The organism is Burkholderia sp. Bp9031, from assembly GCF_003857965.1.
Taxonomy (GTDB): Bacteria; Pseudomonadota; Gammaproteobacteria; order Burkholderiales; family Burkholderiaceae; genus Burkholderia; species Burkholderia ambifaria_A.
Window position 1 is genome coordinate 1 of record NZ_QTPW01000014.1, and the last position, 112,090, is coordinate 112,090.

The window sequence follows — 112,090 nt, forward strand, 5'->3', positions numbered from 1 at the left end:
ACCAGCACGTGGATGTCACCGCCAATCTTCGCCGCCGCTGCCACCGTGTTCAGCGTCGCGGCCTTGATCGACGCGTTATCGTGTTCTGCAATCACCAGAATCGTCATTTCTCTGCGCTCCCTCTTACAGCACCTTGGCTTCGGTCTTCAGCTTCTCGACCAGCGTCTTCACGTCCGGCACCTTCACGCCGGCTGCGCGCTTCGGCGGCTCGACCACCTTCAGCGTCTTCAGACGCGGCGCGACGTCCACGCCCAGGTCTTCCGGCTTCACCGTTTCCAGCGGCTTCTTCTTCGCCTTCATGATGTTCGGCAGCGTCACGTAGCGCGGCTCGTTCAGGCGCAGGTCGGTCGTGACCACCGCCGGCAGCGTCAGCGACAGCGTTTCCGCGCCGCCGTCGACTTCACGCGCGACCGTGGCCTTGCCATCCGCAATCGTCACCTTCGATGCGAACGTCGCTTGCGGCAGGCCCGCCAGCGCAGCCAGCATCTGGCCCGTCTGGTTCGAATCGTCGTCGATTGCCTGCTTGCCGAGGATCACCAGTTGCGGCTGTTCCTTGTCGACCAGCGCCTTCAGGATCTTCGCGACAGCCAGCGGCTCGACGCTGTCGTTCGACTCGACGAGGATCGCGCGATCCGCGCCGATCGCCAGCGCCGTGCGCAGCGTTTCCTGCGCTTGCGCGACACCGACCGACACCGCGATCACTTCGGTCGCCACGCCCGCTTCCTTCAGGCGCACGGCTTCTTCCACCGCAATTTCGTCGAACGGGTTCATCGACATCTTCACGTTCGCGATGTCGACACCCGTGTTGTCCGACTTTACGCGGACCTTCACGTTGTAATCGACCACTCTTTTCACTGGCACCAGGATTTTCATGCACACGCTCCAAAGTTACGAATACGACCAGAGGCCATTCTATAGCGAGGCCTCATGACTGCGCGGCCAAGCGGACCCATCCATCGCGGCTATCGAGGATAGCGCTCCTCTTCGGCACGCCGGCAATAGCGAACGATCGTTCTATTTTAAAAGAGAAAAAACCCGGACGCAAAGCCCGGGTTTTCGATCATCGACTCTAATCGTCGCCGGGCGCGCCCTGTACATCGTGTTACCAGGCGGCAATGACCGCGCCGCCGAACTTCTGTTCGATGAACTGCTTCACTTCCGCGGAATGGTAGGCCGCGACCAGCTTCGCGACCCACGGCTTGTTCCTGTCAGCCTCGCGAATCGCGAGAATGTTCGCGTACGGGCCATTCGGGCCCTCGATCGCGATCGCGTCCTGCTTCGGTTTCAACCCCGCTTCCATCGCATAGTTGGTATTGATCGCCGCCGCGTCGACGTCGCCGAGCGAGCGCGGAATCTGCGCCGCATCGAGCTCGACGATCTTCAGCTTGCGCGGATTGTCGACGATGTCGAGCGGCGTCGCCTTCAGCCCCGCATCCGCGCGCAGCTTCAGAAGCCCCTGCTTTTGCAACAACAGCAGCGCGCGGCCGCCGTTGGTCGGATCGTTCGGCACCGCGATGTGCGCGCCGGGCTTGAGTTCGGCCAGCGACTTCACCCGCTTCGAATAGATGCCCATCGGAAACGTGACGGTATCGGCGACCTTGACCAGCTTGTAGCCGCGATCCTTCACCTGCGCCTGCAGATACGGCGCGTGCTGGTAGCTGTTCGCGTCGAGATCGCCCGACGCGAGCGCCGCGTTCGGCTGCACGTAATCGGAGAATTCGACGACGCGGATGTCGAGGCCGCTCTTGGCCGCAACCTTCTTCACCACGTCCATGATCTGCGCGTGCGGGCCGCCCGTCACGCCCACCTTGATGGTTTCAGCCTGCGCATGCGCGCTCGCGAACAGCGCGGCCGCGCCGAGTGCGGCCGCGAACTTCAGCATGAAGCGTCGTTGCATCGTCTCCCCAAACGGTTGGATGTCGTTTTTACTTGTGGCTCAGCCGGCGCACGAGCCAGTCGCCGAACGATTGCACGATCTGCACGAACACGATCAGGATCGCGACGACCGTCCACATCACTTCCGGCAGATAGCGCTGGTAGCCGTAGCGGATCCCCAGATCGCCGAGTCCGCCGCCGCCGATCGCGCCGGCCATCGCCGAATAGCCGACGAGCGACACGAACGTGATCGTCAGGCCCGCGACGATGCCTGGCAGCGATTCGGGCAGCAGCACCTTGAACACGATCTGCGACGTCGTTGCGCCCATCGACTGCGCGGCCTCGATCAGCCCGCGGTCGACTTCGCGCAGCGCGGTCTCGACCAGCCGCGCGATGAACGGCGCGGCCGCGAGCGTCAACGGCACGACCGCCGCGGCCGTGCCGATCGACGACCCCGTGACGAGTCGCGTTAGCGGAATGACCGCGACCAGCAGGATGATGAACGGCGTCGAGCGCACCGCGTTCACGATGCCGCCTAGCACGCGATTCACGCCGAGGTTCTGGAGCACGCCTTGGCGGTCGGTCAGATAGAGCAGCACGCCGAGCGGCAGCCCGACGAGCGCGCCAACCGCCCCCGAGATGCCGACCATGATCAGCGTCTCCCAGAACGACTGCACGAACATATCGAACATCTCACTCAACATGCGAAAGCTCCTCTACCACCACACCTTGCTCGCGCAGGAACGCGAGCGCCTGCCCGACCTTGCCCGGTTCGCCGCCCGCGAGCACCGCGAGCGATCCGAACGCCTGCCCCTGGATCTCGTCGATCTGGCCGTGCAGGATGTTGAAATCGAGTTCGTACCGGCGGATCGTCTCCGACAGGATCGGCTGGTCGACACCCGAGCCGGTGAACGCAAGCCGCAGCAAGTGCCTGCTGCCCGTCTTGAGCCGCTCGGCGACACGTGCCTTCAGCGCCGGTGGCAGCTCCTGCGCGATCACGTCGCCGATCAGCGCGCGCGTCACTTCGTGATGCGGCTGCAGGAACACGTCGATCACGCGGCCTTCTTCAACCACGCGGCCCGCATCGAGCACCGCGACGCGATCGCACACCTGCTTGATCACTTCCATCTGGTGGGTAATCAGCACGATCGTCAGGCCGAGCTCGCGATTGATGCGCTTGAGCAGATCGAGGATCGAGCGCGTGGTTTCGGGGTCGAGCGCCGACGTCGCCTCGTCCGACAGCAGCACCTTCGGCTTGCTCGCGAGCGCGCGGGCGATGCCGACGCGCTGCTTCTGGCCGCCGCTGATCTGCGCCGGATAGCGATCCTTCTGCGCGGACAGCCCGACGAGGTCGAGCAGCGGCAGCACGGCCGCCTCGATATCGGTGCGGCTCGCGCCTGCCAGTTCGAGCGGCAGCGCGACATTGTCGAACACCGTGCGCGACGACAACAGGTTGAAGTGCTGGAAGATCATGCCGATTTCGCGGCGGGCTTCGCGCAGCGCGCCGGCCGGCAGCACCGTGAGGTCGCGTCCGCCGACGACGACGTTGCCTTCGGTCGGCCGCGTGAGCAGGTTGATGGTGCGCACGAGCGTGCTCTTGCCGGCGCCGCTTCGGCCGATGATGCCGAACACCTCGCCCTGCGGGATCGTCAGATTGACGTTGTGCAACGCGTCGACCCAGCCGGTCGGCCCAGGGAAACGCTGCGACAGATTGCGTAATTCGATCATGTAAACAAAACGGCGGCCGGCTGGCGAGGCCCGCCAGTCGGCCGCCGATGCATCTGGAATAGCCGGCGATTTTACCGCAAACGCCTCATTCCACTTAATAATCGATTTCGATCTTTTCATAACCAGACGAAATTAGAGGAGCGTTGCTGGCCCGCCGTGGGAGTGCCGCGACTATGATCCGGAACACCAATGCCAACGAACAGGGGACCCGCCAGATGACCGCCACGACTACGCCGGCCGCCGCAACCGCCACCGCAGCACCGGGGCCGGCGTCGCCGCCCGCCCCACGGATGGGCCGGCTGCGTACCGCGGACGGTCTCGAGCTGGCGTCGTACCGCTGGCCGGCCGGCGACGGCACGGTACCGCCGCGCGCAACGATTGCGCTCGTCCATGGCCTCGCCGAGCATGCGGGCCGCTACGCGGCACTTGCGGCCCGACTGAACGCGGCCGGCATCGACGTGCTGGCGATCGATCTGCGCGGCCACGGCCAGTCGCCCGGCAAACGCACGTGGGTCGAGCGTTTCGACGGTTACCTGAACGATGCGGACGCGCTGGTTGCCGAAGCCGCCCGCGGCGATACGCCGCTCTTCCTGATGGGTCACAGCATGGGCGGCGCCGTCGCGGCGCTGTATGCGATCGAACGCGTGCCGGCTCGCGGCCATGCGCTGGCTGGCCTCGTGCTGTCGAGTCCGGCGCTCGCGCCGGGGCGCGACGTGCCGCGCTGGATGCTCGCGATGAGCCGCTTCATCAGTCGCGTGTGGCCGACCTTCCCTGCAATCAGGATCGACGCCGCGCTGTTGTCGCGCGATCCGGCCGTCGTCGCGGCGAATCGTGCCGATCCACTCGTGCACCACGGCGCGGTGCCGGCGCGCACGGGTGCCGAAATTCTCGACGCGATGGCGCGCATTGAGCACGGTCGCGGCGCGCTGCGCGTGCCGGTGCTGGTCTATCACGGCACCAAAGACAAGCTGACCGAGCCCGACGGAAGCCGCGTATTCGGCGTCCGCGTCGGCTCGCCCGATCGCACGCTGACGCTATACGAAGGGGGGTTCCACGAAACGATGAACGATCTCGAGCGCGACCGCGTGATCGATGCGCTGATCGTGTGGATTCACGCGCGCGTGCCGGCGCGCTGAGCTCGCGCCACCCCGCTGCCGGTCAGATGCCGGCCAGCACGCGCAAGTGCGCGACGACGCTGCGGCCGAGCGCGGACAGGTTGTAGCCACCCTCGAGACAGCTCACGATGCGGCCCTGCGCATGCCGGCGCGCGACGTCGACGATCTGCGCGGTCAGCCATTCGAAATCGGCCTCGACGAGACCGAGATTACCGATGTCGTCCTCGCGATGCGCGTCGAAACCTGCCGACACGAACAGCATTTGCGGCTTGAACGCGTCGAGACGCGGCAGCCAGAACATGTCGACCGCTTCACGGATCGCCATCCCGTTGCTACGCGCAGGCATCGGCAGGTTGACCATGTTCGGCGCCTGGTGATCGACGCCCGAGAACGGGTACAGCGGATGCTGGAAGAAGCTGCACATCAGCACCCGCTCGTCATTCGCGAATGCGGCTTCGGTGCCGTTGCCGTGGTGCACGTCGAAATCGATGATCGCGACGCGCTCGATACCGTGGACGTCGAGCGCATGTCGCGCGGCGATCGCGACGTTGTTGAAGAAGCAGAAGCCCATCGCACGCGCGGGTTCCGCGTGATGGCCGGGCGGCCGAACGCTGCAAAACGCATTCGCGTAGCGGCCTTCGATCACTGCGTCGGTCGCCGCGATCGCGGCGCCGGCCGCACGCAGCGCGGCGCGCCACGTGTCGCGGTTCATCAGCGTGTCCGGATCGATCTCGACGTAGCCGTCGACGGGCGTCATGCTGCGGATGTAGTCGATATGGGCTTGCGTATGCACGCGGCCCAGCGCCACCTCGCTCGCGAACGGTGCGGTTTCATGCACGATCAGGTCGTCGATGCGGCTCGCGATCAGTTGATCCTGGATCGCCGACAGTCGGGCCGGGCATTCGGGATGCCATTCCCCCATCTCGTGCAGCATGCAATCGGGGTGCGTATAGAAGGCGGTTGCCATAAGCTGTCATCCGCGACGCAAGGTGCGCCGCAGGTCTCCATCAATGATGTCCATCGTCTGCCGCCAATTCGCCGCTAACTTACCACAACGGTACGCTGCTTCGCCCCGGCACGCAGGATGCGTCGGGTATACTGCGCCGAACCCCATCGCCCTGTCCGCCCGCTTCGACATGAATTCCAGCAAGCCTGCCGCCCTTCTCTCCACGCTGTTCCGCGTTCGCGTTCCGCTCGTTGCCGCTGCCGTCGCCGCTACGCTGACCGCCGCGCCCGCCGTCGCGCAGACGCAGCCTGCGAAGTCCTCCGGCACGCTCGTCGCGCAGGCGCAACAGCCGGCGCAGCAAGGCCAGACCTTCGAAGAGGAAATCGTTCCGCAGCGTTACGCGAACAACGCGAAGGTCGATGCGTTTATCGACGAGATGGTGAGCCGCAACGGCTTCGATTCCGCGAGCCTGCATGCGCTGTTCTCGCGCATCAGCTACTCGGCCACCGCCGTCAAGCTCGTGAAGCCGGCGCCGACGCCTTCGGTAAAGAACTGGCGCGTCTATCGTTCGAGGTTCATCGAACCGATCCGCATCAACGCGGGCGTGAAATTCTGGAAGGCGAACCAGGCGACGCTGCAGCGCGCATCCGAGGAATTCGGCGTGCCACCCGAGGTGATCGTCGGCATCATCGGCGTCGAAACGATCTATGGCCGCTACATGGGCAACTTCCGCGTGCTCGATGCACTGACGACGCTCACGTTCGACTATCCGGACACGCCGAATCGCGACAGCCGCCAGGCAACGTTCCGCAAGAACCTCGAGGACTTCCTGGTCTGGACCCGCGACAACCAGCTCGACCCGACCACCGTGCTTGGCTCGTATACGGGTGCGATCGGCATCCCGCAGTTCCTGCCGAGCAGCATTCGCGAGTATGCGGTCGACTACGACGGCGGCAGCCACGTCGATCTGCGCAGCAGTCCTGCCGATGCGATCGGCAGCGTCGCGAACTACCTGAAGCAGCACGGCTGGGAAACCGATCGCCCGGTGGTCTGGCGCATCACGCCCGACACGGGCAGCCTCGGCATCGCACAGGCCGCCGCGGACGGCCAGCCCGAGCCGCACTGGGCGCTGTCGCAACTGCTGCGCGCCGGCATGACGCTCAACGAGCCGATGGTCAACATCACCACCGAAGCCGGCACGCCGGTCACCGTGGTCGACCTGCCGTCGCCGGGACTTGCGACCGAATACATGCTTGGCCTGAAGAATTTCTACGTGCTGACGCGCTACAACCGCAGCTTCTTCTATGCGCTCGCCGTGTACCAGCTCGGCGAAGCCGTGAAGGCGCAGATGGAAGCGAGTGGCGCGCTGCCGCTGCCTGCAGCGGATACGGAAGCGCCAGTGCAGTAAGCACGGCCCGCGCAAACAAAAAGCGCCGCGTATGCGGCGCATTTTTATCGGGTGATTCTACGGATGCCGATCGGGCTCAGGCAGGAAACACGCCGGTCGACAGGTAGCGGTCGCCGCGGTCGCAGACGATGAACACGATCGTCGCATTCTCGACCTGGCGTGCGATGCGCATCGCGACTTCGCATGCGCCGCCCGACGAAATGCCTGCAAAGATGCCCTCGACGGCCGCGAGCCGGCGCGCCATCGTTTCCGCCGCGGCCTGGCTCACGTTCTCGACGCGATCGACGCGGCTGCGATCGAAGATCGTCGGCATGTAGGCTTCCGGCCACTTGCGAATGCCCGGAATGCGCGACCCGTCTTCCGGCTGCGCGCCGACGATCTCGATCGCCGAATTCTGTTCCTTCAGATAGCGCGACGTGCCCATGATCGTGCCCGTCGTGCCCATCGCAGACACGAAGTGCGTGATGCGACCTTCGGTGTCGCGCCAGATCTCCGGGCCCGTTCCTTCGTAGTGCGCGACGGGATTGTCGGGGTTCCCGAACTGATCGAGGATCACGCCCTTGCCTTCACGCTGCATCTGCTCCGCGAGGTCGCGCGCCAGTTCCATCCCGCCCTTTACCGGCGTCAGGATGATTTCGGCGCCGTAAGCGGCCATGCTCTGGCGACGCTCGACCGACAGGTCCTCCGGCATGATCAGCACCATCTTGTAACCACGGATCGCCGCGGCCATCGCGAGCGCGATGCCCGTGTTGCCGCTCGTCGCCTCGATCAGCGTATCGCCCGGCTTGATGCGACCGCGCGCCTCGGCCTTGCTGATCATCGACAGCGCCGGGCGATCCTTTACGGAACCGGCCGGATTGTTGCCTTCCAGCTTCGCGAGCACCACGTTGTTGCGTGCGCGAATCTCGTCGTCCGGCAGGCGGACCAGTTGCACGAGCGGCGTATTGCCGATCGTGTCTTCGATAGTTTTGTAAGCCATGGAGATACCGTGAGTGCGAGGCCGATCAATCGATTGATTGTAAACCAGCGCAGGGGCTCGCGCCGGCAACCCCATTGCGACGATGGAATAGGCCTTCCGCCTGTCTCATTGATTGTGCGCGCGCAGCATGACGCAAAAAACCCGCGGCATGCCGCGGGAAGCCGTCGTAACGACGGCGACTGAAGGAGCCTTTCGTCTCGTGTGCGTTACTTCTGCGCAGTACGGGCTGGCGCCGCAGCAGGTTTTGCCGCGGCGGGCTTGCCGGCGGCCGAGGCCGTCGCAACCGAACCGGCCGCGCCGATCGTCAACCCCTCCTGCTGGAGGCGCTCGACCGTATGGCCGCCCATGCCTTTCACGCGAGACGCGAGATCTTCTGCATTCCTGAACGGCCCGCGTGCGCCGCGCTCGTCGAGAATCGCCTTTGCCCGCGCGGGACCGATGCCCTTGATGCCGACGAGTGCATCTTCGTTCGCGGTGTTGACGTCGACGGCCGCCCAGGCCGACGCAATCGCGCCGAACATCACGGCTGCGGCAAACCATTTCCTGATCATGTGCTGGATCTCCGATGAAAGCGGTCGGCGGCTGCCGACCGTGAGACCCAGTCTAGCGATGCAAAGCGCGCGTTTAAACCTGGCCGGACAGCCAACGCACGTAGCGGTCGACACCTTCCTGCACCGTCAGGAACGGCGCCTCGTAGCCGGCAGCGCGCAGTTTCGTCTGGTCTGCCTGCGTGAAGCACTGGTACTTGCCGCGCAGCGCGTCGGGGAACGGCACGTATTCGATCAGCCCTTGTTCGACTTGCTGCGCGAGCGTCAGCGGCGGCAGGCTGTCGAGCGCGCGCAGCGTGTTCACGACCGTCGATGCAATGTCGTTGAACGGTTGTGCACGGCCCGTGCCGAGGTTGAAGATGCCCGACTTCTCCGGATGATCGAAGAAGAACAGGTTCACCTTCGCGACATCCTCGACCGAAACGAAGTCGCGCGTCTGCTCGCCCGGCGCGTAACCGTTGTACTCGCCGAACAACTTGACCTTGCCTTCCGCGCGAAACTGGTTGAAGTTGTGGAACGCGACCGATGCCATGCGGCCCTTATGCGTCTCGCGCGGGCCGTACACGTTGAAGTAGCGGAATCCGGCGATCTGGCTCTTCGCGCTCGGCAGCACGCGGCGGATCACCTGGTCGAACAGGAACTTCGAATAGCCATAGACGTTCAGCGGTGCCTCGACCTCGCGCTCCTCGACGAAACGCGTCGAGCCGCCGTAGATCGCGGCCGACGACGCGTACAGGAACTGCGCGCCCTGCGCGAGGCACGCATCGAGCACCGCGCGGCTGTAGCGGAAGTTGTTGTCCATCATGTAGCGGCCGTCGGTTTCCATCGTGTCCGAACAGGCGCCTTCGTGGAACACCGCGCGTACCTTGCCGAAATCGCCGCGCGTGAAGCGCTCGACGAATTCCGTCTTGTCGAGATAGTCGTCGATCTCGCAATCGATGAGGTTGCGGAATTTGTCCGCGCGCGTCAGATTGTCGACTGCGATGATGCGCGACTCGCCGCGCTCGTTAAGCGCCTTGACGATGTTCGCGCCGATAAAACCGGCTGCGCCGGTGACGATGATGGTCATGGTCGTTCTACCTGAAAAATTACAAGACATCCGTGCTGCGCGCTCGGCGCGCCGCCGAGTGCGCTCAGTGAAACAGTTCGTCGTAGTCTACCGTGGCCGTACCGAGCTTGCCGACCACGATGCCTGCTGCACGGTTCGCGAGCACGACGGCATCGACGAGCGGCACGCCTGCACCGAGCATCGCCGCGACCGTCGCGATCACGGTATCGCCCGCGCCGGACACGTCATACACCTCGCGCGCGAGCGCCGGTGCATGCAGTTCGCCCGTAGCGGAAAAAAGCGTCATCCCCTCTTCCGAACGCGTGAGCAGCAGGGCATCGAGATCGAGATCCGCGCGCAGCTTGGCGACACGCGCGCGCAAGTCGTCCTCCGATTGCCACTGTCCGACGACTTCGCGCAACTCCGCGCGGTTCGGCGTGATCAGCGATGCGCCCCGATAGCGCGCCCAGTCGCCGCCCTTCGGATCGACGAGCACCGGCTTGCCGGCCGCGCGCGCCTTTTCGATCATCGTCGTCACGTGCGTCAGACCGCCTTTCGCGTAATCAGACATCAGCACGACGTCGTGCTGAGGAAGCAGCGCATCGAAACGCGCGAGCCCGGCGAGCAGCACCTCGTGCGTCGGCACCGCCTCGAAGTCGACGCGCAGCAGCTGCTGCTGCCGCGCAAGCACGCGCAACTTGATCGTCGTCGGCAGCGTCGCATCGCGTTCGAGATGCGGCGTCACGCCGCTGCTGTCGAGCAGCTCGACGATCCGCTCGCCCGGTTCGTCGCAGCCGACCACGCACAGCAGCCCGGCCTGACCGCCGAGCGTCACGGCGTTGCGTGCGACGTTGGCCGCGCCACCGAGTCGCTCTTCCTGGCGCTGCACGTGCACGACGGGAACCGGCGCTTCCGGCGAAATACGGTCGACGTTGCCGAACCAGTAACGGTCGAGCATCACGTCACCGACGACGAGCACGCGCGAACGCGCAAGCTGCGCGCGCGGCACCGGCACCACTTCGCGAAGGGTAGTCATCGTGCATTCATCCACGGAAGGAGGACTGGGGATCGACATGCGGACGCCCGATCGCATGGTAGTCGATGCCGAGTTCGGCCATCGCGTCCGGCTCGTACAGGTTGCGCCCGTCGAAGATCACCGGCGCCTTCAGTTCGGTCTTCAGACGCGTGAAATCCGGGCTCCTGAATTCCTTCCACTCGGTGACGATCACGAGCGCGTCCGCTGCCGTCACGGCCGCGTCCTGCGTATCGACGAAGTGCAGGCGCGCAAGCGCGTCGGACCCTTCACCGAGATCGAGCGCGAACACGCGGCGCGCCTCGTCGATCGCGACCGGATCGTATGCGCGCACGGTCGCGCCACGCCCGAGCAGCGCCGCGATCAGCCGACGGCTCGGCGCTTCGCGCATGTCGTCCGTGTTCGGCTTGAACGCAAGGCCCCAGACCGCGAATTCGCGACCGGCCAGGTCCGCGCCGAAGCGCTGTTCGATCTTGCCGATCAGCACGTCCTTCTGCGCGGAGTTGGCCGCTTCGACGGCCTCCAGGATGCGCAGCGGCTGGCCGTTTTCGCCCGCGGTGCGGATCAGCGCCTGCACGTCCTTCGGGAAGCACGAACCGCCGTAACCGACGCCCGCGTACAGGAAGTGATAGCCGATGCGCGGATCGGAGCCGATCCCGCGGCGCACGGCTTCGATGTCGGCACCAACCTTGTCGGCAAGATTCGACATCTCGTTCATGAACGAGATGCGCGTCGCGAGCATCGCATTCGCCGCATACTTCGCGAATTCGGCCGAACGCACGTCCATGTAGATCGTGCGCTCGTGATTGCGGTTGAACGGCGCGTACAGTTTCTTCATCTTCTCGCGCGCCACCGTGCCCGTCTCGTCGTCATCGACGCCGATGATGATCCGGTCCGGGCGCATGAAGTCCTCGACTGCCGCCCCTTCCTTCAGGAATTCCGGATTCGATACGACCGAGAACCGGTGCGCGACGCTGCCGGCGAGCCCGCGGGCGGCAAGCGCCTCGTCGACAACGGCACGCACGCGCTGCGCGGTGCCGACCGGTACCGTCGACTTGTCGACGATCACCTTGAAACCGGTCATGTGACGGCCGATGTTGCGCGCGGCCTCGAGCACGTATTGCAGGTCGGCCGACCCGTCCTCGTCGGGCGGCGTGCCGACCGCAATGAACTGGATCTCGCCGTGCGCGACGCTCGCTTCGATGTCGGTGGAGAAGCGCAGACGCCCTGCCGCGCGGTTGCGTGCGATGATGTCCAGCAGGCCCGGTTCGTGAATCGGCATCCCGCCGTTGTTCAGGATCTCGATCTTGCGCGGATCGACATCCAGGCAGAAGACGTCGTGGCCGATCTCGGCGAGACAGGAGCCCGTGACAAGACCGACATAGCCGGTGCCGATGATGGTGATTTTCATAGATGTTCCGGTACGTCCCGGTAATTGACTAACTTGGCCGCCGGGCCGGACCCGGCGGCAACCGCAGCGCGTCGGCGCCGCATGCCGGCATCAGCCCGGCATCGCAGGTTCGACGCGGCGCGGCGCGTAGGTTTCCCAGCCGCTGCATCCGGGGCACTGCCAGTAGAAAAGCCGGGCCCGGAAACCGCAATTCTGGCACGTATACCGTGGCAGATTTTTGGTGCGCTGCTTGATCAGCGTGCGCATCATTTCAAGTTCCTTACGGCGCGGCTCGTCGGCGGCCGCGATCTGCGCATCGAGCAGGTGCAGCATGCCGGACAGGTTCGGCGACTTCTCCATCTGCGTGCGCGCGAGCGTATGCGCCGCTTCCTGGCCGCTCAGCCCGGCGATATGCTGATATGCGATATCAAGCAGGTCGTTCGACGGATAACGTTCGACATAGCCCATCAGCAGTTCGGCGCCCTCGACCGACTTGCCAAGCGCGGCATGGGCCTTCATCAGCTTGTCTGCGACGAGCGGCAGATACGCCGGATTCTGCCCTTCGACGCGCTTCCAGTGCTCGATCGCGGCCGCGTGATCGCCCGCCGCCTCCGCGGCATCGCCGGACAGGATCGTCGCGCGCACGTTCTGCGGGTTCGCGGCAAGCGCGAGCTTCAGCTGTTCGGCCGCTGCCGGGGCGTCCTTGCGTTGCAGTGCGTCCTGCGCGAGTTCGCAGTGGAACTGCGCGATTTCGGTGCCGAGCGGCTTGTCGCTCATCGACTCGATGCGCTTCGCCGTATCGATCGACTTGTTCCAGTCCTTCTCGATCTCGTAGATCGTCAGCAGCGCCCGCTGTGCGCCCAGTGCGTAGTCGCCATCGGCGAGCCGGTGGAAGGCCTCTTCGGCACGATCAAGCAGGCCGGCTTTCAGAAAATCCTGACCGAGTTCGTACAGCGCGTGGTCGCGCTCGTTCACCGGCAGGTCCGTGCGGCTCAGCAGATTCTGGTGCACGCGGATCGCACGGTCCGTTTCACCGCGGCGACGAAACAGGTTGCCGAGCGCGAAGTGCAGCTCGACCGTTTCGGGGTCGAGTTTCGCGACCTCGATGAACGCATCGATCGCCTTGTCCGGTTGTTCGTTCAACAGAAAGTTCAGGCCGCGGAAATACGATCGCGGCAGGTTGGCGCTCTCCGACAGGAGATTCTTCAGGTCATAGCGTGACGCCGCCCAGCCGAGCGCGAACGCCACCGGAATTGCGAGCAACCACCAGAAATCCAGATCCATGCGAAATATCGAAGCAGAGACGAAAACCGCGCGAGGATCGCGCGGCTTCCGTATTAAATGACGGGCGGCATCGGCGGCTGGTCGACGACGGCCGGAGTTTCACGCACCGCGCGCAGGTCGCGCTTCAGGCGTCCGTTCTCGAGACGCAAACGGAAGATGGCCGGCAGCGCGGACAGCAGGCCGGCCAGCAGCCCCACGACGAAGAACGCGAGGCCGATCAGGATCAACGGCGCTTGCCATGCGTAGCCGGCAACGAAATTCAGCGTCGCGGTTTGCGTATTGGCCAGTGCAAGCACCAGCAGCAGCACGAACACCAATACCCGGATCAGCCAGACGATAAACTTCATGTAGCCCTCTCTTTGTTGAGGTTTGCCGTGGCGCGCGACTCCCCTTCGCGGCGCCGAATCGACCCGTATTGTAAAGGAAGCGTTTCCGCGTCACCGCACATCCTGCGGATGCGCGTTGCCACGCAGTCGCCGGAAATGAAAAAAGCGCCCGCAAGGGGCGCTTTTTTCTTCAGCCTTCGCCGGATGGATTCCGGGCAAGCCGAACGACGTTCAACGCTCGTCGTCCGGATCATCAGCTTTCAGCGGCTCGCCGGCGCGGCCGTCGACGCGTTCACGCAATTCCTTGCCGGGCTTGAAGTGAGGCACGAACTTCTCGGGCACCTGCACTTTCTCCCCCGACTTCGGGTTGCGTCCGACGCGCGCCGGGCGACGGTTGAGGCCGAAGCTGCCGAAACCCCGAATTTCGATGCGATGCCCTTTCGACAGGGCGTCGGACATCGCATCGAGCATCGTTTTCACCGCGAAATCCGCATCCTTGAGGACAAGTTGCGGAAATCGCAGTGCCAGCTGCGCGACCAACTCGGATTTGGTCATACTTCAGCAGACCTCGTGAGGCTTACTGGTTCTGGCCGTCGAGCTTCGCCTTCAGCAGCGCGCCGAGGTTGGTCGTACCGGTCGCAGCAGCGCTGGTGTCCGACTGCAGGCCGCGGATCGCTTCCTGTTGTTCAGCCGAATCCTTTGCCTTGATCGACAGGTTGATGCCACGCGACTTGCGATCGATGTTGATCACCATCGCGTTGACCTTGTCGCCTTCCTTCAGCACGTTGCGTGCGTCTTCGACGCGATCCTGCGAGATTTCCGATGCACGCAGGTAGCCTTCGATGTCGCCCGTCAGCGTGATGACAGCGCCCTTCGCATCGACCGACTTCACCACGCCGTCGACGATCGAACCCTTGTCGTTCATTGCAACGTAGTTGCTGAACGGGTCGCCTTCGAGCTGCTTGATGCCGAGCGAAATACGCTCCTTCTCGACGTCGATGCCAAGCACGATTGCTTCGACTTCGTCGCCCTTCTTGTACTTGCGAACGGCTTCTTCGCCGGCTTCGCTCCACGACAGGTCCGACAGGTGGACCAGGCCGTCGATGCCGCCCGGCAGACCGATGAACACGCCGAAGTCGGTGATCGACTTGATTGCGCCCGTGATCTTGTCGCCCTTCTTGAAGTTGCGGCTGAAGTCATCCCACGGATTCGGCTTGCACTGCTTCATGCCGAGGCTGATACGACGGCGGTCTTCGTCGATCTCGAGGACCATGACTTCGACTTCGTCGCCCAGCTGGACAACCTTCGACGGAGCAACGTTCTTGTTGGTCCAGTCCATTTCCGACACGTGGACGAGGCCTTCGATGCCCGATTCCACTTCGACGAATGCGCCGTAGTCGGTGATGTTCGTGACCTTGCCGAACAGGCGCGTGCCCGACGGGTAACGGCGCGAGATGCCTTCCCACGGATCGTCGCCCAGTTGCTTGATGCCCAGCGAGACGCGGTTCTTCTCCTGGTCGAACTTGAGGATCTTCGCGGTGACTTCCTGGCCAACCGACAGGACTTCGCTCGGGTGACGCACACGACGCCATGCGATGTCGGTGATATGCAGCAGGCCGTCGATGCCGCCGAGGTCGACGAACGCGCCGTAGTCGGTGATGTTCTTGACCACGCCGTTGACGATCGCGCCTTCCTTCAGCGTCTCGAGCAGCTTCGCGCGCTCTTCGCCTTGGGTCGCTTCGATCACTGCACGACGCGACAGCACGACGTTGTTACGCTTGCGATCGAGCTTGATCACGCGGAACTCGAGCGTCTTGCCTTCGTACGGGGTCGTGTCCTTGACCGGACGCGTGTCGACCAGCGAACCCGGCAGGAACGCGCGGATGCCGTTGACCATCACGGTCATGCCGCCCTTCACCTTGCCGGTGATCGTGCCGGTGACGAGTTCGTTGTTGTCGAGGGCCTTTTCCAGCGACAGCCACGATGCAAGGCGCTTCGCCTTGTCGCGCGACAGGATCGTGTCGCCGTAGCCGTTTTCGAGTGCGTCGATGGCGACGGACACGAAATCGCCCGACTGCACCTCAACCTCGCCCTGATCGTTCAGGAATTCCTCGATCGGAATGTAAGCCTCGGACTTCAGGCCTGCATTGACGACCACGAAGTTGTGGTCGACGCGCACGACTTCGGCGGAAATCACTTCGCCGGCGCGCATGTCTTGACGGGTCAGCGACTCTTCGAACAGAGCCGCAAAGGATTCGGTATTCGGGGTGGAGGTTTGCAGGTCGGACATAAAAATCTGATTGTGCATGGATCGCTGTGCCACGCCGGCCGGAATGGCAGGCTGAAAGGGCCAGATCGAAGTCCACACGGGGTTAAGGGTTCAAAACACGCTCCGCGCTTACGCGCGGAGCACCTACTGCTGCCCGCCTTCTCAGGCGGGCTGGCCCAGCGCCCGGTACCACTGCAGCACCTGGTCGACCGCTTCATCGACCGAAAGCGCCGACGTATCGAGCAGCTTGGCATCTGCCGCAGGCTTCAGCGGCGCGGCGGCGCGATTACTGTCGCGCGCGTCACGTTCACGAAGATCCCGGAGCAAGTTATCTATATTAGCAGAAAAACCTTTTTGCATCAATTGCTTATGCCGCCTGGTCGCGCGCGCCTCGGCGCTGGCCGTCAGAAACACCTTCAGCACGGCGTCCGGGAAGATCACGGTGCCCATGTCACGCCCGTCGGCGACGAGGCCCGGTGTCTTGCGAAACGCGCGCTGGCGCGCGACGAGCGCGGCACGCACCGGCCCGTGCACGGCAATCGCCGACGCGCGATTGCCGACCGCTTCGGCACGGATATCGTTGGACACGTCGACGCCATCGAGCTGCGCGCAGCCCTCGCGGAACGTGATGTGAAGATCGTCGATCAGCTTCACGAGCGCGTCGATGTCCTCCGCCGCGATGCCGTAGCGCACGCTCGCGAGCGCCGCCAGACGGTATAGCGCACCACTGTCGAGCAGGTGGAAACCGAGATGCGCGGCGACGAGCGCGGCGACGGTCCCCTTGCCGGAAGCAGTCGGGCCGTCGATCGTGATGACGGGGGTCGGGTGAAAGGGTCGGGTCGATTTCATCGGGTCAGTGGGTCAGACCTTGGCGAGCGCGGCGAAGCGGTCGAAATAGTCGGGGAACGTCTTGCCGACGCACTTCGGATCGTTGATCCGCACGGGCACGCCGCCCAGGCTGACAAGCGAGAAGCACATCGCCATCCGGTGATCGTCGTACGTGTCGATCGCGGCGTTCGGCGTGAGTTGCTGCGGCGGCGTGACGACCAGATAGTCGGGGCCTTCCTCGACGATCGCGCCGACCTTGCGCAGTTCGGTCGCCATCGCGGCGATGCGGTCGGTTTCCTTCACGCGCCAGCTCGCGATGTTGCGCAGCGTGCTGGTGCCGCTCGCGAACAGCGCCGCAACCGCGATGGTCATCGCCGCGTCCGGAATCAGGTTGAAGTCCATGTCGATCGGCTCGAGCTTGCCGTGGTCGTGGCCGATGCCGCGCACCTCGATCCAGTCGTCGCCCATCGACACGTTTGCGCCCATCTGCATCAGCGCGTTCGCGAAGCCGACGTCGCCCTGAATGCTCGCACGCCCCACGCCCTCGACGCGCAACGGACCGCCGCCGAGCGCGCCGGCCGCGAGGAAGTACGAGGCCGAGGACGCGTCGCCCTCAACCATGATGCGCCCCGGCGAACGGTAGCGGACGCCGGCCGGCACGACGAAGCGCTGCCAGCCATCGCGCTCGATGGTCACGCCGAAGCGCTCCATCAACCGGATCGTGATGTCGATGTACGGCTTCGAAATCAGTTCGCCGTCGACTTCGACGACGATCCTGCCATCCTTCGCCTTCACGAGCGGCAGCGCCATCAGCAGCGCGGTGAGGAACTGGCTCGACACGTCGCCGCGCACGCGGATCGGCGCGTCGACCGTGATTGCCGCAGGCTTGATCCGCAGCGGCGGAAAACCTTCGTTCTGCTCGTAGTCGATCTGCGCGCCGATCTGCCGCAGGCCGTCGACGAGGTCGCCGATCGGCCGCTCGTGCATGCGCGGCACGCCATGCACGCGATAGTCGCCACCGTTGACCGCGAGCGCCGCCGTCAACGGCCGCACCGCCGTGCCCGCATTGCCGAGGAACAGGTCGGCCGTCTTCGCCGTGAACGCACCGCGCGTGCCGGTGACGACACAGGTGTCGCCCTCGCGCACGAGTTTCACACCGAGCTTGCCGAGCGCATCGAGCATCACGCGCGTGTCGTCGGAATCCAGCAGGTTGGTGATCGTCGTGTCGCCTTCGGCAAGCGCCGCGAGCAGCAGCACGCGGTTCGAGATGCTCTTCGAGCCGGGCAGGCGCACGGTGCCCGAAGCGCTGGAATACGGGCCGAGATCGAGATAGTCCATGAGAATCGTCCTGTTATTTCTTGACCGGTTCGGCAGCGGGCTGCGCGCCGCGCTCCTGCCATGCCTTGCGTGCGGCGCGCGAGCGCGTGAACACGGCTTCGAGCGCCGCGCCGTCACCGGCGTCGATCGCCGCACGCAGACGTGCGAGCACGCGCGTGTAGCCGTCGAGTTCGTCGAGCAGCGCCGCACGATTCGCGACGCATACGTCGCGCCACATTTCCGGGCTCGATGCCGCGATTCGCGTGAAGTCGCGGAAGCCGCCCGCCGCGTACGAGAATTTCAGTTCGGCATCCACCTCGCCGAGGATCTGCTCGACGAGCGCGAACGACAGCACGTGCGGCAGATGACTGATCGACGCGAACACGCGATCGTGCTGCTCGGTACTCATCGTGCGCACGTCGGCGCCGGTCGCCCGCCACATCGCGTCGATCCGCGCGACCGATGCGGACGCGTTCTCCGGCAGCGGGCACAGCACGACGTTGCGGCCGACGTACAGATCCGGCAGCGCGGCTTCGACGCCACTCGATTCGCGCCCGGCGATCGGGTGACCCGGCACGAACTGCGCGATCCGCGCACCGAGCGCTTCGCGCGCGGCCGCGACGACGTCGGACTTGGTACTGCCCGCGTCGGTGACGATCGTCGCGGCGTCGAGCCACGGTGCGATGCGCGCGAGCAACGGGCCCGTTTGCGCGACGGGCGCGGCCAGCAGCACGAGATCGGCGCCGGCGAGCGCGTCGCGCAGTTGCGCATCGTCGTCGAGCGCTGCCGCGCGATCGATCACGCCGAGTGCCAGCGCGCGCTCGACCGACGCACGTGAACGGCCGACGCCGACGACTTCGCCCGCGCCGCCCGGCGCGCGCTCGCGCAGTGCGCGCGCCAGCGATCCGCCGATCAGGCCGACGCCGAAGATGACAAGTTTGTTGAATGCAAAGCCTGACACGACAAGAGCCAAGTGACGCGCGCGAAACGATGCCCCGCGCGCGGAAGTCCAGATCCTGGGCAACGGGCCCGCACCCGGCGCGACCTGCACCGGATACCGCCCGAGCCCGCCTTCGGCAGTGCCGCCCGGCCTGCCCTGCCCGCTTCGCCGCGCCGCCCGCGCGGTGCGGGCGACGGGCCGCTGCGCGTCAGCGCGCGCGCGGATATGAACCGAGTATCTTCAGGAACGCAGCCTTCTGGCCGAGCTCCGCGAGCGCGGCGGCCACGGCCGCCTCGTCCCGGTGCCCTTCGATGTCGATGTAGAAGTAATACTCCCACGTGCCGACGCGCGCCGGACGCGACTCGAAGCGCGTCATCGACACGCCGTGCCGCGCGAGCGGCTCGAGCAGCTTGAACACGGCGCCCGGCTCGTTCTTCACCGATACGATCAGCGAGGTCTGGTCGTGACCGCTCTGCCCGGTAGGCTGCTTGCCGATGATCACGAAGCGCGTGCGGTTGTGCGGATCGTCCTGAATCAGCGAGAACACGATCTGCAGCCCGTAGTGCGCGGCCGCGCGGTCGCCCGCGATCGCCGCGACGCTCGGGTCGGCCGCCGCGAGACGCGCGGCTTCCGCGTTGCTCGATACCGCTTGCCGCTCGAGCTGCGGCGCGTTCGCGGCAAGCCACTGCTGGCATTGCGCGAGCGCCTGCGCATGCGCGCAGACGCGCGTCACGCCGTCGAGCGTGCCGCTCTGCGTGAGCAGGTTGTGATGGATCGGCAGCGCGAGTTCGCCGCTGATCAGCAACTGCGTCTGCAGCAGCAGGTCGAGCGTGCGCGACACCGCGCCTTCGGTCGAATTCTCGACGGGCGCGATGCCGAATGCGGACGCGCCTGCCTCGACCGAGCGGAACACTTCGTCGATCGACGGGCACGGCAGTCCTTCGATCGACTGGCCGAAATACTCGAACATCGCCTGTTCGCTATACGTGCCGACCGGCCCGAGGAACGCGACGTGGATCGTCTGCTCGAGCGCCCGGCTCGCAGCCATGATCTCGCGCCAGATGGCGCTGATGTGCTCGCTTGCGAGCGGCCCCGCGCTCATGTCCTGCAGGCGCGCGATCACCTGCAGCTCGCGCTCCGGCCGGAACACCGGCGCGTTGAAGTGCTTCTTGACCTCGCCCACCTCGAGCGCCACAGCGGCGCGCTGGTTGAGGAGCGCGATCAACTGCGCGTCGATCGCATCGATGCGGTCGCGCAGCGGTTTCAGGCGGGAATTCAGTTCGTCGTCCATGCGTAGTTGCCGTGCTGTTTGAACAGCGTCGCGGTCAGGCGCCGCGCTGCTCGAAGTCCTTCATGTACTCGACGAGCGCCTTGACGCCCTCGAGCGGCACCGCGTTGTAGATCGACGCCCGCATGCCGCCGACGGACTTGTGGCCCTTCAGCTGCAGCAGCCCGCGCGCCTTTGCGCCGGCAAGGAAGTCTTCATTGCGCGTTTCGTCGGCCAGGAAAAAGGGCACGTTCATTCGCGAACGCACCGCCGGCTCGACCTTGTTCAGATAGAAGCTGCTCGCATCGATCGTGTCGTAGAGCAGCTTCGCCTTCTCGATATTGCGGGCCTCGATCGCCTCGAGGCCGCCCAGCCGCTTCAGCCACTGGAACACGAGGCCCGCGATGTAGATCGCATAGGTGGGCGGCGTGTTGTACAGCGAGTTGTTCTCGGCGACGGTCTTCCATTCGAAGGCGGACGGGCAGATCGACAGCGCGCGATCGAGCAGATCCTCGCGAACGATCACGACCGTCACGCCGGCCATCCCGATGTTCTTCTGCGCGCCACCGAACAGCACGCCGTATTTCGCGACGTCCATCGGGCGCGACAGGATATGCGACGACACATCCGCGACGAGCGGCACGTCGCCGAGGTCGGGAATCTCGAACGTCTCGACCCCGTCGATCGTCTCGTTCGTGCACAGATGCACGTAGGCCGGATCGTCCGACAGTTGCCAGTCGGCGCGGGCAGGCGCACGCGTGAAACCGTCCGCCGTCTTGCCGGATGCGGCCAGATGCGGCGTGCCGTATTTCTTCGCTTCGTTGAACGACTTCTGCGACCACGAGCCCGTCACGACGAAGTCGGCGGTCTTGCGCGAACCGAGCAGGTTCATCGGCACGATCGCGTTTTCGGCAATGCCGCCGCCCTGCAGGAACAGGATCCGGTGGCTGGCCGGCACATCGAGCAGTTCCCGCAGATCGGTCAGCGCCGCCTCGTGGATCGACATGAACTCCTTGCCGCGATGGCTCATCTCCATCACGCTCATGCCGCTGCCGTGCCAGTCGAGCATTTCGTCGGCGGCCTGCCGCAGCACTTCCTCGGGGAGCGCCGCAGGACCGGCGGAGAAATTAAAGACGCGCATCGTGAAAACCTCGGGAAGGACGCGACCGGCTTGCCGCCGGCAGAAAGAACCGCGCCAGAAAAGGAATGGCCGCTTGCGCTCACGCGCAAACGGCCATTATCGCACTGTCATCAGGCTCCCGCCAAACCCGGCCGAAGGCCGGGCGGCGCGCCCGGACGGCTTACTTGCCCGGCTTGACTGCCGCGACTTCCTTGTCAGCCTGCGCGCGCGTCGCCTGGATCGCTTGCGGCATGTACTTCTGCATCAGGCCGTTGACCACGTCGCGGCCGACCTGATCCTGAACCTGGATGAACTTGCGGCCCGTCGGGCTCTTGTAGAACGTCGTCAGATCCTTGATCTCCGACGTGCTGTAGTACTTCGCGTAGGCGTCGTACTGAGCCGACATCGCGTCGTTCTGGAACTGCTGCGTGCCGAACACCTTGCCTGCGCCGTCGACCAGCTTCGGTACCGCGTTCTTCTGCAGCGTCGGAACGGCTGCCTGCTTCTGCTTGTCGTTCAGCGTCTTGTTTTCCGACAGCGCGTCCGACAGGATTGCCGGCACGAGCTGCTTTGCCTGCATCTCGGCGCTGTTGCCGATAGCCGACACGAGCTTCGGCGCGTCGATCGCGTCGAGCAGATCCTTGATCGCCGCCTTCTTGTCGGCGTCGATCGGCGCAGCTGCCGCGGTTGCAGCCGGTGCGGAATTCGACAGCGCTTGCGCCATCGCGAACGTCGGCACCAGTGCAGCCAGCAGAACCAGTTGCTTGAATTGCTTTTGCATCATCACTCCCTTTTGGAAATATGAATGGTTGCTCGCCGACCGCGGCGCCTGGCGCCCGCGGCGGCTCGAATCTCATCCGTTCTTCAGGCTTCGCCGTCCGACGCCTCGTCGGCCTCGCCATCGCCCTCTTCGGCTTCCGCGATCTGCTGCAGGCCGGAGAGCTTGGTACCTTCATCGAGACTGATGAGTGTAACACCTTGCGTAGCACGCCCCATCTCGCGAATCTCGGACACACGGGTACGAATCAACACGCCGGCCGTCGTGATCAGCATGATCTGATCCTCGGCGTCGACGAGCGTCGCAGCCACGACCTTGCCGTTACGCTCGGACGTCTGGATCGCGATCATCCCCTTCGTGCCGCGGCCGTGACGCGTGTACTCGGTGATCGGCGTGCGCTTGCCGTAGCCGTTCTCGGTCGCGGTGAGCACGGTCTGCTCTTCGCTGCCCGCGACCAGCAGCGCGATGACCTGCTGCCCGTCCTCGAGCTGCATGCCGCGCACGCCGCGCGCCTCGCGCCCCATCGGGCGCACGTCGTTCTCGTCGAAGCGCACGGCCTTGCCGGCATCCGAGAACAGCATCACGTCGTGCGCGCCGTCGGTGATCGACGCGCCGATCAGGAAGTCGCCGTCGTCGAGACCGACCGCGATGATGCCCTTCTTCATCGGGCGGCTGAATGCCTCGAGCGGCGTCTTCTTCACGGTGCCGAGCGACGTTGCCATGAAGATGAACTTGTCGGCCGAGAATTCCTTGACCGGCAGCACGACGTTGATCTTCTCGCCGTCCTGCAGCGGGAACATGTTGACGATCGGACGGCCGCGCGAGTTGCGCGAGCCCTGCGGCACTTCATAGACCTTGACCCAGTACACGCGGCCGCGGTTCGAGAAGCACAGGATGTAGTCGTGCGTATTCGCGATGAACAGCGTCTCGATCCAGTCGTCTTCCTTCATCTGCGTCGCCTGCTTGCCGCGACCGCCGCGCTTCTGCGCACGGTACTCCGACAGCGGCTGCGACTTCACGTAACCCGCGTGCGACATCGTGACGACCATGTCCTGCGGCGTGATCAGGTCTTCCGTATTCAGCTCGGTCGCGTTCAGCTCGATCTTCGAGCGGCGCGCGTCGCCGAATTCGGCCTTCACCGTCGTCAGCTCTTCGCCGATCATCGTCGTGATCCGCTCGGGGCGCGCGAGGATGTCCAGCAGGTCGGCGATCTGCGCCATCACTTCGCGGTACTCGCCGATGATCTTGTCCTGCTCGAGGCCCGTCAGGCGTTGCAGACGCATCTGCAGGATTTCCTGGGCCTGCGTGTCGGACAGCTTGTACAGTCCGTCGCCCTGCATCCCGAACGCCGGGTTCAGGCCTTCCGGACGATACGCGGAGCGGCCGCCGGCCGCTGCGTTCTCGCTCTCGGCGCGCGTGAGCATCTCGCGCACGAGCGACGAATCCCACGGCTTCGCCATCAACTCCGCTTTCGCGATCGGCGGCGTCGGCGCCGCCTTGATGATCGCGATGAACTCGTCGATGTTCGCGAGCGCGACCGCAAGACCTTCGAGCACGTGGCCGCGCTCGCGGGCCTTGCGCAGTTCGTAGATCGTGCGGCGCGTCAGCACTTCGCGTCGATGCGACAGGAAGCACTGCAGGATTTCCTTCAGGTTCAGCAGCTTCGGCTGGCCGTCGACCAGCGCAACCATGTTCATGCCGAACGTGTCCTGCAGCTGCGTCGCCTTGTACAGGTTGTTCAGCACCACTTCGGGCACTTCGCCGCGCTTCAGCTCGATCACGACGCGCATGCCGCTCTTGTCGGACTCGTCGCGAATGTCGGAGATGCCTTCGAGCTTCTTCTCGTTGACGAGCTCGGCGATGCGCTCGAGCAGCGAGCGCTTGTTCACCTGGTACGGCAGTTCGTCGACGATGATCGCCATCCGCTGGCCGCGGTCGATCTCCTCGAAGTGCGTGGCCGCGCGCATCACGACGCGGCCGCGGCCGGTGCGATAGCCATCGCGCACGCCGGCGACGCCGTAGATGATGCCGGCCGTCGGGAAGTCCGGCGCCGGGATGATCTCGATCAGCTCGTCGATCGTCGCTTCGGGGTTGTTCAGCAGGTGCTGACAAGCGTCGACGACTTCGTTCAGGTTGTGCGGCGGGATGTTGGTCGCCATGCCGACCGCGATGCCCGACGAGCCGTTGATCAGCAGGTTCGGAATGCGCGACGGCAGGACCGACGGCTGCGTCTCGTTGCCGTCGTAGTTCGGCTCGAAGTCGACCGTTTCCTTGTCGATGTCGGCGAGCAGTTCGTGACCGATCTTCGCCATGCGAATTTCGGTGTAACGCATCGCCGCGGCATTGTCGCCATCGATCGAGCCGAAGTTGCCCTGTCCGTCGATCAGCATGTAGCGCAGCGAGAAGTCCTGCGCCATCCGCACGATCGTGTCGTACACCGCGGTATCGCCGTGAGGGTGATACTTACCGATCACGTCACCAACGATACGCGCCGATTTCTTGTACGCGCGGTTCCAGTCGTTGTTCAGTTCGTGCATCGCGAACAACACGCGCCGGTGCACGGGTTTCAGGCCATCGCGGACATCCGGGAGGGCACGTCCGACGATCACGCTCATCGCGTAATCGAGATACGAACGGCGCATTTCCTCCTCTAGGGAGGTGGGCAGGGTCTCTTTGGCGAATTGATCCATGTATCCGTATCGTTTCGGAGCGAAGACGGCGAACGCCTTTCGCGTGGGCGCTGCATGCGCAACGCAACGCGAGATTCTAACATGCGCCCATCGGCCGCCAATTCGCCACCCCCTCTATATGTAAACAGCAAAAATCGTGGCCACGGCGGCGGCACCCAGAACCGACCACGATCGCGCCCCTTCTTGGGCTCAGGCCCAGCGAATCCGTGTCACGTCCACCAGTAAACACTCGCGGCCTTTCGCGCAATTTCGCGGACACACCCTTGACAATCTCTAAAAGTTGCGGCAGGCCGGTGTTGCGCATGCACCACAAAGTTGGAGCGATCTTGGGGTGGGGAGGATTTTTTTTCGTAGGAAGGGAACGATATGGCAAAATGCCAACGCACTGAAAGTTAGACGCTGCTCGAAGTCTACACAGAGCGGTGCCGCGTTTTTTGTGCCGCACCAATGTTATACTTCGAGCAATGTATGACTTGTCACCGTCAACAAGCTCGCAGTAAACCTGCGGTAATCTCAATTTCGAGAGGAGAAATATGAATAAACTTTCAAAGCTCGCGTTCATTGCAGCTACCGCAGTTATGGCTGCATCCGCTTCGGCACAGTCGGTGCCGGCGTCGCGTCAAGCCGTCAACGACAACTGGGTGAACGGCACGGGCGAATGGGTGTGGATGAACGGCACGAACGAGCTCTGCTGGCGTGACGCGTTCTGGACGCCGGCCACCGCCAACGCGAAATGCGATGGCGCACTGGTCGCCCAGGCACCGCAGCCGCCGGTCGCTCCGGTCGCTCCGGCCATCACGAGCCAGAAGATCACGTACCAGGCCGACGCACTGTTCGACTTCGACAAGGCAACGCTCAAGCCGCTCGGCAAGCAGAAGCTGGACGAGCTGGCAGCGAAGATCGAAGGCATGAACACGGAAGTGGTCGTCGCTACGGGCTACACGGACCGCATCGGTTCGGACAAGTACAACGACCGTCTGTCGCTGCGCCGTGCGCAAGCAGTCAAGTCGTACCTGGTCAGCAAGGGTGTCCCGGCCAACAAGATCTACACGGAAGGCAAGGGCAAGCGCAACCCGGTCACGACCGGCTGCAACCAGAAGAACCGCAAGCAACTGATCGCCTGCCTCGCACCGGACCGCCGCGTGGAAGTCGAAGTGGTCGGTACGCAAGAAGTCCAGAAGACGACCGTTCCGGCGCAGTAAGCCGCGGTTTTCGACTGCTTCAAAGCCCCGCTCCGGCGGGGCTTTTTCTTTGATGCCGGCCCAGGCCCCCGTCACTTCGCCGCTCGCCCGCATCTTATATACTCGGGGCTGACGCACCGTCGTACCGCCCTCCTCCTGTAGCCCGTTTGCCGACATGACCAACGCCGATCCGCACGAACTCCAGAAATTCAGCGACCTCGCCCATCGGTGGTGGGACCCGAACGCCGAATTCAAGCCTCTGCATGACCTGAACCCGGTCCGGCTCGGCTGGATCGATTCGCATGCGCACCTCGCCGGCAAGCGCGCGCTCGATGTCGGCTGCGGCGGCGGCATCCTGTCCGAATCGATGGCCGGGCTCGGCGCACAGGTGAAAGGCATCGACCTGTCGACCGAAGCGCTCGGCGTCGCCGACCTGCACAGCCTCGAAAGCGGCATCATGGTCGACTATGAGGCAATCGCCGCCGAAGCGATCGCCGAACGCGAGCCGGGCACCTACGACGTCGTCACGTGCATGGAGATGCTCGAGCACGTGCCGTCGCCGGCCGGTGTCGTCGCCGCGTGCGCGACGCTCGTGAAGCCGGGCGGCTGGGTGTTCTTCTCGACGCTGAACCGCAACCTGAAGTCGTACCTGTTCGCGGTGATCGGCGCGGAGTACATCGCACAGATGCTGCCGAAGGGCACCCACGACTACGCGCGCTTCATCCGCCCGTCGGAACTGGCGAGCTTCGTGCGCGGGACCGATCTGCACATCGTGGAGATCAAGGGCATTACCTATCACCCGATCGGCAAGCGCTTCGCGCTGTCGAACGACACCGACATCAACTATCTGGTCGCGTGCCGCCGCGGCGTGTGACCTTCCGACCGGCATGACGACTCCCCTTTCGACCGAGCGAACCGCGCTCGACGAGCCGCGCCTGCTGCACTGCGATGCCGTATTGTTCGATCTCGACGGCACGCTCGCAGACACCGCGCCCGATCTGGCCGCCGCCGTCAACAAGATGCAGCGCGTACGCGGCCTGCCCGAAACGCCGCTCGACGTGCTGCGGCCGCTGGCATCGGCCGGTGCGCGCGGACTGCTCGGCGGCGCATTCGGTATCGACCCGCAATCGCCCGACTACGATGCGATGCGCGACGAGTTCCTCGTCAATTATGCGACGGACATCTGTGTGCACACGGTGCTGTTCCCCGGCATCGGCGACGTACTCGACGAACTCGATGCGCGCGGCGTGCGCTGGGGCATCGTCACCAACAAGGCGATGCGCCTCACTACACCGCTTGCCGACCTGCTCGGCCTTGCGCCACGCGCGGCCTGCATCGTCGGGGGCGACACAACGCCGCATCCGAAACCGCATCCGGCCCCGCTGCTGCATGCTGCCGGACAAATGACGCTCGCACCGGAGCGAATCGTCTATGTCGGCGACGATCTTCGCGACATCCAAGCCGGCAGCGCGGCAGGCATGGCGACAGTCGCGGCCGCGTACGGCTACTGCGGCGACGGCGCCGCGCCGGCTGACTGGCAAGCGCAGCATCTCGTCGGCTCGACGCAGGAACTGCGCAAACTGCTACGCGATGTTGGGCTATAATGATTGATCTTATCCGCGGGGGCGACCTGGTTTCGACAGGGGTTGTGAAGCGGCTAGGGCATGTCGAGGACCCGTCACCTCGTTAATCAATGGGAAAATCGTAACTGCAAACGACGATACGTTCGCACTGGCAGCCTAACGGCCGCCGTCCTCTGCCTAGTTCACTGACGGGCTAGTGTCGCAAGACCGGTAGCAATACCGCCAGAGGTCATTTACGTCAGTTAAGCCCTGTCGGCGTCGCGACGCCAGGGTCGAAAACCTAGCGAATCGCCGTAGTGCAGCGTGTTCGTCCGCGTCGCTGCGGTTAAATCAAATGACTGAACTAAACATGTAGAACTAGTCGTGGAGCGCTTCTGGACGCGGGTTCGATTCCCGCCGCCTCCACCAAATACCCGCCAAACGTCCCCAGCGTTTGACCAGAGAACCCCGCCAAGCCTAGCTTTGCGGGGTTTTTTGTTTCCAGCTACGCCAAAGTTTACCAATCGACAGCTAGGGGTATTTGGGGGTATTTTTTGGGGTATCCGACATACCCCCGCGCACTGATACCCCCATGCCGCTTACCGACACGACCATTCGCAACACGAAGCCGGCCGAGAAGCCCATCAAGCTGTTCGACGGTGGCGGCCTGTTTCTCCTCGTCACGCCGGCCGGGCAGCGCTACTGGCGGCTCAAGTACCGCGCCGCCGGCAAAGAGAAGCTGCTGGCGCTCGGTGTGTATCCCGAGGTCACGCTCGCAACGGCGCGCCGGAAGCGAGACGAGGCCCGGGAAAAGCTGGCTGCTGGCATCGATCCGAGCGAGGCGAAGAAAGCGGAGAAGCGGACTGTCCGCCTGAACGCGGAAAACTCGTTCGAGGCCGTGGCGCGCGAATGGCACGCCAAATACGCGCCCACTTGGTCTGAAAGCCACGGCGATCGCATCTTGCGCCGGCTTGAGGTCGACGCCTTTCCATGGATCGGCGGCAAGCCCATCGCAGACCTCGCGCCGCCAGACGTGCTCGATGCTCTGCGCCGAGTGGAAAAACGCGGCGCTCTCGAGACGGCCCACCGCCTCCACGCCAACATCAGCCAGGTGTGCCGGTATGCCGTGGCAACAGGTCGCACCTCGCGCGACGTAACCGCCGACCTCCGAGGAGCGCTACCACCGGTTCAGCAAGAACACATGGCCGCGCTCACTGACCCGAAGCAGGTCGCCGAGCTGCTGCGCGCGATTGACGGCTATCAAGGCACCTTCCCGGTGATATGCGCCCTTCGCCTCGCCCCGCTGCTCTTTCAACGACCTGGCGAACTGCGCGCCGCCGAATGGGCCGAGCTCGATCTCGATGCAGGTATCTGGGAGATTCCAAGCGACCGAATGAAGCGGACCAAACAGGGCAAGGCCACCGGAGGCGCCCACATCGTGCCGCTGTCGTCTCAGGTAGTTGCGGTTCTGCGAGAGTTACATGCGCTGACGGGAAACGGCCGTTTCCTGTTCCCAAGCGTCCGGACAAAAGATCGCCCTATGTCGGACAACACGATCAATGGCGCGCTGCGCCGGCTAGGGTACGACGGCGACACGATGACCGGTCACGGCTTCCGCGCGATGGCCCGCACGATCCTGGATGAGGTGCTGGGCTTACCTGCGGCAATCATCGAGGCACAGCTCGCACACGCCGTGAAAGACCCGCTCGGGCGGGCATACAACCGCACCGCCCACCTACCCCAGCGTCGAGAAATGATGCAGCAGTGGGCCGACTACCTCGACCGGCTCAAGACAGGGGCCGATATCGTCTCGATCGCCACATCACACACCCGCTGACGTCAGCCTTGGGGGTTGATCCACCACCGATACGGCGCGTAATCGACCCATATTGGCTCTGGTTGAGGTGGATTGAAAAACAAACTTTTCTGCGTCACATGGGGACTGAGCGTTTTGTACGCCGGGCTACTCTTGAACTCATGGTGCCCCCACACAACGCCAGCCAGAATGTCGACAAATTGCAACGGGAGACAGTCTTTGCTTTCCCAAGGGGTCGTTTGTAAAAACGCGCCCGAACCACATGCGGCCAGTTCGGTGCGCAGGTAGTCATGCATTGAATGCTTGAGCTCCACCTTGATGGTCCGTGCATCTGGAATGAAATGCACTGCTTGCTCCTGGGCCATCAGCTTGAGGAGAAGCAATTTCGCCATGTAGTTGTACAGGCCGTTGGGATGGCGCCGGAACCCCTCTTGGACATGCTCTTTCCGAACGGTGATGGTCGCAAACGTGATGTCCGGATAGTTCTGCTTGATCCCGGAAAGTTGCGTCGCAAAATGGTCGCGTTCGCCGGACGACAGCGCCACGGACTTCAATTCATTGTCCGTCGACCGCCGTCTTTTCTTGTACAGGCCCCGTATCACCCGACTCAGCGCCTTTTCTTGGTCATCCGGGATGACGGCGGCGGCCAACGTGAAATAGCGACTCGATCCCCCGCGGCCATATGGTTGGTCGAGACTCCAGCCTAGGCACCCGCTCTCGTCCAAGTATATTGTTTTCGCCATATGAAAATAGCCTCCACAAGGGAGGCTATTAAGAAGAGGTGGTACCCGGGCCTGACGTACTTACAGTACGCTTACGATTGACGGTATCGATTTGTCGCAGGGCTGGTCCAGGCGTATTTAAACCGTGATACCGCTACGGGACTATTATGCGGCTACCTGCACGGGTTTTCAAGGAATTCCCCCCTGCTTTCCCCTTTTTGCCCCAGCTTGCGCACCAGTTGAACGCCCCTGATTTTCCTAGCCACTTTCCCTCCTGGTCTGACAATAGGCGACTCATCAGCCTCTCGCGCGCACGCGCGCGTAGTGGCGGTGATCGCACCGCCATTTGATCGGGCCGGCGACAGATCATCACGCCCCTCTCGATCAAGCTGGCTCTGCTCGATATCCAAGCGGATCCAGTGGCGGGCTCCGTCGCACTACGCTCCGGCGCGCTGGCGATCAAGGCCCTCAGATGCATGTTGGATCAGGTCGCCGAGTGGGTCGTACAGCGCTTCGAAAGTACTGAGAACGATCGCCAAATGTATATCCACCGGTGGAACAGCACGTGGAGGCCCTCCCAGCACAACGCGATAAGCATTCTCATGCTCACCAAAGAAGCCAAGTAACCCACTCCAATTGGGATGCGTGAATTCGCACAGCGACTCATAGACCGACATCAAGCCCGGCACCACCATCCGACGTTCCGTTTGTCGAATTGCGTCTAGGACATGCACCGCCAGCGGCGATTCGTCGGGCATGTTCCGGGCGCCGACCACAACCTTCGCCACGCGGCTGTACAGCGTCTTCTCGTCGCCACTCGCATCGAATTTTTCGAAGACGTCGTGCAGGTATCCGAGCACCGCCATCGTCTCCAAGATGGAGCGGGTCACAATCGCGGCACTCAGTGCGCGCTGAGCATCGAAGAGAAAGAAGGCATCGTCTGCCAACGCCACTACCCGATGCAGCAACGCTTCACGGGCCACCAGCGCATAGAAAATAGACTGGTACATGACACCCTGCAGCCTCGCGTCAACCGAGGAAGGTAGACTTGCCTTCAATCGAGCCGCTATCAGCTTCGCGTCTTCCAAGGTGTCTATTCCGTCATCGCATGGCATGGCCAAACCTCCCTGATTTTGATTCAGGAATACTATCGAAGTGGCGAGCCCTCCCCAATATCGCTGCTCGCCACCGCCGATCTCAATTGTCTTGGGCTGTAACGTCACCAGTTTGAGCGATCTTCGTCAGGACGCGCTTTTGGTACGCGTACCAAGACACAAGGCACTCTTTGTCATGGCAGTTCTTCTCGCGGAAGTTCCATTGTTTGCGCGCCCGCTCGGCGAACGCTGATTTGTCCACAACCGCGTCCTTCGCCTGCTGATACACGGCGGCAAGATCACGATCCGAGGCGGCTAGGTCTGCATCGTGGCAAATGAGGTACTCGGGGATGGACTTCGCCTTGCTGCAATCGAAGCTCGTCTGTTGTAACGCACCGGCTCCAGACGGCGATGTCGATGACGATGCTTGAACGGGCGCAGCTTGCGGTGTGGTATCCGGCGCCGGCGGAGTCGATGGCACATTAGCCGGCACCTGATTGTTCGAATACTGCGGCATGGTCGGCACCTGCTGCCCGTATGGAGTCAACTGGCCGGCCATCGCATCTTCCACCATGGCGCCAACCATCGAGTTCGGCACGACTCGGAGTGTTTCCGTTTTCACCACCGAGTCACCCGCCATGACTTCTGATTTCGCGAAGTTACACGGCGCCTGGCATGTGATGCGGCTTGTCACGTTCGGATTATCGTCGTTCAGAACCAGCAGGACGTACGTTCCGTTGCGAAGCCCTACGTAGCGCATCATCACAAGGGATTTGACGGCCTTGCCACTCCGAATGTCATCCTCACTCAACGCAGGCTCATACCCATAGGTCCCATCTTGGTTGAGCGCATAGTTGTGCCTCGGAGGAGCAGGAACCGTTTGCGCTGCCGGCGCAGTCGAAGTTGGTGAAACAGTTGGGGCGGAACTACCTTGAGGCGCCGACGGATTTGAGCTCGCTACCGCCCCTCCGGAGCCCTTGTCGCAGCCAGAAAGGAAGGCCACAGCGATTGCGGCAATGCTTGCCGCGAGAACGATTTTCTTCATTGGTCTCTCTACGTTTGGAAATTGAATTTTTCTAATAAAACCCCGCTACCCAGCTCCTCTGAAACCTAGCCGCTGGCATGTCGCAATCATACCCAAGGGTCTGCGTCGGTAGTGCGGATAGGCATTGTCATTGACCCGCGATAAGCGACGTAGAAAGCCCCAATTCGCGCACGCCACTACCACAACCAGAAAAGGCGAAACGGACTTTATCGTGTCATTTTCTTAAAAATATTTTCACCGATTGTAAGTCACTGATTTCTAAGGACTCACATTTTTGATTTATGAGCGCATGGATAAATACCCTTCTGAATCATACACTTAGATGCTCCCGCCTTGTGGCAAGATGCACCCGTTCGCTACGTTCGCCAAACCTCTGCCAATGAACGAGCGACGAAATGAGAGGAATTCGCACATGCCGATGAAGACTGCCGTGGCTGGGAATGACGTCCCAAAGGTCTTGCCACGAGATGGATTTTCCCGCTGGAACGATTTACGGCCATTCGTACCGTTGAGTCGCGAGACCGTGCGAAAGCGTGAACTGGAAGGCCGATTCCCGCGTCGCGTGCATCTTGGCTCGCAGCGATCAGTTGCCTGGCCGAATCGCGAAATTTTTCGTTGGATCCAAGATCCTGCAAATTACCGCGTGGAAGGCTAAGCCTATGGCGACGACACCGAGTCGAGGTGACGAAATGACGGCCGAACGCAACCAGTCCAGTGCCACCGAACTTGAGCAATCCAGCATGCTAATACTGGATTTGCAGCGAGGCCCGCGCGAGCGACTGCGCATCATGCGCAGAACCTACCGTGGCCGACCGCTCATTGATTTCAGGGTTTGGTACGTGGATGCGAAAGGCGACTATCAACCGTCGCGGAGCGGTGTGAGCATTCGGCCGAACCAAATCGGCGAAGTCATACAGGCGTTGCACCTGGCAGCTCGCGCTGCCGATCCGCGGGGAATGAACTGATGCAACTCATCACCGAAGGGATACCCCGATTCGGGGTGTTGTGGGGCACTTCGCCATACGCGCGCTTTGTGGCTGACATGCTTAAGAGCGGATTCGGCGTTGCGATCTCGCCTGCGCAATCGACGCGCGTTCACGTTTCATTTCTGGGATATCGGTTCATAGTGTCCAATGACTGTCGCCAGCAACACAACCAAACCGGCTCGACGCTCAGGCAAGAGCGCGCCAGTTCAGGAGCGACACTGATGTGCCATCACAGAAAGGCCTTGCAACCCGTAAACCCCGGCGCGTATACTTTTCCTGTGGCTGAGACAACAGCCGCCGAGATTGGCGTCTCGAATAGTTCGTGGCGGACGACCGCCACTGCGCGGTTTTTTTACGTCCGTACACAATGCCCCGTCTTCTATGGTCGGGCCTTGGTGAGGGTGCGCTTGCGCACGCCGGTTCCCACGGACGCCGGTACGCCAACCTTGTCTTGTGCCCGGCCACCCCGATTGGCGTCGGCGGCCGGGTTATTCAACCTGTCCGTGGAGGCCGCAAAATGCGCGCTAACGCCCCTGCTCGTCCCGAGCAAACGCAGTTCCCGAACACCCTCACCTCAATCGCCCGTGAGGCACTCCGTGATGCAGCGCTCGCACCGACCGAGCGCGCGGCACTCGACGTGTGCGGCGATGCCCTTCGCCGCCTTGCCGAAATCGCTCGTGCGGAGGTGCGTCATGGTTGAGCTCAGGCACACTCCTGGCCCGTGGGTGTGGGATAACTATTGCCTTCGCCCGGCAGTCGCCGAGCCGGACGTATCGGCCGTCCATACGATCCTCGAGGCTGAATGGCTCGGCTGGGGCTACCTCGGCTCGGATCAAAACCAGACCAGCGCTGAGAGCGCAGCGAACCAGGTGCTCATCGCCGCTTCGCCCGATCTGTTCGATGCTGCAGTAGCTGCCGAGCGTGTGCTTGCCCGCATGGGCTGGCGTGCTGACAATACGTTCGACCCCGAAGCCATCGCGCTCGCGAAGCTGCGCGCTGCCATCACGAAAGCAACGGAGGTTCGCCATGCGTAATCCGATCAACTCGCGGTTCAGCCTCGAATCGGCCGCGTCGATCCTCGACGGCTTGCAAGTCACTCTCGAGCACGCCAGTGACGGCGAGCGCATCGAAGCCTTCTTCTCGGCCTGCCGCGCGGCGCTACCTGCCGTCCGTGCAATTCTTGAGCAAGCGGGCGGCGCGGATGTTGCAGACGCGGCCGACGCTCTCTCCGGCTTGAGCGTGATGGCTGATATTTGCGCAGTCTCGAGCGACTTAGACCGGCTGCTGCCTCTCTCGCACACGCTTCTGGAGCGCGCCGTTGACTCGCTTACATGCGAGCTAGAACGGCTTTACGTGGCTCAGTCTGAACGTCGCACTTTTAGCGCCGCCGCCAATCAGGACTACTCACGGCAGGATGCCGATCGGGCCGCGGCATAGAGGGGATTCCATGCAGAGAAACATTGACCTGCCGCACGGGCGGCCGGGAGGGCCGTCTCACGCCCGCTCATCCGGCGAAATGCTGAAAACACGCGTTCAACAGATGGTCGATCGCGAGTTGATGCGCTGCCGGCGTTGCATGAACGAACAGCAGTGGAACGAGCACGCACAATGGGTCCGCGAGCTCGTTATCGCCAGCGCGCGCGAGTGGGTAGTACGGCAAGCGGCACGAGGGGGTCTATGAGCAGCGTAGAGAGTTTGGACGAAATCGATTTCGATGCTCTCGTCGAGCGCAATGAAATTGCAAGGGCTCGCGCGCAGTTTTTGCAAACAACAGACGGCGCCATTTCTCGCGCGGGTGCTGAGCCAACGCGCGAAGACGCTGCGTGGCGCCCCATCAGGCCGCTGCCGTCGTCGGTACTGGCACCAGTTCAACCGTTTGATATGTGTCTCCTGCCCGAATCGCTCAGACCTTGGGCCGAGGATATTGCCAACCGGATGCAGTGCCCGCCTGACTTTGTAGGCGCGACGATCTTGGGCGCGCTTGGGACCGTAATTGGGCGGCGCGTAGGTATTCGCCCGAAGGAATTCGACGACTGGACGGAGTACGCGAATCAGTGGGTCTGCATCGTCGGACGGCCGGCCGTCATGAAATCGCCCAGCATGTCGGCAGCGCTCGCCCCGTTGAAACGTCTTCAAGTCGACGCTAACAAAGATCATGATTTTGCGATGGAAGGCTACGAGCGCGACAAATCGACGTACGAGTTACGTATAGATGCCGCTGAGAAGCAGACGAAGAAGACACTCGCGAAGAACCCAAGCGCGTCGGTTGAGCAATTCGAGTTCGACTCGCCAGTTGAGCCGATTTTGCGCCGCTATCTGGTCAACGATGCGACGGTCGAGGCGCTTCTCGATATCTGCGCGGAGAATCCACAAGGCGTCGGCATCTTTCGGGATGAGCTTGTAAGCCTTATAAAGAGTCTCGATCGGGACGGCCAAGAGCAGGCGCGCGGGTTCTATCTGACGGGCTGGAATGGCGGCGATAGCTATACCGTCGACAGAATCGGGCGAGGTCGCAATAACCGCGCGGAAGCCGTATGCCTCTCGGTGATCGGGGGCACGCAGCCCGGACGCATTGCCGAGTACCTGCGTGAGGCAATCGCTGATGGGGCCGGAAACGATGGCCTTATCCAACGGTTTGGCTTGCTGGTATGGCCGAACGTCTCACCGGAATGGACCGATGTGGACCAATGGCCGGACGCAACAAAGAAGAACGCAGCGTTTGAAGTGTTCCGTTGTTTGGCCGAGGCCGACCCCGTGACCGATTGGGGCGCGGAAGTCGTGCGGGATCATACCGGGAACCCAGAGGAAGGCACACCGCCATTCCTTCGCTTGAATGACGCGGCGCTGTCGCTGTTCCGAGAGTGGCGACGCGATTGGGAGTCGGGCTTACGTTCTGGCGAGCTGCATCCGGCAATCGAATCGCACTTCGCGAAGTATCGGAAGCTGGTCCCGAGTCTCGCGCTGATATCGCACCTTTCTGACGGTGGTACCGGATCCGTCGGTTCCGACGCAATGGTGCGTGCGCTGGCCTGGAGCGAGTACCTACGGTCACACGCGCTTCGGGCATACGGGGCAAGTATGACAACGCCCCTCGATCGCGCTCACGCCCTGTTGCGGAAGATTCGCGACGGCAAGCTGCCGAGCACGCCATTTCCGCTCAAGACGATCTACCGCCCAGGTTGGTCGCTCCTCGCTGAGCGAGAACATGCAGATGAAGCTGTCTCGCTGCTGATCGAGCACGGCTATTTGGCGGAAGTCCAGGATGTGGGCGGCAGCGACAAGGGACGCCCACGCGAAGCACGGTACGCCATCAATCCGGAATTGGCGAAATGATCCCCGCCTCAGTGCCCCCAACTCAACCAGTGCCAGCCGGCCCCACTGCCAAAACTGCCGAAACCAATGAGATGCACTTTCGGCAGTTTTGGCAGCGCCCCCAGTCGCTGGTTCTCAAGAAATGGAGTGTTCGCGAGCCCAGTGGCAACGCGTCCGGATTGTTCATTCAACCGTGTGGAGTAGGTCAAATGAATAGGTATCTCGATTTGCTCAAGAAATCTGAAAAGCGCTCAGGTGGCGAACTGCCAAAACCGCCCAAACCCAAAGACCCGACTTTCGGCAGTTTTGGCAGTATCACACGTGACCGAGTATCAACAAATCAATGCGCTGCGAACGACTGGCAGGTAATTCCTGGCGATTGTGTCGGTGCGCTCCGTAGCACGGATGGCGCGTTGTACCTGCCATGGGGGCCGCGCCTGTCACTGGACGATGTGAGACGGACGCTGGCCGAGCTTGTCAGCGCGATTGAGGAGCTGGCCGGGATCGAGTACTGGCCACGGACGCATCTGGATGACGTGGTGGCACGTGCGATCCGCGGGCCGCTTAGCGACTTGTTGCCAAACCGCTCGCACTTCGGTGAGCGGCTCGTAGCGGCGCGAGCCGAGGCGGAAGCACGGGAAGTCGCAGCCCGGCGAGCGTGGCGAGCTAACGCAGACCTTAGTCGCCGGGGGTATCGATGAGCGTACGAAGGATCGCCACGTGTCTGGCTCTCGCGGGTTCGGCTACCGGCGTAGCCGTTGCTATCTGCGCAGGTTGGCAACGCAGCGGCCAGCTGGAGGAACGGGTGATATGGATCGCCATCGGGGCACTCCTGACGCTCTCCTGCCATTTGCTGCCCGTGCTCATTAAGGACGCGGCGGTGCCAGCGCGGCTAGTCGGTGGTGCGCTCTGGATCGGATGTGCGCTCGCTGTTTGTTTGGGTCACTGCCAGTTCTTTTTGGCGGCGGCGCGTCATGCTGGCGAATTGCGAGCAGCGAGGGTGAACGTGTCGTTCACTCCCCTATCGCGAGGGAGTGAGGGCCGGCCGCTTGCCACCGTCGCCGCGGACCGGGCGGCGGTCATCGGGCGTCTGGCACGCACAACTGACCTCGCTGCGCGCACAGCGCTCGAGGCACGGCGCGAGGCGCTCGACGTCGAGATCGCGGAAGCACGCCGGCGAGAAGCTGCCGACGATCGTCTCGCCGCGCAGCAACAACGAGATGCGGCGGCGCGTGACGCTCTGCGTGCAGATCCAGTATCGGGCCGTTTGGCGATGCTACTCGGCGTCGGGTCCGGGTCGATCGACATGCTACTTAGTCTGCTATTCGCCGCGACGCTTGAGGCAGTCGCGTGCTTCTCATGGACAGTCGCATTGGGAGCAAGACCCATGTCCGGGGCGGCTTCGCAGGGAGTCGCGCCCATGCCGGATGAAAGTCGCGACGTCGATTCGAGGGCGTCACCATACGTTACTCCCCCGGCTCAGCGTGACGCGGCCGAGGAGCCGCCAGCCGCGCCAGAATCTGACGTTACCGCGCTTGCTCGTGAGGTCCAGAGCGGCAGCCTAAAACCGACCGTCGCTGAAATCAGGCGACGACTCAAATGCGGTCAGTCTCGCGCGGTCGAAATGCGGCGACTGCTTCTGGAGGAAAGTGCAGCATGAACAATCAACATCCCGTCTACGTCGACTTGAAATTCTCAAATGGAACCGACGCACACGAGGAAGCCCGCGTGGAGGCGCATAGGATCTGGCGTGAAAGCGACCCGGCTGCCCCGGGGCATCCGCACCTGCGCCCACTACGCATTCGGCCGCACAGTCTGCGCCAAGCCGGCGACGTCCTGGTCGCGCCGATTTTTGGCTCCGACGGGTTGACTGCGGTCGAGCGCATCGAGCCGAACGGCCGGCGATCGATCGTGGGCGATCTCAGCAAGGCCGGGTGCTATACGCCGATTCTCGGCGCGGCCGATGGCGACAACGGCGGCGCGCTCTTCGTCGCTGTGACATGGGAGGATGGCGCCGCGCTGTGCGAGGCGACGAGAAGTCCCGTATGGTGCGTCCTCACTCCCGACAACCTGCCGGCGACCATACGCCGAGCTCGTGCGCAGTTCCCTGACCGCCAGCTCATCGTCTGCGCCCGTCTCGATGCCAATGGCTCCTCATCCATCCGCGCTGCTATCGCGGAAACGGCGGCGCGCCTGGTCGAACCAACGATCACGATCGAGGATGAGGCCGACAGCTTCGCAACCATCGCCGCCCGATGGGGAACAGCCGGATTGCGGTCTCTCATGGATGACGCCATGCAGCCGCGCGCGGCATCCGATGGCCCGGTTGTCGACCATGCCGCATCGAAGCGCGAGCGAGCGCGGGATCTGCTGACCCAAGTCCTCACCCCTGCATGTGCTGTCAAAGACCTGCAAGCCCTTGCTCGCGCGGAGGGCATCAGCTGGCGCTCAGTCGAGGCGGTGAAAGCCGAGATGGCACGAGCCGGTTCGCCAATCGAGTCGCGACGCATCGCAGATGGGTGGGCCTGGGTGCGAATGGACAGCGCAACACCGCAGGTCTGATGCGAATTGCGGCCTTGGCAAGGGTCAGACGACAGCCCAAGGCCGCAACGCTGCGGTGTTGAATTGAAACCATCTAACGACATGTGTTCCGCGCGTACGAGTGCATGATGACGAGCCGGAAAAACCACCCCAGACATCGTCGCGCAATAGCCGAACATATACGGCATGAGCGAATCCCAAACACCTCCCAAAAACGAAGCGAAGGCCGCGCGTTATCCGACTGAGCTTTGGAAGACCATCCGCGAACTATGGGAAGGCGACGCCACCATGAGCTTCGCGCAGGCGGCAAAACTGTCGAGCGAGCGGCACGGAACAGACGCCCCCACCAAGGGCGCGTGTGCCGCGTATGCGAAACGTAACGGATGGGCGAAGCGTGCTGCGGCGGTTGATGCGCACCGAGTCATCGAGCCGGATCAAGGCCGAGCCACCTGCGAAGCGCCCTCCTCTGGTTCGAGCCGAGCCGTTGATCAACCGGCAGAGTTCCCATCCGACCGCCTGCTTAAAGCGCTGACCGACAGACAGCGCCTGTTCGCGCTCGAATACATGGTCGATCTCAATGCGACGGCGGCTTACATGCGTGCATTCGCCGCCGAGAAAAGGACCACCGCCTCTACTGAGGGTTCTCGCCTCCTTGGAAACCCTTGTGTTAAAGCATTTTTTGCCGCCAAGATAAAGGAGCGCGCCGAGCGCTGCGAAACCGATGCGGATATGGTGTTGCTCGCCTGGCGGGACATCGCGACCGCTGATCCGAACGACATCTGCGAGTACCGACGCGAATGTTGCCGGCACTGTTACGGGCTAAACTTTCGATATCACTACACGCCCGCCGAGATGGACGATGCGCGCAAGAAGCACGATGAGGAGCGGCTCACGACTCTAGCGGCGACAGAGAGTAAGGTCGACATCGGCGAGTTCGACGAACAGGGCGGTGTCGGCTTCAATGGCACGCTCGATCCGAATCCAGACTGTCCGGAGTGTTTCGGTGAGGGCATAGGTCGCGCGCACTTCAAGGACACACGCAAGCTGTCGCCGGCATCGCGCGCGCTGTACGGTGGGGTCAAGATCGGCCGCGATGGTATCGAGCTTAAGATTCATAGCAAGGATGGCGCACTAGATGCTATCGCACGACACAATCAGATGTTCATCGAAAAGGTCGAGGTGAGCGGCTCCGCCTTCGACCCGATCGAACTCGAGAAGCGATTCGGCGCGGCCATGGCATCGGCACGCGCGCGCACGGCTGCTGTCATGCAGGAGCGCGATAAACTCGGCGACGAATGAGCCGCCGCCGGACCACCATCCTCGAAGATCCACGTTACGACGACTTCGTCGAGCGCTACCACAGCGACCCGCTGCGCTTCGCCGTGGAAGTCTGCGGCATGGAGCCGAGCGAGGATCAGGAGCAGCTATTCAATAGCCTGGTCGACCCAACCGCCAAGGTGTCAGTTGTGTCGGGCACCGGTACCGGCAAGACTGCCGGTTTCGGGCGCATCGCGCTGTGGCACATGCTCTGCCATCCGGTCGCCTTCTATGAAGGTAAGCTCGAGATCGGCTCGAACACGTACATTGGGGCACCTCGGATAAGCCAGGTGGCCGATGGTGTTTGGAAGGAGCTGCAGGACGTCAAGCTGGCGATCGGCAACGGGCCGCTGGCGTGGATCGCGCAGTACTTCACCATCACGAAGACGCGCGTCGTCGTGAACGGCTTCGAGGATCAGTGGTTCATCGCGCAGGTGGCGATGCAGCAGGGCAAGGCGGTGGGGATCGCCGGTAAGCACCGATACTGGCAGCTGATCATCATCGACGAAGCGGCCGGCGTCCCGGACGAGCATTTCAACGTCATCGACGGGACGCAGACGCAGGAAGGAAACCGGACGCTGATGGCGTCGCAGGGTGTGCGCAACGCCGGCCGGTTCTATGACTCGCACCATTCGCTGAGCATCGACAATGGCGGATCATGGGTCGCGCTTACCTTCTCGTCAGAGAATTCGCCGTTTGTCACCCTGAAGTGGCTGAAGGATCGCGAGAAGGAGTGCGGCGGCCGAGACACGCCGGAATTCCAGATCCGCGTGCTGGGCCGGTTCGCGGAGAACAATGACAAGTACCTCCTCGGCCGGTCGGTCATCGAGCGCGCCGTGGATATCCCGCGCGTCATCCCGGAGGGCGAGCAGTACGGTCATCTGTTGGTGGTTGACGTTGCGGCCGGCGTGTTTCGAGACAAAACCGTTTGCACGCACATGCACGTGTGGGGCAGCGGCGATCGGATGGACAACGATCCGCGGCACATCGATGTGATCGACGTGCCGGTGTTCAGCAATGCGCTCGACTGGGGCCCGGTCGCGCGGATGGTCAAGGATTATGCTGACCGGCTGTCCAATGTGACGGTGCTCGTCGACGTCGGCGGCCAGGGCGTCCAGTTTGCCAAGCGCCTCGAGGAGCTCGGCGTCGCGAACGTGGTCGGCGTGAACTGGGGCAAGTTCTGCTTCAAGAAGCGGAACAAGGAGCGCTTCTACAATCTGAGGGCCCAGTGCTCGGTGCACGCCGCGGAGGCCGTGAAGGACGGCCGGATTAGCTTCGCGCGCGTCAACACGAAGGAGCTGCTGGACCAGGGCTCGCGGATCCCGTTCACGTTTGACGATCGCGCGCGCTGGAAGATCATGAGCAAAGAGGACATGGCTGCAGATGGCATCCCGTCGCCTGACCTGTGGGACACCATCTGCATGGCCTTTCTTGAGGGCGCGCAATACCTGCCGGCCGATGGACTTACGATCGCCGATGCTGGCGCGGCCGCATTGGAAACTGCGCGCAAAGAGGCGCAGGACGCATTCGCGGATGCGTGAACAATCTCTACTTCTCAGCAACCTTGACTTTGGTTGATCGTTCGACTGGGACATCAAGCGGCAGTGGCTTCGCCAGAACCCCTGAGATGATTCCGTTGATGGTGTCGTTCGTGCTGCCGCCGATGTTGTTGTAGACACCGACCACCCGCGGCTCAACATGTGTTTTCGACGTGTCGTAAAGCTTCGCTTTCATCGTGCCAAGTGCCTGGATCGCGCTTTGAATCGAGGCGAGGCTAATGTCGGAGGGAATTGGTAGAGCGGTAGAGATGTTTTCTCCGGTCAGGCCGAGCGTCTGCACGACTAGCGTTCCCGACAATTCGCTAGCTTGCGCGGCAGCAGCGATCGCGATCAGGTTACCCAAGTTGATCCCGCCTTTCGTAGTATTCAGCGTGGCAGTTACGCGCAATCCAACGCCGATATACACTGGCACCGCGAGATCGGCTTCCTTTCCGTTATCTACAAATGTGGCGCGGAAAGACCCATCGGGATGAGTGTCACTTTTTTTTACGAATAGCGGATATGTGTTGGACTTTATGTAGTCGACTGTGACGATGTATCTGCCGTGCTCGATACTCGTGCTCACGGGACCGTAAGTGACATTTCCCTTGACGTCGATTTGCCCAATGGCAAGGCGCATCGTTTCATCGGGTAGCGCATTTAGGATGTCTTCTGGCTTCGCAGCCTTTCCCCCAACAGGCTTGACCGTTACGGGAGCTGGATCAAGGGGCTGATAACCGGAGGGCGGCGACAGCTTCGATGCTTCGAAGTCGGCTGCGGCGTTTGCGCCCGTAGACGAATATCGTGGAGTGTCATTGGGCTTTGACGGATCCTGCGGCTTGACAATAAAGGACGACGTACAGCCCGACAAAATCACCAATGCCGTTGCAGTAATGGCAATCGATGCTTTCGCGCATCCCCTCTGAATATGGATATTCATTGTTGGTCCCGTACTGTGTGGATTTGTCGTTGTTCGTTTTACTTCCGACGATAGGCTACATCCGGTACGGGCGCCGTGCAATCGGGAAACCCCATCGAGATCGGTCAGGTGGATGACAGATATCGTCCAGAAAATGTTTGTCAAAAAACGGAGGCCATTCTTCTGACAAACATGTCGCACCGCACCTTATGTATGTGCTCACTACGAGCGTCCGCCATATCCCGGCACGGATGCGAATCCGATTCGCGCCCTTCGTCCGTATGGGGGAGATGGCTACGGCCGCGCAGCAACAGGTGTGGACTGGTGCGAGTTAAAAATCGCTCGAATCTAGGTTAGTGCGCTCGCCGCTCATTGCCGGCCCATGGCGAGCAACGGCGAGCGAGATTCGCGCCTTGTCGAGTTCAAAGGCGAGCAGCAACTGCTGCGGAGTTGCGTCAACGGCGCTTAGTTGGCTGCAAGCAATGGCACCCGGTATGGTGAATGCGCCATATCCCCAACCAAATTTGTATGCACAAAACCGCAGGCTGGAATCTGCAGATACGGTTGCGCCGGTGAGGTGCAGGCCTGAGGCGCTCATGATGCTTTCCTGTCTCGTTGACGGGGAGCATCGAGCGTACTGGATCTCATCAACGACGACCAGTGCCAAGTGCAGTCGCATTCAGCCATACGTTGACACGTCGCGGTGAGGGGACCTGCTGGTGCACGCGGTCAATGGGGCAAAACGAGCAAAACGGGAAAAGCGAGCACGGACCGCATCGAGCGACCCGGCACGATGGAGTCGTTACCTGAGGACTCCACGCGATGAACATCACCCCCTTTCCGACCTTCGAATCTAGCCAGCCCGATGCAGATCGGGAACAGGTGCAGCGCATTTACGACCAGCTCCACGATCACGAAACGATCAGCAAACTGATCGCGATCCGTGAGAAGCTGGCAGTCTATGTCCGAGTTGCTGCGCTTCATCTGCTCGAGGAAGCAATCCGCGACTCCGATTTTCAACGCACGCCGGTTCTCGATAGCCTTACTGAAGTCCTGCGAGAACTCAATCACCAGTCGGCAGGCGCCGAACAATCCCTTGCTCGTTGGCGCCAGATTGAGCGGGATCTCGATAACGAGAAGGCGGCGACTGGTTTCGCCGCTCAAGACTTGCGGGACCAGTTGGCGTCGCGAGCATCGAGGCTCCGCGCGGATATTGGCGGCGCGCATGACAAACGGATCAGTCATACGGAGGCGCTGCGAAAGGCAGGCATCCGCGATTCGGAGACCCTCGCACGCGTAGAACCGTCCGATTCGACCGTTGCGGCATGGGAGGCCGAACTTCGCGACGTTGACAAGAGCCTTGCCCGCCTCCATGAATTTTTCAGCACGCAGGGGCGCAATCGGTCGGCGCTCGATGGCCTTGAGCTCACGACCTATGCCGCGCATTTGGCACGGATCAGCGCACCGCTTCCCCAAGGGCTTGGCCCGCATGGGTTCCGCAGCGTCATCGATCCGACGGTGGATGTGAAATCGCTGCGCCTGACGACGCCCGCGAGAGACTGACATGGCAGGCCGCCGACTCACGCCCGCCGAATGGGAAGCCATCCGGCGCCGGTATTGTCGCCGAGGCGAACCAGTCAAGAAAATCGCTGACGACTTCCGGTGCTCACCATTCACCATCCGTCGACGCTGTAGGCTCGAAGGATGGCTAAAGCAGCACGACCTTACCTCGCGCGCTGATGACGGACGTCCCGAGAATGATCGTCAAGCCCACTCTCGGTAGACCTCAATCGCCCGGGCCTGCGGGCGACGATCCTCGCGTGTCGCCAATATTGCGCGAACGGCTGGTTGCAGCCCGCCTCCGACACCAACTCCAGCAACAAGACGCGGCGAAGCTCTTGGGATACAAGAATTCGACAGCCCTCTGCAAGATCGAGCTGGGCCAAGCGAATATGCCCCGTGGGCTGCTCGTTAGAGCTGCGTTGGCTTACAACACGACCACCGACTACTTGCTCGGCCTGTCCGACGAGCCAGAACGGGACCTGCATCACCGGATCTGGGAAATGGTCGAGCCGGATTTTCAGGGCGATGTGCGCGAGCTGATCGCCTGGCTTCGTCAACGCGCCGAACTAGAGACCCAAAGTTCGCCGCTTCTCAGGTTGATGGTTTGGCACGCAGCTCGACTGGTCGACGCTCACGACATCGCGGAAGCCGGCGATCCGAAAAGAGCTGCACGCGCTCGTCGTGAAGTTGAAGAGGAAGTGCGTCGCCTGGGTGAGCTGGTCGTCGATGCACGCAATTTCATGACGAGGATAGACCGCCAGATGCCGCCAATTGTCGACTCCGCAGACCCGTAGCAATGCGCTACTCCGGGGTTTCTCGTCTCGGTGCGGTTCATCAGACCCGCCCCCCCGACAGTCAATACCTTATATCGAACCGGCTGATCTTCAGCCTGATCTCGACCTCTAATGATGAATTAATTGGAGCAATAGATGCCTCTGCGAAAAATTCCTGTTCAGGTTCTCAACGTTCCAGCAATCGGGACACTCCAGACGGTCGGAGATCCAACCACTGGCTCCGTAGTGATCGCGACAGACGGTCTCCAAGGTGTAGGTATCAGCCTATCCGGCGCACCCGTCGGGGCCTCTGTCGTAATCGAGGGGACGCAGGATGGTTCGACGTGGACCACGATGAAGGTCTACCCGAAGGTGGCTGGTTCGCAAGGAACGACGAGCCCGCTCACGACTGCCGGCGTGTACGGCGTCCACATCGGCACGTACAAGCAAGTTCGCGCACGCCTCTCGGCAATCACGTCTGGATCGTTCTCGTGCACGCTCAACGGCACTACCGCACCGGACCATATTCCGGTGAAGAACGGGAACGCAGCTGACTTCCAGGCTCAAACAGTTGCAGGAGCTCTCACGCCGCTCGGGTATCAACAGTTGACCAACCTGACGTCCGTCGGATCATTGACGCCGCCCCCCGGCGCACGCATTGCATCGATTCAAGCCGAGGCCGGATCGATTCGCTATCGCGACGATGGCACCGCGCCCACAGCAACGGTTGGAATGCTGATCAATGCTGGCGGAGGCGTCGATTACAACGGCAGCTTGTCGGCGGTCAAATTGATTGCCGCAACGACTGGCGCAATCGCCAACGTTAGCTATTACGCCTGAGGGGGAGAGATATGCCTATTCCGCGCAATCCTGATTCGAGCGTTTTGGTGGTGGCGCCGAGCGCTCCACTCACCGAAACGGATAGTCCGTCGATCAGCTATCAAGTCTTCTCCAAAAATGGGAGCGTCGCCGGCTGCCAAGTCGCCTTCGATATCGACGGGGTACCTGCAGGGTCGACAACCGCCGATGCGAACGGCGCAGGCTCGTCACTCGTCGGCCCCTTGGTTGGTAATGGTGTGCATACGATCGGCGTGTCGATGAAACCCACGTATCGCACCGTTGTGCAGGTCACACTCGCGCTTTCGTTCAATTACGTCATCGACCCGACAGCCGGATCAGACTCAAATCCGGGAACGCCGTCGCAACCGTGGGCGTCCGTGGCGCCGCTGAATGCACTACCGTCAATTCCCGCGGGATCCGTGATCGGGATTCGTCGTGGCTCCGTGTTCAAACAAACGCTGTCACGGACCGAGAACAATCTAAGCCTCGTTGGGTTCGGCAACGCAAGTGCCGGGCCAGTGATATTCGATAGCTCCGATGCCATCCCGACAAGTGCCTGGTCGCTCACGTCTGGCCAGACGAACGTGTATCAGTGCACGGTCGCGCTGCCCGGAAACATCAAGATGTCCGGCAACGTATGGGATAGCAACAGCAACAGCGCTCTCATTCAAACGACGAGCGTCGCCAACGTTGCCGCTACGCCGGGCTCTGCATATATGAGCAACTGGCAGGGGACGAGTGCGACTCTATACGTCCAGCTATCGGATGGATCAAATCCGGCGTCAAACGGCCGCACGGTGTCGTATTCAGCGCGCCTGTATGGCTTCTTCCTGCCTGGAAGCGGCCATACGCTGGATGGCATCACGGCGGAGCGCTCCGGCCACCAGGACGGCAATTTCTCGATGGGCCCGGGCTGCACCGTGCGCAACTTCCAGGCCATCGGTGGGAGCCGTCACGGTGCACTCTTCGGGCCGAACGTCAGCTTCTCGAACGCTCAGTTCATCAGCGGCTTTGACGATCTCGAGGGAATTTCAGCCAACGGCTGTGTCGTCTTCGCGGCGAGCGTTGCCGGCATGACCGTTTCCACGCAGAACAACCTGTACGACGGGACATGGGGGCGAGGCTTCACGGGTATCGACTACCATGGACAGACCACTGCCGATCTGTTCGGAACGGTGACTCACGTGAATGAGACGTTCCTGAACATGCTGCAGGGTGTCACCGCGAAATCGGTCAATGCATCGATGACGGGCACGACCTTCACCAACGTCAATACGCTGGTGAGTCTGGCCGGCGGGGCGATGACGGTGCAAAACAGCCAACCCGGAGGGACGTGCTACAACCTCGTGACGTTCAATCCGGGGAACGTGGCTGATGCGTCCTTTTCGTCGGTGGGGAACGCTTTCACGGTACCGCTGCTCGGATACGGCTCCATCGTTGCCGCATACCGCTCCGACGTCACGACGTGCAAGTTCAACCTGTCGATCAACGGCGACACGGTAACGATCCCCGCGGCGAACACGATCTACGATTTCATCCGCGTCGCCAACGGATCGGTCTCAGTGCAAGGGTTGACTGTTCTGCCGGCGGTGGGCAACCCGGCCCCGCGTCTGTACAACCTCGGCTTCAGCGGCGGCACGATCACGCTGGGCGCGATCGACAACAACGTCTATCCGTACGGCACTCAGTTCCAGCTGAACGGCACGCTTTATTCGACGCTTGCCGCCTGGCAGGCAGCGACCGGCAAAGACCTCCACTCGAGGGTTGCTCAGCCCATCCCGTCTGGGAGCGATAGCTTCAATCGGGCTGACTCGTACCTCGACGGGACATCGCCATACATCGTGTTCGGCACCGCGAATTCCATCGGCGTTCGTTCGAACAAGTGCGCCTTCCTCGGCACGACGCAAACAGCCTATGCCATTCCGCTGTCGAGCGCGAACCACTATGCGCGGGCAACGGTGGCCGGCATCCCGGCGACCGGGAGCGCATTTCCGCTGGCGGTCCGCGTCATCGACCAAAGCAACTGGATCGGCCTTCGCTGGTCGTCGGGCTCCGGGTATCAGGTCTACAAATGCGTCGCCGGCGTGCTCACGTCGATTGGTGGCTCTAGCCAGGTGCCGAGCGTTGGCGACGATGTCGTGTTCGTCGCACAGGGCTCGAAGGTCTGCTTCTACGTCAACGGTGTGGCGCTGGGTGGCTCGATCGACATCACCAGTACAGGCCTATTGACCCAAAAGTACGCCGGCATGGTTGCGCGCGGATCTGCTCAAAATCCGATGTTGTCTTATCTTGAATGGGGGAACGCCTGATGCGTTGGTCTCGTTGAGTCCGCGTCCACGCCAGCCGCCTTCGGGCGGCTTTTTCATGTCCGTCGCGCACGAGGCGCAGGATGCAGTAAATCGCCGCCCCTTGTCCCCGCCTTCGCATTGCGCAATTGGCCGCAGTGATCGCTGCAGGTCTCGGCTAGTCTCCTTTGCGCGGGCGCCCGGTTCTGCGTCTGCCCTGGTGCGACTCAACCCATTTGATAACCTCCGCGGCCTTCCATCGCGGGAAGCTGCGGCCGCCGTCTCCACTCGGGAGACGTATAGCTTCCGGGAAGCCGGGTAGGCAGACAATGCGATCGCGAACGGTCTGCGCTGGTCGCAGGAGGTATTCGCCGATTTCCTTCGTCGACCATAGCGCGTGCTCAATCGGGACGATTGGCGCTGGCCTGATCCGCTTGTCTAGCTCTTCGATGATGCGTTCAAGTAGGTCTGATTCACCCATCCCAATCCCCAACGTCGTCGCCTGACCTGGGCCCCCAAAGGAATGGGGCTCCGAAGAGCCGTCCGCTCGATGTTCACCGTGCGGCCCCCTTATGAGGTTACCGACTCCTTTGCCACGACCGAGCTGATCCATCCTTGAACCTCCGATTCGACCCAGAGGGATAGTCCGCGCACGTGGCGCGGCCGAGGGAATGTCCCATCCTTCATCATGGCGTAGATCGTAGTTTTCCCGAGGCCAACCATCTCAAGCACTTGGCGCAATCGGAGCAGTCGTTCGTTTATTTCGCTCATCTCACCCCCATCCTAGTGGCTCACTTCCAATATCGGTTTCATGCGCGTGGCCGCTAACCCTGATCAGGGTAAGGAGCAAGCAGGCTCACAACCGTGCCGAAATTGGCGCTCAGAGATTGGGAAGGAGGCGTCATCGCGAAAGATCGGGATTTCGGGGCAATTCAGACGGGTCGGTGTAGACTCGTAAATGGCCGGTCCCCATTAAAAAGCGGTATGCCTCGATCACGACGCTCCATACTGCGTTTGCGACGTCCGGGCCAGCCTCAATCACTTTTCCGTTCGAGTCGACGACGGCCAGTGTAGCCGGCATGCCGTCTGGCGTCGTGATGCTGATGCCTTCGTAGCTGACTGCACTAATGGTGCTGGAAACTGATGCGTCGACGTAGATGTGAGGTGAGACTTCGCCGGCTTTCGCGTCCCTTTGTTTAGCCATCGCTTTTTCCCTCGATCGTGCGACACGATTGTCGAGCGGACCAACTCCGCGCGAGGTCATCCAGTCGTTCCGTTGACTTGCCACGAGTTGCCGCATCCCCGCAGTACGCTGACCACTGGGGAAGTTACCCGCCTTTTTTACTATGCGCATGAGCACCTTGTGTGCGTATTTGGCTTGTTCGTGCGCGGTGCCGTCATGGTCCTGCCGTACGAAAACGATCGTCTACGTACACCCCTCCATGGCCGTGTACGCATATTAGGCTTGACGTGTTTCGTACACAGAGCATAATTCGTACATCCTTAACGTACAGTTATCGCCGCCATGAGCCGAACCTTCGCCTACTGCCGAGTCTCGACCGCCGACCAGTCGACCGAAAATCAGCGTCGTGAAATCGAGGCAGCCGGGTTCGCACTCGAGAAGCACCGAATCGTCTCGGAGAGCATCAGCGGGAGCGTGGCGGCGAGCGACCGCCCCCAGTTCGCCAAACTCCTCGATCGGCTCGAGCGCGGCGATGTCCTGCTCGTGACCAAGCTCGACCGCTTGGGCCGCAATGCGATGGACGTCCGATCGACCGTTGAGCGCCTGGCGGCGATGGGCGTCCGGGTTCACTGCCTCGCGCTTGGCGGCGTGGATCTGACCAGCGCGGCCGGCAAGATGACGATGGGCGTCATCACTGCGGTCGCGGAGTTCGAACGAGATCTACTGATTGAGCGCACACAGGCAGGGTTGGCGCGCGTGAAGGTGGAAGGAAAGTCACTAGGACGGCCACCCGCACTGTCCCCCACCCAGCAGCAGGAGGTATGTCGACTGCTTGCTGATGGCGCATCAATATCCGAGCTTGCGCGAACGTATATGACGACGCGACAGACGATTATGCGTATTCGTGACAAGATGCCGGCGTAACCCCCCCTTTCACTGCGTTTTAGGCAACGTATATGGATACCTTTACAGGATATAAGCGCTTCTCCCGTTGTGTTCTCGATTGGTCGGCTCGAATCATTACCGCGGCTCAAAAGGACAACATAGAGATCGGAGGCAGCTTTTGGGGCGCCATCGCTGGAAAGCCTGTCGTTGCCTCCCCAACGCCCTTGATTGAAAAACATCAAGCGCTCATCGATATATTCTATGAATACACCGAAGTTCACGAGACGCTAGAAGCAATCAAAGACATCCGCGTGTATGTGGCACGCTTCCCCTTCTCTGGAACCAGAGTAAGCCCAGGGCGCTATCTCGCCCATCAAGTCGGCATTTATCTAAACGAAATCTACATACTACGCGTTCGCTTGGTAACCCTTACAAAGGAGATACAGAATAAATTATCAAAATCCTCAACAAAGTCAGTTACAGCTCCACTCATCAAGCCGTTATTCAAAATAATAAAAACCAGTTTCGACGGAATCGAGAAAACACGCGGACATCACGTACACACCCGCCGCTTCTCCGACGATGATATTCGGCGCATTAGCACCCTTGAGCTACTTTCGAGTGAAATCGACTGGGCGAAAGATTTGTCCCGATTTGTCTATAAACAAACTCGTCGTCAGTGGTTGACAAGGATGCTCAACAACGAAAAGGTAATCGAGGAACTACTCGATCATTACGGCGATGCGTTATGGTCTTCGCTGTTCGCGCCTGGGATGATGTTCGATATGAGCGAACTGCCTGAGAAGTTGAATGGTGGCAATGATGCGGCTGATAGTCCCGCCCCCACGTTGCCCGCCCGGTGCTCGGGCGATAGCGTCAGCTGAGCTGAGTTCGCGTGCGAACAAGTGGGATGATCGAGGAGAAACAGCAGCAGGTGTGCCAGCGCCTTGATGCCGGCGATTCCGTCTCGCAGCTCGCGCGGGACTTCGCCACTACGCGCCAGACGATTATGCGTGTGCGGGCCGCGGAAGTCTGACCTAAACGCCGGCAGGTCACACGACACTGCCAGGCTCTAATTGGCCAGCGATCCAGCGTAGCCGCCCCGATTTGTTCACGATGTTTCGTCCCTCCACTGCTACGATGGTGATCCACCAACCACGGGGAACACCATGTCGGATCAAGTTGATGAACCTCAATTGAATGACGAACCCATCGACCGGCCGCCGCCAATCGACTGGACTCTTAAGTTCTTGGTCGATCTCGCCAACAATCACGGCGTTGAAATGGGGGTCATTCTGACGATCGGCGGGTCAGTGGTTACCGGGACGTTGATCGGCGGCAAGAAATACTTCGAGGAGCTCGCCGATAAGGTCGGCAATGCATGGCCGGGCTCGGCTGAAGTTAAAGAGGAAATGCGTAAGGTGTTTGCGCAACCCGCGTCGCTCTACGAAAACGGCGGCCCACCGTCGGCGTCTTACATCCATCTGAAGGACGCGAAGTTCGTTCAGCCGACCGCTGTTTTCCCTGCGCACGGGATATTGTGGCGCGGGCGACTGAGCGAAGTGTCGGGGTTCTCGATCGGTTCGCTAACAGCCGGCTAATCTAGTAACGTTCGCCTCTGCGTCGCACACAGCAACTAATAGGCTTCGGAGGATACGGGGGTAGCGATGTAGGTCCGGGGGTATTTTTGGGGGTATATTTCAAAACAAAAATACCTTGTGCCTTTACTGACGTTACTTACGCGCCACAATTCGAGTGACGCCGCCCCACCAAATTCCGCGCTTGACGCACGAACCCCGCACGACGCGAGTCTGCGGGGTTTTTTGTTGCCTGCCGGTGAAGCCATACGTCCCGCGCCTTCCAAAAAAGCGCCCAGCCCCGGACGGGCCGGGCGGAATGCCGCCGGTGTACCGGCGACAGGAGGTGACGGATGTCCGGTCTCGCCCACACGGCGATCGAGCGCGCCGGACGGCACGCCGCCCGGCACCGCGACCGGCGGCGCGACGTGTCGTCGCACCCGCCCCGCGGCGTCATCGGGCGATGCGCGGCTTAACTGCCGCGATACAGCGACTTCATTTCTTCGGTGCTGGCCGGACGCACGCCGATCGCACGCGAGCCCGACGCCGATGCGCCCTGCACCTGCGCGCCGTAACCGCTGACGTCGACGCCTTGCGCCTGGGCGAGTGCGCTACGCTGCTGCTCGGCGACGCGGGCAGTAGCAGCTTGGATGGCTTCCGGATAGTGCGGATCCTCGCCGCGGGCGGTGTTGTAACCGGCCTGCTGGAGCTGAACCAGTTCGGCGCGCACCTGTGCGCGGGTGAGTGCCGAACCGGACTGCGCGAACGACACGACCGGGGCAACGAGAGCGGCAGCAACGACAACGGCTTGAACGAGCGACTTCATGATGACCTACCTCCAGATTTGTCTGATTTCGCGGTGAACACCCGTTCATCGCTGACAAACCGAAGTTTATGTAGGCGCGTGCTTAAGAATAAGGCAGGTTTCTGGAAGACATTCTTCCCGAATCACGGGTTAACCCTATATTCACGAATCCGGCACCCACTCGATCCTTTGAAGGATGCTCACGCCGAACGACAACGTGCCGCAAAAAACACGGGCCCCGCGAAGCAGCAAGCTTCGCGGGGCCCGAGATAGCCGCCCGACCCCGTGCGGTTATCGGCAACACGGCACGCGGCAGCCGCGATGCCGCGCGCGGACGCAGGCTTACTGGGTGTCCATCGGACACTTCAGGTTGCAACCGTTCGGGTCGCCCATATCGCCCTTGCGGCGCAACGCCGACTTCTTGCTGCTCTGATATTTCTGCGACGGTGCCGACGCCGCGAACGGCATCTGCGGATGCTCGTTCAGGCGGAACTGTTCGCTCAGGATGCCGCCGGGCACACCCGGGGAATTCTGCGCAAACGCAAACGGCGAAACAGCGACCAGAAGCCCCGCGGTCAACGCTGCCGCGGAGAGGGGAACAGGAAATTTCATGGCGGGATGACGCCTGAACGGCGTGCTTGTTGGAACGTTGATCAAGCGGCAAGCGTAGCGCAAATCCCCCACTGCTGCAGCGCGGTTCATACGCGTTCGCGTTACCGTGCGTTGCCGTCCGCCCCCCCTGCCCCGGCAGTGCCCGCGAGCCCCGTCGCGATGCCCGTCAGCGTCCCGCACGCGGTCGGATCGTAGCCGTCGAGATGCGCAACGCGTTCGACGAAGCGCGCATCGCGCAGCAAGGCCAGCACGCCCGCAAGCGGGCGCGAGTCGAGCCGCGCGCGTTCGCATGCGAAGTAATAGTCCTCGTCGACGACCGGGATGAAATCGAGTCCGAAATGATGGGCGGCCGGCTCGACGCCGAAGCCGAGATCGGCCATCCCGCTCGCGACGAAGGCGGCGATCGCCGAGTGCGTGAGTTCCGCCGACGCATAGCCGTCGATACGCTCGGGATCGATGCCGATCGCGCGCAACGCGAGATCGAGCAGCATCCGCGTGCCCGACCCCGGCTGCCGGTTGACGAAGCGGATGTCGTTGCGGGCGAGATCGGCGAGCCCGCGGACCTGCTTCGGGTTGCCGCGCGGCACGAACAGCCCCTGCTGGCGACGCGTCAGATGAATCAGCACGTGACGCGTGTCGTCGAGCCACGGCCGGTAGATCTGCGCGCACTGCTCGCGGAACGCACCGCGCGGCAGATGGAACCCGGCCAGTTCACATTCGCCGCGCGCGAGCGCCTGCACGGCCTCGACGCTCTCCCGATACTTGATGTCGACGGCTGCCTGCGCATCGACGAGCGCGGACACGAGCGTCGCGACCGCATAGCCGTGCGATGCGTGGATGCGCACGGCGCCATCGCGCTGCGCGAGCCGCCGGTTCAGGTCGCTCGCCACCTCGGCCGCCAGCGCACGCAGGTTCCCGTCGAGACGGCTGCGCGCGAGCCGCTGCGCATCGACGACCGCCTGCCCCAGCTCCGACAGCGTCGACCCCTTGCCGCGTGCGGTTTCGATCAACTCGCCGCCGACGCACGACTCCAGCGCCCGCAGCATGCCCCATGCGTGCCGATACGACAGCCCCTTGGCCTGCGCAGCCTGCGCGATGCTGCCCGTATCGGCCACGAGTTCCAGCAATGGCGCGACGTCCGACAGGCTCGCGGTACGGCCCTCTGTGTCGCGTACGGTCAGATACGCGTCGCATTCGATTCGAATCAATTATGTACTCCGATTTCCTATTGCGACCGCGAAATCTTCCGCTTATCGTTGTCTAAAATCAATCAGAGCGAAGTCCCATTGCGCACTATATGCATTCCGAGCGCATATGAGACTTTGGAGGAGCATAACCGATGTCCCCGAATTCCCCTGCGCCCGACGCGCTCGTCGAGCGCCATGCGCGCGGCGGCCGCTCGCTGGTCGCGATCCTGCACGCGATCCAGGACGACGTGGGCTACGTGCCGTCTGGCTGCGTCGCGCCGCTCGCGAAGGCACTGAACCTGTCGCGCGCGGAAGTGCACGGCGTGCTCACCTACTATCACCACTTCCGCACTGCGCCGCCCGCGCGCGTGACGATCCAGATGTGCCGCGCCGAAGCGTGTCGCAGCATGGGGTGCGAATCGCTGGCCGCGCACGCGGAGTCGCGCACGGGTTGCCGGTTCGACGCGGCGCACGGCGACGGTGCCGATACGCACGCACCGGGCGACGTCGCGCTCGAATCGGTCTACTGCCTCGGGCTGTGCGCACAATCGCCGTCGATGACGGTCAACGGCGTGCTGCACGCAAAGGTCACGCCGGAGAAATTCGACGCACTGCTTGCCGACGCAGCCGCCCATACCTCGGAGGCCGCATGACGACCCGCATCTACGTTCCGCGCGATTCGTCCGCGCTGGCGCTCGGCGCCGACGCCCTCGCCACCGCGATCGTCGCGGAAGCCGAGCGGCGCGGCGTCGCGATCGAACTGATCCGCAACGGTTCGCGCGGGTTGCTGTGGCTCGAGCCGCTCGTCGAGGTCGGCACGGCCGCCGGACGCGTCGGCTACGCGAACCTGTCGGCCGCCGATGTGCCCGCGCTATTCGACGCGAACTGGCTCGACGGCGGCACGCATCCGAGCGGCGTCGGCCTCGTCGATGCACTGCCCTATCTCGCGCGTCAGCAGCGCCTCACGTTCGCGCGCATCGGCCTGACCGATCCGCTGTCGATCGACGACTACCTGAAACACGACGGCCTCGCCGGCCTGAAGAATGCACTCGCGCTCGACGGCGACGCCGCGTGCGAATTGCTGATCGAATCGGGGCTGCGCGGCCGCGGCGGCGCGGCCTTTCCGGCCGGCATCAAGTGGCGCACGGTCCGGCAGGCGAGCGCGGCACAGAAATACATCGTCTGCAACGCGGACGAAGGCGATTCGGGCACGTTCTCCGATCGCCTGATCATGGAATGCGACCCGTACTGCCTGATCGAAGGGATGATCATCGCCGGCATCACGACGGGCGCGACGCTCGGCTACATCTACGTGCGCAGCGAATATCCGCACGCGATCGCCGCGCTCGAAACCGCAATCGTGCGCGCCCGCGAAGCCGGCTGGCTCGGCGAGCACGTGCTCGGCTCCGCACATGCGTTCGACCTGCACGTCGCGAAGGGCGCCGGCTCGTACGTGTGCGGCGAGGAAACGGCGCTACTCGAATCGCTCGAAGGCAAGCGCGGCGTCGTGCGCGCGAAGCCGCCGCTGCCTGCGCTCGCCGGCCTGTTCGGCCAGCCGACCGTGATCAACAACGTGATCACGCTCGCGACCGCGCCGGTGATCTTCGCGCGCGGCGCCGCGTTCTATCGCGACTACGGGATGGGCCGCTCGCGCGGCACGCTGCCGTTCCAGCTCGCGGGCAACATCCGTCACGGCGGGCTCGTCGAGCTCGCGTTCGGCGTCACGCTGCGCGAGCTGCTGTTCGACTACGGCGGCGGCACGGCAAGCGGCCGGCCCGCACGCGCCGCCCAGGTCGGCGGCCCGCTCGGCACCTATCTGCCCGAACATCAGTGGGACGTGCCGCTCGACTACGAAGCCTATACGGCTATCGGCGCGGTCGTCGGCCACGGCGGCATCGTGCTGCACGACGACACGTCGAATCTCGCGGAGCTCGCCGAATACGCGATGAAGTTCTGTGCGATCGAATCGTGCGGCAAGTGCACGCCGTGCCGGATCGGCTCGACGCGCGGCGTCGAGACGATCGCACGCATTCGCGAAGGCGATACGTCGGAGCGACAGGTCACGCTGCTGCGCGACCTGTGCGACACGATGCTCGCCGGCTCGCTGTGCGCGATGGGCGGGATGACGCCATACCCGGTGCTGTCCGCGCTCGACCATTTCCCCGAAGATTTCGGGCTCGCCGCCGGCAAGCAAGCCGCGTCGGGTCCGGTCAAGGCTGCGGCCTGACCCAGAAGGAGCCCTGCATGTCCCTCGACACGAACAACGTCCGCCAAGGCGGCTGCGGCTCGGGCCAATGCGCGTGCAAGAGCGCCGCACAGGCGCGCGCATTCGATCCGCTCGACGAAACCGACTACGGCACGCCGCAACGGCATGCCGATACCGATGTCACGCTCGAAATCGACGGCCAGGCCGTGACGGTGCCGGCCGGCACGTCGGTGATGCGCGCTGCGATCGAAGCCGGCGTCAATGTGCCTAAGCTCTGCGCGACCGATTCGCTCGAACCGTTCGGCTCGTGCCGTCTGTGCCTCGTCGAAATCGAAGGCCGGCGCGGCTATCCGGCGTCGTGCACGACGCCCGCCGAAGCCGGGATGAAGGTGCGCACGCAGTCGGACCGGCTGCAGTCGCTGCGCCGCAACGTGATGGAGCTGTATATCTCCGATCATCCGCTCGACTGCCTCACCTGCCCCGCCAACGGCGACTGCGAACTGCAGGACATGGCGGGTGTCGTCGGATTGCGCGAAGTGCGCTATGGCTTCGACGGCGCAAATCACCTGCGCGAGCAGAAGGACGAGTCGAACCCGTACTTCACGTACGATCCGTCGAAATGCATCGTGTGCAACCGCTGCGTGCGCGCGTGCGAGGAAACGCAAGGCACGTTTGCGCTGACGATCGCCGCCCGCGGCTTCGAATCGCGCGTCGCCGCCGGCGAAAGCGAATCGTTCATGGCATCGGAGTGCGTATCGTGCGGCGCGTGCGTCGCCGCCTGCCCGACCGCCACGCTGCAGGAAAAGACTGTCGTCCAGCTCGGCCAGGCCGAGCACTCGGTCGTCACGACCTGCGCGTACTGCGGCGTCGGCTGCTCGTTCAAGGCCGAGATGAAGGGCACGCAGGTCGTACGCATGACGCCGCACAAGAACGGTCTCGCAAACGAAGGCCACGCGTGCGTGAAGGGCCGCTTCGCGTGGGGCTACGCAACGCACAAGGACCGCATCACGAAGCCGATGATCCGCGAGAAGATCACCGACCCGTGGCGCGAAGTCAGCTGGGAAGAAGCGCTCACCTACGCGGCGACGCAATTCCGCAAGCTGCAGCAGAAGTACGGCCGCGATTCGATCGGCGGCATCACGTCGTCGCGCTGCACGAACGAGGAAACCTACCTCGTGCAGAAGCTCGTGCGCGCGGCGTTCGGCAACAACAACGTCGACACCTGCGCACGCGTGTGCCATTCGCCGACCGGCTATGGCCTGAAGACGACGCTCGGCGAATCGGCCGGCACGCAGACCTTCGCATCGGTCAGCCACGCCGACGTGATCGTCGTGATGGGCGCGAACCCGACCGACGGCCACCCGGTGTTCGGCTCGCGCATGAAACGGCGCATTCGCGAAGGTGCGAAGCTGATCGTGATCGATCCGCGCCGCATCGACGTGGTCGACGGCCCGCATGTGAAGGCCACGCACCACCTGCAGCTGCGGCCCGGCACCAACGTCGCGATGGTCAACGCGCTCGCGCACGTGATCGTCACCGAAGGGCTCGTCGCCGATGCGTTCGTCGCCGAACGCTGCGAAACGCGTGCGTTCGAGCAATGGCGCGACTTCGTGTCGCGCGCGGAAAACTCGCCGGAAGCGACCGAGGACGTGACGGGCGTGCCGGCTGCACTGGTGCGCGAAGCCGCACGACTCTATGCGACCGGCGGCAACGCCGCGATCTACTACGGCCTCGGCGTGACCGAACACGCACAAGGCTCGACGACGGTGATGGGCATCGCGAACCTCGCGATGGCGACCGGCAACATCGGCCGTGAAGGCGTCGGCGTCAATCCGCTGCGCGGCCAGAACAACGTGCAGGGTTCGTGCGACATGGGCTCGTTCCCGCACGAACTGCCGGGCTACCGCCACATCAGCGACGACGGCGTGCGCGCGCAGTTCGAACAGGCATGGTCGGCCACGCTGCAACCGGAACCGGGCCTGCGCATCCCCAACATGTTCGACGCGGCGCTTGACGGCAGCTTCAAGGGGCTCTACTGCCAGGGCGAGGACATCGTCCAGTCGGATCCGAATACGCAGCATGTCGCCGCCGCGCTGTCGTCGATGGAATGCATCGTCGTGCAGGACATCTTCCTGAACGAGACCGCGAAATACGCGCACGTGCTGCTGCCGGGCTCGACGTTCCTCGAGAAGGACGGCACGTTCACGAACGCGGAGCGCCGCATCTCGCGCGTGCGCAAGGTGATGCCGCCGCTCGCGGGCTACGCGGACTGGGAAGTGACGCTGCTGCTGTCGCAGGCGCTCGGCTACGACATGCACTACACACATCCGTCGGAAATCATGGACGAGATCGCGCGGCTCACGCCGACCTTCTCGGGCGTGTCATACGAGAAGCTCGATGCGCTCGGCAGCATCCAGTGGCCGTGCAACGAACAGGCACCGGACGGCACGCCGACGATGCACATCGACGAGTTCGTGCGTGGCAAGGGCCGCTTCGTGATCACGCAGTTCATTCCGACGCCGGAAAAGGTCACGCAGCGCTATCCGCTGATCCTGACGACGGGCCGCATCCTGTCTCAGTACAACGTCGGTGCGCAGACGCGCCGGACCGAAAACGTCCAGTGGCACGAAGAGGACCGCCTCGAGATCCATCCGCACGACGCGGAGGATCGAGGGATCCGGACCGGAGACTGGGTCGGCATCGAATCGCGGGCAGGCCAGACCGTGCTGCGCGCGCTCGTGTCCGACCGCATGCAGCCGGGTGTGGTGTACACGACGTTCCACTTCCCGGAATCGGGTGCGAACGTGATCACGACGGACAGCTCCGACTGGGCGACGAACTGCCCGGAATACAAGGTGACCGCCGTGCAGGTGATGCCGGTCGCGCAACCGTCCGACTGGCAGCGTGCGTATGCGCGCTTCAATTCGGAGCAGCTCGACCTGCTCGAGCGCCGCGCCGCCACGCCGGCTGCCATGACGACGGGCAAGTGAGGACGCGATGGACAACGGACACCTGATCGACATGGCCAACCAGATCGGCGCTTTCTTCGAATCGATGCCCGATCGCGAAGAAGCGCTGACCGGAATCGCCGAGCATATCCGGCGCTTCTGGGAGCCGCGGATGCGCCGCGCGCTTCTTGCGGCGCTCGACGATCCGTCGAGCGAAGCCGGACAACGCGCCGCGCCGATCGTGCGCGACGCGATCGCTGCGCACCGTGCATCGCTCGTGCCGGCCGCAGCACCCGCCTGAGCGCCCCGCTACGCGGGCAGCGACATGCCCGCGAACCAGCTTTCGCAATGACGCAGCAGCGCGTTCGCGTCGGTAGCGGTGCGACCGCGCGCCGCGATGTAACCGTCGGGCCGCAGCAGGTAGAACGACGGCCTCGAACGGCCGTACGCCTGCACAAGCCCATCCGCCCCATCGCTTTGCGCATCGGCGACGCGCCACGTCCGCACGGCGCCCGGCACGATCCGCTCCAACCCTTGTGCGAGCACCTGCGCATCCGCGGACATCGGCGGCACGTCGTTCGTCTCGCCGGTGTCGGCACTTGCCGGCTCCTCGAGCAGCAGCAGCGTAAAGCTCGCCGGATCGTGCAGATCGTATAGCCGCGCGGTTCCGGGTGCCCTGCCGAGCGGCCCGTCGACCACATGCACGAGCGCATCGGGCGCACGCTCGCCCGCGCGCGGCCCGCCGTCGAGCACGCGTTCGAGCGTGAGCGGGCTTTTCCGGTATTGCACGCCGAGCTCGCTGACGGTGCGCCGCACCGCGTCGCGCACCGGCCCGAACGACACCAGCAGCGGCACGACATGATCGCGCAGCAGCTTCATCGCACCATGATCGGCTTCGACGATCTGCGTGACGAGGCCGGTCTGCCGCAATACGTCGCGCTCGATCGGATGGCGCTCCGCATGATACGTGTCGAGCAGCCGCTCCGGCGTGCCGCCGCCGAGCACGCGCGCGAGCTTCCAGCCGAGATTGAACGCTTCCTGGATACCCGTGTTCATGCCTTGCGCACCCGCCGGGCTGTGAACGTGCGCGGCGTCGCCCGCGAAGAACACGCGCCCATGCCGCAGCCGGTCGACCATCCGGCTGTGCAGGCGGAAATACGACGACCACGCGAGGTCGCTCGGCGCGATCGATGCACCGACGCGGGCGCGCACGATCGCCTCGCATTCCGCGAGCGACGGGGGTGGTGGCGGCGACGCATCGGGCGATACGTCGCCGCCGGGCGGCCGATCGGCGACGAGCCGGTAGCGGCCGCCGCCCATCGGGAAGAGCCCGGCGATGCCTTCGGGCGTCGTGAACAGATGGATCTCCTCGTCCGGCCAGTCGGGAATCGCCGCGAAATCGGCGAGCAGGAAAGTCTGCTCGAACGCATGCCCGGTGAAGCCGAGGCCAAGCAGATGGCGCACCGTGCTGTGCGCGCCGTCGGCGGCGATCAGGTACGACGGCGCGAACACCTGTTCACGCCCATCGGCGCCGCGGATCGTCACGTCGAGCGACGTCCCGCCCGCATCGCACGCCGTCAGCGTGACGCCGCGCTCGACCGTCACGCCGAGCCCGGCCAGGTGCCCGGCGAGCAGCCGCTCGGTGATGCTCTGGTCGAGAAACAGCAAATACGGATAGCGCGTTTGCAACGGATCGAAATCGAGCCGCGCGATCACGCGGCCGTCCGCATGCAACGCGGCCGCATGCGCGCGATGGCCCAGCGCGAGAAACGGTTCGACCGCGCGATGCTGCTCAAGCAGTTCGAGCGTGCGCGCCTGGATGCCGATCGCGCGCGAATACGGCGCGGGCGTGGCTAGCCGGTCGATGATGCGCACCGGCACGCGGGCCCGCGCGAGACTCATCGCCGCGGCAAGGCCGGTCGGGCCTGCGCCGACGATCAGCACGGGCGGGATGTCGAGCAGTGTGTCAGCCATGAGAGCCTCGATGACACGCGATCCTGCAAGTCTACGCTGCTCTGCGTGACGGGGCCATATGCCGACCGGCCGATCCGGGACACCCGCGCGCAGTGTGGGAAAATACGCGCTTTCCGTCAGTTTTCGCGTCATGGATTCCGCATTCGACCGCGCGTATGCCGCGCACCGCGCGGGCCGCCTCGCCGAAGCCGAGCACGGCTATCGCGCCGCGCTCGCCACCAATCCCGCCGACGCCGACGCGCTGCATCTGTTCGGCGTGCTGCGGCACCAGCAGGGCCAGCATGCCGAGGCAGCCGATCTCGTCGGGCGTGCGGTCGAGCTGCGCCCGGGCGACGCCGCGCTGCAACTCAATCTCGGCAACGCGCTGAAGGCGCTCGGCCGGCTCGACGAAGCGGTCGACCGCTTTCGCAACGCGCTGACGCTCGCGCCCGAATTTCCGCTCGCGCACTACAACCTCGGCAATGCGTATGCGGCGCTGCAGCGCCACGAGGATGCCATCGACGCGTTCGGCCGCGCGCTGCGGCTCACGCCCGACGATGCGTCGATCCACAACAACCTCGGCAACGCGCTGAATGCGCTCGGCCGTCACGACGACGCGCTCGCCGCATTCCATCGCGCACTCGAGCTGCGACCCGGGCATGCCGGCGCGCACAACAATCTCGCGATGGCGCTGAACGCGATGGGCCGGGCCGACGACGCAATCGCGCACTTCCAGGCGGCAATCGCCGCGCAGCCGCGCTTCGTCGCCGCGCATTTCAATCTCGGCAACACGTTCGAGGCGCTCGCCCGTCACGGTGAAGCCGCGGCGGCATTCGAAGCCGCGCTCGCGCTGCATCCGCCCTTCCCGCTCGCCCTCTTCGGGCTCGCGAACGCGCTGTGCGCGCAGGGCCGCCAGCGTGAAGCGCTGCCCTACTACGAACGTGCGGTCGGTCTCGATCCGTCGTTCAGTCTCGCGTGGCTGAACCTCGGCAATGCGCATCACGCACTCGGCGCGCACGAAATGGCGCTGCGCGCGTTCGACCAGGCGCTGCGCGTCGCCCCCGACCTGAAACTCGCGCAACTGCACCGCGCCGTCACGCTGTTGACGCTGGGCGACTTCACGCGCGGCCTGCCCGCATACGAGGCACGCCACGACACGCCGGGCGCGACGCCGCTCGGCACGCTGCCACGCTGGCAAGGCGAGCCGATTGCGTCGCGCACACTGCTGATCCGCGCGGAACAGGGTTTCGGCGACACGCTGCAATTCGTCCGCTTCGTGCCGCTGGCCCGCGCACGCTGCGCGCGTGTCGTGCTCGAAGTCCAGCCGGAACTCGTCGCGCTGCTTGCACCTGCCGCGACGCACTGGCGCGTGACGCTCGTCGCTCAGGGTGCCGCTAAACCGCCGGTGGCCGACGTCGCGTGCACGCTGATGAGCCTGCCGTTCCTGCTCGGTCTGCAGCCGGCCGACATCGTCTCGGGCAAGCGTTACCTCGATGCGCCGGACAGCGCGCATCGACGCTTTCGCGGCTCGCTCGGCGGCCAGTCGAAGCGCAAGTTCGGCCTCGCGTGGTCAGGGCGCCGGCAGGCGCAAGAAAACCGCTCGATGCCGTTCGACGCGCTCGCCCCGCTGCTTGCGCTACCGGACATCGACTGGGTCGTGCTGCAGCCCGCGCTCGACGACGACGAACGGGCGCGCGTCGATGCGCATCCGCGCGTGCATCGCCTCGACGGGCGGCTGAACGACTTCGCCGACACGGCCGCGCTGATCGAACGGCTCGACGGCGTCGTCACGATCGATACGGCGGTCGCACACCTCGCAGGCGCACTCGGCAAGCCGCAGTGGATCATGCTGCCGTTCGCTCCCGACTGGCGCTGGTTCACCGGTGACGACTGTCCGTGGTATCCGCACGCGAGGCTGGCCCGCCAGTCCGCACCGGGACAATGGCTCGACGTGGCGGCGACGGTTGCCAACGCGCTGCGCGACGCCTGAATGCCGGAACGCCGGAACGCCGGAACGCCGGAACGCCGGAACGCCGGAACGCCGGAACGCCGATAAGTATAGGGAGCGCTGCGCGCTCCCTTTTTCATCCGGCGTGACGCGGTGCAGGCGGCGTCAGGCCGCCTTGTACTGGTTGCGCGACTCGGGCGTGCGATACAGCACGAGCGTCGCGACCAATCCGCAAATCGCGGCGACACTCAGCCACAGCCCCGGTGCCGCCTTGTTGCCGGTCTGGTGGATCAGCAACGTCGAGATCGCGGGCGTGAAGCCGCCGATCGTCGTCGCGAGGCTGTATGCGAGCGAGAAGCCGGCGGTGCGCACGTCGGCCGACATCACTTCGGTCAGCGCGACGACCATCGCGCCGTTGTGGGAGCCGTACAGGAACGACAGCCACAGCTCGACCGCCAGCAGCCGCAGGAACGACGGTTCCGCCACGAGCCACAGCACGGCCGGGTACGCCGACAGCAGCGTGAGCACCGTGAACGCGATCAGCACCGGGCGGCGGCCGATGCGATCCGACAGCGCGCCGGACAGCGGCAGCCAGACGAGATTGGACAGGCCGACACAGACGGTCACGACGAGCGCGTCGAGCGACGACAGGTGCAGCACTTCCTTGCCGAACGTCGGCGTGTAGGCGGTGATCATGTAGAACGACACCGTCGTCATGATCACCATCCCCATGCCGGTGATCACGACGCTCCAGTTCTCGAGCATCGAACGCATGATCTCGCTCATCGTCGGACGGTGATGCTTCGCGAGGAACTCGTCGGTTTCCTTCAGCGAACGACGGATCAGGAACAGGAACGGTACGATCAGGCAGCCGATCAGGAACGGAATGCGCCAGCCCCACGCGGTCATGTCCTCGACCGGCAGCGCACGGTTCAGCAGCACGCCGACGAACGCGGCGAACACGACGGCCACCTGCTGGCTGCCCGATTGCCACGACGTATAGAACCCCTTGCGACCTTTCGTTGCGATCTCCGACAGGTAGACGGACACGCCGCCCAGCTCGACGCCCGCGGAGAAACCCTGCAGCAACCGGCCGAGCAGCACGAGCACCGACGCGAGCACGCCGAGCGTCGCGTAGCCTGGTATCGCGGCCACCGTGAGCGTGCCGAGCGCCATCAGCCCCAGCGTCAGGATCAGCCCCTTGCGGCGGCCGTGATGGTCGATGTACGCGCCGAGCACGATCGCGCCGACCGGGCGCATCAGGAAGCCCGCGCAAGTCCGTGCGCCCAGCGCCAGGCGGCTTGCGGCCGGCCCGTCGGTCGAGCGCCATGCGTCGCGGACGCCCTCAAGCAATCGGCTCGGCCGCCCGTCGCTTCCGGACGCACCGCGCGACCCGCTCGACGATCCACTCACGCTGATCGCGATGGCCAACACGCTGCAAGCCAATCTCCCCGCACGGTCGGCAAACGTGCCCGCCGCCGGCTTTGACTGGACCGCGCAACTGTCCCAGCGCCGCCTGACCGACGCACCGGACACGCTTGCCCGCTGATGCCTGTCCGCTGACGATTACCCGCTGACGAGCGCCCAACAAAAAACCCGGCAAAGCATGCTTCGCCGAGTTTCGTTCATCCGTCGATCCATCGGATCGACACGTCGTCACTTGTGCGTGGGCAATCCCGTTTCGGCCTGCCGCTCGAGTTGCCGAACCTGCTCCTGCAGATCGCGCAACTGCACCTGCGCGGCCCGCTTCTCGACCTGCAGCGCCTGCGTCTGCTCCTGCGCCGACTTCTGCCGCTGCGCGACCTCCGCCTGCTGGCTGCGCGCGACGCTCAGGTCGGCCTGCAGCTGCTGTGCGCGATTCGCCTGCAGCGCAATCACGCGTTCGAGGAACGTCTTCTGCGCCTGCAGTTCGGTGCGACGGATCTCGACGTCCGCGAACTGCACCGTCTGCAGGACGAAGTTCTCGTACACCATCTCCGCGCGGCTCTTCTCCTGCGACTTGATCACGCGCCACAGATGCTTGTCCTGGAACAGCGCGACGTAATACGTCATCTCGCGCGGATCGAACATCAGGCTCGCGCCGTAGCTGCCGTTGTAGGTGGTGCGCATCTCGACGATTCGCCCGTCGTGCGGCATCTGCGTGAGTTCGGCCACATTGCCTTGCACGGAAGCATCCGTCGCGAATGCAGCGGACGCCGCCTGCGCGGCATCGCCGCGCAGGCTCGTCACCGCGGGGCGCGTACCCGCAACGGGTGTGGTCGCGTCGGCGGACCATGCTGCGCCCGTGCGTGCGCAGGCGGCCATCGCAACGATCCACGTTGCAAAACGTGCGGGAGGCAAAGATCGGAAGACCAACGTCAGACTCCGGCGAACGAATCGGGCGTCGCGATTATGGTCCAAAACGAAACGGCCGCATCTCAAATTTAACGGGATGCGGCCGGCCTTCCTGCGAGGCGATGCAAGCGTCGGCTACAGGCGTGTTTCGCGTGCCGCGCGCAGGAATGCATCGAGCAGCGGTGTGCAGTCGAGCAGTTCCGAGCCGCCCGCGCGATGAAACTCCGGGTGCCACTGCACGCCGACGACGAACGGCGCACGCCGGTAGCGGATGCCCTCGATGATCCCGTCGCCGGCCGACACGGCCTCGATGTTCAGATCGCGGCCGAGATCGCGGATCGCCTGATGGTGGATCGAGTTGACGATCGCTTCGCTGCGCCCGGGGAACATGCTCGCGAGCGTCGACGAGTCGGGGAAGCGGATCGCGTGGCGATGCTGGTCGTAATGCTCGCTCACGTGCGCATTCGCCGTCGGCACGTCGGTCGCGATGTCCTGGTACAGCGACCCGCCGAACGCGACGTTGATCAGCTGGGCGCCGCGGCACACGCCGAGCACCGGCTTGCCGGACTCGACGAATTCGTGGAACAGCTCGAGCTCGTACATGTCGCGCACGCGGTCGCCCGGCCATTCGGGGCGCGCATCCGACGCCGCGTAGGTTTGCGGCGACACGTCGGCGCCGCCTTGCAGCAGCAGGCCGTCGAGATGCTTCGCGTAGTCGCGCAGGCGGATGTTGCTCGGGTGCAGCATGCCCTGATGACCGACGGTCGGAATCATGAACACGAGCACGTCGCGCGACATCACCCAGTGCGCGATCGATTCCTCGAGATACTGCAGCGTCTTGCCACGCAGCCCCTTCGCGCCCGGCTCCGGATGGAAGATGCGCGCCGATACGCCGATGCGCAACGTGCGCTGGGTGATCCGCTGGCCGGCGCGGTCGAACAGCCGACGCGCACGCGCGGCGACGATCCGACCGAACACCGACCACGGCGTGTCGCTTTGTTTCAGGTAAGCCGGCGGCGCATTCTGCGCGCTCGCGGGCGGCGGGCGCGGCGTATCGAAATCGGGTTGCGCGCCGAAGCCCGGCGGCGGTGCGCCGGGTTTCGGCGACGCTACAACACCGTCGACGGCAGCCCCCGGAGCGCCCGGCTCGGACGCGGCCGTGACCGGTGACGCGCCGTCCGCCGCAACATTCTGTGCAGCGGCAGCCCGCGTGGCGGGCGCCTCCGGCGTACGTGCCGGACCGGAACGGGGGGAATCGGAAGAAGCGGAAGAAGTGCCGGGCAGACCGGCCGGGGAAGGCGTGATTTCGCTCATGACGATGGTCTGGTACGTCGCTCGCGCGTATTGGATTGACGAGGATTCATTATGCTTCAGTGCACGATCGCGCGGTAAACCAGCAACATCCTGTCGATATTGTTGCAAGTCGTCGCATGCGGTGCCGGACCCGCCATCGTAACCCCACCGCACTCCGTTTGGCGGCATCGCATCTCGCCCCGGCCAACTGGACATATGTGATATATCACAATAATATTCACGGATTGTCCACGCTCCCCGATCGCCCGCACCATGATCGCGCCCCGCCCGGCCAACGCGCCGCCGCCCGCATGAACGCCCTGACCGACGCCCCCCGCGACCGGCCTGCCGCAGCGGCGCTCAGCCTCGCCGACCGCGCATACGCGCTGATCCAGCGCGACATCATCACGATGCGCCTGAAACCCGGCGCCGCGCTCAACGAAGCCGACCTCGTCGCTCGCACCGGCATCGGCCGCACCCCCGTCCACCAGGCCGTGCATCGGCTGGTGCTCGAAGGGCTGTTGTCCGTGATGCCGCGCAAGGGGCTGCTGGTGCAGCCGCTGTCGCTCGACGACATCGTCGCGGTGATCGACGTGCGGCGCATCAACGAAGCGCACTGCGTCGAACTCGCCGCCCGTCACGCGACGCCCGACGATCTCGCCCGCATCGCCGCGCTGCTCGATGACGGGCAGCCATGCGTCGATACGCACGACGTCGAGGGCATGATGGAACTCGACCGCGCGTTTCATCAGGCGATCGCCGCGGCGGCACGCAATACGGTGCTCGCGGAGATCCTGCGCGCGCTGCACGAGCGCTCGCTGCGCTTCTGGTTCGTCACGCTGTCCGAGCCGCACCACCTGTCCGACGTCCAGCGCGAACACCGCGAACTGTTCGAGCAACTGTCCGCGCGCGACGCCGCCGGCGCGCGCGCGGCCGTCGAACGCCATATCGATTCGTTTCGCGCCACCCTTGTCCAACATCTTCGCCCCTGAGCCGCCCATGACCACTTTCACGCCCTTCCCCCCGCTCGCCCAGCTCGCCGCCGACCTCTCCGCCGGCCGGACCACGAGCCGCGCGCTCGTCGACGTCGCGCTCGAACGGATCGCCGCTCCGTCGGGCCAGGGCGCGGCCGTCTTCACCGAAGTCGACGCCGACAACGCGCGCGCGGCCGCCGATGCACACGATCGCCTGCGCGCCGCGGGCACCGTGCTGTCGCCGCTCGCGGGCATCCCCGTGTCGGTGAAGGACCTGTTCGACGTCGCGGGCCAGGTGACGCGCGCCGGTTCGCGCGTGCTCGACGGCGCGCCGCCAGCGCAGGCCGACGCGGTCGCCGTCGCGCGGCTCAAGCGGGCGGGCGCGGTGCTGGTCGGCCGCACCAACATGAGCGAGTTCGCGTTCTCGGGGCTCGGCCTCAATCCGCACTTCGGCACGCCGCGCTCGCCGTACCGCCGCGACGTACCGGGCGACGCGCGGATTGCCGGCGGCTCGTCGTCCGGTGCGGCCGCGTCCGTCGCCGACGGGATGGCGGCCGTCGCGCTCGGCACCGACACCGGCGGCTCGATCCGGATTCCGGCCGCGCTGTGCGGGCTCACGGGCTTCAAGCCGACCGCAAGCCGGATTCCGACGCAAGGCGGCGTGCCGCTGTCGACGACGCTCGACTCGTTCGGGCCGATCGGCCTGACGGTTGCCTGCTGCGCCCTCGTCGACCGGATGCTCGCGGGCCTCGAGCCGCACGTGCCGGCCATGCGGCCGCTCGAAGGCTTGCGGCTCGGCGTGCTGACCAACTATGTGACGGACGGCGTCGACACGGACGTCGCCGCTGCGCTCGATGCCTCGCTGAAACATCTCGAAGCCGCCGGCGCGATCGTCACGGAAGTGCGCTTCTCCGCGCTCGACCGGCTGCCTGACATCAACCGCTTCGGCTTCTCGCCGATCGAGGCATACGCGTGGCATCGCCCGCTGCTCGCGCAGCACCGCGACCAATACGACCCGCGCGTGCTGTCGCGCATCCTGAAGGGCGAACCGGCGAGCGCGGCCGACTATCTCGACCTGCTCGCGGCCCGCCACGCGATGCTGGACGAAGCGGCGCACACGGTCTGGTCGCGCTTCGACGCGCTCGTCGCACCGACGGTGCCCGTCGTGCCGCCGCGCATCGCCGAACTCGAGGCGGACGACGCCGCATTCACGCGCACCAATGCGCTGATCCTGCGCAACCCGAGCGCCTTCAACTTCCTCGACGCATGTGCGCTGTCGCTGCCGTGCCATCCGCGCGACGCGGCGCCCGTCGGCCTGATGCTCGCGGCCGCGCCGCATCGCGACGATGCGCTGCTCGCGATCGGCCAGGCGGTCGAGGCCGTGCTGAACACGATCCGGTGACCGCACCGGCGCAATGACGGCGGCCGACGAAGCGGACGAAGCGGGTGCGGCGTGGTGCCGCACCCGCGCTGTCAGTTTCGTGCCAGATCGTTCGCGCTAAAATCGCGCGATTGTTTCTCGGACCGACCACCGACAGGAATCCCGCCGACATGAACGACTCCACGCTCGCCCTCCGCCGTGAACGCCGCCTGCTGATGCTGCTCGGCTGGGTATGCATCGCCCTGCTGGCCGGCGCGCTGTACCTGCAATACGTCAAGAACGAGGATCCGTGCCCGCTGTGCATCATCCAGCGCTACTTCTTCGCGGCGATCGGGATCTTCGCGTTCCTGGCCGCCGGGATGCGCAACTGGCGCGGCATCTGGGTGCTCGAGCTGCTGATCGCGATCGCCGCGGCCGGCGGCGTCGGCACCGCCGCGCGGCACCTGTCGATCCAGATGAATCCGGGCTTCAGCTGCGGCTTCGACACGCTGCAGCCGATCGTCGACAGCCTGCCGCCTGCCCAGTGGTTCCCCGGCATGTTCAAGGTCGCCGGCCTGTGCGAGACGGTCTACCCGCCGATCTTCGGCATCCTGCTGCCCGGCTGGGCGCTGATCGGCTTCGCCGTGATCCTGATCGCCGTTGCCTCGAGCGTCTGGCGCCATCGCCGCAAGCTGGCAGGCTAACCCGCCGCGCGGCCCGGCCGACCGGTCGGATCCGCCGATCCTGGTTCGTCCGGCTCCACCCGCAACGTCTCTCGCGGCCGCACCCTGTCGGCCGCGCGTAAACACCTACCCCCGCCGCAGCCCGAATTTCCGGGCGAACGCGCATCGCGCGACATCCGTGCGCACGCCCCGCCGCACAAGCGTTCCGGCCCGATGCGCGCGCATCGGCGCCCCGATCCCGCGCGGCGGGCCTATGATCGACATGATCGCCGTCTGATAGTCCGGATCACCGCCCGGCGATGTTCCCGTCGCCTTGCAGTGCTATCTTCGCGACTGGATGGCGATCTACGTGCGCGAGGCCAGGCGGTCTCACCTCCTGCGTAACGCGCGCCCGATCCGCAATGTCGACTGGATTCATCATGACAACGCAAACCATCCGCATCCGTCACCCTCATGGCGTCCGCGCGCCCCGCGGCGTCGTACGCGCGCGCCTTCGGCGCGCCGCCGCCGCACCGCATCGATCGTGCGGCCGGCCCGTCCCGCTCCCGTCAGTCCTCGTTGCCACCGCGCCCGCCAGCCCGCGCCGCGCGTCGTGCCGCGTCGTCCCGAACGGAGCGTGCTGATGGAAGCCTGGCTCGGCGATCTGCAGCAACTGCTCGCGCACGGCGAAGCGGCCGTGCTCGTGACGGTCGCGCATACCGACGGCTCCGCGCCGCGCGAGGCCGGCACCAAGATGCTCGTCACGCGCGACACGGCCCGCCATACGATCGGCGGCGGTCATCTGGAATGGAAGGCGATCGAGATCGCGCGGCATCTGCTGAAGGACGGTGCGCACGTGCCCCACGCGCGCAGGCTCGAACGGCTCGCGCTCGGCCCGAGCCTCGGCCAGTGCTGCGGCGGCGCGGTCGTGCTCGCGTTCGAGCGGCTCGACGTCGGCGACCTCGGCTGGATCATGTCGCTCGCGAAGCGCGTCGCGGCCGGCGCGGCGACCGTGCGTAGCGTATCATTCGGCCCCGCGCCGGGCGCGCCGCTGCTGAGCGAGCCCGAATCGCCCGCCGCGCGTGCCGATTGCCTGCTGTGGGAAACCGGCGGCGTGTCGCTGATGACCGAAACGATCGCGCCGTATGCATTTCCCGTCATGCTGTTCGGCGCCGGACACATCGGCACCGCACTCGTGAAGGTACTGGCGACGCTGCCGTGCCACGTGCGCTGGATCGACGGACCCGATGCGGGGTTCCCGCCGGCCGAGGCGCTCGCCGGGATCGGCAATCTCGCGATCGACGCGCTCGCCAGCCCGGCAGACGCCGTCGACACGGCGCCGCCGCACGCGTACTTCGTCGTGATGACGCACGACCACACACTCGATTTCGTGCTGGCCGAGCGCATCCTGCGGCGCGGCGATTATGCGTACTTCGGGATGACCGGCTCGCACACCAAGCGCATGCAGTTCGACCACCGCCTGGCAGCGATCGGCATCGACCCGGCCCAGGTCGCGCGGATGCGCTGCCCGATCGGCGTCGAAGGCATCATCGACAAGGCGCCCGAAGTGATCGCGATCTCGGTGGCCGCGCAGTTGCTGCAGGCTGTCGAGGCGAATGCGCCCGCGCAGGCTTCCCCTACCTTCTGACCGACCAAGAACAACGCCATGACCCCGACATTCAAGGACAAGATCGCCCGCGCTCCGAAAGCGGAGCTGCACATCCACATCGAAGGCTCGCTCGAGCCCGAACTGATTTTCGCGCTCGCGCAGCGCAACGGCGTGAAGCTCGCGTACGAGTCGATCGACGCACTGCGCGCCGCGTATGCGTTCACCGACCTGCAGTCGTTCCTCGACATCTACTACGCCGGCGCGAGCGTGCTGCTGACCGAGCAGGATTTCTACGACATGACGGCCGCGTACTGCGAATGCGCGCTCGCCGACAACGTCGTCCACACGGAACTGTTCTTCGATCCGCAGACGCATACCGAACGCGGCGTGCCGATCGAAACGGTGGTGGCCGGCATCGATCGCGCACTCGCCGATGCCGAGCAGCGCGGGCTGTCGAGCAAGCTGATCCTGTGTTTTCTGCGCCACCTGTCCGAGGAAGACGCGCTCGCGACGTTCGAATCCGCGCTGCCGCTGTTCGAACGCTATCGCCATCGGCTGATCGGCGTCGGCCTCGACTCGTCCGAGCTCGGCCATCCGCCGACGAAGTTCGCGCGCGTGTTCGAGAAGGCGCGCGCGCTCGGGCTGAAGCTCGTCGCGCATGCGGGCGAGGAAGGCCCGCCCGCCTATATCTACGAAGCGCTCGACGTGCTGAAGGTCGACCGGATCGACCACGGCGTGCGCAGCATCGAGGACGCGGCGCTCGTCGAACGCCTCGCACGCACGCGCATGGCGCTGACCGTATGCCCGCTGTCGAACCTGAAGCTGTGCGTGTTCGACGACATGACGAAGCACACGCTGAAGGCGCTGCTCGATCGCGGCGTCGCGGTGACGATCAACTCCGACGACCCGGCCTACTTCGGCGGCTACGTCAACGACAACTACTTCGCGACGGTCGACGGGCTGCAGCTGACGGACGCCGAAGTGCACACCGTGATCCGCAACGGCTTCGAGGCGTCGTTCGTCGATGCGGTAGAGCGCGATGCGCTGATCGCGCGTCTCGATTCGTACTGGCAGGCCGCGTGACGGCCGGCATCGAGGTTCGCTAGACAGATGAAACCCCGCAACGACATCCGCTTCGCGACGACCGGTTCGGCCCTGCGCCGCGCCGCCCGTGCACCGTGCGTGCATGCGGGCATGGCATCCATCGCACGCATAGCGACGGCACGCTCCGCCGCCGCGCGCGGACGCCTGTCGTTGCGGCTCGTCGTGCCGTTCGTCGCCGTGCCGGTCGCGATTGCGATTGTCACTGCCATCGCGGCGCTGCCGCCCGGCAGCCGTGTGCCGGTTGCCGCCGCCGCTGCGCTCGTGTGTGCAATCGCAGCCCGCAGCGCGTCAGGCTTCGCGCCCGAGCCATCCGCGTATCGCCGCCGCGTGCGGACACCGGCCACGCCGTCCACCCCGTCGCGCGCCCGGCGCCGACCGTTTTCTTCTGTTCGCCTTACCTTGATGCAGGACCATTCGTCATGACGCAAACCGCTTTCCGTTCCCAGCTGCTGACCTTCAACGGCGACCCGGCGCAGTCGAGCCAGGCCGCAAACTACGAGACCGACGGCCTGCTGATCGTCGACGACGGCAAGGTCGTCGCGGCTGGCCCGCATGCGCGGCTCGCCGCGACGCTCGCGCGCGACGCGGTCGTCCACGACCTGCGCGACAAGCTGATCGTGCCCGGCTTCATCGACACGCACATCCACTATCCGCAGACGGACATGATTGCGTCGCCGGCCCCCGGCCTGCTGCCATGGCTCGACAAGTACACGTTCCCGACCGAGCGCCAGTTCGGCGATCCGGAGCATGCGCGCGAAGTCGCCGACTTCTTCGTCGAAGAGCTGCTCGCGTGCGGCACGACAAGCGCGCTCGTCTACTGCACCGTGCACAAGCAGTCGGCCGACGCGCTGTTCGCGGCGAGCGATGCCCGCGACGTGCGGATGATCGCGGGCAAGGTGCTGATGGACCGCAACTGCCCCGAGTTCCTGCGCGACACCGCGCAATCGGGCTATGACGACAGCGCCGAGCTGATCGACCGCTGGCACGGCAACGGCCGCCAGCTGTACGCGCTCACGCCGCGCTTCGCGCCGACGTCCACCGAGGCCCAGCTCGAGGCATGCGGCGAACTCGCGCGCCGCCATCCGGACGTGTTCGTGCAGAGCCACGTCGCGGAAAACGTCGATGAAGTGAAATGGGTCGCGGAGCTGTTCCCCGGCCACCGCAGCTATCTCGACATCTACGATCGCTACGGGCTGCTGCGTCCGCGCGCGGTGTACGGCCACTGCATCCACCTCGACGACGAGGACCGCCGCCGGATGGCCGAGACGCGCACAGTGGTCGCGCACTGCCCGACGTCGAACTTCTTCCTCGGCAGCGGGCTGTTCGACTTCGACAAGGCTGGCGAATACGACGTGCCTGTCACGCTCGCCACCGACGTCGGCGGCGGCACGTCGTTCTCGATGCTGCAGACGATGAACGAGGCGCACAAGGTCGCGCGGCTGTCGGGCCACCACCTGAGCGCCACGCGGATGTTCTGGCTCGCGACGGCCGGCGCCGCGCAGGCGCTCGATCTCACCGACACGGTCGGCACGCTCGCGCCGCGCACCGAAGCGGACTTCGTCGTGCTCGACCCGCAGGCCACGCCGCTGCTCGCGCGCCGCACGAAGCGCGCGGATTCGCTCGAGGAACTGCTGTTCGCGTTCGCACTGCTCGGCGACGACCGTGCCGTGTATCGCACATACGCGGCCGGCCGGCTCGTGCACGAGCGCGGCGCCGCGCGCCGCGCCGCCGCGTAACTCACGCGCGTTTGCCTCGCCCTGCTCCGGCATGCGCCACGATGCATGCCGGAGCCGCCGAATTCGCGCCGCGCACGGCACACGCCGTGCTAGAATTCGCCGCTCATTGGGGAGTAGCCGCTCCGCTCGATGCCCCGCGCCCCCGGCGCGCATCGTGACGGAGGCGTCCGTCAACAGACTTGGCCGTTCGGCCATGGCGGACGCAGCCACCGAGGCCTGGCGAGACCGATGGTTCACTGCGCGCCGCTTCAGGGCCCGGCGCGCGGCGGATCGTCGCTCGCACGCACAACACCGGCCCGTGGAACCCCATACGTGTCCCAAGCCTTCCTGATCTCCACCGGCGCCGTCGCCCTCGCTGAAATCGGCGACAAGACCCAACTGCTGTCCCTCGTGCTGGCCGCGCGCTATCGCAAGCCCGTGCCGATCATTCTCGGCGTGCTCGTCGCGACGCTGGTGAACCACGGCTTCGCCGGCGCGCTCGGCGAATGGCTCGGCGCGCTTGTCACGCCGTCGATCATGCGCTGGGCGCTCGCGTTCTCGTTCATCGCGATGGGGTTGTGGATCCTCGTGCCGGACAAGCTCGATGCCGACGAAGCCAATACGAACCGCTCGCGGCTCGGCGTGTTCGGCGCGACGCTCGTCGCGTTCTTCCTCGCGGAAATGGGCGACAAGACGCAGATCGCGACCGTCGCGCTCGCCGCGCGCTTCCAGGATTACATCGGCGTGGTGGCCGGCACGACCTTCGGGATGATGCTCGCGAACGTGCCCGCGATCCTGCTGGGCGACCGTTTCGCGCACTGCCTGCCGACGAAGCTGGTCCACGGCATCGCGGCCGTGCTGTTCGTCGTGCTAGGCGCACTGGCGTTGCTCGGCGTCGGGGTCTGACGCACGCCGGCAAGCGGCGCGGCCGGGCGGCCGCGCCAGAGTCGACAGCGCGTTACTTCGCGACCACCGCGCCCGATGCCGGCACGGCCGGCACCGCACGCTCGTTGGCGGCCTGCGGCGCAGCCGGGCCACCGCGCTTGTCGACCGGCAGCCGCACCGTGCGGATCGCGCCGTTCGCCAACGGGAAATCGGCGAGCGCGCTGCGCGCGAGAAACGGCATCGCATACAGCAGCGCACCGTTGTCGCCGGTGGTGCGTGCGGTCACGTTGTAGACCTCCTTGCCGGTGGCACGCTCGGTAATCCGGATGCCGAGCGTGTAGTCGAAGACCTGGTAGGTCTGCGCGACATAGCCGGCCGGCATCGGCCCCCAGGGCCCCCACGGGCCCCACGGCCCGCCCCGCCAGTACGGCCCCGGCCCCATGAACCACGGGTCGTAGTAGACCGGCTGCGGCACCGTCACCAGATCGCTGCCGACCCCGTAGGTCAACCCGACCAGATAGCGCGCCTGCGCGGTCGGCACCTGCCGGAACGCATACGCGGACAACTCGTTCGCGACGATCGGCTCGTAGGTCGACTGCTCGATGCTGTGCTTCTGCGCATCGGTGCGCGTGAAGGCGTAAGTGCGTGTCGCGTCGCTGCCGCTCCAGTCGGAGAAGGCCGTGACCTGCGTCGTCACGTAGCTGGTGCAGCCCGTCAGCAGCGCCACGCACAGCACCGCCGCCCAACCCGCACCGCGTTGAATCCATTCGCGTTTCATGTCGATCCTCGTCGATCCGTCACCCGTTCGTTGCACCGCGCGAACCGCACGGGATGCCGATAATACGCGGACTGCCGCAACCGGTAAAAAGTTCGCCCGGCACGCGGCCGCAAGCCTTTGTACAATGGCCCGGTTCGCCCGGCCCGCGCTGCGGGGCCCGATCCCCACTCCACCGATCTCGACGACCATGTCCGACAACGCCTCCTCCACCGTGATCCGCCGCGCCGACTACACGCCGCCGGCCTTCCTCATCGATTCCGTCGCACTCGAATTCGATCTCGCGCCGGCCCGCACGATCGTCAGGAATACGATGCGCGTGCGCCGCAATCCGGACGCGGCGCCGACCCCGCATCTGGAGCTGATGGGCGAAGCGCTCGAGTTCCTCGACGCGCAGCTCGACGGCGCGCCGTACGGTGCGGTGCGCGCACATGAACACGGGCTGACCGTCGAGAACGTGCCCGACGCATTCGAGCTCACGCTCGAGAGCGCGTGCGCGCCGGACCAGAACACGACGCTGTCCGGCCTGTACGTATCGAGCGGCAACTTCTTCACGCAATGCGAGGCCGAAGGCTTTCGCCGCATCACCTACTTCCTCGACCGCCCCGACGTGATGGCGTCGTACACCGTCACGCTGCGCGCCGACAAGGCCACCTATCCGGTGCTGCTGTCGAACGGCAACCTGGTCGATTCGGGCGAGTTGCCCGACGGCCGCCACTTCGCGAAATGGGAAGATCCGTTCCGCAAGCCGAGCTACCTGTTCGCGCTCGTCGCGGGCAAGCTCGTCGCGATCGAGGAAAAGATCACGTCCGGCTCCGGCAAGGAAAAACTGCTGCAGGTCTGGGTCGAACCGGCCGATCTCGACAAGACCCGTCACGCGATGGATTCGCTGATCCATTCGATCCGCTGGGACGAGAAGCGCTTCGGCCTCGAGCTCGATCTCGACCGCTTCATGATCGTCGCGGTCGGCGACTTCAACATGGGCGCGATGGAGAACAAGGGGCTCAACATCTTCAACACGAAGTACGTGCTGGCGAACCCCGAGACCGCGACCGACACCGACTTCGCGAACATCGAGTCGGTGGTCGGCCACGAGTACTTCCACAACTGGACCGGCAACCGCGTGACCTGCCGCGACTGGTTCCAGCTGAGCCTGAAGGAAGGCCTGACGGTGTTCCGCGACCAGGAATTCTCTGCCGACATGGCCGCGGGCGACGAGGTCGGATCCGCGGCGCGCGCGGTCAAGCGCATCGAAGACGTGCGCGTGCTGCGCCAGTTGCAGTTCGCCGAGGACGCGGGCCCAATGGCGCATCCGGTGCGTCCGGAAAGCTACGTCGAGATCAACAACTTCTACACGATGACCGTCTACGAGAAAGGCTCGGAAGTCGTGCGGATGTACCAGACGCTGTTCGGCCGCGACGGGTTCCGCAACGGGATGGACCTGTACTTCAAGCGCCACGACGGTCACGCGGTGACGTGCGACGACTTCCGCCACGCGATGGCCGACGCGAACGGGCGCGATCTCGCGCAATTCGAGCGCTGGTACAGCCAGGCCGGCACGCCGCGCGTGTCGGTGCGCACCGCCTACGACACGGCCGCGCGCCGCTACACGGTCACGCTCGCGCAGGGCTACGGCGACGCGTCGCCGGCCGCACGCGAGACGCAACAGGGGCCGCTGCTGATCCCGTTCGCGATCGGCCTGATCGGCCGCGACGGCCGTGACCTGCCGTTGCGCCTCGACGGCGAAGCCGCCGCGTCGGGCACGACGCGCGTGCTCGACTTCACCGACACCGAACAGACCTTCACGTTCGTCGACGTGCCGGAACAGCCGCTGCCGTCGCTGCTGCGCAATTTCTCGGCGCCGGTGATCGTCGAGTACGACTACAGCGACAACGATCTCGCGTTCCTGCTCGCGCACGACAGCGACCCGTTCAACCGCTGGGAGGCCGGCCAGCGCCTCGCGACGCGCGCGCTGCTGACGCTTGCCGCGCGCGCCGCCGCGAACGAGCCGCTCACGCTCGGCGAGAACTTCGTCGCCGCGTTCCGCCGCGTGCTGACCGATGAAAACCTGTCGCCCGCGTTCCGCGAACTCGCGCTGACGCTGCCGTCGGAAACCTATCTGGCCGACCAGATGGCGGAAGCCGATCCAGCCGCCGTGCATCGCGCGCGCCAGTTCGTGCGCCGCCAGCTCGCGACCGCGCTGCGCGCCGAGTGGCTCGCCGCGTTCGAGCAGCACCAGACGCCGGGCGCGTACGAGCCGACGCCCGAAGCGTCCGGCCGCCGCGCGCTGAAGAACCTCGCGCTCGCGTATCTCGCCGAACTCGAGGATCCGGCCGACGCCGTGCGCATCGCGACCGCGCAGTACGACGCGGCAAACAACATGACCGATCGCGCTGCCGCGCTCGGTGCCCTGCTGTCCGCCGCGGCCTCGGGCGCGAACGACGCGGCCACGCGCGCACTCGACGACTTCTACCGTCGCTTCGAGAAGGAAGCGCTCGTGATCGACAAGTGGTTCGCGATGCAGGCCGCGCAGCGCGGCTCGTCCGCCCAGCCGACGCTCGCGAAGGTCCGCAAGCTGATGGCTCACCCCGCGTTCAACCTGAAGAACCCGAACCGCGCACGCTCGCTGATCTTCAGCTTCTGCGCGGCGAACCCGGCGCAATTCCATGCGGCGGACGGTTCGGGCTACGCGTTCTGGGCCGAGCAGGTGCTCGCGCTCGATGCGATCAACCCGCAGGTCGCCGCGCGCCTCGCCCGCTCGCTCGAACTGTGGCGCCGCTTCACGCCGGCGCTGCGCGACCGGATGCGCGAAGCGCTCGAGCAGGTCGCGGCCGGCGCGAAATCGCGCGACGTGCGCGAGATCGTCGAGAAGGCGCTCGCGTAAGGTCACGCACGCGATTCGCGTCGCGCCTCCACGCGACTAAGCCGGCGCCGCCCCGTTGCGGCGCCGGCTTTTTTTATCGACTGAAGGTTGGCGGGGTCGGAGCCGGACAACGCGTTCGGGCACGCGGTTTTCCGGCGGCAGCAGGGCCGCTCCGCTCTAAGCCGCTCGCCGGCACCCGGCCGGATCGGCTGCCCGGCCATGTAACGGGACGAAAAAAGGCGGCGGGTCGGCAGGCGCGCCGGGTAAAATTGCGGCAATTCAAGGATTCTTTGGCCTTTCGGAGTCTGTCATGTCCATTGCCCGCCGCACCACGCTGTCCAAGTTCCTGATCGAGCAGCAGCGTGAGACCAACAACCTCCCCGCCGACCTCCGCCTGCTGATCGAAGTCGTCGCTCGCGCGTGCAAGGCGATCAGCTACAACGTGTCGAAGGGCGCGCTCGGCGATGCACTCGGTACCGCCGGCAGCGAGAACGTCCAGGGCGAAGTGCAGAAGAAGCTCGACATCCTGTCGAACGAGATCCTGCTCGACGCGAACGAATGGGGCGGCAACCTCGCCGCGATGGCATCGGAAGAGATGGAAACGTTCTTCCCGATCCCCGCGAACTACCCGCGCGGCGAATACCTGCTCGTGTTCGACCCGCTCGACGGTTCGTCGAACATCGACGTGAACGTGTCGATCGGCACGATCTTCTCGGTGCTGCGCTGCCCGGACGGCAAGCTGGCCACCGAGGAATCGTTCCTGCAGCCGGGCACGCAGCAGGTCGCGGCCGGCTACGCGGTGTACGGCCCGCAGACCGTGTTCGTGCTGACGACCGGCAACGGCGTGAACTGCTTCACGCTCGACCGCGAAGTCGGCTCGTGGGTGCTCACGCAAAGCAACATGCAGATCCCGGCCGATACGCGCGAATACGCGATCAACGCGTCGAACGCACGCCACTGGTACGAGCCGGTCCAGCGCTACGTCGACGAACTGAACGCCGGCAAGGAAGGCCCGCGCGGCGACAACTTCAACATGCGCTGGATCGCGTCGATGGTTGCCGACGTGCACCGGATCCTGAACCGCGGCGGCATCTTCATGTACCCGGCCGACAAGCGCACGCCCGATCGTCCGGGCAAGCTGCGCCTGATGTATGAAGCGAACCCGATGTCGTTCATCGTCGAACAGGCGGGCGGCGCCGCGACGACGGGCACGCAGCGCATCATGGAAGTGCAGCCGACCGGCCTGCACCAGCGCGTGCCGGTATTCCTCGGTTCGAAGAACGAAGTCGAACGCGTGACCGGCTATCACGACGAAGGCAAATAAATTTGCACCGCAGCACTAGACGGAGGTGCGAGACGTCAGTACAATCGCGCCTTCGCGATGTGGCCCTGACAGGCCGCATCGCAGTGAAGTGAAAGCGGGAAGTCCGCCGGATCGAGGGTTTCGCGAAGCAGCAGCAACAAGCTGAAAAAATTTCGCAAAACCTATTGCCAAGATCTCGGATTTCACCATATAATTTCATTTCTCTGCTGCCGGTGTAGCTCAGTTGGTAGAGCAGCGCATTCGTAATGCGAAGGTCGTAGGTTCGACTCCTATCTCCGGCACCAAGATATAAAGGCCTGACAAGTGATGCTTGTCAGGCCTTTTCTCTTTTCCGGCCCACGTTTTCCGATACACACGGAATCGTGCGCCTGCCCTCCCCCGTCAATTCCGCTTGCGGGCATCTCCCGACTCCCGCGCCGCGCGCCGCCGATTACAATCGCCGGACCACCCGGCCCTCTCCCTGCATCATGCGCACCTGGCGTCTCGAGCGACCGAACCTCAGCGGGCAACTGGACGTGTCTCGCGCGACCGGTCTCGTCGCCGCGATCGGCGGCAGTGACCCGAACGCGTTCGCCGCGGAAATCCTGAAGCTGTTCGACGATGCGCTGTCCGTCACGCAGTGCACGATCTTCGCGTACGAGTTCGGCAACCGGCCGCGCACCGTGTCGGTCGCCGATCATCGCGGCGGCCGCTACCTGCGCGATGTCGCGGACACCTACGCGCGACATTTCTATGCGCTCGACGGCAACCAGAAGATCGTTTCGGCCGCCGGTCGCGGCACGCACCGCCGCGACGTGCTGCTGCATCAGCAGACCGGCGACGAGATCGGTCATGACGCATATCGCGCGGCCTGCTACCGCGGCCCCGACGTATCCGATCGCCTCGCGTTGCTGATGCAGCCGAACGACTCGACCTGGCTGTCGATCAACCTGTATCGCGCGCATCGCAGCGGCGCATTCCAGCCGCGCGAGATCGCGGCCATCGAAACGCTCGCGCCGTTGATCGCGCAGGCGGCGCAGCATCACTACGCGCTCGCGGGCTCGGCGCAGATCGGCATCCCGCAACTGATGCTCGGGCGGCTGCGCGGCGCATGCCCGACACTGTCCAAACGCGAACTCGACGTGCTGCGCGGCGTGCTCGAAGGCCAAACCGCGCAGGAGATCGGCGAGACGATCGGCGTAAAGGCATCGAGCGTGGTCACTTATCAGAAGCGCGCCTATCGGCGTCTCGGCATCTCGAGCCAACGCCAGCTGTTTGCGCTGTGCCTGCAACCGTGAACGGCGCCTGCCGATCCTGAACGCGTCAGGGTAAGTCCCGGCCCGCCACCAGCCGTTCGCCGTACCCGGAATGAGGACAGCGGTGTCCGGCACGGCTTCCATACTGCATCGAGCTGCCGCACGCGTCGCGTCATCGCGCGTGCGGGTCCGATCACTGCAACCCTGGAAGCCAACGATGGGCATCGAATTCAAGCCATATCCGTTCGTCGCCGCGCGTCATCCCGCGCACCTGCCGACCTGCAGCGATGGTGTCGATACGCAGCGGCACCGCGTCGCGATCGTCGGCGGCGGGCCGGTCGGCCTCGCTGTCGCACTCGGCCTCGCCAACCACGGCATCCGCAGCGTGCTGCTCGAAGCCGACGATTCGGTCTGTCACGGCAGCCGCGCGATCTGCATCTCGCGACGCAGCCTCGAGATCATCGAGCGGCTCGGCGCGCTCGGCGACTTCCTGCGCGTCGGACTGCCGTGGAGCGGCGGACGCAGCTTCCATCGTCGCGACGAAGTACTGCATTTCACGATGCCGCAGGACGAGAACCAGAAGCTGCCGCCGATGGTGAACCTCGCGCAGTATCACATCGAGCAGTTCCTGCTCGATGCCGCGCTGCGCCGCCCCGAGTTCATCGAGATCCGCTGGCAGACGAAGGTCGCGGGCGTCACGCGACACCCGGACGGCGTGCGCCTGGACGTCGATACGCCGCTCGGCGGCTACGCACTCGATGCCGACTGGATCGTCGCGAGCGACGGCGGGCGCAGCACGATGCGCGAAGCGCTCGGCCTGACGCTGCAAGGAACCCGCTACGAAGGCCGCTACGTGATCGTCGACATCGCGCTCGACAGCGACCGGCCGACCGAGCGGCTCGCGTATTTCGACCCGGCGTCGAACCCCGGCTCGACGGTGCTCGTCCACAAGCAGCCCGACAACGTGTGGCGGATCGACTACCAGTTGCGCGACGACGAGGATCCCGAAGCGGCCGTGAAGCCCGAGAACGTGATCCCGCGCGTACAGAACCTGCTCGACATGATGGGCGAGCGCGGCGACTGGTCGCCGATCTGGATCACGATCTACAAGGCGAACGCACTGACGCTCGAACGCTACCGGCACGGCCGCGTGCTGTTCTGCGGCGACGCCGCACACCTCGTGCCGATCTTCGGCGTGCGCGGCGCGAATTCCGGCATCGACGACGCCGACAATGTCGCGTGGAAACTGGCGTACGTGATTCGCGGCCTCGCGTCGGACGCGCTGCTCGACAGCTATTCGGACGAGCGCGTGTTCGCGACGCACGAGAACCTGCGCTACGGCACCAAGAGCACCGAGTTCATGGCGCCGCCGTCATTCGCGTTCGACCTGATGCGCAAGGCCGTGCTGACGCTCGCGGTCCGGCATCCGGCGCTGCGTTCGCTGATCAATCCGCGCCAGACGTCGGCCATCGCTTACACGGCGTCGCCGCTCAATGCGGACGCGCGCGATGCATTTTCAGCCGGGCCGGCCTCCGGCACGGTACTCGCGGAATGTCCGCTGATGCTGCAGGCGTCGCGCGACATCGGCAAGCCCGGCGGCGCGCGTCGCAGCCACCTGACCGATCTCGTCGGCCCGTGCTTCACGGCGTTCCGCTTCACGCGCGACGGCGCACCCGATCCGTCGTTCGACGATCTCGAACGGCACCTGCACGACGCCGGCATACCATTCGCGCTGGTCACGCTCGCGCGGCACGCGGCACCGCAACAGCCGGGATGCGGCGGCTACGATACCGACGGCCGGCTGTTCGACCTGTACGGTGCGCGCGACGGCACCGTCTACCTCGTGCGTCCGGACGGACACGTGCTCGGCCGCTGGCACGACGCACGCCCCGCCGACCTGACCACCGCACTCGAACGCGCGCTCCATCCGCGCACGTCATCCGATCTTCAGGAGAACGCATGATGACCGACACTGAACGCGACACCCTCTACACCGATCTGTGCCACACGATGACCCGCATCGGCGAAACCGATGCCTCGCTCTTTCTCGCGCGCTTCGCGCTGCTGGCAATCGAGACGATCGGCGATGCGAAGACCGTCGCCCGCCTGATTGCCGACGCGGGCGACGGCCTGCCAGATACGGGCGCACCGGCGCCGGCGCACGGACAATGACGCACGACGCACCGCCGAACGGTCGCCACGCCCTCCTTACATATTCATTTCGCCACGCATCGTCTGCGTAGGCGCCGCGCCGTAGGCAGACGAATCCCTGGAAAAACCCGTTAAGGGTGCATAACATTACTTAACGATTCCGACCCGTCTATCGCGTTACATTGCGTGGGCGGCTCGGCGGATCGCAAGCCGCCTACATGCGGCTTGCGGCGAAACAGCCGACATCCGGTCATTTCGACTCAACCCAAGGAGAGGATCACCATGACTCATGGCTTGATTATGTGGCTCATCATCGGTGCGATCGCCGGCTGGCTGGCCGGGCTGCTCGTCAAGGGCGGCGGGTTCGGCCTGATCGTCGACATCATCGTCGGTATCGTCGGCGCGGTGATCGGCGGCTGGCTGGCCGGACTGCTCGGCATCAGCCTCGGCAGCGGCTTCATCGGCTCGGTGATCGTCGCGGTCATCGGCGCCGTGATCCTGCTGTTCGTGATCCGGCTATTCAGGCGCGCGGCCTGACGATCTTCTCGCGCGCCTTCGGGCGTGCTTTCGCTGCGTCTTTGCATCGAAGCGGCGCGCGGCATCCCGCGCGCGCCGCCTTCCGTTTCAGCGGCGCTTGCCGCGCTGCAACCAGCCGTCGAGCACGCCGGTCGTCAGCAATCCGCTGCGCGCTTCGCGTGCGCCATCGCGACCGATCCACACGGTACGCGGCATCTCTCCCCGCCATCCCGCATCGAGCGCCGCCCGCAGACGCTCGGGCATCGGCTCCGCATTCGCATACTGCGCGACCTGCGGCGGCAGGTTCATTTGCGCGAGCGCCTGCGCGATCGCCGCACCGTTGTCGTCATAAGCGTCCATCGCGACCATTGCGAGTTGCACGTCCGGATGCCGGCGCTGCCACGCGACGAGATGCGCGGCGTTCTCGCGGCAGTATCCGCAATCGAGCGACCAGATCTCGACCGCGAGCGGTCGGTCGTGCGCCGTCGCATACAACTTCGCGACCTCGGCCGCGCGCAGCGGCTGCAGTTCGCCGGCCCACGCCGGCAGGCTCGCGAGCACGACGCCGATCAAAATCACCAGCCGCTTCATTACGCGCCCTCCACGGGAATCAGCCGGTAGCCGTCGTCACGCGTGCGCCACGACAGGTAGATGCGCCCCGCATCGTCGAGCAGTTGCGGATTGTCGCTCGCGCCCGATGTCGACGCGATCACGCGCGGCGCCGACCAGTGCTCGCCACGATCGTCCGAGCGGCGCAGCTTGATCTGCATCGTGTCTCCGTCGAACGCCTTCCACGCGAGCCAGACGACGTCGCCGCGCGCGACGAGCGCCGCGTGCGATGCCTGTTCAGCCGGCACGGCCGGATTCGCACCGAATGCCCACGGCGTGCCGCGCGGCCGGCCGTCGGCGCCGATGCGTGAATAGAACACGTCGGCACGACCATCGACCACGCCGAACCACGCAATATGACGCGTACCGTCGGGCGTGATCGCAAGCGCCGGCCCGTGTTCGGGGCAGGCCTCGACGTGCCAGTTCGAGAACGTCGCACGCACCGGCACGACGGGCTCCGACGCCGACACCGGCAATACCGCGAGCGCATGGTCGCGAATCTGTCCCGGGAACACGTTGCGCCACACGGCTTCGATGTGTCCGGCCGGATCGATCGCCATCGCGATGCGACAGCATTCGCACGTGTGGTCGGTCACCTTGCGCTCGGGCTCGAACGACGTGCCGCCGTCGCGCGACACCGCGTAGTAGACGGCCGCGCCCTCGTACGCCTGCCCCGCCGCCTTCGCCGCGACGAGATCGCGCTTGTCGATCCACGCGATCGCGATATTGCCGGCCGGATCGACAGCCATCATGTCGAAGCGGTGCGTGATCGCCTGCCGGTCGCGATGCACGGTGACCGGCACGCTCCAGGTCGCACCGCTATCGAGCGAACGCGAGAAGCGCACCATGCCGGTGTACGGCGCATCGAGCGGCATCGACCACGACACGTACACCGCGCGACCGTCGGGGCTCGTCGCAATCTTCGGCCGATTCTCCGCGCTCGTGTAGATCGGCTCGGGCATCGCATTGACGATCACGGGCGCGGACAGCGTGCGGCCCGCGTCGTCCGAGTGCGCGACGACGACGTGCGCGCCTTCGACCCATGCGACCCACAGCCGGTGCCGCGCGTCGAACGCGGCGCCGGTCGCGAGCGGCTGCTTCTGTTGCGCCGGTGCGGCCTGCATGCTCATGTGCGCCGCATGCGGATCGGCGGCTTTCGGTGCATCGTGCGCGCCGGCGGGCGACAACGCCGCGAGCCACAACGCGCAGCCTGCCGCGAACGATTTCACAGCGACCATTTCAGTTCTCCAAAGAAAGTGCGGCCTGGATACGGGTGGAATACGTAGTAGCGGCGGTCGGTCAGATTGTCGATGCCGACCGACGCGGTCCAGTGACGGTCGAACCGGTAGCGCGCCTTCAGGTCGACGACCGTGAAGATGCTCGTGCCGCCGTACACGTCCGGATTCACGTCGCTGTTGTCGAGCGTGTTGAACTGGCGGCCCGAGTAGCGCACGCCGACGCTCGCGAGCCAGTGCTCGTCGAAGCGGTACGATGCGAGCAGGTTCGCGCGCATGCGCGGGATGCGCGGAAAGCGCGAACCGACATATGCGGGATTCGCGGTGTCGGCGAGGATCTGCGCATTGCTCGCCGACACGTTCGCGTCGATGTCTAGCCCGCGCAGCCCGACGTTCTGGCCGCTGAAGCCGAGCTCGACACCGCGTACGCGCACGCGATCGACATTCGAGATGTTCGTGACGGTCGACGCACCGGACACCGTCGTCTGGCTGTAGATCGAATCGCGCAGGTCGCTCTGGAACACGCTCGCACGCAGCACGCCGACGCCCACGTCGCGCTCGGCCGTGAAGTCCCAGTCGATCGCCTTTTCCGGCCGCAGGTTCGGGTTGTTGTTGACGATCGCGTTGTTCGAGATCGTGCCCTGGAACAGTTCGCCGACCGTCGGGAAGCGCGTGCCCGTCGCGAACGACAGCCGGAAGCGCCAGACCTCCGTCGCGTCCCATTGCAGCGCGACTTTCGGTGACAGCGCATTGGCGCTGCGGCCGGCGTAGCCGAGCGTGCCGGTCGCGTTGCCGAGCGCGCCGCCGTACGCATCCCAGCGCTCGTAGCGCAGACCGAGGGTCGCGAGCCAGCCTGGCGCGAAACGCCACGCGTCCTGTGCAAACAGCGCCTGCGTGCGCGTGTCGCCCTGGTAGACGCTCGCGAGCGACGTGGTTGGCCCGGCCAGCCAGTCGGCCGTGTTGTACGTGACGTTGCGCAGGAAATAGTTGTCGTAGTGATAGCCGAACGTGAACGTGTGGCCCTTCACCTGCGGCGCCTCGGCCTTCAGGTCGAGCGTACGCCAGCCCGTGCCGTCGCCCTGGAACAGCGTGCCCGCGCCGCCCTGCGCAGTCGATGCCGCGCGCAGCACGTCGCGCGACACGTCGTACGCGGACACCACGCCCGACAGTCGCCAGCCCGAATCGAGCCGGCCATTCAGCCCGAGCGCGTACAGCCAGTTCTCCTGGTCGCCGCGCTGCGGCGCGAACGCGCTCGGCGCGACGGTCATGCTCTGGCCGCCGATCGACACGTTGCCGCCGTAGACCGGGTTGCCGGCCGCGTCGCGCAGGAAGGTTTCGCCGTGCTGCCGGTAATGGTTCTCCCAGTGCCCGAGCGTCAGCGTCGCGTCGACGTGATCCGTGAACGCGTAGCCCATCCGGACCGTCTCGTTGAGCTGCTCCGTCCGCTCGATGTTCTGCGCGCCGACGATCGTGCGCGGCTTGCCGTTAGGGCCGATGTCGGTGGCCGCGCCCGCCACCGGCACTGCGGCGCCAAGCCGCGGGTTGTAGGCGGAATTGGGGCTCGCATACTGCATCGGCTGACCGTCGTTCTCCAGCCGGTCGAGCGACAGCGAGAACCAGAACCGGCCGACGCGGTTCGCGATCCGCGCGGTCTGGTGATTGCCGCCGAAGCTGTCCGCGAAACCGTAGCCGTCGTGATAGCGCTGCGTGAAGAACTGCGTCGACAGCGACGCCTCGAGTTTTTCAGGACGGCGCGTCGTCAGCAGCACGGTCGAGCCGATCGCGTTGCCGGGATACAGCGCGGAAAAGGGGCCATACAGCACGTCGACGCGCGCGATATCGTCGGGCGCGATCAGCGACCAGCGCGGCGGATACGCATAGCTCGAGCCGAGCAGGTTCGACAGCAGCAGGCCGTCGGCGTACACGAGCCCGCGCGCGCTCTGCAGTTCGTTGAAGTCTCGGCCGGCGAACACGCTGTTGCGGTCGCCGATGTAGCGCTTGCGAACCATCAGGTTGGGCGCGTACTTCAGCGCATCCTCGGTGGCGACGTTGGTGTGCGCGTCGATCTGCTCGCGCGTGATCGACTCGACGACGGCCGGCGTATCCGGATCGACGGGTTGCCGCTGGGCGGTGACGCTGACCGCGGTCAGCGTGTCGCCCGTCGGCGCGGGCACGACCGCTGCAGCGGACGCGGCAAGGCCGGCCGGGTTGCCCGAGGCGCCGGGCAGCGGGTCGGCGGACGCGCCATCGATCGGGGCCGCCTGCGCAGCCGGCCAGGCAAAAGCGGCCGCGCAGGCGAGCGCGAGCCGACCGCGCGGCGGCCGCGCGGCGAAGGTGAACGACATGAATGAATTCCTGAAAACGTGACCGGAAGCCGCCGGACGCGAGCCGGCGAGCCGCGCGCGTAAGGCGCGGCGCGCGGATCGAGCCGCGGGCGGCGCGCGCGCCATCGGGGCGCGCGGACGATGTCAATCAGATCGGGACGTTTTCAGGCGGACCGCGCGGCTGCGCAAGACGGATGCCCTTGCGGGGAAAATCGGGAACGGCCGGGGCGGCCGCCCGGTATGCGAACGCGCGCACGAAACCCGGCAACGCGGGCAGGCTCGTGCCGAGCGCGACGTTCGCCGCGAAGCCGGGACAGTACACGCAGTGCGGCACGCCGGCATGGTCGAACGACGCCGCGCCGCGGTCGTCGCCGGACTGCGCGAGGACGACCTGACGTGCGCCGGCCGCACTGCACAGCTCGAGCGTGAGCTCGCCGGAACCGCTCGACGCGAGACGCGCGTAGCCGACGACGGGCGACAGTACGTTCAGTACCAGCGCCAGCCATACGAGGCCGATCCATCGCGTCGTTCGTTTCATCGCGGTCCAGGAAAAAGTGCGCGCAAGTATAGCAAGCGGCCGGTTGTTGCCGATCGAACAAAGCGTGATAGCCGGCATCGCACGGCGCGCAGCGGCGCATGTGCCGTTAATACAACAGAGACAAAATCTAACGATTCGCCACTGGCATAAATCCGAGCGCGAGGTTGATAATTATTGAACCCGCTGGAGAAACGACCATGGACGAAAGACCAACCCGCATGCCCCCGCCCGAGCAAGTGATGAGCCCGGATCCGGAACCCGTCGGCGTGGAATTCCTCGCCGAATTGCCCGAGCACGTCCGGGCATTCTTCGACGAGCAGCACAAGCTGTACTCGCCGAAGTGAACCTACGTTCCGTTCTGTAACCGCCACGTGTCGATCGATATCGTGCGGTTCATCGCTGCGTTTTCGGCGCAGATCGCTTCGCACCCGGGTTGCAACGGCCTGACGGTGCCGGATCAGTTCGTCCGCTGATTCTTCTGTCGCGTCGCTCCGCCGCGCGACTCTCTTCGTCTATCCTTCTGTTTTTCCACCTCCGGCCCGCCCGGCTCTCACGATCGTCCCGATGAAACAAGTCATTCGTGCCAGCGTCGCTGTCGCCGCGCTCGGCGTCGCCCTTTTTTCGTCACCGCACGTCGCGCGCGCGGACGGCGACGACACCGCGCTCACCAACCTCGTCGCGCTCGCATCGCAGCGGCTCGCGCTTGCCGAGCCCGTCGCACGCTGGAAATGGGCGAACCACAAGGCGATCGAGGATGGGCCGCGCGAAGCGGCACTGCTCTCATCGGTGGAGAAGCGCGCTGCGCAGGCGGGCGTGGACCCGGCGTTCGCGCGCAGGTTCTTCGAGGATCAGATCGCCGCGAGCAAGGACGTGCAGAACGCACTCTTTGCGACCTGGCGCGCCACGCGGCCGCCCGAAGGCACGCCGCCCGACCTCGCGACCAGCACGCGGCCGGCGCTCGACCAGCTCACGCAAAAGATGCTGACCGGCCTCGCCCAGGTCGCGCCGCTGCGCGACGCGCCCGACTGCCAGGCGCGGCTCGCTCGCAGCATCGCGAACTGGAAGACGCTCACACGCTACGACGCCACCCAGACGCAGGCGCTCGGCACTGCACTGGCGCACGTCTGCTCGGCCGGCGGCGCCAGCGCGATCGGCTGACTGCACACGCCATACGGTGCGGACGCGCGTGCCGTTCAGTCGGTAGGCGTGAGCACCACGAGCGGAATCAGCTGCAGGCCACGCGCGAGATGGGTCTGCAGCAGCCGGTGGGTATGGGGTTCGAACGCGCCGTCCGGACCATCGGCCGCGAGCCGCACGGCCGCGTCGAGCGAATCGGCTGCCCCGAGGTAGCGCCACCCGTCGATCACATGAAACATGCGACGCTCGCCGCACGCTTCGAACGCGACCGCGCCGTCGAACGGCCAGGGCGCACTGCCCGCACGGGCGTGATCGGCGGGACGCCGGTTGTACGACGGACGCAAGCGGGCGATCCACTGCGCCTCGGCGAGCATCGCGCCGAGTTCGTTGCCGGTTTCCTGCCATTCGACACGCCGCACCTGCTGCGCAAGCCGCATTTCCTTCGACGAGCGCCGCTCGCCGGTCAGCAGCGCGCGCAAGCGCTGTCGCACGCGCACGCTGCGCCCGACATAAAGGGCTTCATCACCCTCCCCGAACAACGCGTACGCACCGCATCCGGCGGGCGCGGTATCGAGCCACGCTTCAGTCAGGTTCCCCCCGAGACGGAAGTGGCGCGTCGTGCGCGCGATCTGGTCGCGCAGACGCTCCAGCGGCACGATCTCGTGCAATTGCCGCCAGAACTGCCAAAGGAGATCCGCATCTGCGAGTGCCCGGTGGCGGGCCGCGGGGACGAGGCCATGCCGCTCGATCAGCGCATCGAGTCCGTGCCGCGCCTCGCGCGGAAACAGCGCACGCGACAGCCGCACCGTGCACAGCACGTCCGGGTTGAACGCGATGCCGGCACGTTCGAACTCGGCGCGCAGGAAGCCACGGTCGAAGCTCGCGTTGTGCGCGACGAACAGCTTGCCGTCGAGCCGTTCGAACAGCGGGGGCGCGAGCGACGCGAACGACGGCGCATCGCGTACCATCTCGTCCGAAATGCCCGTCAGTTGCTGGATGAAGGGCGGAATCGACTGTCCCGGATTGACGAGCGTCGTCCACGTCGATACGCCGAGCGGACCAATTTCGACCATACCGATTTCGGTGATGCGGTGTTCGGCGGACGAGCCACCGGTGGTTTCAAGGTCGACGAAGACGAGCGGTTGTTCGCTGGCGGGATCGGACGGACGGGAATCGGACATGAAAAGACAGGGAAACGATGCTTTCGTGAGTATGCACCGGCATGCGTGTTTGCGACCAGTCCGAACCCGAATCGATGCGCTGCCGCCAGCTTTTCGCGCCCCGAAAAACAAAAAGCCCCCGCAATGCAGGGGCCGGACGTGATCGGCAATGCGTGGCGCGTCAGACCGCCTGGATATTCGCTGCCTGCTTGCCTTTCGGGCCGACTTTCACGTCGAAGGAAACGCGCTGGTTTTCCTTCAGCGTTTTGAAGCCGTCCATCCGGATTTCGGAAAAGTGCGCAAACAGATCTTCACCGCCATTGTCGGACGTAATAAAGCCGAAACCTTTAGCATCGTTAAACCATTTTACGATACCGGTATCCATACCTTCGTTCCCCACTCGTTTAGATCAAAAAAGCTACTGTTTATAGCCGCTTCCCGAAATCCCGCAACGGCGCGCCGACACTCACCCCCAGCGCTCCGCCCGGGGACGGAGTGCTGACTTTATAAATTGGACAATCCGGGTGCGTCAAGGGAATTTTTTGCGCCTTCTTAATCAAAAAACGTCAATACCACTGGAATCGGTACACCATCGCCTTTTATTAATTGATTCGCATCAAAAACCTGTCAATGTTACCGGGCCCAGTTCGCCATTAATCCATACCGAGAAAAACCTACCGGGGACAAATCAAGTCGGTAATTCCTCGGGTTTTTTCCGGTTGCGAAAAACAGGGGACGTTGCGATGCTGGTGCAAAGCAATGGAAGGAGAAGGTCATGTGGCTGGACGGAATCAAGCGCTTCGCGAGCCGGCTCACACGCGTACGCCGCAAGTCCCGCGCGCTGGCCGAGTCCCATGAAGCGCCGTGCGACACCGAGTTCGACCCGACCTGGCACGGCGATCATTGGCAGAACCTGCTGGCGTCACCGCTGGACGCCCGTCACTACGTGATGGAAGACTGGACGTACACGCCGCCTCAGGCCGAAGCCGAAGACGCGCAGCCGACAGGCAAGCGCAAGCGGCGCTCGTACCCGCAATAGGGATCGGGAAGACGGAGCAAAAAAAAGCGCGACTGGGAAGTCGCGCCGACAAAGGTTTGGAGATCTTTTCCGTCAACGAAAAAGTCTGCTTCGGAAAGCAGAGATCGCAGTATAGCGAGAGAACATCCTTTCATTATCCATGCTCCACACAAACCTCTATTGCCGTTGTGTCAATAATCGCGCTAGCCGCACCCTCGCCCGCTACTGATCGCCTGTCGCGATCGCGCAACGCCCGTTACGCAGTCCTGATCCGCAGTTCCGCCTGCTGCGCCGCCGCAAAGTCTTGATGGCCACGGCTCTCGGGGTTCATACTCATTCTTGCGCGATTCAAAATACAGTATTGCCGGAAGCGATTTTCTTCAGTGCCCCGGCCGATTCGTACACTGCAAATGGATTCCGACGAGGGTGCCGCGCCCACGCGCACGGCGTCGCCACCTGCGATGCCGCCGATGCCCGCAGCAGGTTCGATCGACATCATCCTGTTTGGAGACAGATCATGAAAAAGACCCTGATCGTCGCCGCATTGGCGGGCGTGGCGGCCAGCGCCGCCCATGCGCAAAGCAGCGTCACGCTGTACGGCCTGATCGATGCCGGCATCACTTACACGAACAACCAGGGCGGACACAGCGCGTGGCAGGAAACGAGCGGCTCGATCAACGGCAGCCGCTGGGGCCTGCGCGGCACCGAGGATCTCGGCGGCGGACTGAAGGCGATCTTCACGCTGGAGAACGGCTTCGGCATCAACAACGGCTCACTGAAGCAGAACGGCCGCGAGTTCGGCCGCCAGGCGTTCGTCGGGCTCGCGCACGACAGCTATGGCTCGCTCACGCTCGGCCGCCAATACGACAGCGTCGTCGATTTCCTCGGCCCATTGTCGCTGACCGGCACCCAGTACGGCGGCACGCAGTTCGCGCATCCGTTCGACAACGACAACCTGAACAACTCGTTCCGGATCAACAATTCGGTCAAGTACCAGAGCGCAAACTACGGTGGCCTGAAGTTCGGCGCGCTGTACGGCTTCTCGAATTCCAGCGATTTCTCGAACAACCGCGCATACAGCGTCGGCGCGTCGTACAGCTATATGGGTTTCAACGTCGCGGCCGCGTACATGCAGCTCAACAACAACATCAACGCGCTGGCGCTCGCGGCCAGCGACCCCGGCGCGGTGGCCGGCGACTGGACGTTCGCGGCCAGCCGGCAGCGCACCTGGGGCGCGGGCCTCGACTACACGTTCGGGCCCGCGACGGCCGGCTTCGTATTCACGCAGACGCGCCTGACCGATTCGGCGGGGATCAGCGCCGGGCAGTCCGGCGTGTCGAGCGGCATCCCGCTCACTGGCGGCACGCGCTTCAACAACTACGAAGTCAACGGTCGCTACGCGCTGACGCCGGCGTTCTCGCTCGCTGGCTCGTACACGTACACGGACAGCCGCCTCGACGGCCAGACACCGAGCTGGCACCAGTTCAACCTGCAGGCCGACTATGCGCTGTCGAAGCGCACCGACCTGTACCTGCAAGGCGTATACCAGCGGGTCAATTCGGACGGCCTGGCGATCGGCGCAAACATCAACGGGCTCGGCACCGCGTCGTCGACGAACAAGCAGATCGCCGTCACGGCCGGCATGCGTCACCGCTTCTGAGCGATTCGATTCGTCCCGGCCGTTCGTCCGGGACCGTCATGACGAAGCGCCCCACCCGGGGCGCTTGTTCGTTTCAGCGTGGCATTGCACGGATGCGCCGCTTCATGCTCACGCGTTGCCCGGTGCCGGATATCGAACGTCGAGCACATCGATCGGCTGCGGACCGACCGGCGTCATCAGCGTGACGGTATCGCCGATCTTCGCCTTGATGAGCGCTCGCGCGACCGGCGAGATCCAGCTGACGCAACCGTGATCGAGATCGACCTCGTCGATCCCGACGATCGTGACGGTGTGACCCTCGCCGTCCGGCGTCGCGTAGTCGACGGTCGCGCCGAAGAACACCTGGTCGACGTTCTCCTGCCGGCTCGCGTCGACGATTTCGGCGAGATCGAGCCGCTTCGTCAGGAAGCGGATCCGGCGGTCGATCTCGCGCAACCGTCGCTTGCCGTAGATGTAGTCGCCGTTCTCCGACCGGTCGCCGTTCGACGCAGCCCACGACACGAGGCGCACGACCTCGGGACGCTCGACGTCGATCAGGTTCAGGAGCTCGTCCCTGAGCCGCTTGTGGCCGGCCGGCGTGATGTAGTTCTTCGTGCCCGCCGGAATCGCGGGTTGACTCGGGTCGAGATCGTCGTCGTCGCCGTCCGACTCTTTGACAAACGCCTTGTTCATGATGCAGATTCAAAACCTGGATGACTGATGCCCCAAGAGTACACGAAGGCGGCCGTGCAAGATCGCGCGACATATTTTGCGAATAAGGCTTCCCTTTTTATACGGCTCTGCTATACTTCCGCTTCTGCGTGCGGCTGTAGCTCAGTTGGATAGAGTACTTGGCTACGAACCAAGGGGTCGTGGGTTCGAATCCTGCCAGCCGCGCCACTTTTTTCGAGGGCCTTCCGAACCGAAGGCCCTTTCAGTTCGAAGTAGTCGTTGTTTTGTTATTGCGTGCGGCTGTAGCTCAGTTGGATAGAGTACTTGGCTACGAACCAAGGGGTCGTGGGTTCGAATCCTGCCAGCCGCGCCACTTTTTTCGAGGGCCTTCCGAACCGAAGGCCCTTTCAGTTCGAAGTAGTCGTTGTTTTGTTATTGCGTGCGGCTGTAGCTCAGTTGGATAGAGTACTTGGCTACGAACCAAGGGGTCGTGGGTTCGAATCCTGCCAGCCGCGCCACCTCAGAAGGGCCTTCCTCCGGGAAGGCCCTTTTTTCTTTTCTGCTCCCCTCTTCCCTGCGACCACTACGTCCGCTCGACCTGCTCCCGCACAACGTCGTCGAACCCGCGCCACCAACAAAAACGGCGGCCCGTGGCCGCCGTCCGTGCAACGCGTCGCGTCAGTAATCCTGCCGTTCGCGCTCGATGCGCATGCCGCCGTCGTGACGCGCATGCACGCTGTCGTCGGTCGAGCGCTCGCGCATGATCCGCATCACGTCCGGATTGGTCCGCACGCGCCGCATCACGTTCGCAAGGTGCACGCGATCGCTGACCTGGATCACGAAGCGCAGCACCGTCGATTCGTGCGTCAGGTCCTCGTCCATCGCGATGTGGACGATGTTCGCGTCGGCGGACGTGATGTCCGCCGCGACACGCGCGAAGATGCCCTTCGTGTTCTTCACGAGCGCCTTCACCGCGACGTCGAACAGACGTCCCGGCTGCGGCGCCCATTCGACGTCGATCCAGCGGCCCGGATCGCGGCGATGGATGCGCTGCGCGACACGGCAATCGGTCGTATGAATCGCCATCCCGAGGCCAATGCCGATATAGCCCATGATCGCATCGCCCGGAATCGGCCGACAGCACGCCGACAGCTGCACGGACATCCCTTCGGTGCCGGTAATCACGACCGGCGGCGCATTGTGTGCGGGATGACGCTCGGACTTCGGCAGGTCGTCGTCCGCATCGCGGCCGCTCATCAGTACCTCGATGCGCTTGGCCATCACCGCAGCGACGCGGCGGCCGAGGCCGATGTCCGCGAAGATTTCCTGGCGGCTCTTGTTGCCCGTCCACTGCACGAGCTTTTCCCACACTTCCGGCGTCACGTCGGCCAGTGCGAGCCCATAACCCTTCAGGCTCTGGTCGACGAGCCGCTCGCCGAGCTGCACCGACTCGTTCAGGCGCATCGTCTTCAGGTAGTGACGAATCGCCGAGCGTGCCTTGCCGGTACGCACGAAACCGAGCCACGCGGGGTTCGGCTTCGAATACGGCGCGGTGATCACCTCGACGATGTCGCCGCTCTTCAACTCGGTACGCAGCGGCAGCAGCTCGTTGTTGATCTTCACGGCCACGCACTGGTTGCCGAGGTCGCTGTGGATCGAATACGCGAAATCGAGTGCCGTCGCGCCGCGCGGCAGCGCCATGATCTTCGACTTCGGCGTAAACACGTAGACCGCATCCGGGAACAGGTCGATCTTCACGTGCTCGAGGAATTCGCTCGAATCGCCGGCTTCGCTCTGGATGTCGAGCAGCGACTTCAGCCACTGATGCGCGCGCTTCTGCACATCGTTCAGATCCGCGCCGCCGTTCTTGTACAACCAGTGCGCGGCCACGCCGGCCTCGGCGATCTCGTGCATCTTGCGCGTGCGCACCTGAAACTCGATCGGCGCGCCGAACGGGCCGACGAGCGTCGTGTGCAGCGACTGATAGCCGTTGATCTTCGGGATCGCGATGTAGTCCTTGAACTTGCCGGGCACGGGCTTGTACAGCGCGTGCAGCGCGCCGATGCACGTGTAGCAGTCGAGCGGGCTCTCGACGACGACGCGAAAGCCGTACACGTCGAGCACCTGCGAGAACGACAGCTGCTTGTCGCGCATCTTGCGGTAGATGCTGTAGATCGTCTTTTCGCGGCCGGTGATCTCGGCGTCGATCTTCGCGTCGGTCATCGCGCGTTGCGCAGCCTCGAGGATCTTGCTGATCACTTCGCGGCGGTTGCCGCGCGCGGCCTTCACGGCCTTCTCGAGCGTTGCGTAGCGATGCGGGTTGAAATTCGCGAAGCTCATGTCCTGCAGCTCGCGATACGTGTTGTTCAACCCGAGGCGGTGCGCGATCGGCGCATAGATGTCGAGCGTCTCGCGTGCGACGCGACGGCGCTTTTCCATCGGCACAGCGCCGAGCGTGCGCATGTTGTGCAAGCGGTCGGCGAGCTTGACGAGGATGACGCGCACGTCGCGTGCCATCGCGAGCAGCATCTTTCGGAAGTTTTCCGCCTGCGCTTCCTCGCGACTGCGGAACTCCATCTTGTCGAGCTTCGACAGGCCGTCAACCAGTTCGGCGACCTTCGGGCCGAAGCGTTCGGCCAGCTCGCTCTTGGTCACGCCCTGGTCTTCCATCACGTCGTGCAGCAACGCTGCCATCACGGCTTGCGCGTCGAGCTTCCAGCCGGCGCAGATTTCCGCGACGGCGACGGGATGGGTGATGTAGGGTTCGCCGCTCTGGCGATATTGACCGAGGTGGGCTTCGTCGCTGAAGTGGAACGCCGCCTTGACCTCTTTGATTTCTTCCGGAGGGAGATACTCGGCAAGCGCGGTCGTCAGTTTCGCGATCGAAACGACACCGTGCTTGCGCGGCTGCTCCGGAGTGGCGGTCGGCCCGAACAGATGCCGGAAGGACTGTTCGAGGACCGCGTCGATGTACTGGCGCGCAGGCGACTGGGCCGTGGCTTCGGTGGTCGAATCCGCGGAGGCGGACGATGGGGTGGTGCTCATATTCGCCTCCAGGTCGAGTCGTTGCGCGCGTGGACTACATGGCTGGAACGGGCCGGATGCGCGTTACACCGGCACCTTCTTCAGCATCTCGACGCCGACCTGGCCGGCGGCGATCTCGCGCAGCGCGACGACGGTCGGCTTGTCGCGGCTCTCGATCTTCGGCGTATGGCCTTGCGCGAGCTGCCGCGCGCGGTAGGTGGCGGCGAGCGCCAGTTCGAAGCGGTTGGGGATTTGCTTCAGGCAGTCTTCGACGGTAATGCGAGCCATGTTGGTAATTCCTTCTGAATATAGTCCTTATTCTACCTTATGTCCCTCTACCCCCGCGTCATTCCGCGTGGGGCAGATGGATACCGAGCTCGATGAACAGCTCCGCATGTCGCGCGTACTGCGAAGCAAAGCGCAGGCGCGTCGCCGCGACGATGCATTCGAGCTCGGCCAGCGCACGATCGAAATTCTCGTTGATCACGACGTATTCCGCTTCGGATGCGTGCGCCATCTCGCTGCCCGCGGCGAGCAGGCGTCGCGTGATCACGTTCGGCTCGTCCTGCCCGCGCTTCTTCAGGCGCTCCTCGAGCGCATCGAGCGACGGCGGCAGAATGAAGATGCCGACCGCGTTGCGGAACTGCTTCTTCACCTGCAGCGCGCCCTGCCAGTCGATCTCGAGCAGCACGTCATGGCCGTTCGCCATCTGCTCCTCGATCCAGACGCGCGACGTGCCGTAGTAGTTGCCGTGCACTTCCGCGCTCTCGAGGAATTCATGCGCGGCGTGGCGCACACGGAAATCCTCGACGGTCGTGAAGTGGTAGTGCTGGCCGTCCTGCTCGTTGGGGCGCGGCTTGCGCGTCGTGTACGAAATCGACAGGCAGATGTCGCTGTCCTTCGACAGCAGCGCGTTCACGAGCGTCGACTTGCCGGCGCCCGACGGGGCGATGACCATGAACAGGTTGCCGGGATAGACGCCGCCGTGCAGCGCATGCGACGCGTGGCCGTCGCGGTTAGGGTCGGTCATGTTGCTTTTACTCCAGGTTTTGCACTTGCTCGCGCATCTGCTCGATCAGCAGCTTCAGTGCCATCGACGCGTCGGCCAGTTCCTTCGCCGCCGCCTTCGAGCCGAGCGTGTTTGCTTCGCGATTCAGTTCCTGCATCATGAAGTCGAGACGCTTGCCGACGCGGCCGCCCTTCTCGATCACGTGACGCGTTTCGTTCAGGTGCGCGGTGAGTCGCGACAGCTCTTCCGCGATGTCGATCCGGATGCCGTACATCGTCACTTCCTGACGAATGCGTTCCGCGGCTTCCTCGCGCGTGACGATCGCCGCGCTTCCTTCGGGCGCCGCGAGGCCGAGCGCTTCCTGCAGCCGCTCGACGATCTTCTGCTGATGCTTCGCGATCAGCTCCGGCACGAGCGGCGTGATGCGCGCGACGATCGCTTCCATTTCAGTGACGTTCGACAGCAGCATCGTGGCCAGCTGCGCGCCTTCGCGCGAACGCACGACGACGAGCTCGCCGATCGCTTCCTTGCCGCACGCGAGCACCGCGTCGCGGATCGCTTCCGCCGACACGCCGCTCTCGGCGAGCACGCCCGGCCAGCGCAGGATCTCGCCCGCGCGCAGGCGGCCGACACCCGGGAACGCATCGAGCACCGAGCGCTCGAGCTCGGCGAGCTGGCCGAGCGCCGACTGGTTCAGCGCGCCCGCGCCGATGCTCTGCTCGCCGCGCTGCAGGTTGATGCGCACGTCGACCTTGCCGCGCGACAGCTTGTTCATCAGCATTTCGCGCAGCGCGGGTTCGCACGCGCGCACGTCGTCCGGCATGCGGAAATTCAGGTCGAGGAAGCGCGAGTTCACGGTGCGCAGTTCGACCGACACGCTGGTGCCGCCGTTGCCGGTGGCCGTCGCGAGTTCGCGCGTCGCGCTCGCATAGCCCGTCATGCTGTAGATCATGGTTCGTCTCGCCGTCTGGGTGCCCTTCTCGGGCGGGGATATGTCGAGGCGCCCGGCGCATTGCAAGGCGCGGGGCGGGAAGCGCGCATTATCCCATTTTTGCGCCCCACCCCGCCGGGCAAGGCTGCCGTTCGGCGCTAAAATCGGGGTTTCCTCTTCCGTCCACGATTCCCCCATGATGTCTTCCCTGTCCCGCCCGAGCGGCCGTCGCGCCGACGAACTGCGCAAGGTCGCCCTCACGCGCCACTACACGAAACACGCCGAAGGCTCGGTCCTGGTCGAATTCGGCGACACCAAGGTGATCTGCACCGCGAGCGTCGCCGAACGCGTGCCCGAATTCCTGCGCGATCGCGGCCAGGGCTGGCTGACGGCCGAATACGGAATGCTGCCGCGCGCGACGCACACGCGCAGCGACCGTGAGGCCGCACGCGGCAAGCAGACGGGCCGTACGCAGGAAATTCAGCGCCTGATCGGCCGCGCGCTGCGTGCGGTGTTCGATCTCGAGGCGCTCGGCCCACGCACGATCCACATCGACTGCGACGTGATCCAGGCCGACGGCGGCACGCGCACGGCGAGCATCACCGGCGCCTTCGTCGCCGCGCACGACGCCGTGTCGAAACTGATCACGGCCGGCAAGCTCGCGCGTTCGCCGATCACCGACCACGTTGCCGCGATCTCGGTCGGCGTGTACGAAGGCGCGCCCGTGCTCGACCTCGACTACGCGGAAGATTCGCGCTGCGACACCGACATGAACGTCGTGATGACGGGCGCCGGCGGCTTCGTCGAAGTCCAGGGCACCGCCGAAGGCGTGCCGTTCTCGCGCGCCGAGATGAACGCGCTGCTCGACCTCGCGCAAAGCGGGATCGGCCAGCTCGTGCAGCTGCAGAAGGACGTGCTGGGCGCCGCCCATGTCTGACGATCGCACCCTCGCGCCGCTGTCGCGCATCGTGCTCGCGTCGAACAACGCCGGCAAGCTGCGCGAATTCACCGCGCTGTTCTCGACAGTCGGCATCGAGATCGTGCCGCAGGGTGACCTGGCCGTGCCCGAGGCGGAAGAGCCGTTCGGCACGTTCATCGAGAATGCGCTGGCGAAAGCGCGGCATGCGTCGCGCCTCACCGGCCTGCCGGCGATCGCCGACGATTCGGGCCTGTGCGTGCGTGCGCTGCGCGGCGCACCGGGCGTCTATTCGGCGCGCTACGCGCAGCGCGCGGGCCGCGACAAGGGCGACGCGGCGAACAATGCGTATCTCGTCGAGCAGCTGCACGGCGTCGACGACCGGCGCGCATACTATTGCTGCGTGCTCGCGCTGGTGCGCCACGCGGACGATCCCGAGCCGCTGTTCGCCGAAGGCCGCTGGGTCGGCGAGATCGTCGACACGCCGCGCGGCGAGCACGGATTCGGCTATGACCCGTATTTCCATCTGCCGTCGCTCGGCGCGACGGCAGCCGAACTCGAGCCGGCCGTGAAGAACACGCACAGCCATCGCGCACTTGCGCTGAAGGCGCTGCTCGCTCGGCTCGCGGAGGAACCCGCATGATCGTCTTCGTCACGCATTCGCAGCCGGAGGCCGCATGAGCCAGGCAGCGCAAACTGGCGCGCGCGTCGTCGCGACGTTCACGTCGCCCGGGCAGGTGCGGCTCACGTCGCTGCCGCCGCTCGCGCTGTACGTACATTTCCCGTGGTGCGTGCGCAAGTGCCCGTACTGCGATTTCAACTCGCACGAGTGGAAAGGCGAGCGGTTCCCGGAAACCGAGTATCTCGACGCGCTGCGCGCCGATCTCGAACAGGCACTGCCGCTCGTCTGGGGCCGCCAGGTGCATACGGTGTTCATCGGTGGCGGCACGCCGAGCCTGCTGTCCGCGGCCGGCCTCGACCGGCTGCTGTCTGACGTGCGCGCGCTGCTGCCGCTCGATGCCGACGCCGAGATCACGCTCGAGGCGAATCCGGGCACGTTCGAGGCCGCGAAGTTCGCGCAGTTCCGCGCGAGCGGCGTGAACCGCCTGTCGGTCGGCATCCAGAGCTTCAACGAAGGCCATCTGAAAGCGCTCGGCCGCATTCACGACACCGCACAGGCGCGCGCCGCCGTCGAGATCGCCGCGAAGACGTTCGACAACTTCAACCTCGACCTGATGTTCGCACTGCCGAACCAGACGCTCGACGAATGCCGGGCCGACATCGAGACCGCGCTGTCGTTCGCGCCGCCGCATCTGTCGCTGTATCACCTGACGCTCGAACCGAACACGATGTTCGCGAAGTTTCCGCCTGCGGTACCCGACGACGACGCGTCGGCCGACATGCAGGAATGGATTCACGAACGCACGGCCGAGGCCGGTTACGGACGCTACGAAGTGTCCGCATACGCGAAGCCGAATCATCAGTGCAAGCACAACCTGAACTACTGGCGCTTCGGCGACTATCTCGGGATCGGCGCCGGCGCGCACACGAAGCTGTCGTTCCCGAACCGGATCCTGCGGCAGGCGCGCTACAAGCATCCGGCGACCTTCATCGAACAGGCGATGGCCGGCACGCCGGTGCAGGAAGAGCGTGAAGTCGGCGCGCGCGACCTGCCGTTCGAGTTCATGCTGAACACGCTGCGGCTCGTCGAGGGCTTTCCCGTGCACAGTTTCGTCGAACGCACCGGCCTGCCGATCAGCACGATCGATCCGGCACTCAAGGAAGCGGAGCGGCGCGGGCTGATCACGCGCGATTTTGCGCAGATCGCACCGACGCCGCTCGGCCAGCGTTTCCTCAACGACCTGCAGGAATTGTTCCTGCGCGACGATTGAAGCGGGAACGACGCGGCATTTCGGTTACAATGCCGCCTCGTGTGGAAGCGTGGCCGAGCGGTTTAAGGCACCGGTCTTGAAAACCGGCGACGGGAAACTGTCCGTGAGTTCGAATCTCACCGCTTCCGCCAGGAAGTTCGCCAAACCCCGTCCATTCATCGAATGACGGGGTTTTTGTTTGCCCGCCCCGCGTGCCGACACGTCCCGCCGGATGCCGTTACAATCCGGCGCTCCGATTCGCGAAACGGGAAACCCACGTCATGAAGCCCCTCATCGCCTCGTCGCTCGTCGCCCTGCTGGCCGCCGTCAGCACGCACGCAGCGGCCGCCGATTCCGCCTCCGGCACCGACGCGCAAACGCCGTCGTGCGCGATCGCGTACGTGAAGGGCGTCGGCGGCTCGCCGCGCAGCCTGCGCGAATATCTCGCAAGCCCGACGCCGTACAACTACCTGAAGGAAAACGAGATCCAGTGCAAGGTGTCGGATGACGGGCGCGCGTCGAACTGCACCGGGGTGACGTATATCCGCAACGAGCAGGTCAGCGTGTACGACGATTCCGACCCGGCGACGCTGACCGTCGTCGCGCCGGTGGAACTCGATCACGGCGAGAAGTACCCGGTGATCCTCGTCGTGCAGCGCAAGGACGCGCGCTGCACGCGGTAACGCGCGACGCGGCAAGCTCGACGCTGCCGCAGGCGATGCGCGCAAGCCTCACGGGCCGGTCCGCCATCGCCTAGAATTCGATCAGCACGGCGACACGACCGCCGCCGCGACTCGATGCCGCCCGCGCCATCCGTGCGAGCGGCACACGGAGACCGCCATGACCGAACTGTCGACAGCGACGGATCACGTCGATTACGAAGGCTTCGAGATCCATGTGGTGCCGGGCCTCGCACCCGGCAGCGACACGCGTTACACCTACACCGGCTACGTCTGCCATCCTGGTGCGAATCCCGCGCTACCCGATCATGCGGTGCCCTTCCACGCGGACGGCGAGGAAAGCTATGCGAGCGTCGACGAAGCAGTTCGGGAAGCCGTGCACATCGGCAAGAGCATCATAGACGGCACGCATCCGGACCTGTCCGTTCTGTCGCTCGTGACGCACGGCTACTGAGCGAGGCCCGCCTCACCGCCGCCACCGCGCGCGACTCGCGTGCGCACAAGGCGTGTCCGCACCGTCGCATGTCACGTCACATCGCAACGCCGGCCCGGCAGACGGGCCGCCGATCGCCATCATCTGCGAATCGCCACGTCGCGATTCGCGCGCTATGCGTTTCTCCCGATAACACGTCGTGTCCGGGCGCCTATCATTTTTTTATAGTCACCCTCCGGCACACCTCCCATGCCCCCTCTTCCCCGCCCGGGCGTCGACCGGCTGCGTATTGCCGCGCTGGTCGCCGCCACCATGCTTGCCGCCTGCACGATCACGCCGCCGCCGTCGCTGCGCTCGGTACTGACGATCCCGTCAGTCACGCGCAGCGCGAATCTCGACCAGTACCGCGTGGAAGTCGCACACTGCGTCGCCGAACACAATCCGTCCGGCGTGTTGCGCGGGACGCCGCAGGCGATGCTGCGCTCGCTCGTCGTCGTCGCGTTCACCGTCGATCGCAGCGGCCGCCTCGTCAACGCATCCGTCTATCGCAGCAACGGCGACAGCGAAGCGGAAGCACTCGCGCTCGCGTCGCTGCGCCGCTCGGCACCGCTGCCGCCACCACCATCGAAACTGCTGGACGGCAATGGTCGGATCGAGATGATGGAAGGCTGGCTGTTCAACGACGACGGGCACTTCCAGTTGCAAAGCACCGCGTCGGCGCAGGCGCAATCGCTCGACTGAGCGCGCGCCCGCCCGTGATTGCCGCTATGTCGCGGCGCTGGCTATAATTTTCCGCAATCGCGCGGCCATCCTCCCGCGCGCGCGTTCGCGCGCCGCACCCGGCACGCGAGCCGACCACGCCGGCCCCGGGCGGCGGCGACCTATCCGTCTCCATCGTCGACCGGCGGGTGACGTTCGCGCCACAGCGCGCGTCCACGCCGCCATTGCATCATCCGCTCGGCTGCTCCCGGCAGGTGCCCGCCTCCCCGAGCGCACGCTCAGCCGACCGCCCCAACGACAAAACGGAGACATCCATGTCCGCATCCCCCCCGGCCGTTGCACACGCAACCGGTTCGGCCGGCGCCGTCAGCCACCGGCGCATCGTGTTCGCGAGCTTCATCGGCACCGCGATCGAGTTCTACGACTTCTACGTATACGCGACCGCCGCGGCACTCGTCATCGGTCCCGTGTTCTTCCCGCACGGCTCCGCGACCGCACAGGCGCTGTCCGCGTTCGTCACGTTCGGCATCGCGTTCATCGCGCGGCCGATCGGCTCGTTCCTGTTCGGCCACTTCGGCGACCGCATCGGCCGCAAATCGACACTCGTCGCATCGCTGCTCGTCATGGGCGTGTCCACCACCGCGATCGGTTTCGTGCCCGGCTACGACACGATCGGCGCGCTCGCGCCGGTGCTGCTGTGCGTGCTGCGTTTTGGCCAGGGGATCGGTCTCGGCGGCGAATGGGGCGGCGCGGCGCTGCTCGCGACCGAGCACGCGCCGCCAGGCAAGCGCGGCTGGTTCGGGATGTTCCCGCAGCTGGGCCCGTCGGTCGGCTTCCTGATGTCGAACGGGCTGTTCTTCGCGCTCGCGCTGTCGCTGTCCGACGAACAGTTCCGCAGCTGGGGCTGGCGCATCCCGTTCCTCGTCAGCGCGGTGCTCGTCGCACTCGGCCTGTACGTGCGGCTGAAGATCACCGAGACGCCGGCGTTCCAGGCCGCGCTCGACCGCAACGAGCGCGTGCGCGTGCCGGTCGCGACGCTCGTCTCGCAACACTGGCAGCCGACGCTGCTCGGCGCGCTCGCGATGGTGGTCTGCTACACGCTGTTCTATATCTCGACGGTGTTCTCGCTGTCATACGGCGTGTCGACGCTGCATATTCCGCGCCAGAGCTTCCTCGGCCTGCTGTGCTTCGCGGTGGTGTTCATGGGCCTCGCGACGCCGCTGTCGGCATGGGCGTCGGATCGCTTCGGCCGCAAGCCGGTGCTGGTCGTCGGCGCGATCGCCGCGCTGCTGTCCGGCTTCGCGATGGAACCGCTGCTCGGCAGCGGCTCGATGCCGCTCGTCGCACTGTTCCTGACGCTCGAGCTGTTCCTGATGGGCGTGACGTTCGCGCCGATGGGCGCGCTGCTGCCCGAGCTGTTCCCGACCAACGTCCGCTATACGGGCGCGGGCGTCGCGTACAACCTCGGCGGGATCCTCGGCGCGTCGATCGCGCCGTACATCGCGCAGCTGCTCGCCGCGCACGGTGGGCTGTCGTGGGTGGGCGGGTACGTGTCGATCGCGGCGACAATCAGCCTGATCGGCGTGCTGCTGATGCGGGAAACCCGCAACACATCACTCGTCTGAACCTTCGGGGCGCCCCGGGTTGTGCGGTGGGTGGCGCTGCCTATACTCGATCCTGGGTGCGCCGCCGCGCGCCCCCGGGATCCCTCCCCGAAGGAGCCGCCGCGATGAACATCCGCCTCGACAACGCAGACCTCGTCCTGATCCTGGCGCTCGCGCTGGGCGGCGCGCTGCTGCTCGCGGCCCGCTTTCGGCCGAAGACCTGGCGCGGCCTGCTGTTCGAGGCGTTGCTCGCCAACCTGGCGGCCATCGCCGCGGTGGTCACGGTCGAAGCGCTGCTCGCCTGAACCGGCAGGCGCCGCTTCCCCGCGGCCTGCTCACGCGAATCACCGGCTTGCGCCTAGGCCGTCAGCCGCGCACGCAGCACGGCGTAGGCCGGGCCGACCGTATCGATCGCATCGAGTGCCTGCTCGACCGACGGCGGCGCACCCGGCTCACCGATCGACAGCGCATTCGGTGCGCCGCCGATACCGCAGTGGTGGCGCGACGTCGCGACGAAGATCATCACGGTCGGCCGCTTCAGCGCGTGCGCCATGTGCACGAACCCGGTATCGACCCCCACCACGAGCGCGGCCCGGCCGATGGCCGCGCCCAGTTCGCGCACCGACATCGCCGGCAGCACGATCGCGCCCGGCGCGCGCGCGGCAATGTCCTGCGCATCGTCATGTTCGGCCGGCGATCCCCATGGCATCAGCACGCGCACACCGCGCGCCATCATCCGGATAGCCAGCGCGGCCCAATGGTCGGCCGGCCATTGCTTGTCCGGATTGGACGTCGCGTGAAACAGCAGCATGAACGGCGCGCCGTCGGTCACGGCGGGGGGCAGGCTCGCATCCTGCGGCGCGACGACCCCGTAGTCGGCGATGCCTTCGGGGACATAGCCCAGCGCCTCGCCGGCGCTCACGCGCATCCCGTGCCACGCGTCGCAGTCCGGCCTCGGGCCGAAGCGATGCGAATACGCGAAACGGGCGCCCGTCTCGCCGAGATCCTGCGTCTGATAACCGACGCGGCGCGCGGCGCGCGCGAGGATCGAGATGATTGCGCTCTTGTAGACGCCGTGCAGGTCGATGATCGCATCGTAGCGGTGCGCGCGCAGCGCACCGATCGACGCGGAGATCGCCTTCAGGTCGCCGCCGTTGCGGAGCTTCTTGAACCGCCGCAGCGGCGCGCAGAGCACCTCGCTCACACCCGGGTGCCAGCGCACGACTTCAGCGCACGATTCGTCCACGGCCCAATCGACCGCCACGCCCGGAAAAGCGCGATGGAGGTCCGCGACGACGGGCAACGTCTGGACGACGTCGCCGAGCGACGTCACTTTCACGATGAGGATGCGTTTCACGTTCTTTGTGGGATATATCGGACCATTTCGCCATGCTAACGACGCTAGCGGCGCACAAACATTACTACGACATTACATTTGCAACAAAGTGCGTCGCTTTTGTGAAAGTTTGTCGAGCCCCGGCTGCATCCGGTTCTTTTTATAATGCGTTCTTTGCCCTCCGGCCCACCGCCGATGCAACGTCCCGCTCTTCCCGCCCTGTTTCCCGCCCTCACCCGCCGCTCGCTGCGGATCTGGCGCCAGTATGGCGTGTTCTGGCTGGGCGCGATCGCCGTGGGCCTCGCGGCCGTGCTGTACGCGCGGTTGATCGACTGGGGCTACGACACCTTCCGCACGATGCGCGACCACGTCGCGTGGCTGCCGCTGCTGCTGACGCCGTCGATCGCCGCGGCGTCCGCATGGATCACGCGCCGCTTCTTTCGGGGCGCCGAGGGCAGCGGGATCCCGCAGGTCATTGCGACGCTGCATGCGAGCCCGGGCGCGTTCGGCGCGCGGCTGCTGACGCTGCGCATCCTGTTCGGCAAGGTCCTGATCTCGTTCCTGGGAATCCTCGGCGGCTTCACGATCGGCCGCGAAGGTCCGACCGTGCAGGTCGGCGCGGCACTGATGTTCAACCTGCGGCGCTTCTATCCGCGCTCGAACGCGCAGATCGAACGGCAGCTCGTGCTCGCCGGCGCGGCGGCTGGCCTGTCGGCCGCGTTCAATACGCCGCTCGCCGGGATCGTGTTCGCGATCGAGGAGCTGACCCGCAGCTTCTCCGCCCGCGCAAGCGGCGTGCTGATCACCGCGATCATCCTCGCCGGTGTCGTCGCATTGGGCCTGAACGGCAATTACACGTACTTCGGCACGATCGACGCCGGCCAGCATTTCCCGAAGATGCTCGCCGTCGCCGTGCTCGTCACGGCGATCGTGACCGGCATCGCGGGCGGCCTCTTCAGCTGGCTGCTGCTCAACACCGGGCGCTGGCTGCCCGCACGCCTGCTCGACCTGTATCGCGAGCGGCCGATCGCGTTCGCGGCGCTGTGCGGCTTCGTGATCGCCGTCGTCGGCATCGTGTCGGGCGGGACGACCTTCGGCAGCGGCTATGCCGAGGCGCGCGGCCTGCTCGATGGCCATGAACGGCTGTCGGTGCTCTATCCGTTCCTGAAGATGGTGTCGATGGTTGCGTCGTACCTGCCCGGCATCCCGGGCGGGATCTTCGCGCCGTCGCTGTCGATCGGCGCCGGGTTCGGCAACCTGCTGCACATCGTGTTCGGCGACATGAGCCTGCCGATGCTGATCGCGCTCGCGATGGTCGGCTACCTCGCGGCCGTCACGCAGTCGCCGATCACGTCGTTCGTGATCGTGATGGAGATGATCAACGGCCACGCACTCGTGATTTCGCTGATGGCGACCGCACTGGTGTCGAGCCGCATGGCGCGCTTCTTCGCGCCGCCGCTCTACGAAACGCTCGCACAGCGCTATCTCGCGCCGCCCGCGGCCGCCGCCGAACCTGCTGCTGCACCGGCGGCCATAACCGGCGTCACCGAGCCGCAGGACGCGGCCGCCGCGCCCGCCGACCCGCTCGACACGCTGCGCGAACGGGACAGTGGCGAGCCGGACACCCCGGCGACCGATAGCGGGGCCACGCACGCGCCGGCTACGCCGCATGACGGCGGCCGGCCTGCATCCGCCACGAGCGGCCCGGCGCAAGCAGGCCCGCGCGATACTCAATAGATCACCACCGGCGCCGGCCGATAGTAGACAGGCCGCGCCGGCACGACGATACAGCCTGCGAGCGTGATCGCGACGAGCGCGATGGCAATGGCGGTTCGTTTCATCGCACGCCTCCATCAAGCCCAGTGGCCGCGGGTCCAGAACCAGTTCGGGCCGCGGTGATCCCAGTGGCCCGGCACCCAGTGCATGCCGATACGCTCGGTTTCCCAGTGGCCGCCGATCCAGACATAGCGACCATGATCCCAGCGCCAGTGACCGCGCTCCCACACATAGCCGACACGCGCGTCGGGCACGACTTCGTAGCGCACGGGCGGCGGCGCGTTCGGCGCGACGACGACGATTTCCCCGGCCGGCACGGCGACCGGTTCGGCGACGACCATCCGGCCCGACTGCACCATCACCGGCGCGCCGACGAGGATTTCGTCCGCGCGCGCGGCGAGCGGCGCGACGACGGCCGACAGGCCCGCGGCGAACAGCGCGAGCGAAACGATACGACGTTGAACAGTAGAGACAGCCATCACAACCTCCTGATTAACAAATGACGCGAGCGTATTCGTTCAATGCGGGAGGTCGACCAACGGCCGACAGACACCGTGTTACGGCGAGCCCGAAAGTGCAACAGGGCGTAAGACGCGCACGGCGGCATACGCCGCCGTGCGGGGGGAGACCGGCGAAGGTCAGGCTTGCGGGATCTCGATCTTCACTTCGAGGACTTCGAGATCGTCCTGGCGCTCGAGGCTCACGCGGATGTCATCGTTCGAAATATGGACGTACTTCGAGATGACCGCGACCAGCTCTTTCTGCAGCGCCGGCAGGTAATCGGCCGGCGGCCGGCCACCGACCCGCTCGTGCGCGATGATGAGCTGCAGGCGCTCCTTCGCGACCGATGCGGACTTCTTCTTCTCGCCGAGGAGAAACGAAAGGATGGACATGGGCGGCCTCCGTTACTTGCTGCCGAAGAGGCGCTGCAGCAGGCCCGGCTTCTGGTAATCGGTGAAGCGCAGCGGCTTGTCTTCGCCGAGGAAGCGAGCAACGACGTCCTTGTACGCTTCCGCAACGTCGGTGCCGTCGATATGCACGGCCGGCAGACCCTGGTTCGATGCGTGCAGCACGGCTTCCGATTCGGGCACCACGCCGATCAGCTTGATGCGCAGGATCTCGCTGATGTCCTCGAGCGACAGCATCTCGCCTTCGCTCACACGCTTCGGGCTGTAACGCGTGATCAGCAGGTGTTCCTTGATCGGATCCTTGCCTTCGGTCGCGCGCTTCGTCTTCGACGACAGGATACCGAGAATGCGGTCCGAGTCGCGCACCGACGACACTTCCGGGTTCGTGACGATCAGCGCTTCGTCCGCGAAGTACATCGCGTGCAGCGCGCCTGCCTCGATACCGGCCGGCGAATCGCACACGATGTAGTCGAAGTTCATCGCAACCAGGTCGTTCAGTACCTTCTCGACGCCGTCACGCGTGAGCGCATCCTTGTCGCGCGTCTGCGATGCCGGCAGGATGAACAGGTTCTCGCACTTCTTGTCCTTGATCAGCGCCTGGTTCAGGTTCGCTTCGCCCTGGATCACGTTGACGAGGTCGTACACCACGCGGCGCTCGCAGCCCATGATGAGATCGAGGTTGCGCAGGCCGACGTCGAAGTCGATCACGGCCGTCTTGTGGCCGCGCAGCGCGAGGCCGGACGCGAAGCTCGCGCTGGTCGTCGTCTTGCCCACGCCGCCCTTGCCCGAAGTCACCACGATGATTTTTGCCATTTACCCAATACCCTGTGTTCGTCAATGAGAGCCGATCGATCCGGAGCGCGCCGTGCGAATCACGTCAGGCGCAGCGGTTCGATCATCAATTTTTCCTCTTCGAGCCGGATCTGCACCGATTTGCCCAGTATGTCGGCGGGCAACGGGTTCTCGGTCGTTCGATAGATACCCGCGATCGAAATCAGTTCCGGTTCGAGACACGTGCAGAAAATGCGCGCGTCGTGATTGCCGTGCACACCCGCGAGTGCGCGGCCGCGCAGCGGCGCGTAGATGTGGATGTTGCCTTCCGCGATGATCTCGGCGCCGTGACTGACCGGCGCAAGCACCACGAGGTCTCCTTTCGCGTAAATCTGCTGCCCCGAACGCAGCGGCCGGTCGATCACCAGCGTCTGGCCACCCGCCGGAATCGGCGTCGGCGCAGGCTCCGGTGCCGGTTCGGCTGCCGCGGCAGCAGCCGCGACGACCGGCGCCGGCTCCGCTTCGTCGGCCGGCTTCGCGGCCGACACGCGGCGATCGCGCGCCTCGAGCAACGGCAGGCCGGCTTCCCCCGCCCAGCCCTGCGTGGCTAGCGCAACGACGCCCACCGGGCGCATCCGCACGTCGTTCAGCATCTGGCGGATGTCGGCGAGCGCGACGCGTTCGCCGTCCGCAAGGCGGCGGACGTCGATCGCGACGACATCATCGGCGAAAAACTCGGGAGTCGCTTCGAAGCGCTTGACCAGTTCGGTACGCAACGCCTCGAGATCGGTCGTCTTCACGGTGAACAGCAACGTATCGACCGATCCGCTGCGCAGCTCGAAGAATGGCGATTTTTTAAGCGACATGGACACTCTGCAAAAAATTTTTGCGTATTTTACAGGCGTCCACGCGTGCGGCCATTATTTTTGGGGAACCGGGCGGCGATGGTCGCCGCGAGCGCGCAACCGGCAGGCGGGCAGTCGGACGGGCGAGCTGGCCTTCATCGCGCCGTGCGGCCCGCGCGTTCATGCGTCAGGGCGTGTTGAAGTGCGACACGAACAACGACTTCATCGCGCCGGGCATCCGCCCGATCGGCGCATGCTCGCCCGTGTTACCGAAACCCGCACGTTCGTAGAAACGGATCGCGTTGCGGTTCGCATCGGCGATCCATGCGTAGACGTCCTGCGCACCACGTTCGGCGAGCCATGCGGTGGCCGTTTCCAGCAGCAGCACGCCGCCGCGCAGGTGGCGGACCGCGTGCGCGACCCACAGCTCGCTGACGAACGCGCGCC

109 protein-coding genes, 5 tRNA genes, 1 other RNA gene, 1 pseudogene and 1 riboswitch (1 of these 117 cut by a window edge) are annotated in these 112,090 nt (G+C 64.9%); of the genes and pseudogenes, 61 read left to right on the top strand and 55 right to left on the bottom strand.

Annotated features, from left to right (window positions below):
* The 5 genes and pseudogenes from DIE15_RS19100 to DIE15_RS19120 all read right to left on the bottom strand — a co-directional run.
* Nucleotides 1–107 (bottom strand): annotated as a pseudogene (locus DIE15_RS19100) (electron transfer flavoprotein subunit alpha/FixB family protein); the annotation flags it as partial.
* Between the two features lie 16 nt (nucleotides 108–123).
* On the bottom strand, nucleotides 124–873 hold the full coding sequence (locus DIE15_RS19105; RefSeq protein ID WP_034206727.1) for an electron transfer flavoprotein subunit beta/FixA family protein: 750 nt from the start codon (nucleotides 871–873) through the stop codon (nucleotides 124–126).
* 229 nt (nucleotides 874–1,102) lie between these two features.
* Nucleotides 1,103–1,897, bottom strand: a complete 795-nt coding sequence (locus tag DIE15_RS19110; RefSeq protein ID WP_124834072.1) for a MetQ/NlpA family ABC transporter substrate-binding protein — start codon at nucleotides 1,895–1,897, stop codon at nucleotides 1,103–1,105.
* A 28-nt stretch (nucleotides 1,898–1,925) separates the two neighbouring features.
* Complete coding sequence (locus tag DIE15_RS19115; protein ID WP_057928101.1) at nucleotides 1,926–2,579, bottom strand: methionine ABC transporter permease; 654 nt, start codon at nucleotides 2,577–2,579, stop codon at nucleotides 1,926–1,928.
* Entirely contained in the window at nucleotides 2,569–3,603 is a 1,035-nt protein-coding gene (locus tag DIE15_RS19120; protein WP_057928102.1) for a methionine ABC transporter ATP-binding protein, read from the bottom strand. The genes DIE15_RS19115 and DIE15_RS19120 overlap by 11 nt, the downstream gene beginning before the upstream one ends.
* A gap of 215 nt (nucleotides 3,604–3,818) precedes the next feature.
* Here DIE15_RS19120 and DIE15_RS19125 point away from each other — a divergent pair, with 215 nt between their 5' ends.
* Nucleotides 3,819–4,739, top strand: coding sequence for an alpha/beta hydrolase (locus DIE15_RS19125; RefSeq protein WP_124834073.1), 921 nt, complete (start codon nucleotides 3,819–3,821; stop codon nucleotides 4,737–4,739).
* Nucleotides 4,740–4,761: 22 nt separating this feature from the next.
* Here DIE15_RS19125 and DIE15_RS19130 read toward each other — a convergent pair whose 3' ends face one another.
* A complete protein-coding gene (locus DIE15_RS19130; protein ID WP_057928104.1) occupies nucleotides 4,762–5,685 on the bottom strand; it encodes a histone deacetylase family protein in 924 nt (307 codons plus the stop codon).
* Nucleotides 5,686–5,728: 43 nt separating this feature from the next.
* Between DIE15_RS19130 and mltB the strand changes: the two genes are divergently transcribed.
* Nucleotides 5,729–7,072 (top strand): lytic murein transglycosylase B, encoded by a 1,344-nt coding sequence (gene mltB, locus DIE15_RS19135; protein ID WP_082664810.1) that lies wholly within the window; start codon nucleotides 5,729–5,731, stop codon nucleotides 7,070–7,072.
* Between the two features lie 76 nt (nucleotides 7,073–7,148).
* On the opposite strand, the gene cysM is transcribed toward mltB, so the two are convergent.
* From cysM to gyrA, 16 genes are all read right to left on the bottom strand, one after another.
* Nucleotides 7,149–8,051, bottom strand: coding sequence for a cysteine synthase CysM (cysM, locus tag DIE15_RS19140; RefSeq protein WP_057928106.1), 903 nt, complete (start codon nucleotides 8,049–8,051; stop codon nucleotides 7,149–7,151).
* 206 nt (nucleotides 8,052–8,257) lie between these two features.
* On the bottom strand, nucleotides 8,258–8,602 hold the full coding sequence (locus DIE15_RS19145; protein ID WP_057928107.1) for a helix-hairpin-helix domain-containing protein: 345 nt from the start codon (nucleotides 8,600–8,602) through the stop codon (nucleotides 8,258–8,260).
* A 73-nt stretch (nucleotides 8,603–8,675) separates the two neighbouring features.
* A complete protein-coding gene (gene rfaD / locus DIE15_RS19150; protein WP_057928108.1) occupies nucleotides 8,676–9,668 on the bottom strand; it encodes an ADP-glyceromanno-heptose 6-epimerase in 993 nt (330 codons plus the stop codon).
* Between the two features lie 64 nt (nucleotides 9,669–9,732).
* Complete coding sequence (gene rfaE1, locus DIE15_RS19155; RefSeq protein ID WP_124834074.1) at nucleotides 9,733–10,683, bottom strand: D-glycero-beta-D-manno-heptose-7-phosphate kinase; 951 nt, start codon at nucleotides 10,681–10,683, stop codon at nucleotides 9,733–9,735.
* A 7-nt stretch (nucleotides 10,684–10,690) separates the two neighbouring features.
* Nucleotides 10,691–12,091, bottom strand: coding sequence for a UDP-glucose/GDP-mannose dehydrogenase family protein (locus DIE15_RS19160; protein WP_057928110.1), 1,401 nt, complete (start codon nucleotides 12,089–12,091; stop codon nucleotides 10,691–10,693).
* 90 nt (nucleotides 12,092–12,181) lie between these two features.
* Entirely contained in the window at nucleotides 12,182–13,354 is a 1,173-nt protein-coding gene (gene lapB, locus DIE15_RS19165; RefSeq protein ID WP_057928111.1) for a lipopolysaccharide assembly protein LapB, read from the bottom strand.
* Between the two features lie 53 nt (nucleotides 13,355–13,407).
* Entirely contained in the window at nucleotides 13,408–13,701 is a 294-nt protein-coding gene (locus DIE15_RS19170) for a lipopolysaccharide assembly protein LapA domain-containing protein (protein WP_057928112.1), read from the bottom strand.
* 210 nt (nucleotides 13,702–13,911) lie between these two features.
* Nucleotides 13,912–14,235 carry an integration host factor subunit beta gene (locus DIE15_RS19175; protein ID WP_006750752.1) on the bottom strand — a complete coding sequence of 108 codons (324 nt, stop codon included), beginning with the start codon at nucleotides 14,233–14,235 and terminating at the stop codon, nucleotides 13,912–13,914.
* A gap of 22 nt (nucleotides 14,236–14,257) precedes the next feature.
* Nucleotides 14,258–15,970, bottom strand: a complete 1,713-nt coding sequence (gene rpsA / locus DIE15_RS19180) for a 30S ribosomal protein S1 (RefSeq protein ID WP_044844859.1) — start codon at nucleotides 15,968–15,970, stop codon at nucleotides 14,258–14,260.
* Between the two features lie 141 nt (nucleotides 15,971–16,111).
* Nucleotides 16,112–16,798, bottom strand: coding sequence for a (d)CMP kinase (gene cmk, locus DIE15_RS19185; protein WP_057928113.1), 687 nt, complete (start codon nucleotides 16,796–16,798; stop codon nucleotides 16,112–16,114).
* Nucleotides 16,799–16,810: 12 nt separating this feature from the next.
* Nucleotides 16,811–18,115 carry a 3-phosphoshikimate 1-carboxyvinyltransferase gene (gene aroA, locus DIE15_RS19190; RefSeq protein ID WP_124834075.1) on the bottom strand — a complete coding sequence of 435 codons (1,305 nt, stop codon included), beginning with the start codon at nucleotides 18,113–18,115 and terminating at the stop codon, nucleotides 16,811–16,813.
* 13 nt (nucleotides 18,116–18,128) lie between these two features.
* Nucleotides 18,129–19,055, bottom strand: coding sequence for a prephenate dehydrogenase/arogenate dehydrogenase family protein (locus DIE15_RS19195; protein ID WP_124834076.1), 927 nt, complete (start codon nucleotides 19,053–19,055; stop codon nucleotides 18,129–18,131).
* Between the two features lie 187 nt (nucleotides 19,056–19,242).
* Entirely contained in the window at nucleotides 19,243–20,325 is a 1,083-nt protein-coding gene (gene pheA, locus DIE15_RS19200; protein WP_057928116.1) for a prephenate dehydratase, read from the bottom strand.
* A gap of 34 nt (nucleotides 20,326–20,359) precedes the next feature.
* The gene (gene serC, locus DIE15_RS19205) at nucleotides 20,360–21,442 is read right to left on the bottom strand and encodes a 3-phosphoserine/phosphohydroxythreonine transaminase (protein WP_057928117.1); all 1,083 of its coding nucleotides are present in this window, start codon (nucleotides 21,440–21,442) and stop codon (nucleotides 20,360–20,362) included.
* A gap of 160 nt (nucleotides 21,443–21,602) precedes the next feature.
* Nucleotides 21,603–22,202 carry a DUF2059 domain-containing protein gene (locus DIE15_RS19210; RefSeq protein WP_040144902.1) on the bottom strand — a complete coding sequence of 200 codons (600 nt, stop codon included), beginning with the start codon at nucleotides 22,200–22,202 and terminating at the stop codon, nucleotides 21,603–21,605.
* Nucleotides 22,203–22,285: 83 nt separating this feature from the next.
* Nucleotides 22,286–24,889 carry a DNA gyrase subunit A gene (gene gyrA, locus DIE15_RS19215; RefSeq protein ID WP_057928118.1) on the bottom strand — a complete coding sequence of 868 codons (2,604 nt, stop codon included), beginning with the start codon at nucleotides 24,887–24,889 and terminating at the stop codon, nucleotides 22,286–22,288.
* Nucleotides 24,890–25,422: 533 nt separating this feature from the next.
* Between gyrA and ompA the strand changes: the two genes are divergently transcribed.
* The 5 genes from ompA (at nucleotide 25,423) to DIE15_RS19240 (ending at nucleotide 29,469) form a co-directional block, all read left to right on the top strand.
* The gene (gene ompA / locus DIE15_RS19220) at nucleotides 25,423–26,091 is read left to right on the top strand and encodes an outer membrane protein OmpA (protein ID WP_057928119.1); all 669 of its coding nucleotides are present in this window, start codon (nucleotides 25,423–25,425) and stop codon (nucleotides 26,089–26,091) included.
* Nucleotides 26,092–26,245: 154 nt separating this feature from the next.
* Complete coding sequence (gene ubiG, locus DIE15_RS19225) at nucleotides 26,246–26,944, top strand: bifunctional 2-polyprenyl-6-hydroxyphenol methylase/3-demethylubiquinol 3-O-methyltransferase UbiG (RefSeq protein WP_057928120.1); 699 nt, start codon at nucleotides 26,246–26,248, stop codon at nucleotides 26,942–26,944.
* A gap of 13 nt (nucleotides 26,945–26,957) precedes the next feature.
* Nucleotides 26,958–27,674, top strand: a complete 717-nt coding sequence (gph, locus tag DIE15_RS19230; RefSeq protein WP_057928121.1) for a phosphoglycolate phosphatase — start codon at nucleotides 26,958–26,960, stop codon at nucleotides 27,672–27,674.
* Between the two features lie 17 nt (nucleotides 27,675–27,691).
* Nucleotides 27,692–28,061: a transfer-messenger RNA gene (gene ssrA / locus DIE15_RS19235) on the top strand.
* Nucleotides 28,062–28,224: 163 nt separating this feature from the next.
* Entirely contained in the window at nucleotides 28,225–29,469 is a 1,245-nt protein-coding gene (locus DIE15_RS19240; RefSeq protein ID WP_124834077.1) for a phage integrase central domain-containing protein, read from the top strand.
* A gap of 2 nt (nucleotides 29,470–29,471) precedes the next feature.
* Here the strand turns inward: DIE15_RS19240 and DIE15_RS19245 are convergent, their stop codons facing one another.
* The 3 genes from DIE15_RS19245 to DIE15_RS19255 all read right to left on the bottom strand — a co-directional run bounded on the left by DIE15_RS19245 (nucleotide 29,472) and on the right by DIE15_RS19255 (nucleotide 32,309).
* Nucleotides 29,472–30,191, bottom strand: a complete 720-nt coding sequence (locus DIE15_RS19245; protein ID WP_124834078.1) for a DUF3800 domain-containing protein — start codon at nucleotides 30,189–30,191, stop codon at nucleotides 29,472–29,474.
* A gap of 416 nt (nucleotides 30,192–30,607) precedes the next feature.
* The gene (locus tag DIE15_RS19250; protein ID WP_124834079.1) at nucleotides 30,608–31,180 is read right to left on the bottom strand and encodes a hypothetical protein; all 573 of its coding nucleotides are present in this window, start codon (nucleotides 31,178–31,180) and stop codon (nucleotides 30,608–30,610) included.
* Between the two features lie 187 nt (nucleotides 31,181–31,367).
* Nucleotides 31,368–32,309, bottom strand: coding sequence for a lysozyme inhibitor LprI family protein (locus DIE15_RS19255; protein WP_124834080.1), 942 nt, complete (start codon nucleotides 32,307–32,309; stop codon nucleotides 31,368–31,370).
* Between the two features lie 412 nt (nucleotides 32,310–32,721).
* On the opposite strand from DIE15_RS19255, the gene DIE15_RS19260 reads away from it, so the two are divergent.
* The 8 genes from DIE15_RS19260 to DIE15_RS19305 all read left to right on the top strand — a co-directional run bounded on the left by DIE15_RS19260 (nucleotide 32,722) and on the right by DIE15_RS19305 (nucleotide 42,006).
* The gene (locus DIE15_RS19260; protein WP_124834081.1) at nucleotides 32,722–32,964 is read left to right on the top strand and encodes an AlpA family transcriptional regulator; all 243 of its coding nucleotides are present in this window, start codon (nucleotides 32,722–32,724) and stop codon (nucleotides 32,962–32,964) included.
* An 85-nt stretch (nucleotides 32,965–33,049) separates the two neighbouring features.
* Entirely contained in the window at nucleotides 33,050–33,274 is a 225-nt protein-coding gene (locus DIE15_RS19265; protein ID WP_124834155.1) for a transcriptional coactivator p15/PC4 family protein, read from the top strand.
* A 713-nt stretch (nucleotides 33,275–33,987) separates the two neighbouring features.
* Nucleotides 33,988–34,329: a hypothetical protein gene (locus tag DIE15_RS19280; protein WP_124834082.1), complete on the top strand. Its 342-nt coding sequence runs from the start codon at nucleotides 33,988–33,990 to the stop codon at nucleotides 34,327–34,329.
* A complete protein-coding gene (locus DIE15_RS19285; RefSeq protein ID WP_124834083.1) occupies nucleotides 34,322–34,732 on the top strand; it encodes a hypothetical protein in 411 nt (136 codons plus the stop codon). Before DIE15_RS19280 ends, DIE15_RS19285 begins: the two co-directional genes overlap by 8 nt.
* Nucleotides 34,733–34,972: 240 nt before the next feature.
* A complete protein-coding gene (locus tag DIE15_RS19290) occupies nucleotides 34,973–36,628 on the top strand; it encodes a YfjI family protein (protein ID WP_185734505.1) in 1,656 nt (551 codons plus the stop codon).
* A gap of 1,635 nt (nucleotides 36,629–38,263) precedes the next feature.
* Nucleotides 38,264–39,169, top strand: a complete 906-nt coding sequence (locus DIE15_RS19295; RefSeq protein WP_124834085.1) for a hypothetical protein — start codon at nucleotides 38,264–38,266, stop codon at nucleotides 39,167–39,169.
* A 165-nt stretch (nucleotides 39,170–39,334) separates the two neighbouring features.
* Nucleotides 39,335–40,447 (top strand): terminase small subunit, encoded by a 1,113-nt coding sequence (locus tag DIE15_RS19300; protein ID WP_124834086.1) that lies wholly within the window; start codon nucleotides 39,335–39,337, stop codon nucleotides 40,445–40,447.
* On the top strand, nucleotides 40,444–42,006 hold the full coding sequence (locus tag DIE15_RS19305) for a hypothetical protein (protein ID WP_124834087.1): 1,563 nt from the start codon (nucleotides 40,444–40,446) through the stop codon (nucleotides 42,004–42,006). The genes DIE15_RS19300 and DIE15_RS19305 overlap by 4 nt, the downstream gene beginning before the upstream one ends.
* Nucleotides 42,007–42,013: 7 nt before the next feature.
* Here the strand turns inward: DIE15_RS19305 and DIE15_RS19310 are convergent, their stop codons facing one another.
* Both DIE15_RS19310 and DIE15_RS19315 read right to left on the bottom strand, forming a co-directional pair.
* Nucleotides 42,014–42,943, bottom strand: coding sequence for a hypothetical protein (locus tag DIE15_RS19310; protein WP_124834088.1), 930 nt, complete (start codon nucleotides 42,941–42,943; stop codon nucleotides 42,014–42,016).
* 310 nt (nucleotides 42,944–43,253) lie between these two features.
* A complete protein-coding gene (locus DIE15_RS19315) occupies nucleotides 43,254–43,520 on the bottom strand; it encodes a hypothetical protein (RefSeq protein WP_124834089.1) in 267 nt (88 codons plus the stop codon).
* Between the two features lie 224 nt (nucleotides 43,521–43,744).
* On the opposite strand from DIE15_RS19315, the gene DIE15_RS19320 reads away from it, so the two are divergent.
* The 4 genes from DIE15_RS19320 (at nucleotide 43,745) to DIE15_RS19335 (ending at nucleotide 48,407) form a co-directional block, all read left to right on the top strand.
* Complete coding sequence (locus DIE15_RS19320) at nucleotides 43,745–44,485, top strand: hypothetical protein (protein ID WP_124834090.1); 741 nt, start codon at nucleotides 43,745–43,747, stop codon at nucleotides 44,483–44,485.
* A 194-nt stretch (nucleotides 44,486–44,679) separates the two neighbouring features.
* Nucleotides 44,680–45,279, top strand: coding sequence for a helix-turn-helix domain-containing protein (locus DIE15_RS19325; RefSeq protein ID WP_124834091.1), 600 nt, complete (start codon nucleotides 44,680–44,682; stop codon nucleotides 45,277–45,279).
* Nucleotides 45,280–45,612: 333 nt separating this feature from the next.
* On the top strand, nucleotides 45,613–46,098 hold the full coding sequence (locus DIE15_RS19330) for a hypothetical protein (RefSeq protein WP_124834092.1): 486 nt from the start codon (nucleotides 45,613–45,615) through the stop codon (nucleotides 46,096–46,098).
* A gap of 11 nt (nucleotides 46,099–46,109) precedes the next feature.
* Nucleotides 46,110–48,407: a hypothetical protein gene (locus tag DIE15_RS19335; protein WP_124834093.1), complete on the top strand. Its 2,298-nt coding sequence runs from the start codon at nucleotides 46,110–46,112 to the stop codon at nucleotides 48,405–48,407.
* Nucleotides 48,408–48,953: 546 nt separating this feature from the next.
* Here DIE15_RS19335 and DIE15_RS19345 read toward each other — a convergent pair.
* The gene (locus tag DIE15_RS19345) at nucleotides 48,954–49,154 is read right to left on the bottom strand and encodes an AlpA family transcriptional regulator (RefSeq protein WP_124834095.1); all 201 of its coding nucleotides are present in this window, start codon (nucleotides 49,152–49,154) and stop codon (nucleotides 48,954–48,956) included.
* A gap of 130 nt (nucleotides 49,155–49,284) precedes the next feature.
* The gene (locus tag DIE15_RS19350) at nucleotides 49,285–49,647 is read right to left on the bottom strand and encodes a hypothetical protein (RefSeq protein WP_260428287.1); all 363 of its coding nucleotides are present in this window, start codon (nucleotides 49,645–49,647) and stop codon (nucleotides 49,285–49,287) included.
* 261 nt (nucleotides 49,648–49,908) lie between these two features.
* Between DIE15_RS19350 and DIE15_RS19355 the strand changes: the two genes are divergently transcribed.
* The 4 genes from DIE15_RS19355 to gvpU all read left to right on the top strand — a co-directional run bounded on the left by DIE15_RS19355 (nucleotide 49,909) and on the right by gvpU (nucleotide 52,052).
* Complete coding sequence (locus tag DIE15_RS19355; RefSeq protein WP_124834096.1) at nucleotides 49,909–50,490, top strand: recombinase family protein; 582 nt, start codon at nucleotides 49,909–49,911, stop codon at nucleotides 50,488–50,490.
* Nucleotides 50,491–50,522: 32 nt separating this feature from the next.
* On the top strand, nucleotides 50,523–51,335 hold the full coding sequence (locus tag DIE15_RS19360) for a hypothetical protein (RefSeq protein WP_124834097.1): 813 nt from the start codon (nucleotides 50,523–50,525) through the stop codon (nucleotides 51,333–51,335).
* Nucleotides 51,336–51,361: 26 nt separating this feature from the next.
* Nucleotides 51,362–51,487 carry a helix-turn-helix domain-containing protein gene (locus DIE15_RS19365; RefSeq protein WP_124834098.1) on the top strand — a complete coding sequence of 42 codons (126 nt, stop codon included), beginning with the start codon at nucleotides 51,362–51,364 and terminating at the stop codon, nucleotides 51,485–51,487.
* 133 nt (nucleotides 51,488–51,620) lie between these two features.
* Complete coding sequence (gene gvpU, locus DIE15_RS19370) at nucleotides 51,621–52,052, top strand: gas vesicle accessory protein GvpU (RefSeq protein ID WP_124834099.1); 432 nt, start codon at nucleotides 51,621–51,623, stop codon at nucleotides 52,050–52,052.
* A gap of 448 nt (nucleotides 52,053–52,500) precedes the next feature.
* Here the strand turns inward: gvpU and DIE15_RS19375 are convergent, their stop codons facing one another.
* The 3 genes from DIE15_RS19375 to DIE15_RS19385 form a co-directional block, all read right to left on the bottom strand.
* Complete coding sequence (locus tag DIE15_RS19375) at nucleotides 52,501–52,854, bottom strand: DUF4148 domain-containing protein (protein WP_124834100.1); 354 nt, start codon at nucleotides 52,852–52,854, stop codon at nucleotides 52,501–52,503.
* Between the two features lie 321 nt (nucleotides 52,855–53,175).
* Complete coding sequence (locus DIE15_RS19380) at nucleotides 53,176–53,445, bottom strand: hypothetical protein (protein WP_057928123.1); 270 nt, start codon at nucleotides 53,443–53,445, stop codon at nucleotides 53,176–53,178.
* A gap of 101 nt (nucleotides 53,446–53,546) precedes the next feature.
* A complete protein-coding gene (locus DIE15_RS19385; RefSeq protein ID WP_124834101.1) occupies nucleotides 53,547–54,653 on the bottom strand; it encodes a substrate-binding domain-containing protein in 1,107 nt (368 codons plus the stop codon).
* Between the two features lie 131 nt (nucleotides 54,654–54,784).
* On the opposite strand from DIE15_RS19385, the gene DIE15_RS19390 reads away from it, so the two are divergent.
* The 4 genes from DIE15_RS19390 to DIE15_RS19405 are packed head-to-tail and all read left to right on the top strand — an operon-like array spanning nucleotide 54,785 to nucleotide 60,087.
* A complete protein-coding gene (locus DIE15_RS19390) occupies nucleotides 54,785–55,285 on the top strand; it encodes an NAD(P)H-dependent oxidoreductase subunit E (RefSeq protein WP_124834102.1) in 501 nt (166 codons plus the stop codon).
* Nucleotides 55,282–56,859 (top strand): NADH-quinone oxidoreductase subunit NuoF, encoded by a 1,578-nt coding sequence (locus DIE15_RS19395; protein WP_124834103.1) that lies wholly within the window; start codon nucleotides 55,282–55,284, stop codon nucleotides 56,857–56,859. Before DIE15_RS19390 ends, DIE15_RS19395 begins: the two co-directional genes overlap by 4 nt.
* A gap of 17 nt (nucleotides 56,860–56,876) precedes the next feature.
* Nucleotides 56,877–59,828, top strand: a complete 2,952-nt coding sequence (fdhF, locus tag DIE15_RS19400; protein WP_124834104.1) for a formate dehydrogenase subunit alpha — start codon at nucleotides 56,877–56,879, stop codon at nucleotides 59,826–59,828.
* Nucleotides 59,829–59,835: 7 nt separating this feature from the next.
* The gene (locus DIE15_RS19405; RefSeq protein ID WP_057928128.1) at nucleotides 59,836–60,087 is read left to right on the top strand and encodes a formate dehydrogenase subunit delta; all 252 of its coding nucleotides are present in this window, start codon (nucleotides 59,836–59,838) and stop codon (nucleotides 60,085–60,087) included.
* Between the two features lie 8 nt (nucleotides 60,088–60,095).
* On the opposite strand, the gene DIE15_RS19410 is transcribed toward DIE15_RS19405, so the two are convergent.
* Nucleotides 60,096–61,760 carry an FAD-dependent monooxygenase gene (locus tag DIE15_RS19410; RefSeq protein ID WP_057928129.1) on the bottom strand — a complete coding sequence of 555 codons (1,665 nt, stop codon included), beginning with the start codon at nucleotides 61,758–61,760 and terminating at the stop codon, nucleotides 60,096–60,098.
* 130 nt (nucleotides 61,761–61,890) lie between these two features.
* Here DIE15_RS19410 and DIE15_RS19415 point away from each other — a divergent pair, with 130 nt between their 5' ends.
* Entirely contained in the window at nucleotides 61,891–63,729 is a 1,839-nt protein-coding gene (locus DIE15_RS19415; protein ID WP_409364309.1) for a tetratricopeptide repeat protein, read from the top strand.
* Between the two features lie 123 nt (nucleotides 63,730–63,852).
* Here the strand turns inward: DIE15_RS19415 and DIE15_RS19420 are convergent, their stop codons facing one another.
* A complete protein-coding gene (locus DIE15_RS19420; RefSeq protein WP_311771978.1) occupies nucleotides 63,853–65,121 on the bottom strand; it encodes an MFS transporter in 1,269 nt (422 codons plus the stop codon).
* Between DIE15_RS19420 and DIE15_RS37740 the strand changes: the two genes are divergently transcribed.
* Nucleotides 65,111–65,236, top strand: a complete 126-nt coding sequence (locus tag DIE15_RS37740) for a hypothetical protein (protein WP_260428289.1) — start codon at nucleotides 65,111–65,113, stop codon at nucleotides 65,234–65,236. The two genes, DIE15_RS19420 and DIE15_RS37740, sit on opposite strands and share 11 nt — an antisense overlap.
* A gap of 107 nt (nucleotides 65,237–65,343) precedes the next feature.
* Here DIE15_RS37740 and DIE15_RS19425 read toward each other — a convergent pair whose 3' ends face one another.
* Nucleotides 65,344–65,991 (bottom strand): DUF2968 domain-containing protein, encoded by a 648-nt coding sequence (locus DIE15_RS19425; protein ID WP_124834106.1) that lies wholly within the window; start codon nucleotides 65,989–65,991, stop codon nucleotides 65,344–65,346.
* 165 nt (nucleotides 65,992–66,156) lie between these two features.
* A complete protein-coding gene (locus DIE15_RS19430) occupies nucleotides 66,157–67,335 on the bottom strand; it encodes a gamma-glutamyl-gamma-aminobutyrate hydrolase family protein (RefSeq protein ID WP_124834107.1) in 1,179 nt (392 codons plus the stop codon).
* A gap of 290 nt (nucleotides 67,336–67,625) precedes the next feature.
* Here DIE15_RS19430 and DIE15_RS19435 point away from each other — a divergent pair, with 290 nt between their 5' ends.
* The 8 genes from DIE15_RS19435 to DIE15_RS19475 all read left to right on the top strand — a co-directional run bounded on the left by DIE15_RS19435 (nucleotide 67,626) and on the right by DIE15_RS19475 (nucleotide 75,644).
* Nucleotides 67,626–68,306, top strand: a complete 681-nt coding sequence (locus tag DIE15_RS19435; protein WP_124834158.1) for a GntR family transcriptional regulator — start codon at nucleotides 67,626–67,628, stop codon at nucleotides 68,304–68,306.
* A 7-nt stretch (nucleotides 68,307–68,313) separates the two neighbouring features.
* Nucleotides 68,314–69,690 carry an amidase gene (locus DIE15_RS19440; protein ID WP_124834108.1) on the top strand — a complete coding sequence of 459 codons (1,377 nt, stop codon included), beginning with the start codon at nucleotides 68,314–68,316 and terminating at the stop codon, nucleotides 69,688–69,690.
* A 149-nt stretch (nucleotides 69,691–69,839) separates the two neighbouring features.
* A complete protein-coding gene (locus DIE15_RS19445) occupies nucleotides 69,840–70,352 on the top strand; it encodes a disulfide bond formation protein B (RefSeq protein WP_124834109.1) in 513 nt (170 codons plus the stop codon).
* A gap of 601 nt (nucleotides 70,353–70,953) precedes the next feature.
* Nucleotides 70,954–71,958, top strand: a complete 1,005-nt coding sequence (xdhC, locus tag DIE15_RS19450) for a xanthine dehydrogenase accessory protein XdhC (protein ID WP_057928135.1) — start codon at nucleotides 70,954–70,956, stop codon at nucleotides 71,956–71,958.
* Between the two features lie 18 nt (nucleotides 71,959–71,976).
* A complete protein-coding gene (locus DIE15_RS19455) occupies nucleotides 71,977–73,002 on the top strand; it encodes an adenosine deaminase (protein ID WP_124834110.1) in 1,026 nt (341 codons plus the stop codon).
* 171 nt (nucleotides 73,003–73,173) lie between these two features.
* Nucleotides 73,174–73,446, top strand: coding sequence for a hypothetical protein (locus tag DIE15_RS19460; protein WP_260428290.1), 273 nt, complete (start codon nucleotides 73,174–73,176; stop codon nucleotides 73,444–73,446).
* A complete protein-coding gene (guaD, locus tag DIE15_RS19465; RefSeq protein WP_124834112.1) occupies nucleotides 73,443–74,759 on the top strand; it encodes a guanine deaminase in 1,317 nt (438 codons plus the stop codon). The genes DIE15_RS19460 and guaD overlap by 4 nt, the downstream gene beginning before the upstream one ends.
* Before the next feature lie 96 nt (nucleotides 74,760–74,855).
* Nucleotides 74,856–74,993, top strand: a riboswitch (yybP-ykoY riboswitch).
* Between the two features lie 78 nt (nucleotides 74,994–75,071).
* Nucleotides 75,072–75,644, top strand: coding sequence for a TMEM165/GDT1 family protein (locus tag DIE15_RS19475; RefSeq protein ID WP_124834113.1), 573 nt, complete (start codon nucleotides 75,072–75,074; stop codon nucleotides 75,642–75,644).
* 52 nt (nucleotides 75,645–75,696) lie between these two features.
* Here the strand turns inward: DIE15_RS19475 and DIE15_RS19480 are convergent, their stop codons facing one another.
* Nucleotides 75,697–76,401, bottom strand: coding sequence for a DUF4136 domain-containing protein (locus DIE15_RS19480; RefSeq protein WP_124834114.1), 705 nt, complete (start codon nucleotides 76,399–76,401; stop codon nucleotides 75,697–75,699).
* Between the two features lie 187 nt (nucleotides 76,402–76,588).
* Between DIE15_RS19480 and pepN the strand changes: the two genes are divergently transcribed.
* The 7 genes from pepN (at nucleotide 76,589) to DIE15_RS19515 (ending at nucleotide 84,508) form a co-directional block, all read left to right on the top strand.
* The gene (gene pepN, locus DIE15_RS19485) at nucleotides 76,589–79,282 is read left to right on the top strand and encodes an aminopeptidase N (RefSeq protein WP_124834115.1); all 2,694 of its coding nucleotides are present in this window, start codon (nucleotides 76,589–76,591) and stop codon (nucleotides 79,280–79,282) included.
* Between the two features lie 289 nt (nucleotides 79,283–79,571).
* A complete protein-coding gene (locus DIE15_RS19490; protein ID WP_057928540.1) occupies nucleotides 79,572–80,585 on the top strand; it encodes a class 1 fructose-bisphosphatase in 1,014 nt (337 codons plus the stop codon).
* A 208-nt stretch (nucleotides 80,586–80,793) separates the two neighbouring features.
* A tRNA-Thr gene (locus DIE15_RS19495) sits at nucleotides 80,794–80,869 on the top strand.
* 183 nt (nucleotides 80,870–81,052) lie between these two features.
* Nucleotides 81,053–81,862, top strand: coding sequence for a LuxR C-terminal-related transcriptional regulator (locus tag DIE15_RS19500; RefSeq protein WP_057928539.1), 810 nt, complete (start codon nucleotides 81,053–81,055; stop codon nucleotides 81,860–81,862).
* A gap of 175 nt (nucleotides 81,863–82,037) precedes the next feature.
* Nucleotides 82,038–83,783 carry an FAD-dependent oxidoreductase gene (locus DIE15_RS19505; RefSeq protein ID WP_124834116.1) on the top strand — a complete coding sequence of 582 codons (1,746 nt, stop codon included), beginning with the start codon at nucleotides 82,038–82,040 and terminating at the stop codon, nucleotides 83,781–83,783.
* Nucleotides 83,780–83,992 carry a hypothetical protein gene (locus tag DIE15_RS19510; RefSeq protein ID WP_057928537.1) on the top strand — a complete coding sequence of 71 codons (213 nt, stop codon included), beginning with the start codon at nucleotides 83,780–83,782 and terminating at the stop codon, nucleotides 83,990–83,992. Before DIE15_RS19505 ends, DIE15_RS19510 begins: the two co-directional genes overlap by 4 nt.
* Nucleotides 83,993–84,253: 261 nt before the next feature.
* Entirely contained in the window at nucleotides 84,254–84,508 is a 255-nt protein-coding gene (locus DIE15_RS19515) for a GlsB/YeaQ/YmgE family stress response membrane protein (RefSeq protein ID WP_057928536.1), read from the top strand.
* Nucleotides 84,509–84,595: 87 nt separating this feature from the next.
* Here the strand turns inward: DIE15_RS19515 and DIE15_RS19520 are convergent, their stop codons facing one another.
* The 4 genes from DIE15_RS19520 to DIE15_RS19535 form a co-directional block, all read right to left on the bottom strand.
* Nucleotides 84,596–85,078: a TlpA disulfide reductase family protein gene (locus DIE15_RS19520; protein ID WP_124834117.1), complete on the bottom strand. Its 483-nt coding sequence runs from the start codon at nucleotides 85,076–85,078 to the stop codon at nucleotides 84,596–84,598.
* A complete protein-coding gene (locus tag DIE15_RS19525; protein WP_124834118.1) occupies nucleotides 85,078–86,334 on the bottom strand; it encodes a sialidase family protein in 1,257 nt (418 codons plus the stop codon). Before DIE15_RS19525 ends, DIE15_RS19520 begins: the two co-directional genes overlap by 1 nt.
* Nucleotides 86,322–88,676, bottom strand: a complete 2,355-nt coding sequence (locus DIE15_RS19530; protein WP_124834119.1) for a TonB-dependent receptor — start codon at nucleotides 88,674–88,676, stop codon at nucleotides 86,322–86,324. Before DIE15_RS19530 ends, DIE15_RS19525 begins: the two co-directional genes overlap by 13 nt.
* Nucleotides 88,677–88,803: 127 nt before the next feature.
* Nucleotides 88,804–89,193, bottom strand: a complete 390-nt coding sequence (locus tag DIE15_RS19535) for a DUF2946 domain-containing protein (protein WP_057928532.1) — start codon at nucleotides 89,191–89,193, stop codon at nucleotides 88,804–88,806.
* Nucleotides 89,194–89,390: 197 nt separating this feature from the next.
* Here DIE15_RS19535 and DIE15_RS37050 point away from each other — a divergent pair, with 197 nt between their 5' ends.
* Together DIE15_RS37050 and DIE15_RS19540 are read left to right on the top strand one after the other, a co-directional pair.
* Nucleotides 89,391–89,537 (top strand): hypothetical protein, encoded by a 147-nt coding sequence (locus DIE15_RS37050; protein WP_009690993.1) that lies wholly within the window; start codon nucleotides 89,391–89,393, stop codon nucleotides 89,535–89,537.
* 220 nt (nucleotides 89,538–89,757) lie between these two features.
* The gene (locus DIE15_RS19540) at nucleotides 89,758–90,351 is read left to right on the top strand and encodes a chorismate mutase (protein WP_057928531.1); all 594 of its coding nucleotides are present in this window, start codon (nucleotides 89,758–89,760) and stop codon (nucleotides 90,349–90,351) included.
* Between the two features lie 35 nt (nucleotides 90,352–90,386).
* On the opposite strand, the gene DIE15_RS19545 is transcribed toward DIE15_RS19540, so the two are convergent.
* Together DIE15_RS19545 and DIE15_RS19550 are read right to left on the bottom strand one after the other, a co-directional pair.
* On the bottom strand, nucleotides 90,387–91,511 hold the full coding sequence (locus DIE15_RS19545; RefSeq protein ID WP_124834120.1) for an exonuclease domain-containing protein: 1,125 nt from the start codon (nucleotides 91,509–91,511) through the stop codon (nucleotides 90,387–90,389).
* A gap of 160 nt (nucleotides 91,512–91,671) precedes the next feature.
* The gene (locus tag DIE15_RS19550) at nucleotides 91,672–91,875 is read right to left on the bottom strand and encodes a cold-shock protein (RefSeq protein WP_006476615.1); all 204 of its coding nucleotides are present in this window, start codon (nucleotides 91,873–91,875) and stop codon (nucleotides 91,672–91,674) included.
* A gap of 390 nt (nucleotides 91,876–92,265) precedes the next feature.
* Between DIE15_RS19550 and DIE15_RS19555 the strand changes: the two genes are divergently transcribed.
* Nucleotides 92,266–92,529 carry a hypothetical protein gene (locus tag DIE15_RS19555; RefSeq protein ID WP_057928529.1) on the top strand — a complete coding sequence of 88 codons (264 nt, stop codon included), beginning with the start codon at nucleotides 92,266–92,268 and terminating at the stop codon, nucleotides 92,527–92,529.
* Nucleotides 92,530–92,764: 235 nt separating this feature from the next.
* Here the strand turns inward: DIE15_RS19555 and DIE15_RS19560 are convergent, their stop codons facing one another.
* Nucleotides 92,765–93,007, bottom strand: coding sequence for a hypothetical protein (locus DIE15_RS19560; protein ID WP_124834121.1), 243 nt, complete (start codon nucleotides 93,005–93,007; stop codon nucleotides 92,765–92,767).
* Nucleotides 93,008–93,025: 18 nt separating this feature from the next.
* Between DIE15_RS19560 and DIE15_RS19565 the strand changes: the two genes are divergently transcribed.
* A complete protein-coding gene (locus DIE15_RS19565; RefSeq protein WP_057928528.1) occupies nucleotides 93,026–94,168 on the top strand; it encodes a porin in 1,143 nt (380 codons plus the stop codon).
* Nucleotides 94,169–94,276: 108 nt separating this feature from the next.
* On the opposite strand, the gene greB is transcribed toward DIE15_RS19565, so the two are convergent.
* Nucleotides 94,277–94,840, bottom strand: a complete 564-nt coding sequence (gene greB / locus DIE15_RS19570) for a transcription elongation factor GreB (protein WP_124834122.1) — start codon at nucleotides 94,838–94,840, stop codon at nucleotides 94,277–94,279.
* 130 nt (nucleotides 94,841–94,970) lie between these two features.
* Here greB and DIE15_RS19575 point away from each other — a divergent pair.
* The 3 genes from DIE15_RS19575 to DIE15_RS19585 all read left to right on the top strand — a co-directional run bounded on the left by DIE15_RS19575 (nucleotide 94,971) and on the right by DIE15_RS19585 (nucleotide 95,337).
* Nucleotides 94,971–95,047: transfer RNA gene (locus tag DIE15_RS19575), tRNA-Arg, on the top strand.
* 68 nt (nucleotides 95,048–95,115) lie between these two features.
* A tRNA-Arg gene (locus DIE15_RS19580) sits at nucleotides 95,116–95,192 on the top strand.
* Between the two features lie 68 nt (nucleotides 95,193–95,260).
* Nucleotides 95,261–95,337 (top strand) — tRNA-Arg (locus DIE15_RS19585).
* A gap of 160 nt (nucleotides 95,338–95,497) precedes the next feature.
* Here the strand turns inward: DIE15_RS19585 and DIE15_RS19590 are convergent.
* The 4 genes from DIE15_RS19590 to DIE15_RS19605 all read right to left on the bottom strand — a co-directional run bounded on the left by DIE15_RS19590 (nucleotide 95,498) and on the right by DIE15_RS19605 (nucleotide 99,804).
* Nucleotides 95,498–97,864, bottom strand: a complete 2,367-nt coding sequence (locus DIE15_RS19590) for a bifunctional (p)ppGpp synthetase/guanosine-3',5'-bis(diphosphate) 3'-pyrophosphohydrolase (protein ID WP_057928526.1) — start codon at nucleotides 97,862–97,864, stop codon at nucleotides 95,498–95,500.
* Nucleotides 97,865–97,927: 63 nt separating this feature from the next.
* Entirely contained in the window at nucleotides 97,928–98,131 is a 204-nt protein-coding gene (gene rpoZ, locus DIE15_RS19595) for a DNA-directed RNA polymerase subunit omega (protein WP_006025620.1), read from the bottom strand.
* A 58-nt stretch (nucleotides 98,132–98,189) separates the two neighbouring features.
* A complete protein-coding gene (gene gmk, locus DIE15_RS19600) occupies nucleotides 98,190–98,873 on the bottom strand; it encodes a guanylate kinase (RefSeq protein ID WP_057928525.1) in 684 nt (227 codons plus the stop codon).
* A gap of 7 nt (nucleotides 98,874–98,880) precedes the next feature.
* A complete protein-coding gene (locus DIE15_RS19605; RefSeq protein ID WP_057928524.1) occupies nucleotides 98,881–99,804 on the bottom strand; it encodes a YicC/YloC family endoribonuclease in 924 nt (307 codons plus the stop codon).
* Nucleotides 99,805–99,979: 175 nt separating this feature from the next.
* Between DIE15_RS19605 and rph the strand changes: the two genes are divergently transcribed.
* The 9 genes from rph (at nucleotide 99,980) to DIE15_RS19655 (ending at nucleotide 106,312) form a co-directional block, all read left to right on the top strand.
* A complete protein-coding gene (gene rph, locus DIE15_RS19610; RefSeq protein WP_124834123.1) occupies nucleotides 99,980–100,720 on the top strand; it encodes a ribonuclease PH in 741 nt (246 codons plus the stop codon).
* A complete protein-coding gene (rdgB, locus tag DIE15_RS19615; protein WP_057928522.1) occupies nucleotides 100,713–101,342 on the top strand; it encodes an RdgB/HAM1 family non-canonical purine NTP pyrophosphatase in 630 nt (209 codons plus the stop codon). Before rph ends, rdgB begins: the two co-directional genes overlap by 8 nt.
* 34 nt (nucleotides 101,343–101,376) lie before the next feature.
* Nucleotides 101,377–102,591, top strand: coding sequence for a radical SAM family heme chaperone HemW (hemW, locus tag DIE15_RS19620; RefSeq protein WP_124834124.1), 1,215 nt, complete (start codon nucleotides 101,377–101,379; stop codon nucleotides 102,589–102,591).
* A 43-nt stretch (nucleotides 102,592–102,634) separates the two neighbouring features.
* Nucleotides 102,635–102,722 (top strand) — tRNA-Ser (locus DIE15_RS19625).
* A 129-nt stretch (nucleotides 102,723–102,851) separates the two neighbouring features.
* Nucleotides 102,852–103,253, top strand: a complete 402-nt coding sequence (locus tag DIE15_RS19630) for a hypothetical protein (protein ID WP_057928520.1) — start codon at nucleotides 102,852–102,854, stop codon at nucleotides 103,251–103,253.
* A gap of 157 nt (nucleotides 103,254–103,410) precedes the next feature.
* On the top strand, nucleotides 103,411–103,704 hold the full coding sequence (locus DIE15_RS19635; protein WP_057928519.1) for a hypothetical protein: 294 nt from the start codon (nucleotides 103,411–103,413) through the stop codon (nucleotides 103,702–103,704).
* Nucleotides 103,705–103,932: 228 nt separating this feature from the next.
* The gene (locus DIE15_RS19640; protein ID WP_057928518.1) at nucleotides 103,933–104,424 is read left to right on the top strand and encodes an energy transducer TonB; all 492 of its coding nucleotides are present in this window, start codon (nucleotides 103,933–103,935) and stop codon (nucleotides 104,422–104,424) included.
* Nucleotides 104,425–104,717: 293 nt separating this feature from the next.
* Nucleotides 104,718–106,028: an MFS transporter gene (locus tag DIE15_RS19650; protein ID WP_124834125.1), complete on the top strand. Its 1,311-nt coding sequence runs from the start codon at nucleotides 104,718–104,720 to the stop codon at nucleotides 106,026–106,028.
* 104 nt (nucleotides 106,029–106,132) lie between these two features.
* Nucleotides 106,133–106,312, top strand: coding sequence for a hypothetical protein (locus DIE15_RS19655; RefSeq protein WP_057928516.1), 180 nt, complete (start codon nucleotides 106,133–106,135; stop codon nucleotides 106,310–106,312).
* A 53-nt stretch (nucleotides 106,313–106,365) separates the two neighbouring features.
* On the opposite strand, the gene waaC is transcribed toward DIE15_RS19655, so the two are convergent.
* Nucleotides 106,366–107,364, bottom strand: a complete 999-nt coding sequence (gene waaC / locus DIE15_RS19660; RefSeq protein WP_057928515.1) for a lipopolysaccharide heptosyltransferase I — start codon at nucleotides 107,362–107,364, stop codon at nucleotides 106,366–106,368.
* A 174-nt stretch (nucleotides 107,365–107,538) separates the two neighbouring features.
* Between waaC and DIE15_RS19665 the strand changes: the two genes are divergently transcribed.
* The gene (locus DIE15_RS19665; RefSeq protein ID WP_057928514.1) at nucleotides 107,539–109,080 is read left to right on the top strand and encodes a chloride channel protein; all 1,542 of its coding nucleotides are present in this window, start codon (nucleotides 107,539–107,541) and stop codon (nucleotides 109,078–109,080) included.
* A 116-nt stretch (nucleotides 109,081–109,196) separates the two neighbouring features.
* Here DIE15_RS19665 and DIE15_RS19670 read toward each other — a convergent pair whose 3' ends face one another.
* The 5 genes from DIE15_RS19670 to DIE15_RS19690 all read right to left on the bottom strand — a co-directional run.
* Nucleotides 109,197–109,598, bottom strand: a complete 402-nt coding sequence (locus DIE15_RS19670) for a YXWGXW repeat-containing protein (protein WP_057928513.1) — start codon at nucleotides 109,596–109,598, stop codon at nucleotides 109,197–109,199.
* Between the two features lie 159 nt (nucleotides 109,599–109,757).
* Complete coding sequence (gene minE, locus DIE15_RS19675; RefSeq protein WP_006486661.1) at nucleotides 109,758–110,012, bottom strand: cell division topological specificity factor MinE; 255 nt, start codon at nucleotides 110,010–110,012, stop codon at nucleotides 109,758–109,760.
* A 12-nt stretch (nucleotides 110,013–110,024) separates the two neighbouring features.
* Complete coding sequence (gene minD, locus DIE15_RS19680) at nucleotides 110,025–110,840, bottom strand: septum site-determining protein MinD (RefSeq protein ID WP_057928512.1); 816 nt, start codon at nucleotides 110,838–110,840, stop codon at nucleotides 110,025–110,027.
* A gap of 59 nt (nucleotides 110,841–110,899) precedes the next feature.
* A complete protein-coding gene (minC, locus tag DIE15_RS19685; protein ID WP_124834126.1) occupies nucleotides 110,900–111,664 on the bottom strand; it encodes a septum site-determining protein MinC in 765 nt (254 codons plus the stop codon).
* Between the two features lie 166 nt (nucleotides 111,665–111,830).
* On the bottom strand, nucleotides 111,831–112,090 hold the end of the coding sequence (locus tag DIE15_RS19690) for a GNAT family N-acetyltransferase (protein WP_242431893.1). 394 nt of this gene lie beyond the right edge of the window; only the last 260 of its 654 coding nucleotides appear in the window; its start codon lies beyond the right edge, outside the window; its stop codon occupies nucleotides 111,831–111,833.

Coding starts and splice junctions, on each gene's coding strand:
- minD (WP_057928512.1), bottom strand. CDS start 110,840: ATGGCAAAAATCATCGTGGTGACTTCGGGCAAGGGCGGCGTGGGCAAG.
- DIE15_RS19640 (WP_057928518.1), top strand. CDS start 103,933: ATGCCCCCTCTTCCCCGCCCGGGCGTCGACCGGCTGCGTATTGCCGCG.
- DIE15_RS19120 (WP_057928102.1), bottom strand. CDS start 3,603: ATGATCGAATTACGCAATCTGTCGCAGCGTTTCCCTGGGCCGACCGGC.
- DIE15_RS19375 (WP_124834100.1), bottom strand. CDS start 52,854: ATGAAGTCGCTCGTTCAAGCCGTTGTCGTTGCTGCCGCTCTCGTTGCC.
- DIE15_RS19630 (WP_057928520.1), top strand. CDS start 102,852: ATGAAGCCCCTCATCGCCTCGTCGCTCGTCGCCCTGCTGGCCGCCGTC.
- DIE15_RS19605 (WP_057928524.1), bottom strand. CDS start 99,804: ATGATCTACAGCATGACGGGCTATGCGAGCGCGACGCGCGAACTCGCG.
- DIE15_RS19540 (WP_057928531.1), top strand. CDS start 89,758: ATGAAACAAGTCATTCGTGCCAGCGTCGCTGTCGCCGCGCTCGGCGTC.
- DIE15_RS37050 (WP_009690993.1), top strand. CDS start 89,391: ATGGACGAAAGACCAACCCGCATGCCCCCGCCCGAGCAAGTGATGAGC.
- DIE15_RS19280 (WP_124834082.1), top strand. CDS start 33,988: ATGGTTGAGCTCAGGCACACTCCTGGCCCGTGGGTGTGGGATAACTAT.
- DIE15_RS19265 (WP_124834155.1), top strand. CDS start 33,050: ATGCTAATACTGGATTTGCAGCGAGGCCCGCGCGAGCGACTGCGCATC.
- DIE15_RS19650 (WP_124834125.1), top strand. CDS start 104,718: ATGTCCGCATCCCCCCCGGCCGTTGCACACGCAACCGGTTCGGCCGGC.
- rfaD (WP_057928108.1), bottom strand. CDS start 9,668: ATGACCATCATCGTCACCGGCGCAGCCGGTTTTATCGGCGCGAACATC.
- DIE15_RS19255 (WP_124834080.1), bottom strand. CDS start 32,309: ATGAAGAAAATCGTTCTCGCGGCAAGCATTGCCGCAATCGCTGTGGCC.
- rfaE1 (WP_124834074.1), bottom strand. CDS start 10,683: ATGACTACCCTTCGCGAAGTGGTGCCGGTGCCGCGCGCGCAGCTTGCG.
- DIE15_RS19330 (WP_124834092.1), top strand. CDS start 45,613: ATGAAGGTCTACCCGAAGGTGGCTGGTTCGCAAGGAACGACGAGCCCG.
- DIE15_RS19415 (WP_409364309.1), top strand. CDS start 61,891: ATGGATTCCGCATTCGACCGCGCGTATGCCGCGCACCGCGCGGGCCGC.
- DIE15_RS19175 (WP_006750752.1), bottom strand. CDS start 14,235: ATGACCAAATCCGAGTTGGTCGCGCAGCTGGCACTGCGATTTCCGCAA.
- ubiG (WP_057928120.1), top strand. CDS start 26,246: ATGACCAACGCCGATCCGCACGAACTCCAGAAATTCAGCGACCTCGCC.
- DIE15_RS19345 (WP_124834095.1), bottom strand. CDS start 49,154: ATGAGCGAAATAAACGAACGACTGCTCCGATTGCGCCAAGTGCTTGAG.
- DIE15_RS19665 (WP_057928514.1), top strand. CDS start 107,539: ATGCAACGTCCCGCTCTTCCCGCCCTGTTTCCCGCCCTCACCCGCCGC.
- minE (WP_006486661.1), bottom strand. CDS start 110,012: ATGTCCATCCTTTCGTTTCTCCTCGGCGAGAAGAAGAAGTCCGCATCG.
- DIE15_RS19315 (WP_124834089.1), bottom strand. CDS start 43,520: ATGAGCGCCTCAGGCCTGCACCTCACCGGCGCAACCGTATCTGCAGAT.
- rph (WP_124834123.1), top strand. CDS start 99,980: ATGATGTCTTCCCTGTCCCGCCCGAGCGGCCGTCGCGCCGACGAACTG.
- aroA (WP_124834075.1), bottom strand. CDS start 18,115: ATGGACTATCTCGATCTCGGCCCGTATTCCAGCGCTTCGGGCACCGTG.
- DIE15_RS19285 (WP_124834083.1), top strand. CDS start 34,322: ATGCGTAATCCGATCAACTCGCGGTTCAGCCTCGAATCGGCCGCGTCG.
- DIE15_RS19515 (WP_057928536.1), top strand. CDS start 84,254: ATGACTCATGGCTTGATTATGTGGCTCATCATCGGTGCGATCGCCGGC.
- DIE15_RS19170 (WP_057928112.1), bottom strand. CDS start 13,701: ATGAAGTTTATCGTCTGGCTGATCCGGGTATTGGTGTTCGTGCTGCTG.
- rpsA (WP_044844859.1), bottom strand. CDS start 15,970: ATGTCCGACCTGCAAACCTCCACCCCGAATACCGAATCCTTTGCGGCT.
- DIE15_RS19390 (WP_124834102.1), top strand. CDS start 54,785: ATGTCCCCGAATTCCCCTGCGCCCGACGCGCTCGTCGAGCGCCATGCG.
- DIE15_RS37740 (WP_260428289.1), top strand. CDS start 65,111: ATGGCCAACACGCTGCAAGCCAATCTCCCCGCACGGTCGGCAAACGTG.
- DIE15_RS19110 (WP_124834072.1), bottom strand. CDS start 1,897: ATGCAACGACGCTTCATGCTGAAGTTCGCGGCCGCACTCGGCGCGGCC.
- DIE15_RS19670 (WP_057928513.1), bottom strand. CDS start 109,598: ATGGCTGTCTCTACTGTTCAACGTCGTATCGTTTCGCTCGCGCTGTTC.
- DIE15_RS19210 (WP_040144902.1), bottom strand. CDS start 22,202: ATGCAAAAGCAATTCAAGCAACTGGTTCTGCTGGCTGCACTGGTGCCG.
- DIE15_RS19565 (WP_057928528.1), top strand. CDS start 93,026: ATGAAAAAGACCCTGATCGTCGCCGCATTGGCGGGCGTGGCGGCCAGC.
- cysM (WP_057928106.1), bottom strand. CDS start 8,051: ATGGCTTACAAAACTATCGAAGACACGATCGGCAATACGCCGCTCGTG.
- serC (WP_057928117.1), bottom strand. CDS start 21,442: ATGCGCGTCTTTAATTTCTCCGCCGGTCCTGCGGCGCTCCCCGAGGAA.
- hemW (WP_124834124.1), top strand. CDS start 101,377: ATGAGCCAGGCAGCGCAAACTGGCGCGCGCGTCGTCGCGACGTTCACG.
- DIE15_RS19295 (WP_124834085.1), top strand. CDS start 38,264: ATGAACAATCAACATCCCGTCTACGTCGACTTGAAATTCTCAAATGGA.
- DIE15_RS19335 (WP_124834093.1), top strand. CDS start 46,110: ATGCCTATTCCGCGCAATCCTGATTCGAGCGTTTTGGTGGTGGCGCCG.
- DIE15_RS19525 (WP_124834118.1), bottom strand. CDS start 86,334: ATGGTCGCTGTGAAATCGTTCGCGGCAGGCTGCGCGTTGTGGCTCGCG.
- fdhF (WP_124834104.1), top strand. CDS start 56,877: ATGTCCCTCGACACGAACAACGTCCGCCAAGGCGGCTGCGGCTCGGGC.
- DIE15_RS19440 (WP_124834108.1), top strand. CDS start 68,314: ATGACCACTTTCACGCCCTTCCCCCCGCTCGCCCAGCTCGCCGCCGAC.
- DIE15_RS19500 (WP_057928539.1), top strand. CDS start 81,053: ATGCGCACCTGGCGTCTCGAGCGACCGAACCTCAGCGGGCAACTGGAC.
- DIE15_RS19105 (WP_034206727.1), bottom strand. CDS start 873: ATGAAAATCCTGGTGCCAGTGAAAAGAGTGGTCGATTACAACGTGAAG.
- DIE15_RS19655 (WP_057928516.1), top strand. CDS start 106,133: ATGAACATCCGCCTCGACAACGCAGACCTCGTCCTGATCCTGGCGCTC.
- DIE15_RS19350 (WP_260428287.1), bottom strand. CDS start 49,647: ATGACCTCGCGCGGAGTTGGTCCGCTCGACAATCGTGTCGCACGATCG.
- DIE15_RS19290 (WP_185734505.1), top strand. CDS start 34,973: ATGAGCAGCGTAGAGAGTTTGGACGAAATCGATTTCGATGCTCTCGTC.
- DIE15_RS19480 (WP_124834114.1), bottom strand. CDS start 76,401: ATGAAACGCGAATGGATTCAACGCGGTGCGGGTTGGGCGGCGGTGCTG.
- DIE15_RS19300 (WP_124834086.1), top strand. CDS start 39,335: ATGAGCGAATCCCAAACACCTCCCAAAAACGAAGCGAAGGCCGCGCGT.
- DIE15_RS19430 (WP_124834107.1), bottom strand. CDS start 67,335: ATGAGCGAAATCACGCCTTCCCCGGCCGGTCTGCCCGGCACTTCTTCC.
- DIE15_RS19505 (WP_124834116.1), top strand. CDS start 82,038: ATGGGCATCGAATTCAAGCCATATCCGTTCGTCGCCGCGCGTCATCCC.
- DIE15_RS19250 (WP_124834079.1), bottom strand. CDS start 31,180: ATGTACCAGTCTATTTTCTATGCGCTGGTGGCCCGTGAAGCGTTGCTG.
- ompA (WP_057928119.1), top strand. CDS start 25,423: ATGAATAAACTTTCAAAGCTCGCGTTCATTGCAGCTACCGCAGTTATG.
- DIE15_RS19125 (WP_124834073.1), top strand. CDS start 3,819: ATGACCGCCACGACTACGCCGGCCGCCGCAACCGCCACCGCAGCACCG.
- rpoZ (WP_006025620.1), bottom strand. CDS start 98,131: ATGGCTCGCATTACCGTCGAAGACTGCCTGAAGCAAATCCCCAACCGC.
- DIE15_RS19380 (WP_057928123.1), bottom strand. CDS start 53,445: ATGAAATTTCCTGTTCCCCTCTCCGCGGCAGCGTTGACCGCGGGGCTT.
- DIE15_RS19320 (WP_124834090.1), top strand. CDS start 43,745: ATGAACATCACCCCCTTTCCGACCTTCGAATCTAGCCAGCCCGATGCA.
- DIE15_RS19635 (WP_057928519.1), top strand. CDS start 103,411: ATGACCGAACTGTCGACAGCGACGGATCACGTCGATTACGAAGGCTTC.
- DIE15_RS19445 (WP_124834109.1), top strand. CDS start 69,840: ATGAACGACTCCACGCTCGCCCTCCGCCGTGAACGCCGCCTGCTGATG.
- DIE15_RS19590 (WP_057928526.1), bottom strand. CDS start 97,864: ATGAGCACCACCCCATCGTCCGCCTCCGCGGATTCGACCACCGAAGCC.
- DIE15_RS19535 (WP_057928532.1), bottom strand. CDS start 89,193: ATGAAACGAACGACGCGATGGATCGGCCTCGTATGGCTGGCGCTGGTA.
- DIE15_RS19510 (WP_057928537.1), top strand. CDS start 83,780: ATGATGACCGACACTGAACGCGACACCCTCTACACCGATCTGTGCCAC.
- DIE15_RS19560 (WP_124834121.1), bottom strand. CDS start 93,007: ATGATGTCGATCGAACCTGCTGCGGGCATCGGCGGCATCGCAGGTGGC.
- DIE15_RS19145 (WP_057928107.1), bottom strand. CDS start 8,602: ATGATCAGGAAATGGTTTGCCGCAGCCGTGATGTTCGGCGCGATTGCG.
- DIE15_RS19115 (WP_057928101.1), bottom strand. CDS start 2,579: ATGTTGAGTGAGATGTTCGATATGTTCGTGCAGTCGTTCTGGGAGACG.
- mltB (WP_082664810.1), top strand. CDS start 5,729: ATGATGTCCATCGTCTGCCGCCAATTCGCCGCTAACTTACCACAACGG.
- DIE15_RS19395 (WP_124834103.1), top strand. CDS start 55,282: ATGACGACCCGCATCTACGTTCCGCGCGATTCGTCCGCGCTGGCGCTC.
- DIE15_RS19425 (WP_124834106.1), bottom strand. CDS start 65,991: ATGGCCGCCTGCGCACGCACGGGCGCAGCATGGTCCGCCGACGCGACC.
- gyrA (WP_057928118.1), bottom strand. CDS start 24,889: ATGGATCAATTCGCCAAAGAGACCCTGCCCACCTCCCTAGAGGAGGAA.
- guaD (WP_124834112.1), top strand. CDS start 73,443: ATGACGCAAACCGCTTTCCGTTCCCAGCTGCTGACCTTCAACGGCGAC.
- DIE15_RS19305 (WP_124834087.1), top strand. CDS start 40,444: ATGAGCCGCCGCCGGACCACCATCCTCGAAGATCCACGTTACGACGAC.
- DIE15_RS19240 (WP_124834077.1), top strand. CDS start 28,225: ATGCCGCTTACCGACACGACCATTCGCAACACGAAGCCGGCCGAGAAG.
- DIE15_RS19545 (WP_124834120.1), bottom strand. CDS start 91,511: ATGTCCGATTCCCGTCCGTCCGATCCCGCCAGCGAACAACCGCTCGTC.
- DIE15_RS19490 (WP_057928540.1), top strand. CDS start 79,572: ATGTCCATTGCCCGCCGCACCACGCTGTCCAAGTTCCTGATCGAGCAG.
- pepN (WP_124834115.1), top strand. CDS start 76,589: ATGTCCGACAACGCCTCCTCCACCGTGATCCGCCGCGCCGACTACACG.
- DIE15_RS19555 (WP_057928529.1), top strand. CDS start 92,266: ATGTGGCTGGACGGAATCAAGCGCTTCGCGAGCCGGCTCACACGCGTA.
- DIE15_RS19410 (WP_057928129.1), bottom strand. CDS start 61,760: ATGGCTGACACACTGCTCGACATCCCGCCCGTGCTGATCGTCGGCGCA.
- DIE15_RS19550 (WP_006476615.1), bottom strand. CDS start 91,875: ATGGATACCGGTATCGTAAAATGGTTTAACGATGCTAAAGGTTTCGGC.
- DIE15_RS19310 (WP_124834088.1), bottom strand. CDS start 42,943: ATGAATATCCATATTCAGAGGGGATGCGCGAAAGCATCGATTGCCATT.
- minC (WP_124834126.1), bottom strand. CDS start 111,664: ATGTCGCTTAAAAAATCGCCATTCTTCGAGCTGCGCAGCGGATCGGTC.
- DIE15_RS19130 (WP_057928104.1), bottom strand. CDS start 5,685: ATGGCAACCGCCTTCTATACGCACCCCGATTGCATGCTGCACGAGATG.
- DIE15_RS19455 (WP_124834110.1), top strand. CDS start 71,977: ATGACCCCGACATTCAAGGACAAGATCGCCCGCGCTCCGAAAGCGGAG.
- DIE15_RS19355 (WP_124834096.1), top strand. CDS start 49,909: ATGAGCCGAACCTTCGCCTACTGCCGAGTCTCGACCGCCGACCAGTCG.
- DIE15_RS19245 (WP_124834078.1), bottom strand. CDS start 30,191: ATGGCGAAAACAATATACTTGGACGAGAGCGGGTGCCTAGGCTGGAGT.
- DIE15_RS19405 (WP_057928128.1), top strand. CDS start 59,836: ATGGACAACGGACACCTGATCGACATGGCCAACCAGATCGGCGCTTTC.
- DIE15_RS19325 (WP_124834091.1), top strand. CDS start 44,680: ATGATCGTCAAGCCCACTCTCGGTAGACCTCAATCGCCCGGGCCTGCG.
- rdgB (WP_057928522.1), top strand. CDS start 100,713: ATGTCTGACGATCGCACCCTCGCGCCGCTGTCGCGCATCGTGCTCGCG.
- DIE15_RS19360 (WP_124834097.1), top strand. CDS start 50,523: ATGGATACCTTTACAGGATATAAGCGCTTCTCCCGTTGTGTTCTCGAT.
- gph (WP_057928121.1), top strand. CDS start 26,958: ATGACGACTCCCCTTTCGACCGAGCGAACCGCGCTCGACGAGCCGCGC.
- pheA (WP_057928116.1), bottom strand. CDS start 20,325: ATGGACGACGAACTGAATTCCCGCCTGAAACCGCTGCGCGACCGCATC.
- DIE15_RS19160 (WP_057928110.1), bottom strand. CDS start 12,091: ATGAAAATCACCATCATCGGCACCGGCTATGTCGGTCTTGTCACGGGC.
- gvpU (WP_124834099.1), top strand. CDS start 51,621: ATGTCGGATCAAGTTGATGAACCTCAATTGAATGACGAACCCATCGAC.
- xdhC (WP_057928135.1), top strand. CDS start 70,954: ATGGAAGCCTGGCTCGGCGATCTGCAGCAACTGCTCGCGCACGGCGAA.
- lapB (WP_057928111.1), bottom strand. CDS start 13,354: ATGGATCTGGATTTCTGGTGGTTGCTCGCAATTCCGGTGGCGTTCGCG.
- DIE15_RS19520 (WP_124834117.1), bottom strand. CDS start 85,078: ATGAAGCGGCTGGTGATTTTGATCGGCGTCGTGCTCGCGAGCCTGCCG.
- cmk (WP_057928113.1), bottom strand. CDS start 16,798: ATGAAATCGACCCGACCCTTTCACCCGACCCCCGTCATCACGATCGAC.
- gmk (WP_057928525.1), bottom strand. CDS start 98,873: ATGACCGACCCTAACCGCGACGGCCACGCGTCGCATGCGCTGCACGGC.
- greB (WP_124834122.1), bottom strand. CDS start 94,840: ATGAACAAGGCGTTTGTCAAAGAGTCGGACGGCGACGACGACGATCTC.
- DIE15_RS19435 (WP_124834158.1), top strand. CDS start 67,626: ATGAACGCCCTGACCGACGCCCCCCGCGACCGGCCTGCCGCAGCGGCG.
- DIE15_RS19365 (WP_124834098.1), top strand. CDS start 51,362: ATGATCGAGGAGAAACAGCAGCAGGTGTGCCAGCGCCTTGATGCCGGC.
- DIE15_RS19260 (WP_124834081.1), top strand. CDS start 32,722: ATGCCGATGAAGACTGCCGTGGCTGGGAATGACGTCCCAAAGGTCTTG.
- DIE15_RS19530 (WP_124834119.1), bottom strand. CDS start 88,676: ATGTCGTTCACCTTCGCCGCGCGGCCGCCGCGCGGTCGGCTCGCGCTC.